Origin of the sequence: Tolypothrix campylonemoides VB511288_2 (assembly GCF_045999855.1) — a bacterium.
In the GTDB taxonomy this organism is placed as follows: Bacteria; Cyanobacteriota; Cyanobacteriia; order Cyanobacteriales; family Nostocaceae; genus Scytonema; species Scytonema bouteillei_A.
This window is the reverse complement of the sequence record NZ_JBFPMW010000004.1, coordinates 346,029-461,371: the sequence shown is the minus strand read 5'-3', so window position 1 is coordinate 461,371 and position 115,343 is coordinate 346,029. Positions and strand designations below refer to the sequence as shown.

Annotated in this window: 96 protein-coding genes, 1 other RNA gene, 1 pseudogene and 1 CRISPR repeat array (1 of these 99 only partly in view); of the genes and pseudogenes, 53 read left to right on the top strand and 45 right to left on the bottom strand. The window is 41.8% G+C overall.

What is annotated here, in order from left to right:
* From AB0756_RS14705 to AB0756_RS14695, 3 genes are all read right to left on the bottom strand, one after another.
* Positions 1-482: the start of an AAA-like domain-containing protein gene (locus AB0756_RS14705; protein ID WP_038090112.1), read on the bottom strand. 937 nt of this gene lie to the left of the window's left edge; only the first 482 of its 1,419 coding nucleotides appear in the window; it begins with the start codon at positions 480-482; its stop codon lies beyond the left edge, outside the window.
* A gap of 22 nt (positions 483-504) precedes the next feature.
* Positions 505-1,290: a MinD/ParA family ATP-binding protein gene (locus AB0756_RS14700; protein WP_038090110.1), complete on the bottom strand. Its 786-nt coding sequence runs from the start codon at positions 1,288-1,290 to the stop codon at positions 505-507.
* Positions 1,291-1,409: 119 nt separating this feature from the next.
* Positions 1,410-1,826 (bottom strand): hypothetical protein, encoded by a 417-nt coding sequence (locus AB0756_RS14695; protein WP_038090107.1) that lies wholly within the window; start codon positions 1,824-1,826, stop codon positions 1,410-1,412.
* Positions 1,827-1,869: 43 nt separating this feature from the next.
* On the opposite strand from AB0756_RS14695, the gene AB0756_RS14690 reads away from it, so the two are divergent.
* Positions 1,870-2,028, top strand: a complete 159-nt coding sequence (locus AB0756_RS14690) for a hypothetical protein (protein WP_153021511.1) — start codon at positions 1,870-1,872, stop codon at positions 2,026-2,028.
* Here AB0756_RS14690 and AB0756_RS14685 read toward each other — a convergent pair.
* Entirely contained in the window at positions 2,008-2,907 is a 900-nt protein-coding gene (locus tag AB0756_RS14685; RefSeq protein WP_038090102.1) for a pyridoxamine 5'-phosphate oxidase family protein, read from the bottom strand. The genes AB0756_RS14690 and AB0756_RS14685 overlap by 21 nt on opposite strands.
* 301 nt (positions 2,908-3,208) lie before the next feature.
* Between AB0756_RS14685 and AB0756_RS14680 the strand changes: the two genes are divergently transcribed.
* On the top strand, positions 3,209-6,928 hold the full coding sequence (locus AB0756_RS14680) for a WD40 domain-containing protein (RefSeq protein WP_038090099.1): 3,720 nt from the start codon (positions 3,209-3,211) through the stop codon (positions 6,926-6,928).
* Here AB0756_RS14680 and AB0756_RS14675 read toward each other — a convergent pair.
* On the bottom strand, positions 6,852-7,088 hold the full coding sequence (locus AB0756_RS14675) for a DUF4278 domain-containing protein (protein WP_072040787.1): 237 nt from the start codon (positions 7,086-7,088) through the stop codon (positions 6,852-6,854). The two genes, AB0756_RS14680 and AB0756_RS14675, sit on opposite strands and share 77 nt — an antisense overlap.
* A 602-nt stretch (positions 7,089-7,690) precedes the next feature.
* Positions 7,691-8,974 (bottom strand): flavin-containing monooxygenase, encoded by a 1,284-nt coding sequence (locus AB0756_RS14670; RefSeq protein WP_038090096.1) that lies wholly within the window; start codon positions 8,972-8,974, stop codon positions 7,691-7,693.
* A 252-nt stretch (positions 8,975-9,226) separates the two neighbouring features.
* On the opposite strand from AB0756_RS14670, the gene AB0756_RS14665 reads away from it, so the two are divergent.
* On the top strand, positions 9,227-10,849 hold the full coding sequence (locus AB0756_RS14665) for a cyclic peptide export ABC transporter (protein WP_038090093.1): 1,623 nt from the start codon (positions 9,227-9,229) through the stop codon (positions 10,847-10,849).
* A gap of 113 nt (positions 10,850-10,962) precedes the next feature.
* Here the strand turns inward: AB0756_RS14665 and AB0756_RS14660 are convergent, their stop codons facing one another.
* The 4 genes from AB0756_RS14660 to rppB form a co-directional block, all read right to left on the bottom strand.
* Positions 10,963-14,613, bottom strand: a complete 3,651-nt coding sequence (locus tag AB0756_RS14660; protein WP_038090090.1) for an AAA-like domain-containing protein — start codon at positions 14,611-14,613, stop codon at positions 10,963-10,965.
* A gap of 192 nt (positions 14,614-14,805) precedes the next feature.
* Positions 14,806-15,540: a two-component system response regulator RppA gene (rppA, locus tag AB0756_RS14655; protein WP_038090087.1), complete on the bottom strand. Its 735-nt coding sequence runs from the start codon at positions 15,538-15,540 to the stop codon at positions 14,806-14,808.
* Between the two features lie 134 nt (positions 15,541-15,674).
* Positions 15,675-15,869: a hypothetical protein gene (locus tag AB0756_RS14650; RefSeq protein WP_050046212.1), complete on the bottom strand. Its 195-nt coding sequence runs from the start codon at positions 15,867-15,869 to the stop codon at positions 15,675-15,677.
* 119 nt (positions 15,870-15,988) lie between these two features.
* Positions 15,989-17,317 carry a two-component system sensor histidine kinase RppB gene (gene rppB, locus AB0756_RS14645; protein ID WP_038090084.1) on the bottom strand — a complete coding sequence of 443 codons (1,329 nt, stop codon included), beginning with the start codon at positions 17,315-17,317 and terminating at the stop codon, positions 15,989-15,991.
* A gap of 262 nt (positions 17,318-17,579) precedes the next feature.
* Here rppB and AB0756_RS14640 point away from each other — a divergent pair, with 262 nt between their 5' ends.
* Positions 17,580-18,323 carry a bacteriorhodopsin gene (locus AB0756_RS14640; RefSeq protein ID WP_050046213.1) on the top strand — a complete coding sequence of 248 codons (744 nt, stop codon included), beginning with the start codon at positions 17,580-17,582 and terminating at the stop codon, positions 18,321-18,323.
* A gap of 102 nt (positions 18,324-18,425) precedes the next feature.
* Here the strand turns inward: AB0756_RS14640 and AB0756_RS14635 are convergent, their stop codons facing one another.
* Positions 18,426-18,794, bottom strand: coding sequence for a four-helix bundle copper-binding protein (locus tag AB0756_RS14635; protein ID WP_050046214.1), 369 nt, complete (start codon positions 18,792-18,794; stop codon positions 18,426-18,428).
* 534 nt (positions 18,795-19,328) lie between these two features.
* Between AB0756_RS14635 and AB0756_RS14630 the strand changes: the two genes are divergently transcribed.
* The 3 genes from AB0756_RS14630 (at position 19,329) to AB0756_RS14620 (ending at position 22,751) form a co-directional block, all read left to right on the top strand.
* Positions 19,329-19,544 (top strand): hypothetical protein, encoded by a 216-nt coding sequence (locus AB0756_RS14630; RefSeq protein WP_050046215.1) that lies wholly within the window; start codon positions 19,329-19,331, stop codon positions 19,542-19,544.
* Between the two features lie 91 nt (positions 19,545-19,635).
* The gene (locus tag AB0756_RS14625) at positions 19,636-22,245 is read left to right on the top strand and encodes a chloride channel protein (RefSeq protein ID WP_038090081.1); all 2,610 of its coding nucleotides are present in this window, start codon (positions 19,636-19,638) and stop codon (positions 22,243-22,245) included.
* Between the two features lie 230 nt (positions 22,246-22,475).
* The gene (locus tag AB0756_RS14620; protein WP_050046216.1) at positions 22,476-22,751 is read left to right on the top strand and encodes a hypothetical protein; all 276 of its coding nucleotides are present in this window, start codon (positions 22,476-22,478) and stop codon (positions 22,749-22,751) included.
* Positions 22,752-23,371: 620 nt separating this feature from the next.
* Here AB0756_RS14620 and AB0756_RS14615 read toward each other — a convergent pair.
* A pseudogene (locus AB0756_RS14615) lies at positions 23,372-24,978 on the bottom strand (IS1182 family transposase).
* Positions 24,979-25,306: 328 nt separating this feature from the next.
* Positions 25,307-25,429 carry a hypothetical protein gene (locus tag AB0756_RS14610; RefSeq protein WP_272900285.1) on the bottom strand — a complete coding sequence of 41 codons (123 nt, stop codon included), beginning with the start codon at positions 25,427-25,429 and terminating at the stop codon, positions 25,307-25,309.
* A 190-nt stretch (positions 25,430-25,619) separates the two neighbouring features.
* Between AB0756_RS14610 and AB0756_RS14605 the strand changes: the two genes are divergently transcribed.
* The 10 genes from AB0756_RS14605 (at position 25,620) to AB0756_RS14560 (ending at position 33,174) form a co-directional block, all read left to right on the top strand.
* Positions 25,620-26,555: a phosphoribulokinase gene (locus AB0756_RS14605; protein WP_038090079.1), complete on the top strand. Its 936-nt coding sequence runs from the start codon at positions 25,620-25,622 to the stop codon at positions 26,553-26,555.
* Between the two features lie 138 nt (positions 26,556-26,693).
* Positions 26,694-27,431: a RadC family protein gene (gene radC / locus AB0756_RS14600; protein WP_038090076.1), complete on the top strand. Its 738-nt coding sequence runs from the start codon at positions 26,694-26,696 to the stop codon at positions 27,429-27,431.
* Positions 27,432-27,636: 205 nt separating this feature from the next.
* The gene (locus tag AB0756_RS14595) at positions 27,637-27,879 is read left to right on the top strand and encodes a hypothetical protein (RefSeq protein ID WP_038090072.1); all 243 of its coding nucleotides are present in this window, start codon (positions 27,637-27,639) and stop codon (positions 27,877-27,879) included.
* 65 nt (positions 27,880-27,944) lie between these two features.
* Positions 27,945-28,283, top strand: a complete 339-nt coding sequence (locus AB0756_RS14590; RefSeq protein WP_038090069.1) for a hypothetical protein — start codon at positions 27,945-27,947, stop codon at positions 28,281-28,283.
* A gap of 279 nt (positions 28,284-28,562) precedes the next feature.
* Positions 28,563-30,155, top strand: a complete 1,593-nt coding sequence (locus AB0756_RS14585) for an alkaline phosphatase D family protein (protein WP_050046217.1) — start codon at positions 28,563-28,565, stop codon at positions 30,153-30,155.
* A 294-nt stretch (positions 30,156-30,449) separates the two neighbouring features.
* Entirely contained in the window at positions 30,450-30,722 is a 273-nt protein-coding gene (locus AB0756_RS14580; RefSeq protein WP_167844885.1) for a hypothetical protein, read from the top strand.
* 253 nt (positions 30,723-30,975) lie between these two features.
* Complete coding sequence (locus AB0756_RS14575) at positions 30,976-32,064, top strand: ankyrin repeat domain-containing protein (RefSeq protein ID WP_050046219.1); 1,089 nt, start codon at positions 30,976-30,978, stop codon at positions 32,062-32,064.
* Positions 32,065-32,192: 128 nt separating this feature from the next.
* Positions 32,193-32,327: a hypothetical protein gene (locus AB0756_RS14570; protein ID WP_272900286.1), complete on the top strand. Its 135-nt coding sequence runs from the start codon at positions 32,193-32,195 to the stop codon at positions 32,325-32,327.
* A gap of 184 nt (positions 32,328-32,511) precedes the next feature.
* Positions 32,512-32,853, top strand: coding sequence for a hypothetical protein (locus AB0756_RS14565; RefSeq protein ID WP_038090066.1), 342 nt, complete (start codon positions 32,512-32,514; stop codon positions 32,851-32,853).
* A gap of 12 nt (positions 32,854-32,865) precedes the next feature.
* On the top strand, positions 32,866-33,174 hold the full coding sequence (locus AB0756_RS14560; protein WP_038090063.1) for a hypothetical protein: 309 nt from the start codon (positions 32,866-32,868) through the stop codon (positions 33,172-33,174).
* Positions 33,175-33,231: 57 nt separating this feature from the next.
* On the opposite strand, the gene AB0756_RS14555 is transcribed toward AB0756_RS14560, so the two are convergent.
* The gene (locus tag AB0756_RS14555) at positions 33,232-33,480 is read right to left on the bottom strand and encodes an addiction module protein (RefSeq protein WP_038090060.1); all 249 of its coding nucleotides are present in this window, start codon (positions 33,478-33,480) and stop codon (positions 33,232-33,234) included.
* A 560-nt stretch (positions 33,481-34,040) separates the two neighbouring features.
* Here AB0756_RS14555 and AB0756_RS14550 point away from each other — a divergent pair.
* The 6 genes from AB0756_RS14550 to AB0756_RS14525 all read left to right on the top strand — a co-directional run bounded on the left by AB0756_RS14550 (position 34,041) and on the right by AB0756_RS14525 (position 44,233).
* Complete coding sequence (locus AB0756_RS14550; RefSeq protein WP_038090057.1) at positions 34,041-34,814, top strand: ion transporter; 774 nt, start codon at positions 34,041-34,043, stop codon at positions 34,812-34,814.
* Positions 34,815-35,005: 191 nt separating this feature from the next.
* Complete coding sequence (locus AB0756_RS14545) at positions 35,006-35,623, top strand: OmpA family protein (protein ID WP_162002261.1); 618 nt, start codon at positions 35,006-35,008, stop codon at positions 35,621-35,623.
* Positions 35,624-35,908: 285 nt separating this feature from the next.
* Entirely contained in the window at positions 35,909-38,647 is a 2,739-nt protein-coding gene (locus AB0756_RS14540; RefSeq protein WP_050046222.1) for an MHYT domain-containing protein, read from the top strand.
* A gap of 53 nt (positions 38,648-38,700) precedes the next feature.
* Positions 38,701-40,311: a DUF1565 domain-containing protein gene (locus tag AB0756_RS14535; protein WP_038090141.1), complete on the top strand. Its 1,611-nt coding sequence runs from the start codon at positions 38,701-38,703 to the stop codon at positions 40,309-40,311.
* Between the two features lie 303 nt (positions 40,312-40,614).
* Positions 40,615-41,040, top strand: coding sequence for a response regulator (locus AB0756_RS14530; protein WP_038090054.1), 426 nt, complete (start codon positions 40,615-40,617; stop codon positions 41,038-41,040).
* A 487-nt stretch (positions 41,041-41,527) separates the two neighbouring features.
* On the top strand, positions 41,528-44,233 hold the full coding sequence (locus tag AB0756_RS14525) for a PAS domain-containing protein (RefSeq protein WP_082051785.1): 2,706 nt from the start codon (positions 41,528-41,530) through the stop codon (positions 44,231-44,233).
* A 213-nt stretch (positions 44,234-44,446) separates the two neighbouring features.
* A CRISPR array of direct repeats spans positions 44,447-45,348; the repeat unit is 37 nt; unit sequence GTGGTAATTTATACGAATCCCTATCAGGGATTGAAAC.
* Positions 45,349-45,870: 522 nt separating this feature from the next.
* On the opposite strand, the gene AB0756_RS14520 is transcribed toward AB0756_RS14525, so the two are convergent.
* From AB0756_RS14520 to AB0756_RS14450, 15 genes are all read right to left on the bottom strand, one after another.
* Positions 45,871-46,632, bottom strand: a complete 762-nt coding sequence (locus tag AB0756_RS14520; RefSeq protein ID WP_038111260.1) for a phycobilisome rod-core linker polypeptide — start codon at positions 46,630-46,632, stop codon at positions 45,871-45,873.
* Between the two features lie 137 nt (positions 46,633-46,769).
* On the bottom strand, positions 46,770-47,513 hold the full coding sequence (locus AB0756_RS14515) for a phycobilisome rod-core linker polypeptide (protein ID WP_038111261.1): 744 nt from the start codon (positions 47,511-47,513) through the stop codon (positions 46,770-46,772).
* Between the two features lie 78 nt (positions 47,514-47,591).
* Entirely contained in the window at positions 47,592-48,428 is an 837-nt protein-coding gene (locus AB0756_RS14510) for a phycobilisome rod-core linker polypeptide (protein WP_038111262.1), read from the bottom strand.
* Positions 48,429-48,468: 40 nt separating this feature from the next.
* A complete protein-coding gene (locus tag AB0756_RS14505) occupies positions 48,469-49,119 on the bottom strand; it encodes a HEAT repeat domain-containing protein (protein WP_038111263.1) in 651 nt (216 codons plus the stop codon).
* 91 nt (positions 49,120-49,210) lie between these two features.
* On the bottom strand, positions 49,211-50,041 hold the full coding sequence (locus AB0756_RS14500) for a HEAT repeat domain-containing protein (protein WP_038077760.1): 831 nt from the start codon (positions 50,039-50,041) through the stop codon (positions 49,211-49,213).
* Positions 50,042-50,050: 9 nt separating this feature from the next.
* Positions 50,051-50,296: a phycobilisome linker polypeptide gene (locus AB0756_RS14495; RefSeq protein WP_038077758.1), complete on the bottom strand. Its 246-nt coding sequence runs from the start codon at positions 50,294-50,296 to the stop codon at positions 50,051-50,053.
* Between the two features lie 97 nt (positions 50,297-50,393).
* Complete coding sequence (locus tag AB0756_RS14490) at positions 50,394-51,254, bottom strand: phycobilisome linker polypeptide (protein ID WP_038077756.1); 861 nt, start codon at positions 51,252-51,254, stop codon at positions 50,394-50,396.
* 156 nt (positions 51,255-51,410) lie between these two features.
* Positions 51,411-51,899, bottom strand: a complete 489-nt coding sequence (gene cpcA / locus AB0756_RS14485) for a phycocyanin subunit alpha (RefSeq protein WP_038077753.1) — start codon at positions 51,897-51,899, stop codon at positions 51,411-51,413.
* Positions 51,900-51,975: 76 nt separating this feature from the next.
* Positions 51,976-52,494 (bottom strand): phycocyanin subunit beta, encoded by a 519-nt coding sequence (locus AB0756_RS14480; RefSeq protein ID WP_038077750.1) that lies wholly within the window; start codon positions 52,492-52,494, stop codon positions 51,976-51,978.
* A gap of 771 nt (positions 52,495-53,265) precedes the next feature.
* On the bottom strand, positions 53,266-53,769 hold the full coding sequence (locus AB0756_RS14475) for a HEAT repeat domain-containing protein (protein ID WP_038077748.1): 504 nt from the start codon (positions 53,767-53,769) through the stop codon (positions 53,266-53,268).
* Between the two features lie 37 nt (positions 53,770-53,806).
* Complete coding sequence (locus AB0756_RS14470) at positions 53,807-54,583, bottom strand: HEAT repeat domain-containing protein (RefSeq protein WP_038077746.1); 777 nt, start codon at positions 54,581-54,583, stop codon at positions 53,807-53,809.
* A gap of 75 nt (positions 54,584-54,658) precedes the next feature.
* Positions 54,659-55,495 (bottom strand): phycobilisome linker polypeptide, encoded by an 837-nt coding sequence (locus tag AB0756_RS14465; RefSeq protein WP_038077744.1) that lies wholly within the window; start codon positions 55,493-55,495, stop codon positions 54,659-54,661.
* Positions 55,496-55,756: 261 nt separating this feature from the next.
* On the bottom strand, positions 55,757-56,245 hold the full coding sequence (locus AB0756_RS14460) for a phycocyanin alpha subunit (RefSeq protein WP_038077742.1): 489 nt from the start codon (positions 56,243-56,245) through the stop codon (positions 55,757-55,759).
* A 116-nt stretch (positions 56,246-56,361) separates the two neighbouring features.
* Complete coding sequence (locus AB0756_RS14455; RefSeq protein WP_038077740.1) at positions 56,362-56,880, bottom strand: globin family protein; 519 nt, start codon at positions 56,878-56,880, stop codon at positions 56,362-56,364.
* 789 nt (positions 56,881-57,669) lie between these two features.
* On the bottom strand, positions 57,670-58,632 hold the full coding sequence (locus tag AB0756_RS14450; protein WP_038077738.1) for an RluA family pseudouridine synthase: 963 nt from the start codon (positions 58,630-58,632) through the stop codon (positions 57,670-57,672).
* Positions 58,633-60,661: 2,029 nt separating this feature from the next.
* Here AB0756_RS14450 and AB0756_RS14445 point away from each other — a divergent pair.
* Both AB0756_RS14445 and arfB read left to right on the top strand, forming a co-directional pair.
* Entirely contained in the window at positions 60,662-61,768 is a 1,107-nt protein-coding gene (locus AB0756_RS14445; protein ID WP_038077778.1) for a response regulator, read from the top strand.
* Between the two features lie 897 nt (positions 61,769-62,665).
* The gene (gene arfB / locus AB0756_RS14440; RefSeq protein WP_038077736.1) at positions 62,666-63,079 is read left to right on the top strand and encodes an alternative ribosome rescue aminoacyl-tRNA hydrolase ArfB; all 414 of its coding nucleotides are present in this window, start codon (positions 62,666-62,668) and stop codon (positions 63,077-63,079) included.
* Between the two features lie 223 nt (positions 63,080-63,302).
* On the opposite strand, the gene AB0756_RS14435 is transcribed toward arfB, so the two are convergent.
* On the bottom strand, positions 63,303-64,517 hold the full coding sequence (locus tag AB0756_RS14435) for a family 10 glycosylhydrolase (protein WP_038077734.1): 1,215 nt from the start codon (positions 64,515-64,517) through the stop codon (positions 63,303-63,305).
* Positions 64,518-64,840: 323 nt separating this feature from the next.
* Here AB0756_RS14435 and AB0756_RS14430 point away from each other — a divergent pair, with 323 nt between their 5' ends.
* The 4 genes from AB0756_RS14430 (at position 64,841) to AB0756_RS14415 (ending at position 68,638) form a co-directional block, all read left to right on the top strand.
* On the top strand, positions 64,841-65,422 hold the full coding sequence (locus AB0756_RS14430) for a TetR/AcrR family transcriptional regulator (protein WP_038077775.1): 582 nt from the start codon (positions 64,841-64,843) through the stop codon (positions 65,420-65,422).
* Between the two features lie 42 nt (positions 65,423-65,464).
* Positions 65,465-66,634 carry an ABC exporter membrane fusion protein gene (locus AB0756_RS14425; RefSeq protein WP_038077732.1) on the top strand — a complete coding sequence of 390 codons (1,170 nt, stop codon included), beginning with the start codon at positions 65,465-65,467 and terminating at the stop codon, positions 66,632-66,634.
* Between the two features lie 62 nt (positions 66,635-66,696).
* Positions 66,697-67,863 (top strand): ABC transporter permease DevC, encoded by a 1,167-nt coding sequence (devC, locus tag AB0756_RS14420; protein ID WP_038077728.1) that lies wholly within the window; start codon positions 66,697-66,699, stop codon positions 67,861-67,863.
* 55 nt (positions 67,864-67,918) lie between these two features.
* Positions 67,919-68,638, top strand: coding sequence for a DevA family ABC transporter ATP-binding protein (locus AB0756_RS14415; protein WP_038077726.1), 720 nt, complete (start codon positions 67,919-67,921; stop codon positions 68,636-68,638).
* Between the two features lie 52 nt (positions 68,639-68,690).
* Here AB0756_RS14415 and AB0756_RS14410 read toward each other — a convergent pair whose 3' ends face one another.
* Positions 68,691-69,134 carry an energy transducer TonB gene (locus AB0756_RS14410; protein ID WP_038077722.1) on the bottom strand — a complete coding sequence of 148 codons (444 nt, stop codon included), beginning with the start codon at positions 69,132-69,134 and terminating at the stop codon, positions 68,691-68,693.
* Positions 69,135-69,241: 107 nt separating this feature from the next.
* On the opposite strand from AB0756_RS14410, the gene AB0756_RS14405 reads away from it, so the two are divergent.
* Together AB0756_RS14405 and AB0756_RS14400 are read left to right on the top strand one after the other, a co-directional pair.
* Positions 69,242-69,874 (top strand): MotA/TolQ/ExbB proton channel family protein, encoded by a 633-nt coding sequence (locus tag AB0756_RS14405; protein WP_038077719.1) that lies wholly within the window; start codon positions 69,242-69,244, stop codon positions 69,872-69,874.
* Between the two features lie 201 nt (positions 69,875-70,075).
* Entirely contained in the window at positions 70,076-71,902 is a 1,827-nt protein-coding gene (locus tag AB0756_RS14400; protein WP_038077717.1) for a response regulator, read from the top strand.
* Positions 71,903-71,996: 94 nt separating this feature from the next.
* Here AB0756_RS14400 and AB0756_RS14395 read toward each other — a convergent pair whose 3' ends face one another.
* Positions 71,997-72,581 carry a hypothetical protein gene (locus AB0756_RS14395; protein WP_050046224.1) on the bottom strand — a complete coding sequence of 195 codons (585 nt, stop codon included), beginning with the start codon at positions 72,579-72,581 and terminating at the stop codon, positions 71,997-71,999.
* A gap of 124 nt (positions 72,582-72,705) precedes the next feature.
* Between AB0756_RS14395 and AB0756_RS14390 the strand changes: the two genes are divergently transcribed.
* The 4 genes from AB0756_RS14390 (at position 72,706) to AB0756_RS14375 (ending at position 78,124) form a co-directional block, all read left to right on the top strand.
* Positions 72,706-74,961 carry an FdhF/YdeP family oxidoreductase gene (locus AB0756_RS14390; RefSeq protein WP_038077715.1) on the top strand — a complete coding sequence of 752 codons (2,256 nt, stop codon included), beginning with the start codon at positions 72,706-72,708 and terminating at the stop codon, positions 74,959-74,961.
* Between the two features lie 223 nt (positions 74,962-75,184).
* Entirely contained in the window at positions 75,185-75,820 is a 636-nt protein-coding gene (locus AB0756_RS14385; protein WP_038077713.1) for a TetR/AcrR family transcriptional regulator, read from the top strand.
* Positions 75,821-75,891: 71 nt separating this feature from the next.
* A complete protein-coding gene (locus AB0756_RS14380) occupies positions 75,892-77,523 on the top strand; it encodes a DHA2 family efflux MFS transporter permease subunit (protein ID WP_038077709.1) in 1,632 nt (543 codons plus the stop codon).
* A 175-nt stretch (positions 77,524-77,698) separates the two neighbouring features.
* Positions 77,699-78,124: a nucleoside deaminase gene (locus AB0756_RS14375; protein ID WP_038077707.1), complete on the top strand. Its 426-nt coding sequence runs from the start codon at positions 77,699-77,701 to the stop codon at positions 78,122-78,124.
* On the opposite strand, the gene AB0756_RS14370 is transcribed toward AB0756_RS14375, so the two are convergent.
* The 3 genes from AB0756_RS14370 to AB0756_RS14360 all read right to left on the bottom strand — a co-directional run bounded on the left by AB0756_RS14370 (position 78,117) and on the right by AB0756_RS14360 (position 82,653).
* The gene (locus tag AB0756_RS14370) at positions 78,117-78,779 is read right to left on the bottom strand and encodes a response regulator (protein WP_038077704.1); all 663 of its coding nucleotides are present in this window, start codon (positions 78,777-78,779) and stop codon (positions 78,117-78,119) included. The genes AB0756_RS14375 and AB0756_RS14370 overlap by 8 nt on opposite strands.
* Positions 78,780-78,811: 32 nt before the next feature.
* On the bottom strand, positions 78,812-80,026 hold the full coding sequence (locus AB0756_RS14365; protein ID WP_038077702.1) for a sensor histidine kinase: 1,215 nt from the start codon (positions 80,024-80,026) through the stop codon (positions 78,812-78,814).
* A 152-nt stretch (positions 80,027-80,178) separates the two neighbouring features.
* On the bottom strand, positions 80,179-82,653 hold the full coding sequence (locus AB0756_RS14360) for an EAL domain-containing protein (protein ID WP_408019928.1): 2,475 nt from the start codon (positions 82,651-82,653) through the stop codon (positions 80,179-80,181).
* 376 nt (positions 82,654-83,029) lie between these two features.
* Between AB0756_RS14360 and AB0756_RS14355 the strand changes: the two genes are divergently transcribed.
* Both AB0756_RS14355 and AB0756_RS14350 read left to right on the top strand, forming a co-directional pair.
* Positions 83,030-83,509, top strand: coding sequence for a Spy/CpxP family protein refolding chaperone (locus AB0756_RS14355; protein ID WP_038077766.1), 480 nt, complete (start codon positions 83,030-83,032; stop codon positions 83,507-83,509).
* A 404-nt stretch (positions 83,510-83,913) separates the two neighbouring features.
* Positions 83,914-84,933: a FecR family protein gene (locus AB0756_RS14350; protein WP_336604417.1), complete on the top strand. Its 1,020-nt coding sequence runs from the start codon at positions 83,914-83,916 to the stop codon at positions 84,931-84,933.
* 374 nt (positions 84,934-85,307) lie between these two features.
* On the opposite strand, the gene AB0756_RS14345 is transcribed toward AB0756_RS14350, so the two are convergent.
* Positions 85,308-86,426 (bottom strand): sulfate ABC transporter substrate-binding protein, encoded by a 1,119-nt coding sequence (locus AB0756_RS14345; protein ID WP_038079460.1) that lies wholly within the window; start codon positions 86,424-86,426, stop codon positions 85,308-85,310.
* A gap of 294 nt (positions 86,427-86,720) precedes the next feature.
* Here AB0756_RS14345 and AB0756_RS14340 point away from each other — a divergent pair, with 294 nt between their 5' ends.
* The 5 genes from AB0756_RS14340 (at position 86,721) to AB0756_RS14320 (ending at position 90,947) form a co-directional block, all read left to right on the top strand.
* Positions 86,721-87,494 (top strand): class II glutamine amidotransferase, encoded by a 774-nt coding sequence (locus AB0756_RS14340; protein ID WP_038079459.1) that lies wholly within the window; start codon positions 86,721-86,723, stop codon positions 87,492-87,494.
* Between the two features lie 170 nt (positions 87,495-87,664).
* Complete coding sequence (locus tag AB0756_RS14335; RefSeq protein ID WP_038079458.1) at positions 87,665-88,819, top strand: sulfate ABC transporter substrate-binding protein; 1,155 nt, start codon at positions 87,665-87,667, stop codon at positions 88,817-88,819.
* Between the two features lie 76 nt (positions 88,820-88,895).
* Positions 88,896-89,786 carry a sulfate ABC transporter permease subunit CysT gene (cysT, locus tag AB0756_RS14330; protein WP_038079456.1) on the top strand — a complete coding sequence of 297 codons (891 nt, stop codon included), beginning with the start codon at positions 88,896-88,898 and terminating at the stop codon, positions 89,784-89,786.
* The gene (cysW, locus tag AB0756_RS14325) at positions 89,773-90,663 is read left to right on the top strand and encodes a sulfate ABC transporter permease subunit CysW (protein WP_038079452.1); all 891 of its coding nucleotides are present in this window, start codon (positions 89,773-89,775) and stop codon (positions 90,661-90,663) included. The genes cysT and cysW overlap by 14 nt, the downstream gene beginning before the upstream one ends.
* Before the next feature lie 17 nt (positions 90,664-90,680).
* Positions 90,681-90,947: an NIL domain-containing protein gene (locus AB0756_RS14320; RefSeq protein WP_038079466.1), complete on the top strand. Its 267-nt coding sequence runs from the start codon at positions 90,681-90,683 to the stop codon at positions 90,945-90,947.
* 74 nt (positions 90,948-91,021) lie between these two features.
* Here the strand turns inward: AB0756_RS14320 and AB0756_RS14315 are convergent, their stop codons facing one another.
* Entirely contained in the window at positions 91,022-91,609 is a 588-nt protein-coding gene (locus AB0756_RS14315) for a Crp/Fnr family transcriptional regulator (RefSeq protein WP_038079446.1), read from the bottom strand.
* 74 nt (positions 91,610-91,683) lie between these two features.
* On the opposite strand from AB0756_RS14315, the gene AB0756_RS14310 reads away from it, so the two are divergent.
* Positions 91,684-92,706 carry a sulfate/molybdate ABC transporter ATP-binding protein gene (locus AB0756_RS14310; RefSeq protein WP_038079465.1) on the top strand — a complete coding sequence of 341 codons (1,023 nt, stop codon included), beginning with the start codon at positions 91,684-91,686 and terminating at the stop codon, positions 92,704-92,706.
* 152 nt (positions 92,707-92,858) lie between these two features.
* Here the strand turns inward: AB0756_RS14310 and AB0756_RS14305 are convergent, their stop codons facing one another.
* The 6 genes from AB0756_RS14305 to AB0756_RS14280 all read right to left on the bottom strand — a co-directional run bounded on the left by AB0756_RS14305 (position 92,859) and on the right by AB0756_RS14280 (position 102,459).
* The gene (locus AB0756_RS14305) at positions 92,859-93,896 is read right to left on the bottom strand and encodes a cation diffusion facilitator family transporter (protein WP_082051786.1); all 1,038 of its coding nucleotides are present in this window, start codon (positions 93,894-93,896) and stop codon (positions 92,859-92,861) included.
* A gap of 167 nt (positions 93,897-94,063) precedes the next feature.
* The gene (locus AB0756_RS14300) at positions 94,064-96,103 is read right to left on the bottom strand and encodes an alkaline phosphatase (RefSeq protein WP_038079444.1); all 2,040 of its coding nucleotides are present in this window, start codon (positions 96,101-96,103) and stop codon (positions 94,064-94,066) included.
* Between the two features lie 931 nt (positions 96,104-97,034).
* Complete coding sequence (locus AB0756_RS14295; protein WP_038079442.1) at positions 97,035-97,241, bottom strand: phycobilisome linker polypeptide; 207 nt, start codon at positions 97,239-97,241, stop codon at positions 97,035-97,037.
* Between the two features lie 216 nt (positions 97,242-97,457).
* Complete coding sequence (apcB, locus tag AB0756_RS14290) at positions 97,458-97,946, bottom strand: allophycocyanin subunit beta (RefSeq protein WP_017744941.1); 489 nt, start codon at positions 97,944-97,946, stop codon at positions 97,458-97,460.
* A gap of 65 nt (positions 97,947-98,011) precedes the next feature.
* Complete coding sequence (apcA, locus tag AB0756_RS14285) at positions 98,012-98,497, bottom strand: allophycocyanin subunit alpha (protein WP_038081660.1); 486 nt, start codon at positions 98,495-98,497, stop codon at positions 98,012-98,014.
* 566 nt (positions 98,498-99,063) lie between these two features.
* The gene (locus AB0756_RS14280; protein ID WP_038081658.1) at positions 99,064-102,459 is read right to left on the bottom strand and encodes a phycobilisome rod-core linker polypeptide; all 3,396 of its coding nucleotides are present in this window, start codon (positions 102,457-102,459) and stop codon (positions 99,064-99,066) included.
* A 480-nt stretch (positions 102,460-102,939) separates the two neighbouring features.
* On the opposite strand from AB0756_RS14280, the gene AB0756_RS14275 reads away from it, so the two are divergent.
* The 10 genes from AB0756_RS14275 (at position 102,940) to ssrA (ending at position 111,172) form a co-directional block, all read left to right on the top strand.
* Entirely contained in the window at positions 102,940-104,121 is a 1,182-nt protein-coding gene (locus AB0756_RS14275; protein WP_038081656.1) for a class I SAM-dependent methyltransferase, read from the top strand.
* Between the two features lie 347 nt (positions 104,122-104,468).
* Complete coding sequence (locus AB0756_RS14270) at positions 104,469-104,924, top strand: ATP synthase subunit I (RefSeq protein WP_038081655.1); 456 nt, start codon at positions 104,469-104,471, stop codon at positions 104,922-104,924.
* Positions 104,925-105,060: 136 nt separating this feature from the next.
* Complete coding sequence (gene atpB / locus AB0756_RS14265) at positions 105,061-105,819, top strand: F0F1 ATP synthase subunit A (RefSeq protein ID WP_038081653.1); 759 nt, start codon at positions 105,061-105,063, stop codon at positions 105,817-105,819.
* 113 nt (positions 105,820-105,932) lie between these two features.
* Positions 105,933-106,178: an ATP synthase F0 subunit C gene (atpE, locus tag AB0756_RS14260; RefSeq protein WP_008233924.1), complete on the top strand. Its 246-nt coding sequence runs from the start codon at positions 105,933-105,935 to the stop codon at positions 106,176-106,178.
* Between the two features lie 164 nt (positions 106,179-106,342).
* Entirely contained in the window at positions 106,343-106,768 is a 426-nt protein-coding gene (locus tag AB0756_RS14255) for a F0F1 ATP synthase subunit B' (RefSeq protein ID WP_038081650.1), read from the top strand.
* 132 nt (positions 106,769-106,900) lie between these two features.
* Positions 106,901-107,452: a F0F1 ATP synthase subunit B gene (locus tag AB0756_RS14250; protein ID WP_038081649.1), complete on the top strand. Its 552-nt coding sequence runs from the start codon at positions 106,901-106,903 to the stop codon at positions 107,450-107,452.
* Complete coding sequence (gene atpH, locus AB0756_RS14245) at positions 107,452-108,006, top strand: ATP synthase F1 subunit delta (RefSeq protein WP_038081647.1); 555 nt, start codon at positions 107,452-107,454, stop codon at positions 108,004-108,006. The genes AB0756_RS14250 and atpH overlap by 1 nt, the downstream gene beginning before the upstream one ends.
* 113 nt (positions 108,007-108,119) lie before the next feature.
* Positions 108,120-109,640: a F0F1 ATP synthase subunit alpha gene (gene atpA / locus AB0756_RS14240; RefSeq protein WP_038081645.1), complete on the top strand. Its 1,521-nt coding sequence runs from the start codon at positions 108,120-108,122 to the stop codon at positions 109,638-109,640.
* A gap of 80 nt (positions 109,641-109,720) precedes the next feature.
* A complete protein-coding gene (locus AB0756_RS14235) occupies positions 109,721-110,668 on the top strand; it encodes a F0F1 ATP synthase subunit gamma (RefSeq protein WP_038081644.1) in 948 nt (315 codons plus the stop codon).
* 119 nt (positions 110,669-110,787) lie between these two features.
* Positions 110,788-111,172, top strand: a transfer-messenger RNA (tmRNA) gene (gene ssrA / locus AB0756_RS14230).
* Between the two features lie 1,229 nt (positions 111,173-112,401).
* Here the strand turns inward: ssrA and AB0756_RS14225 are convergent.
* Positions 112,402-113,769, bottom strand: a complete 1,368-nt coding sequence (locus AB0756_RS14225; RefSeq protein ID WP_038082873.1) for an IS4 family transposase — start codon at positions 113,767-113,769, stop codon at positions 112,402-112,404.
* A 1,045-nt stretch (positions 113,770-114,814) separates the two neighbouring features.
* Positions 114,815-115,279: an IS200/IS605 family transposase gene (gene tnpA, locus AB0756_RS14220; protein ID WP_237266110.1), complete on the bottom strand. Its 465-nt coding sequence runs from the start codon at positions 115,277-115,279 to the stop codon at positions 114,815-114,817.
* Positions 115,280-115,343: the final 64 nt, after the last annotated feature.

The following is a 115,343-nucleotide window of genomic DNA, read 5'->3' as shown; positions in this document are numbered from 1 at the left end:
CCTGGTTTGGTAATTTCTTCATAACATCGAGATTCTACGGCTGGACGCTCTACGTAAAGATGAGAATTCAGTGGAATCAGTCCTACTGGGGAGTCGAATTCTGGAGATGGAAGACTCGGCGATCGAAAAGTAGAAAAAGACAAGGAGGACAAGATCGATTCTTCCCTTGTTTGTTGGTCTTCCTCCTCTTTCCTGGAAGTTCTTTGTGCCAAAACTGCCATCAAATTATTTTTATTGACTTTTTCCCCAAGACTAGATGAAAGAATTTGCCACAACTTCGGACCCACATCATGCTTGATGTATTCAGGAGCATAGCCACAATCCACTGCTATTTGGTCATATTTTTGACCTAGTAAAGCTCCTCGCAGTACGGCAACTTCAATATTTCTCAGGTGTCTTTTAGTTTTGGCAACGACTGCAGCATCTGCCAGTTTTAAAGCGATTTCAAAGTTGATTGTTTGCTCTTTAACACTTTCTATCATGTGTCTGTTGTTACTTTCTTGGTTAGTGGTTAGCGATCGCTGCTTTCAGGTTACTGTTAATCAATGCTTTTTCCGCCACCTGTTGAAGCATTTGACTAAAGGGATGATCCGGATATTGCAAACAAAAAAGCCCATTGCTACCTAGTTGTGCCATATCTTCTGAAAGTGGAAATATACCTGCAATTGGGACATTGTAAGTTTTTTCTACCTTTTGTTGTAGTTCTGAAAAGTCCATGCAACTTGGTGTTTTGTTGATGACCATCATCATCTGGACGTTAAGCTGACGGGCAATATTAACAGTAACAGCAGTTCCTTGAAAGTCTTGTCGATCTGGACGTAACATGACTATTAAAAGGTTAGAAATAGCGATAGACAGCAAAGTTTCTCGACTCAGACCGGGGTGAGTATCAACAAATAAATAGTCCAATTGCAGTTCTTCAATCAACTGCCTGAATCCACTCTTGAGTATACTAACGTTGTATCCTTCACAAAGAATTCTGGCAATTTCATCAGCATTGATACTTGAAGGTATGAGAAAAACCTTGCCTGTTTCCTCGATTTCTAGATACGAGCTAACATCATATGCGGTGTCAGTTATAGAACTGCGATTCCACAAATAGTCATTTAAAGTTTTGCCTGTAATTGTCTCGCTAATATTAAAGAGAGCATGAATACCGGGAGATTGAAGATCGGTATCAACAATCGCAACTCGGTTACCTTGGAGTGCTACGGCTACTGCTAAATTTGCTGTTAAGTTAGATTTACCAGTTCCGCCCCGAAATGAGTGAACCGCGATAATCTTGGACATTGTATTTATAACTTTAATTTATATAAATTCTAAATTTTTGTTGTTTTGCCAAGAACGAAAGAGTTTTCCTCTTAGTATCTCAGCCGTGAACTTTTCACCTATCAAATAAGACTACTCAATTAGCAGTCAAAATTCCGAAAATATTCACCCTCTGCTTGCAATTGTTGAAAAGACTCAGTCTGGGTAATTTCTGCGACCCGATCTGTCAGTTTATCTAGATCGATCTCGATTTGTATCTCTTGGATTTGAGATTTTCCGGTTTCTAACTGCATTCTCAGTAAACTTTCTAATTCAGCTTTTTCTTGCTTTAAAGCTTTAATTTCTGCCCGTAAACTCTCTTTGGTACTCTGCAGCCAAGATTTAGACTTTGCTTTAACTCTATTCTTCCTCAACTGCTTTTTGGTTCTTCTGAAAGGACAACGCACAACAACATCGTTCGCTGCACTTACGAAAGAAGCGAAATTCACAATGCTATCGCCTGTCTCCAGACTCAAGGAGACTTCTTCAATACCGTCATCACGAAAATATTGCGACATAATTTACTCCATATCAATCTCAAACATCTTCAAACAGCCGGACGTGTCTCCCAACGACTTCATCTTTACTAAGATGACGCGATCGCCTGACCTAAAGAAAGATCAGTTTTGCAGCGAAGAAGGACATGGAGAACTGGTCTTGACAAAACAGCAAATTTATGATGCTAATGAATCTCAAATCTTAACTCGGATTCACGGGTGAATATTCGCCAAACTTCCAGCGAAAAGGGCAAGCATTCCTACTTTCCAAAACTTGCTCAATCTCAAACTCCACTAAACGTTTCGCCCCAGCAAACTCACTCAATTTCTCAGCATCCCAAATCACTTTTGCTTGTCCTGTCAATTGCAGTGTATGCCCGCTTTCAAAATTAACGAACAGTAACCCTGCATGAGGATTTACTTGTAAATTGCCAAAGGTTTGAAACATATTATTTCCTGCATAATCGGGAAACAGCAATTTGTGGCTATTTATGACTCGCACAAACCCCGGACAACCACCACGGTGAGACGCGTCATTGCCAAATTCTGGATGATAACTGGCAATAAAAAATGTATCAGCTTGAGTTATCCAGCTTTCATCGGTTTGGCTGAGGACATCTCTAGTCAATATTTCTGGCTGTTTGAGTGACTCTGCCAGTTTGGTTTCTATATGACGTAATTGGATATATTTTGGACAGTTAAAAAAAACCTGCTTGAGTTCAACGTAAATTTTGCCATCTGATTGTAAAGTCGCTTTGCCATTGAGACGCAAGCGTCTGCGGTTTGCGAAATCAATGACTAACAGACCAATAGTATTATGACTGGCAAGATTCTGAGTGAGTAAATCTCTCGTTAAAAAAGTAGGATGAATCTCTATGGTTTGCTCGCTTAAGACTCGCACAAAACTAGAATCTCCTGTCAATAACGAAGCCCAAACCCTTCCCTTGGCATTTACTGTACTTGCAACCGCTAATTGTTGATTCTTAAGAAACTCTTGGGCTGCGGGCTTAATGAGATTTCCAATCGTTTGACACAAACGTTGTGCCTCTTCTCGAACCCCTGCTTTATTTTGGATTGCAATTTCTCCAGAATGAAAAGTCATATTTATTTGAGGAAAATAATCATTTTTATAGTACTTATAATACTGTTGCTCGATAAAAATCTTTACTTATCTATATATTTAATGACTTAGTTGAAATTATCCAAGAACGGTTTTGGTTTCATTGGGCTGACTGAAATCGATCTTGGAAAAGAGTATGTACTTGTGGTATTGCGCGAAGCACAGAAATTTTGATATCTCTATCTATAGAGGTACATCTTTAGAAGGAGTTTCGCAACGTAGGTCAAGCAGATAGCAAAAGACACAGGGAAGGATACCGTTATCAAAAAACTGACTTAAGAATATGGCAACTCTAAATGCTTCTCAACAAGGACTGATAAAAATCAAGCAAGCGAGAAGTCAAAAAGGTTGGTCTGTTGATGATTTCAGGTGGCTCGAAGCAGCAAGTCTAGTTTTAGGAACAAATTGGAAAGAACAGGGAGTGCTTGCTGTAGGTATTTCTGAAGGAACTTGGAAAAGATTTTTAGCCGGGAAACACCCAATTAATGCCGAAGCATTTAAAGCTTATTGCCAAATTCTAGAGCTGAATTGGGAAGAAGTTGCCCAAAAGAAAGTAAAAGATAGAAGAAATCCCATTACCCCCCAACCCCAAAGCCATCCAACCCCAGAAGGGATCTCGAAACACCCTATCTCTCCATCTCTCCCACTTTATGCAGACTGGGATGAAGCCCCTGACGTATCAACTTTTTATGGTCGTGAAGAAGAATTAAATACTATCAAGCGCTGGGTTGTGCAAGAAAACTGTCGTTTGATAACGGTGCTGGGTATGGGTGGGATTGGCAAAACGACACTTTGTGTCAAGTTAGCACAACAAATTTTAGATATGCAGGATACGAGGTCTGTCATTTGGCGCAGTCTTCGCAATGCACCCTCACCAGAAGATATTTTGGCTGAACTGATTCAGTTTTTATCGAGACAACAAGAAACGATTTTGCCAGATGGTCTCGATAACAGAATCTTGCTGTTACTAAAATATTTGCGTTCCTCCCATTGTCTGCTAATTCTAGATAATGCTGAATCAATTTTACTCTCAGGCGATCGCACGGGTCGTTATCGGGTAGGATACGAAGGATACGACCAACTGTTGCGATGCGTGGCAGAAACTTCGCATCAGAGTTGTTTGATTCTCACGTCACGGGAAAAACCCCAAGGACTGGCAAAGTATGAAGGGGATAGTTTACCCGTTCGATCTTTACAACTGACAGGTTTACCAGAAACAGAAGGGCGCGAATTATTTCGTGCTAAAGGAAAATTTACAGGTTCTGAAACTCAATGGCAAGCTTTGATTTCGCGCTATGGTGGTAATCCCCTTGCTTTGAAGATAGTCGCGTCTTCTATCCGCGATTTTTTTGATGGTAGTATTTCCCAATTTTTGGAAATCTCCCAACAAGGCATATTTATCTTTGATGATATTCGCGATTTACTCAACCAACAATTCCACAGACTCTCCACATTAGAACGGGATATTATGTTTTGGATTGCCATCAATCGCGAACCTGTTTCCTTATCAGACTTGCAAACAGATTTTGTAACCCATGTTCCCCCTCGTGAATTGCTAGAGTCTCTGTCATCTTTGCAAAGACGTTCTTTTATTGAAAAAACAGATGGGGGCTTTACTCAGCAACCCGTTGTGATGGAGTATGCTATTACTCAAATTATTGAGAAAATATCCCAAGAAATTCAAGAATTGCCAAATGCAGAACGAGAAGGAAACACTCAACACAACCCTACCCTCTATTCCCTACTACGCCAGTCGCCTCAAGGGGGGGAACCAGGCTCCCCTACCTCCTTATTCATCAGCCATGCTTTGATTAAAGCCCAGGCTAAAGATTATATACGGGAGACTCAAATTCATCTGATTTTACAACCGATTATTAATGAATCGGTTTCTCAGCTTGGCAGTGTAGAAAATATTTCCCATAATCTCTCTCAAATTCTCTCCCATTTACGCGGAAAAACACCTAAAGAAACCGGATATGCAGCCGGAAATGCGTTAAATTTATTACATCAAGCACAATTTGATATGACAGGCTTTGATTTCTCCGGTTTAACGCTGTGGCAAGCATATATGCAGGGCGTACACCTACATGATGTTAATTTTTCTAATTCCGATTTATCTCGCTGTGTTTTTACTGAAACTTTAGGTAATATTTTGTTCACTGCTTTTAGTCCGGATGGTCAGCTTTTGGCAACTGGTGACACGGACTGTAATGTGCGTCTTTGGGAAGTCGAAACGGGTAGATTATTGTTAATTTGTCAAGGTCACACCAATTGGGTCAGGTTTGTTGTTTTTAGTCCAGATGGAGCAATTTTAGCAAGTGGGGGTGCGGACCATACGGTAAAATTATGGAATGTCAGTGATGGGGTTTGTATAAAAACCCTAATCGGGCATTGCCATGAGACATTTTCTGTTGCTTTTAGCCCCAATGGTGATATTTTAGCCACTGCAAGTGGCGATCGCACGGTCAAACTTTGGAATATTCGTGACGGGAACTGTATGAAAACGCTTAGCGGACACACAGACTGGGTGCGTTGTGTGGCGTTTAGTCCAGATGGAGAAATTTTGGCAAGTAGTGGTGCAGACCATAAGATTAAATTATGGAATGTAGAATCAGGTGAATGCTTGCAAACCCTCACCAAACACCAAAGTTGGGTGCGTTCCATTGCTTTTAGTCCAAGAGGTGACACCTTAGCCAGTGGAGGTGGCGATCGCGAGATCGAGATCTGGAATTATCACACAGGTGAGTCCATCGCAACTTATACAGGACATACAAAAAGTGTTTATTCCGTTGCTTATAGTCCTGACGGAGATATACTCGTGAGCGGAAGTGGCGATCGTACTGTCAAACTTTGGAATTGCCATACCCACACTTGCATAAAAACACTGCACAAACAAACCAATGAAGTTTGTTGTGTTGCTTTTAGCCCAGATAACCAAACTATTGCTTGCGTCAGCTTAGATCAAACAATGCGATTGTGGGATTATCGCAACGGGCAATGTTTAAAAACCTGGCAAGGAAACACTGATTGGGCACTTCCGGTGACATTTAGCCCCAACGGGCAAACTTTAGCAAGTGGTAGTAACGACAAAACAATTAAATTATGGGATTGGCAAACAGGAAATTGTCAGTTGAGCTTGCAAGGACACACAGACTTTATTTATGGTTTAGCATTTAGTCCAGATGGGCAAATTTTAGCCAGTGCTAGCACAGATTCTACAGTCAGGTTGTGGGCTGCAAACACGGGAAAATGCTTTCAAATTTTACAAGGACACGCGGATTGGGCTTATACTGTAGCTTTTCACCCTTCATCTGAAATTATCGCCAGTGGCAGTGCCGACTGTACTATTAAACTGTGGGATTGGCACACCGGACAATGTTCCCAAAATTTAATCGGTCATGCAGACAAAATTTGTGGAATAGAGTTTAGTCCAGATGGGCAAATTTTGGCCAGTGCTAGTGCTGACCAAACTGTAAAGCTGTGGAATTGGAAAACAGGTCATTGCATAAAAACTTTACCTGCTCATGATGCGAGGGTTTACACCGTTATATTTAGCCCAGATGGCCAAACTTTAGCCACTTGTAGCACCGACCAAACTATAAAATTATGGGATTGTGAAACGGGTCAATGCCTTAAAATACTTACAAAGCATACCAATTGGGTATTTGCCATTGCTTTTAGCCCAGATGGACAAACCCTTGCTAGCGCTTCCCACGACCAAACCGTCAGAATATGGGATGTCAAAGCGGGGAAATGTCAACATATCTGTGTTGGACACGCCCATTTAGTTTCTTCCGTTGCTTTTCATCCGGACAGCAAAGTCATAGCGAGTGGTTCGCAAGACCAATCCGTAAGGATTTGGGATGTAAAGACAGGCAAATGTATGAGAATCTTGAGAGCGAAAAGACTCTATGAAGGGATGAATATTACTGGTGTGAGAGGGTTAACGGATGCAACGGTTTTGACACTAAATTCTTTGGGTGCGGTAAGTTTAGATAGGTAACTCCACGATACTTCAATTCAGATTTGGTTTGAGTTGGAACTGTTGTTATCTTCAAAATTGAGTAACTAATGCCTCGATACTTTGCATTGACAAAATATGGGGGATTTGGCAATTGGGTATGGCTTGTGTTGTATTGAGAACCGCGATAAGAAAGTTGCATGACTGAATTTTTTTGGTTAGCTAGTTTTGACTGTTATCACAATAGGATTTCATTTCCTTTCAGTCCATGTATAAAAGTTATGTAGTTGGTATGTTAAAGACGGCTTAACTTTTCACTAATTGTCATGTCAAATTGAACTTTGGATAAATTAGCAACAGAGCAGTGGCAAACTGAAGCGATCGCCATGAGGACAGCACATACAATTTTAATACGCTTGTTTAATATCTACAAAATAAAAGAACTTACACCTTTAAATTTTTGTAAGTTCTTTGACTTCAGAAAAATTATATTGGAAGAATAAATTTAATTACCACCACGATTGAGCGAATAATTAACAGGATTTTCTACAGTAGACTGGTTGGACACTAATCTACGAGGAGCACAAGCCTGTGTAAATAACAAAATGCCGATTGGTAACGCAAGTGTCAATATTCTATTCCAGTGCATCTTGTTCATAGAATTTATTAAACTCTTCATCAGTTCAACTCCTTGATTGCAGGTGTTCTGTTATGTTTATAGAATTTGCTAATAAAAAAGTCGATACAGAAAAGTTAAGGATTTCAAAACAGAAGCTAACTTAACTTCTACTGCATCATTCTTAACTAGAGTGACACATTCAATTCTTGACACGATAATAATTTTCTTTCCAGCAATTGAAAGGCAACTCTTTTACCTGTACACCAGCCGTAATAGCCATAAGTTGCAGAGTAACCAACAATTTTCTCAAAGCCTACAAAATACAGCGTTGGATCGATAATAGATTGACACTTGCCATCTGTTTTTGGTAGTAATCTATCGTTTACATTAAGATACAATTCAGGCTGGCTCAATATTTTATTGATACCGGGACGAAAGCCAGTACCTAAAATAATTGCATCATAATCTTGTGATATACCATTGGCAAAAATTACGCCTGTTTTTGAGAGTTTCTGAATACGACTAGAGATAACTTGAATATTTCCTTTTTTGATTTGTTTGACAGTACCTCTATCTACCCAAGCTACACGACCCTGATTAACTTCTACATCTATTGGTCCTTTATCTTCTGGATAGATAGAGTACGCACTCAAATCTAAAGCAAAACGCTGAACAAATCGATCGGTCTCTTTGATTTCTGCTTGTAATTGTTCTGGAGAGAAATCTATGGCTCTCTCCATAGCTACTATTTTAGTATCTGTAGTATTTTGATTAAACAACTGTTTGAAGTATGACTTACTTCGCCATAACCAATATTGTAGCGATCGCAATCTTGGATACAGAGGAAAGACCCAACGTTTACCACGAATTAACATATCTACAGCAGCAGCACCATGTTCATATAAATCTAGTGCTATTTCTGCTGCTGAATTTCCCGAACCAACCACTAAAACTTTCTGATTTTGATAAGGTATGCCATTTTTATAGGCACTACTATGAATAATCTTACCTGAAAAATCTTCTTGTCCGCAAAAATTTGGAATCACAGGTTCATTAGTTAGCCCAGTACAGATTACAAGAACCTTGCAGTGTAGAAGGATTTTAGTTGTTTGTACTTGCCAGTTATAATCTTTTTGATTCTGATTATAAATTTTAGTAACACTTTGTACTTCTTCTATAAAACGAATATGTGAATCAACTTGAAAATGATGTGCATACTCTGTTAAATAATGTACTATGTCATCTTTGGTCTTAAAGGTAGAATATTGTCCCTTACCTTCAAAGAAAGGTAGAGTAAAATAAGGATTTTGGCTCACTAATCGCTCGTAGGCATTTTTCCAGATAGTTGCTACAGTGTCACCTTTCTCTATGACGACAAAATTATCGATCCCAAATTTCTTTAAACTAGCAGCTACAGTAATACCGCAAAAACCAGCCCCAATAATGATAACGTCTAGTTTAGTGTTCATAGAATTTACTTTGGTTGTCAATCTTAACTGTTACCTTTATAAAATTGGGTGCTTCAATAGTCGATGTAGATTAGTTAGGGAATTTGAGCCGTTACCAAAGTACTTAAATCTTGTTTCTAACTCCTAATGCCATAAGTTAAATTTGTAAGTTAAATCACTCTAGTAGCCAGTTACTTAACTTTTCTGTATGGACAAGAAAATGGTTAGCCTCTATATATAAACAGCAAGACTATCTATGGCAAAAGAGTTGACATGAACTTAATAACTTTGCTGTTACGCTCTTCTTGGAAAATTATGGCTCTTGCTGCTTTCATGGGGTTATTAAGTGGGATTAGCACAACTGGATTAATTGTAATAATTAATACTCAGCTAAATCACTTATCACTAGTAACAACATTAATTTGGAGTTTTGTCGGTCTTTGTTTTCTAAAATTTATGACTAATATTATTTCTAAATATTTGTTGATAAATTTGTCAGAAAAAGCAATTGTGGATTTACGCCTTACATTGAGCGAAAGAATTTTAGCTGCTCCACTATATCATCTAGAACTTTTAGGAAAACATCGTATCTTAGCTACATTAACAGACGATGTGTTAGCAATTGCTAACACAGTTTACATTATTCCTACGTTGTGTATCGATGTAACTATTGTAGCAAGTTGTCTTTTTTATTTATTGTGGTTATCCCCAATCATCTTTTTTTTGGTAGTCATCTCTTTATTATTAGGAATATTGAGCTATCAACAGATTGCTTGCAAAGCAACATCATTTTTTCGCTTAGCTCGCCAGCAAGAAGATAGATTGTTTAACCATTTTCAGAGTATGACTGAAGGGACAAAAGAACTTAAGCTTCACTATCAGCGACGACAAACTTTTTTGAGAAAAGAACTTCAAGAAACCTTACAAGTCTATCGGCGTAAAAATGTAATTGGGATGACTATATTTGCAACTGCTGCTAGTTGGGGCAATAGTTTATTCTTTGTGGTTGTGGGACTGGTAATTTTTGCTTTGCCTGCTCTCCAAATTATCCACACTCATATTTTATCTGGATATGCACTGACTATTCTCTACCTGCTTTCACCTTTAGACTACATTATGAGTGCTATTCCTACTTTCAGCAAGGCAACAGTTGCTTTAAAGAAGGTAGATTCTCTCAAACTATCGTTGTCCGATCGCTGTGATGGAAGCTATAAAATGGCTTGGGATAAAGCTGATAATTTTTGCGATCGTTTAGAATTTGTGGGTATCGCTCATACTTATCATAAAGATTCAGAAGATACAGCTTTTACTCTTGGTCCAATCGATTTGACTATTTTAGGTGGCGAAGTTGTTTTTGTAATTGGTGGTAATGGTAGTGGAAAGTCTACTCTTGTTAAACTGATGACTGGTTTATATACTCCTGAAAGCGGAAAAATCTATCTCAATAGCAAATTAGTTACTGCGGAAAATCAGGAGTGGTTTCGCCAACACTTTTCCGTAGTTTTTTCCGATTTTTATCTGTTCGATAACTTTTTATATTTAGAACGACCTATTACTGACAACCAAATTCATGACTATTTAGTTAAATTACAACTAGATAAAAAAGTAAAAATTAAAGATAGCGTAATGTCTACTATCTTAGTATCTCAAGGACAACGAAAACGTTTAGCCTTGTTGACAGCTTATTTAGAAGACCGTCCTATATATGTATTTGATGAATGGGCTTCCGATCAAGATCCTGTATTTAAAAAGATTTTTTATACTCAAATATTACCTGAATTGAAAAATAAAGGCAAAACTGTAATAGTCGTTACTCATGATGACCAATATTTCTATTTATCAGACCGCATAGTTAAGTTAGATTATGGTAAGGAAAAATGCAAGATAATTTATTAAACAACGGAGTTGAGCAAATTTTACAGCCCTCAGGAATCAGAGTCAATTTCAATGGCTCAGTCGTAGCTATGCTCTAGCACAGGTTGGTGGAACTCAAAGATCTACCTGCTAAACTAATGAGAAATTGTGCTAATTCCATCGCACAAACGCCTCTCATCTTCTTTAAGATTCGCGCTATTTTTCAAATAATCCTTCACCCAATCACAACCCTGTGCTAATAATTTATCTGGGCTAGAATTTAAATCCAAATGCCAGAAAATGACATTTCCCAAGGAGTCGGAAGAAGCTAAAACCTGACCGTCTGGACTAAAGCTCACGCTTTTAACACCTGCATGATGACCTCCAAGGATTTGCCGTATTTTTCCATCCCACGTCCATAATTTAACAGTCTTGTCTTCACTGCCTGTAATAAGAGTTTTACTGTCGGGACTAAAAACCAAGCTATTGATATTACCCTGATGACAATACAGTGTCGCTAAGATTTGACCTTGCAAATTCCAAAGTTTAATAGTTTTATCTTTACTAACAGTAGCAATGGTTTGACCATCAAGACTTATAGCTACAGCTAAAATCCCATCTTTATGTCCCCGCAAGGTCACAAGTTCTTTACCTTGTCGGTTCCAAATTTTAGCGGTTCCATCTTGGCTACCTGTGACAACGAGCTGACCGTTGGGAGTAAACTTTACACTCCTAACACCCGCTTGGTGTCCTCGCAGGGTTAATAACTCTCTACCTGCTAAATCCCACAGTTTCACTGTATTATCCCAACTCGCGCTGGCAATTGTTTGACCATCAGGACTAAATACAGCGCTTCTGACATCGCCTTGATGTCCTTGGAGTGTCACCAATTCTTTACCATCTAAATTCCACAACTTGACTGTTTTATCTCGACTGGCGGTAACAACCATTTTCCCATCAGGGCTAAACTGCAAACTTCTCAATGCATCGCTGTGACCTTGTAGGGAAGTTGCATATAAAGTTTCCGCACCTTTGAGCTTCCACAGTGTGGCAGTGTTCAGCTTTCCTACCGTACCAAGAAATTGACCTTTAGGGCTAAAACTAATACCAACAGAAGCAGCTTCTTTGAGATTTTCACTCCAAGCGGCGACTGTTGTTATCTCCGATTTTGGATTGAGAATTTTGGATTGGGGATTTGTTTGTGACCCAATGCTTGCTCCTTCTGGTTTCCACAGTCTGACACTCCCATCCTCACCACTGCTTGCTAGGGTTTTACCATCTTTGCTAAAGTGTACGCCCCAAACAGCGTCTTGATGCCCGTGTAAAACTTGTAACTGTTTGCCTCTGCGGTTCCAAATTCTTACAGTTGTATCCGAACTTCCTGTAGCAATGGTTTGACCGTCGCGACTGAAAACTGCACTACCGACAATATTCTCATGACCGTGCATTGTTGCTAGTTCTTTTCCTTCTAAATTCCAGAGTTTCGCGGTTTTGTCCCGACTGGCAGTGACCAGATTTTTACCATCGGAACTGAAATTGACGTACATCACCCAATCCTGATGTCCCCGCAGCGTGACAATTTCTTTACCATCAAGACTCCAAACTTTAGCTGTACCGTCGCGACTGGCGGTAGCGATCGCCCCTCCCTTAGGATTGAAATGAATGGCAACAACCGGGGCATTATGGGTCCGGAAGGATGTCAGCTGCTTTCCCTGCAAGTTCCACAGGCGCATTGTGCCGTTCCACTCCATTGAGGCAACCATTTGACCATCGGGGCTAAATCCAACACAGGCAATCCAATCTTTGTTAGGTAGGGCAAGCAATTCTTTTCCGTCTGCAACACTCCAAATTCTGGCAGTTTTATCCCGACTGCCACTGACTAATAACTTGCCATTATTATTAAAATTGACACTCCATATAGCGTCTTGATGACCTTGCAGGGTGTGGAGTAATTTACCATCACGCTGCCATATTTTAATTGTTTTGTCCCAACTGCTACTTGCTAGCTTTTTCCCATCGGGACTAAACTTAACTCGTGTGACAACATCGCCGTGACCTGTTAAGCGATCGCGTTCTCTCACCCAATAAAGAGATTGGCGAATACTTTTTTCTACCTTTGCCTGGAGGGGTAAGCTAGCATTTTGCCTACCTATCTGCTTTAACTTTACCCCAGCTTTTAAGCCGGAAAGTAAAGCATCAAAAAGTTGCTGTGAATCAAAGGCTGCTTCTGAGGAGATAGTTAAGGCTTTAATTTCACCGAGGGCAACTTGTTTTTTTTGCTCGTTGGTTTGCCAAGCCAGCAATCCTGATAATCCCAACAGGCTAATAGCTACCAAGGAAACTGCTGAAAGTCCTACCAGTCCACGGCGAATCGTATTTTTAGCTTGTTGTTCGGCGTTAATGAGGATTTGATTGGCTTTTTCTGAGGCAATGAGCGCACTCTGTACCTCTCGTTTTTCTAGTTCTTCGCTTGCAGCTAAAAACCGATAATCGAGATTGCTCAAACTTTTGCCCTTTGCCCAAATTTGAGCATCTAAAAGCGCTTGTCCCCGTAATAGGTTGGTTTCATCCTGATAATCTGATGCCACCCAAGCATTAATTAAATCAGCGTAGGGTCGCAATTTCTTTAATTGCTTTTCTACCCACTCTAGATTAAAAACTTCTTGATAGATACGATTGTAAACTTGTAAATTTCCTTGTTTTTTAACAACCAACCCCGACAGCAACAACTCGATTGTTTCTGGCGAATCATCGGCAGGAACGCTTCCATTTTGTAATATTTGCAGGTAGAGTCCTAACAACCTGCTTGCTCGTTGTTCGTTGCAAAGTAAGCGATCGCGTATTGTTCTTAAATGAGGTGGTTCATCCTGCGAAGCCCAATTGTCTGTGATATGCGATCGTACTATGGCAGAGACTTGTGCAGTTACATCTTTTGGTTGCGTCAATATTTCCTGCATGAGTTTTGCCAGAAACGGAGATGCTTCAGCATTGAGCATCACTGTTTCTTCTTCTGTTTTTGTAGAGACGTTACACACATTGCCCTGATATTCCGATGCAAATAGCTGGCATAATTTTTGCGTCAGGAACGGTTGACCTCCAGTCCAAGCCAGTATCTCTGTCAGCACTGCTTGGGGATGAGCAATTTTAGGAGCCAAACCTAGCTCTAAGGGTTGGACTTCGTGCAAATTAAACCCATTTAACTCGATTGCGCGTCCAATGTTAAAAGGTGTTCGAGTTTTGTCAGCAATCAAATCTGAAGGCGTTGCTACTCCCAAAAGCGCAAAACTGAGACGTTTGTGTTCGTGGCAAGATCGTATAAGGGCAAAAAAGTCATCAGTATTAAATGGTAAGCTTAAAGTGCTATCAATTTCATCAAAAAAAATCACTATCGGTTGCTCAATAAGCTCTGTTAGCACTGATTGCAGTAACTCACCTAAACGTCCTACAGGAGAAAAATCTTGTCTTTCTGCCAACCAATTTCGTACATTAATCCTATCGGAAAGCCGGAAACTCCTCACTAATCGCATAATAATATCTGCATACCACTGGTTGGCTGTGATGTTGCTGTTACCAATTCCAGATAAATCAACCGTTGTGCAAACAATACCATCTTCTTGCAGACGTTTAGCTACTTGTACCCGCAAACTTGATTTTCCCATTTGACGAGAGTTCAGAACGTAACAAAATTCTCCCGCCTTTAACGCTTTATAAAGTTCTTCATCCGCCTGTCGTATTACGTAACTGGGTGCATTAGCAGGGAGACGACCCCCAACTTGATACTCGTAGGATGAAATTAGTTTTTGCACGGGGATTCTGCCTTACAATTCCGAATTGATGCATTGCATCACAAAGTTAACTACAAGTATTTATATAGGTTACCGCTTTCGTTGTCGATGTAGAAAAGTTAAGTATTTTCAAAGATACCAGAAGTCAACTTCTCTTTCGTAACACAGAAAATAGAACCTTGCCTCAAAGTGTTGCTGTCAAGCTAGCAAGAATCAGTTGCCTGTTTCTATAGTATGAATATTCAAGCGATAGCCCGCACCATAGATAGTTTCTATTAAAGATTCACTCTCTTCTTCTCCTAATTTGCGTCTCAATAAGCGAATTTGTGCTGCTACTACATTGCTAACTGGTTCTGCACCAATTTCCCAAAGCTGATTAATTATTTGGTCGCGGCTGATAATTTGGTTAGGATGCCGCATGAAATATTCCAACAATTGGAATTCCTTAACAGTTAAGGAAAATACTTGCTTTTCACTATGACTGTAGTGACGAGTCAGTTCATGAGTGCTATAATTAAGAGTTAAGCAACCTACTTGTAAACGTCGGGGTTGATGTTGAGACGTAAGCATTGTTCCTACGTAAGAAGCTCGCCGTTGCAATGCCCGCAATCTTGCCAACAGTTCTGCCATATCAAACGGTTTCACCAAATAGTCATCTGCACCACTATCTAAACCAATAATCTTTTCTTCCATCCGGTCTTTAGCAGTTAGCATCAATATAGGTAGAGTTAGATGACGCGAACGCAACCATTTACACAGATCTACCCCCGAAACTCCAGGTAGCATCCAATCAAAAATCGCTAGGGTATATTCAGTCCAGCCAGTTTCTAGATACTGCCATGCCTGAGTCCCATCTAAAAACCAGTCAACTACATACGCCTCATGACTCAGAACTTGTTTTATTGCTGCACCTAAATCTGCTTCATCCTCAACTAATATCAGCCGCATAGTCAACTTAACAATAAAAGCTTTATTTAACTACATTTTCATAAAAAAGTGAAACAAATATGAAATTTTAATTCTACTTAAGAGAGAAACACTGATATCTGCATAGCTGAAGCCGTAATTTTCAAGCAAGTTTGCTAATTTCCTCTTCTGATGGCTGTTGTATACCCGATCTCTTGCGATGCTTTGCGCTTGAGCCATATCTCCACAGGATTCGTTTCCCGAGTTTCTCCCCTAGCTTCCACGTTCAAACTTAACAGCAGAACTAGCCCTATGATGAGTGCTAAGGGCAAGAACAAATTAAGCCAATCTCGTGATGTCTCTCTTTTCATACTTCACTTAAAGGACAAGAACAGAATTACAAACTAGTCTTCAACATCAGTGCTATCCATCTCCAGTACGGAGTAACTCTACTGCTCTATTGTTAACTTAACTTGTTGTCGGTACAAAGTTAAAAAGGTAGGTGAACCGTAAATGTACTACCCCGTCCTAATTGACTTTGAACGTGAATACTGCCTTTGTGTGCTTGGACAATTGCCTGAGCAATCGCTAAGCCTAAACCCGAACCACCATTTGTGCGGGAGCGATCGCTGTCAACTCGATAGAAGCGATCGAAAATTCGCTGTTGATTTTCTGGCGCAATACCAACTCCTGTATCTTGAACTTTAACAAGGGCGTAAAACTCGCTTTCTTCCAAAAAAACAGTAACTTTTCCGCCGCTAGGTGTGGATTGAATTGCATTAACAATTAAGTTAGAAATTAAACGATACAGTTGTTCTTCATTGCCGATAACGTACAGTTTTTTTGACACTTGTACCTGTTTGGAGAGAATAACCTGAGTCTCTACTGCCAAAAATGCTAATTCCTCAATTAAATCGCTAATTAAATCATTCAAACAGCAAGGCTGATATTTTTCTATTAGTTGTCTTTGATCTATCCTAGTCAACAGCAGTAAATCACCCACCAATTGCGATAGGCGACGGTTTTGGCGTTTCAGTACATCTAAAATTCCACTATTTGATTTTGGCTCTTGCTGTAACTTTATAGCAGCTTCAATGGTGGAGTGCATTGCTGCTAAAGGCGTGCGAAACTCATGGGCAGCATCAGCAGTAAATTGTTGCATTTGTTGATAGGAATGATACACGGGTTGTATTGCCCTTCCCGCCAACCACCAACTAGACAAAGCAACGAAAATCATGGAAACTGGTAACCCTAAAATCAAAGTTAATCTCAAATAAGCAAGATTTTGGTCTAGATCGGTGAGGCTTCGTGCCACTTGTAGATAACCCGAAAGCTGGTTTTGAGTATACAAAGGTAAAGTGATTTGACGGTATCGAGTGCCAGAAGAATCTGTTAGGATTTGCCAATGCTGTGATGATGAGGTAAGGGGTAACTTCTCAAATTGTATACCTGCGCTTGCAAACAGTGTTCCCGAACGATTCAATAAGCGTATATAGTAATTAACTTGGTTAGCTGCTTCTGCTATTGGTTGTTTAATAATAGTTGTTTTAGGCAAACAGGTTGTTGGAGTCATACACACTTGTAAGGAAAGTTCTTTAGCAAGTTGCTGTAAATGTCCGGGTTGCTGCCAAGCGGTTTCAATACTTTTATGGAGTACCTTTGCTACGGATTGCAGTCCTTGGTCTATGCTTTTATGGTAAGCATGGGCAACCACAGTATAAACACCCAAACCAGATATCCCTAAAATACTACTCATAACGAGAGTATACCAAGCGGCTAGTTGCAACCGAGTCTGATGAAAAATGGTATTGCGTTCCATATTTATAGAAACTTGCTTAAGGTATCGCTGTCAAGTTAGCAAAAGTTAGTCATCTATTTCTATAGTATGAATTCTCGGGCGATCGCTTGGCAGAATTTTTTGATTCATATAAAAATGAAATTTTTATGAAATTTTTTTGCGTCTTAAGTTATGAATACTTGTTATCTCAATAGTAGGAAGCAATAGCTACAGCCATTTTATAAACTAATTTTAGAACTATCAGTAACATAGTTGTCACAAGAAATCTTTGATTGGTAATAATATGACTCAATTTTGGCTGTGGATTGCCTTTATTGGCATGGTTATTGGCTGTATTTATTTTGGCTTAAAAGCAATAGCCATGCGACGTAAGGAAGGGATGGAATTTCCCCTCGAAAGCTTTTTCATTACGCTTTGGGCTGCAGCGCTCTACCTAACAATGATTCTAGGCGAAACAGTAACGCCCATCAATGGTCAAACAGTTTACTGGGGACGTTACGTAGACTGGGCCGTTACAACTCCATTGCTCTTACTAGAAATCGGTGTTATTGCCGGATTGCGCCCTAAATTGATTGCAGGCGTGATGGGAGCAGATATTTTCATGATTCTCACTGGCTTAGTAGCGACTCTTGAGGCTCCGCCTTACAACTATCTGTGGTGGATAATCAGTTCAGGTGCTTTCTTAGCTATCTTAGGCTCTCTTTTGACTGAATATTCTGCTAGTGCTAAGAGCCGAAATGGCAGGATAAACAGTTTGTTCCAAACCCTACGAAATATACTCATCCTCTTGTGGATTTGCTATCCGATTGTTTGGATTCTCGGTGCTGAAGGGTTTCACGTCATTAGCGTTGGCTGGGAAACCTTGTGCTACGCAGTTTTAGATATCTGTGCCAAGGTAGGTTTTGGTTTTGTTGTTGTATCTGCTGGCAATGAAACTTTAGCCCAAGCTAGTAACAGCGATCGCATTCTGGAAACTGCTCACTCCTATATACAGAGAGAGGAAAGAGAACGGAGCCCATATCGATAAATACCTTCTTTTTTGAACACGGCTCAGATTGTCAGTGCCTTTACATCAGCGTCGATCGCACTTGCTGGCTACCGGATTACAGTAGCCGGCGTTTCTAGTGACTTATACAGTTGCCATTGACATTTGCCGACAAGATTCAGCACAGCGACGGCACATATCAGCGCAAGCTTTCATTTGAGCATCATCACCCATGCGATCGCAATCTTGAGCGCACCGCTCACACACCTCTGCACAAACGCCACAAGTACGGGTATGAAGTTCAGAAGTTCGCAGCATAAAATTAGCACTTGTTTCACAAATTTCAGCGCAATCAAGCAATAGCCTAATATGAGCTTGTTCTGTATGATTACCGCCCTTTTGTAAGCAGTAAGTTACGGTATTCAAGCAAATACTATGGCAATCTAAGCAGTTTTGAATGCACTGCTGCATTTCTTGGTTAACTTGATTCAGGGTTAGTTGTTGTATAGCCAAGGTTTCTCCCTCTCTACTTACTAAATTGCAGACATAATTGCCTTTAGACTTACCTTATAAAGGTAGAGATGAGTATGCGTCTATCAATAGCAATAAGAAATATTTATGACTTATGCAATACTGGCGTTTCATGCGGATTTCATTTATATATGACAAGTACCAATTTGCACTCTAAAGAAGTCGCGGTAAAAGTATAGGCTCTGCTCGACGTTATCCTTAAATCCTTCAATCAAATGGTTGGGGTGGGGTAAAATTTAGCCTGAAACCTGGGTATATAGCTACTTCAGACTTATGTATGTACTGTAGGGTCTGGGAGAAGATGGAGGGAGCGCGTTTTGAACAGGAGTTTTTATTCAATCTGTCAGCCTGATTTCTATCTAAAGAGATACTGTTGTTTCATTTTTATTTCACTTTTCTACCTCTACAATGTAATTAAGAGATAGTTTCTGTTAGGTTTTACTACAAACTATCTCTATGTCATTCATCAAAGATTGTATTGGTTGGTAAGTTAACTACAAAAAAGTAAAGGTTTTTATGAGACGATATCATAATGAAGAAAGCTTAGATGAATCTTGCTCCAACTTTAGCGAGCGCTCATCCTATAAGCTCGGGCGACCAGAACTTTTGATGTTTTTACTGCTGTTTGTTTTAGGTATCTTAGTAGATAGTTGGTTTAATCATCATCAGTTACCGTGGCAATCGCCAAATGTTTATTCACAAGTGTCAAAATCAGCATCAGTGATTTTATAGTTTCCCTTGGTACTTCGCTCGCTTGCTAAACCTGACTCATTGCTATGCTTTAATTAAGAGAGTTATATCGGTTTTTAAATTCCAACTAAATATGGTACGCATTGGGCAGATTTTTTGGAAACGTTTATCCCGACTGCTAATACGACCTAAACGCCTTGCTATTTTTGAAGCTTGCTTGATTGGTTTAGCTTCTGGACTAGCAGCAGTCTTGTTAGGGCAAGGTGTAGGATGGCTGGGTGGATGGAGACAAAGTGCATCTCACTTACTGCCCGCTTACTATTTACTGCCGACGATTGGTTTGGGAGGAGGATTTCTGGCAGGTTGGCTGGTAGAACGCATTGCCCCATCTGCTGCAGGCAGTGGCATGTCAGAAGTCAAGGCAGTTCTGGCGAGGGTGCCGATGCCTCTTAATCTTAAAATTGCATTCGTAAAACTTGTGAGTGCAACGTTAGTTTTGGCAACCGGGATACCTTTGGGGCGGGAAGGACCAACAGTGCAAATTGGGGCAGCCTTAGCCAATCAGTTCAGTCGCTGGTTTCCTACTTCCCCCAATCATCGTCGCCAGTTGATTGCAGCAGGAGCAGGAGCAGGACTAGCTGCTGCCTTCGATGCTCCCATTGCTGGAGTCTTGTTTGTGGTGGAAGAACTCTTGCAAGATATTTCTGGCATCACCTTGGGAACGGCTATTCTAGCTTCATTTATTGCTGCTGTCATTGCTCGAATTTTAGGAACTCACAGTCTCGATTTAGATTTGCATTTAGTGACACCCAACACGAGCTTCTTTGCCCCAGAGATTCCATTTTATTTACTCCTGGGAATTCTAGCAGGGTTGGGAGGTGTGTTGTTTAATCGAGGTATTCTTGCCAGCCTGAGTTTTTACGGTCGCTTTCTGAAAATTAGCCTACCTTGGCGAATTGGATTGGCTGGATTGGTGACTGGTTTTGCACTCGTTGCACTTCCTCCAGTGTTTCGAGACAACGCTGGGTTGCGAGAACTGTTGTTAGCAGGTGACGCAAACTGGTTATTAGTCGCTCTAGTATTCTGCATTCAGTTTTTGCTGATCGTCTTCACCTACGGTTCCGGTGCGCCTGCGGGATTACTTGTTCCCTCTCTTGCATTAGGAGCAGCTTTGGGTTATTTAGTTGGGATTTGGGAACATCACTGGCTGGGGCTGAGTTTGGCGACAACTTATGCACGGGTGGGAATGGGTGCATTCTTTTGTGGAGTTGCACGAGTCCCAATTACGGCAGTAGTTATTGTATTTGAGATGACTACCGACTTCAATTTGGTATTGCCGTTGATGATTGTTTCAGTAACAGCCTATTTAGTGGCAGAACTTTTGGAAGCCGGGTCACTGTATGATAAATTGCTGGAATTTAAGGGCATTCATCTTTCTAAAGAAGGCACCTCCCAAGGACCGTGGATGGAACTAACGGCGGCTGATGTTATGCAACCCCGTGTAGAAACTCTTTCGGGCCGCATGAGACTGGATGAGGCATTACAGGCGTTTTCCCAATCTTCTCACCGTGGCTTTCCAGTCTTAGAGGAGGGCAAATTAGTTGGTATCTTAACGCAAAAGGATGTTGCCAATCTCGCCCAAAGAGGCTTAAGCAGCAATGATTACGGGGAACACTTTGTTGCAGAAGTGATGACTCAAGAGCCTATTACGACTTATCCCAAAGATACCCTTGCCCATGTCGTGCATTTGCTCGATCGCTACAACCTGAGTAATTTACCGGTTGTGGAAGGACGTCGCTTGGTAGGTATTATTACCCGCAGTGATATTATTCGGGTAGAAGCTGCATATCTCAACACCAGCGAAAATTTAAGTGGACCCAAAGCAGAACCGTCTCAAGTGATTTACCGCATTCGCGTTCCAGAAACAGGACAGGGACGTATATTGGTACCGTTGTTCAATCCTAAAACAGCAGAAACGCTGTTGCAAATGGCAGTAGCTATTGCTCGCGATCGCCATTATGAAATCGAATGTCTGCATATAATTCTTGTACCCCGTCACCAGTCTCTTGCCGACGCTCGGGTAAGTATGAGAATGGGTCAACGCCTTTTGCGTCAAGCCATGCGATTGGGGCAAGCATGGAACGTACCCGTCCATATCCAGATACGGGTTGCTCATGACGTATCTCAAGCCATAATGCAAACTATTAAAGATCGTTATATTAACTTGGTATTGATGGGTTGGAAAGGCAGCACAGCGACACCAGGACGAGTTTTTAGTCGCGTTGTGGATACAGTCATCCGACAAGCTGCTTGTGAAGTGGTGTTGGTGAAACTTAAAGACCAGAGGCATTTTGAACGCTGGCTTGTGCCAATGGCAGGCGGTCCTAACGCCCAAGGGGCGATCGCATTGCTCCCAGCGCTCACTTCACTGAATAAAATGCCAATCATCAACTTATGCCAGGTATTTCAGCCAGATGAAACCAATTTAAACACAACATCTCTCAAAAAAGCTGCTGATTTCCTCGAACAACACGTTAATGGCGTTGTAAAAATAGCTTCAGTCCGTGGCACATCAGTTGCAGATGCCATATTAGAGTTTGCCAAACATAATGATACTGATGCGATCGTTTTAGGAGCTTCTCGTGAAGGATTATTGCAGCAAGTTGTACATGGCAATATTCCTGCCACTATCTCGCGCAATAGCCCACAGACTGTTATTGTAGTGCGGTCAGCTTCTGCGTAACTACGATAAAAAGTGTTGAGTGTACTTTATCCCAGACACAGAGGACACAAAGAAATAAAATTAATCAAAGGAAGCCATTCCTTAAATTCAGTAATATTACGAATATTATTGGTGAAATTTTCTTTAAATTCAGCAAGAACATAATATCTCTTTACTTTTGCCCAATGATAACTTTACTGTTTTCTTCTCGAAAAAGGTTATCAATGAAGTGTTCTTTCTAACATCTACCAATGATATATCGTAAAATTCAAGTGACGTTTTTTACTATATTTGCTCTACTCACTGTTTCCTCTACGGCAATTGCTGATTCAATGACCATTAACGGTTCCGGTGGTAATTACAGTTATGAAATTTGGCGTACAACAGATAATAAGAGCTACTACTTAAAGGTATGGGAGCGTCAATCTAACAGGCAGGGCACACCACTGAATACTATTCGTAATTTTGAGTCCACTGGCAAGGCTCTAAATTATTTTGATTGTCATTATGCTCGCCAATCTTGTTAACTAGAGCGCCGGTACAGTAATCACTATTTCGAGTTAGGATGACCAAAGGGGCTGACACGAGAGTTGTATAGTGCTCAATGATGTGAAGTTGTGTAACGTATTTCTCATTAAAGAGTAGTAGGTTTAAACAAATGCAACCAACCTTGTGGCACCCGCTAGTAGAGTTATCAGACACGTAGCAGGCGAGCCTCACTGCGTGAGGAGCTACGCTAACGTGAACCGGATCACACACGCCAAACTGTTTATTTTCTTGCGGCAAGTGCGTCACCAATTATTTGATGATCAATTTCAAACAGAGTTGGCAAAAATTTATGATAATAGTTCCTGCATATTAACCCCTAGTAACACCTGCGTTACTAGTAAGTGGTAACCATTTTGTGAGCAAATACGAAGCTAGTAACTAGGAAGCAATTGAGTTGTTATAAATAGGGTAGACGCCGAGATACGTATCTCGGCGTCTACCCGAATAGACATCTCCCGAAAGTCTTGGTAGGAGCGCAAGGCATTGCACCCCTACTAAGACCTTTGGGTAATGCATTAATTAATTTCTGGAGATGTTTAATGGGTAAACTTTGGTAACTGGTGCTCGATTCTCTGGGGTGTGAACAACTGCCATTGTTTCAAACGTTGCATTGTCCGGCATTAACTTGCTCTACTAGGCGTGCCCAAACATGAAGATTGTGAACTACGGCAGTGCGCCGCAGGTCAAACAAGTTCTTGCGTAAACCAACATAACGAGCACGATTGCTTTGCCAATGTCCCAAGTGTGCCAAAGAATGCTCAACTGCTACGCGCTCACGAAGTTTTGCCCGCCCTAGCCTAGTTAATTGACGTTGCCGTAATTCTTGTAGTAATTGCTCTTCTGGATGAATAGAAACAGTTCGCCCATATGGGTTTGTCGTACAACCTGCTTGTAGAGGACAGTTCGCGCAAGCTGATTTGGGAAACTGTACCTTTGCTCCTAGCTTAAATGGGAGGGTAATTTGATTCGGACAGGTGATTTGTTGTTCCTCCCAATCTAAGACAAATGATGTTTTGGGAAAGCGCCCATCACGATTCCTGACTGCCCAAGCTTTGCAGTAAATTTTTAACTCTTCGGTTCGGTGACGAACTAATTTGCTACTTAGATAAGCGCGGTCAATCTGCAACTCCACCAGTGTCACGTCTTGGGCTTTAAGGTCATTGCTAATGGCGTCACTTACCCAAGCTTCTGGAACATTAGCTGGAGTCAAACCCACAGCCCGCACAATTCCAGTATCTAAATCCGTGAGCACGTGACGTTTATAACCATCAAACCTTTGATTGCGACTTTTACGTCCATGACGCATTGTTGGGTCTTCGACGCTCACTCGTCTATTTTTGGCTACCCCTTGTCGTAGTTGCGGTGTCCCATTTGCTGTCACTTCCACATCCTGAGATTGAATCTGTCGCGCCACTTTCAGATTCTGTTCTACACTACTGGTTACACTTAGTGGATGATTTTGCTCGAACCAAGTTTCTATTGCTTGCAGAGCCATAAGCAACCTGGACAACGCTTCTATGCGTTCTTCTGGATTGTCCCAGTTTATATCGAGTGCCGCTTTTACACTCGAACCACTAATAAATTCTGCTCCTAATTCAGTCGCTATCGCCGTCAGCTCCCCCCCCTGCTGGCGGGCTATCACGCTCATTGCCTTCTTAAGAGCATGACCCAACAAATTGTAAGTATCTTCTACTTTCGCCCCTCCCCACAATGGTGATGAATCCAACGCCCCCCGCAAATTTTTTGACCCAAAACCACCTGTCTGTTTTGCTAATTCCACCGTGCGTTCAATTAACCTTCGATCTAATCGCCGCTTTATCAGTCGAGTACGAAACCGAACTAGCGTTGGCTTACTAAACGGTGGTTCTTCACACTCGAGACAATTCAATACCAACTGCCAACGTTTGTCCATCAACAACAACTCTATTGTTTCGTCATCACTGGCTCTAGTATAGGCTTGCAGAATTGTTGCTAAGGCTAGGAGTGCAGGTGGTATTGGCGGATGACCTTTGGGACTATCATCATAAATTTTTGCCAACTCTGTTTGAAATTCATCATCAAATAATTGGTGACGCACTTGCCGCAAGAAAATAAACAGTTTGGCGCGTTTGATCCGGTTCACGTTAGCGTAGCTCCTCACGCAGTGAGGCTCGCCTGCTCTGTGTCTGATAACTCCACTGGCGGGTGCCACAAGGTTGGTTGCATTTGTTTAAACCTACTACTCTTTAATGAGAAATACGTTACACAACTTCACATCATTGGGCACTACACAACTCTCGTGTCAGCCCCTTCATCCTAACTCGAAATAGTGATTACTGTACCGGCGCTCTAGGTCATTGGTCATTGGTTATTTGTTAAGTGGTTTTGTATTTTCAAGAACTAATGACTATTTTTATTAAGTTAGGTAATAAAAATTTATTAGAAGCTTTAAAAGTTAATAATTCGTTACCTGAATCCCAGTTAAGACGCTTCATGGGGTGTCTCTACATAAATATTTATTCAATACAAAATATTTGATTTTTGAAGATTTTTGTTAACGTTTTGTGACAAAAAGAGTTGCGATCGCGTGTGTTTGTTTGTCATTCAATACGTAGCTCAATATAGGCAACTTAAGGCATAAAAACCCGGTTTCTAAAGACAAGTATCTGACAGTCATAGGACTTACGTAACTTTAACAATATTTTGTGGATTTCACACTTTGTAGAGATCTTGAACCTCTTAAAAAAGGGGATGATGTGTAAGTCTTACTTCAATCGAGTTACTATATTTATTTCAACATTTATCAAAAATTGGTAAATTAACATACAATCTAAAAATACGCTTTACTGTATGAGTGAGAGGGAATTATGAGCCGTCCTATAATACTTGGTATTGTTGGCGACAGTGCCGCTGGTAAGACCACATTGACTAAGGGGATTGCTCAAGTTCTCGGACCGGAGAATGTCACGGTTATCTGTACGGACGATTATCATAAATACGATCGCAAACAGCGTGCTGAGATTGGTATTACTGCATTGCACCCTGAGTGTAACCATCTGGATATTATGCAGCAGCACTTGTCGCAGTTGCGGATCGGACAGCCAATTCTCAAACCTGTCTACAGTCACAAAACAGGAACTTTTGAACCTCCTGTATATATTAAGCCAAATAAGTTTGTCATCATAGAAGGGTTATTAGGTTATTCCACTCGTATTGCCCGTGACAGTTATGATGTAAAAGTTTACCTTGCACCTCCCGAATCTGTGCGTGCTTCATGGAAAGTGAAGCGAGACACTCAGAAGCGAGGTTATACAGAAGAACAAGTTCTTGAAGAACTCAGAAAACGCGAACCAGATTCAGAAGATTTTATTCGTCCGCAGAGACAATGGTCTGATATCGTGGTGAGTTTCTACCCGCCTCATGATGAGGTAGATCAAGCAAATGGGCATTTGAATGTCCGTCTGGTACTCCGTCCTACCATTCCGCACCCTGATTTTACCCAAATTATCAATTCTGGTGATGGCACGGAATCTGCAATTCGGCTGGGATTGGATAGAGATATGGGTAAACCTGTGGATGTTTTGGAAGTTGATGGTCATGCCACTTTAGAGCAGGTGAATAAGCTCGAACAGATTCTTTGCTCTGATATGCCCCATCTCAAAAACATATGCGATCGCGAAGGAAATCCGGAATTGGGCAAAGTTGCAGGTACGACAGGAGAAACCATTCAAAGCAACCCGCTTGCTATCACTCAGTTACTAATTACCTATCATATGCTGAAAGCTACGCAAATTCACTATTAAAGAGGAACGGCGAAAAGTCGATTTCTATCGAGGTACAGGCAAATATTAAATAATTTTTCAAAAAAGAATTAGTTTCAAAGGTTACCAGAGATTTTCAGGAATAAGTGAATGTATCATTCTTATCTCCTGCTCTCTCCTATGACTTATAGCCTTAGAATTGCTGATATGCCCCTGACCGAACGCCCACGCGAGCGATTGTTGACATATGGCCCTAAAGTTTTGGCTACAGCCGAGTTGATAGCAATTTTGCTGGGTACCGGTCAAGGAGCCGGAAAACTTTCGGCTGTGGGTTTGGGGCAGTATATTTTGAACGAACTTGGGAAACACCAGCGTGAGGATGAGCCTTTAACAATTTTGCGAGATGTCAGCGCCTCAGAGTTAATGCAAATTCATGGTATAAAAGCTGCGAAAGCAGCAACTATTGTGGCAGCTATTGAGTTGGGTAAAAGAGCATTTCTATCTCGTCCTGGCGAAAAGACGGTTGTTGATAATCCAGCAGTGGCGGCTGCAGCCCTCAGTCAAGACCTCATGTGGCAAAATCAAGAGAAATTTGCTGTTGTTCTGTTGGATGTGAAAAACCGTTTGTTAGGAACGCAAGTGATTACAATTGGCACTGCAACAGAAACTTTAGCTCCACCGAGGGAAATTTTCAAAGAGACGATCAAGCAAGGAGCCACTCGGCTGATTGTAGCTCACAATCACCCATCGGGAAATCTTGAACCCAGTCAAGCAGATATTGAATTAACCCGTCAGTTACTCGTTGGGGCAAACTTATTGGGCATTCCTTTACTCGACCATCTCATTTTGGGTGATGGGACTCACCAAAGTTTGCGGGAAATTACAACTTTGTGGGAAGAATGTCCGCAGGGAGATTGAGAAAACTTAACCTTTTTCTTAGAAAATCAAAAGTATTCTAATTTACCTGTGTTTGAGTAGTTCATCGAAGAAGGGAACAGGGAGCGCTTAACGGATGTTAAGCCTTCCAAGTTTAAAGTGACTCTCTGCTGGGAAGTTTTTGAATTGTTGTGGAACTTTCTTCTCGCACTGGGAATCATAGGCAAGGTGCTTATGAGATAACAATATGTATCAATTATTACGTAATATTTGCTGGGCTGTGGCAAGTTTCTGGGGTATGTTGGCACTTGCTAACTTTGAGACTCCGGCGATCGCAACGACTTTCATCATTTGGGCGCTTTTGTTTTTGCCTCCGCTTTATCAAAAGACACAAATTTATAAATTAGACAAAAACATTCTTTGGCGAGTTGTTATCTTTATCTTTGCTCCCATCGTAATTCCAATTGTAATGTCTGTTAATATGCCATAACCTTAACTTTCTCCCTAGAGAGCTTTATACTGTCGTAATTCCCCCAAATTCCTTAAAAGTGTCACATGACTGAACAAGAATTGTTGGAAGCCATGAAACTCACGATTGTTGCTAGAGATTGGCAAGGTTATTTGAGTTTTCGCCGTCAGCTAATCGCTCTCGATCCTCAATTTCAAAGCAAAATGCGGGCATTCTATGGAGAACTATCCGATACCGATTTAATTGCGTATGCAGATTACTTCGGTTTCGATCAAAAACTACCAAATCATATTAAGGAATACTTAAAAATTAAGGAAAAAGCCAAACAAGAAGAAAGGGAAAGACTTGCACAAGAAAGAACGGCAGCCTGGGAAATGAATGCCAGAAGTTTGAAACCCATACTGCGTAAACCCTCCAAAGATTAAAAATTGTAAAGTATTAAATTAGCAATGTCTCTTCTTCAAAAATATATTAAATTATATTAAATAAACTTGACAAAAGTTGTTGCTTGTATGTTTACGAAAGAAGTAGGCTGTTAAACAGGCTTTAACGATCGCTTGGCTCCCATTTAAGATTTCGTTGATAAGTTTATTTTGTAAAGCTAAATTCAGCTTTGCAAGATTAAGAAAAACTGGTGGTTATTGGTATCAGTTGCTCGGCACGGAAGTTGCGTCAACTGGAAACACAGATGAGGAGCAAAGTTTATGCAGCGATTTAATGTTGAGCAACTGCTATCAAGCGCAATGAGACGTCGGCAGTTTTTGATTGGTGCTGGAACTGTAACTGGGTTTGCGATCGCCAATCAGTTTCCCAGAAAAGTTAATGCTCAACCAAAATTTTCTACATATCCATTTAGTTTGGGTGTTGCATCAGGAGATCCATTGCCCAAGAGCGTGGTTCTGTGGACGAGGCTTGCACCAGAGCCTTTGATTGAAGGAGGTGGAATGCCAAAGCAAAACGTTCCCGTGCAGTGGCTGGTTGCAACTGATGAAAAGATGCAACAAGTTGTCCGCAGCGGTACGGCAATAGCAATTCCAGAGTTTGCTCACTCCGTTCATGTTGAGGTGATGGGGCTGGAACCCAATCGCTGGTACTGGTATCAATTTCGTGTAGGTAAGGAAGAGAGCCAAATTGGGCGCACCCGCACTGCACCCGTTCCAGGGGATTTCCTCAACGAGCTAAATTTTGCCTTCGTGACTTGCCAAAAATGGGAAGACGGTTTTTATTCTGCTTACCGCAACCTAGCTCAAGAAGATTTAGATTTAGTCTTTCACTTGGGTGACTACATTTACGAGTATGGCATCAGTCCTGGTAGTGTCCGCAATGCCTCTTTGCCAGAGCAATTTCAGCAAGAGACAACAACATTAGAACAGTATCGCCTCCGTTACGCTCTGTATAAAACTGACCCAGACTTGCAGTTGTGTCACGCCTTGTTCCCTTTTGTCGTGACTTGGGATGACCATGAAGTAGATAATGATTATACTAATGCTTTATCGGAAAAGAACGATCCCATCGAAGATTTCCTTCAAAGAAGAACAGCAGCTTATCAAGCTTATTACGAACATCAACCACTACGTCGCTTCTCTGTACCCCAAGGAGCGGATATGCTCCTTTATCGGCGGTTAACCTTTGGAAATTTAGCTGAGTTTAGCGTACTCGATACCCGACAATACCGTAGCGATCAACCCTGCGGTGATGGTGAGACACAGCGTTGCTCCGCAGCACTAGACCCAGCCAAAACGATGACTGGCGACAGACAAGAACGCTGGCTCCTCAATGGTTTGAATCGTTCTCAAACACGCTGGAATATCATTGCTCAGCAAGTGCTGATGGCAGAATTGGATCACAAAATTGGGGAGGGTGAAATCTTTTGGAATGACTCTTGGGATGGTTACCCTCTTGCAAGGCAACGTGTCCTCAGCCATATTACAGAACGGAACATCAGCAATCCAGTTGTCATCACGGGTGATTGGCATTCTACCTTCGTTAGCGACCTCAAACTGAATTTCAAAGACCAAAACTCACCTACTGTAGCTACAGAGTTTGTTACCCCCTCTTTAACCAGCAACGGCGATCGCATTGTTTACGGACCCTACTACGGTCCGATGATTCCAGAGAACCCACACATTAAGTTTTTCGATGGCGATCGCCGTGGCTATTTCCGAGTCAACCTCAACCACCAACGCTGGCACACAGATTTGCGTTTTGTAACCACAGTGAGCCGTTCGGATGCACCTATCTATACTTTTGCTTCCTTCGTTGTTGAGAACGGTCGTCCTGGCGCTCAGACAGCATAATTAAAGGGAGACAAGGTACTGTTAGCGAATTCTCTAATGTCCTGTATGGATAAGAGCGATTTTTCAGTGCTATCGAGAGCGAGGAGAGGACTGTTGCAGTGAAGTAGCCTCAAGTTGCCCAAGAGTAGCCTAGTGGTTGCCCTAGTGATGGGGTGAATGGTTGGCGTGGGGTCATTTTTGGAGCGAATTTGGTTGCCAACTGTTGCCACAAAATAGCCAAAGGTTATCTTAAAGTAGCCTCTGGAAATTATCACTATCGATGCAACAACTGGTTTGCTGAGTTGGAGTAATCCGGTGGCTGGGAACTATAAAATCTTTGTCGGAGCCGTTGATGATGGTGGCTTGGGTGCGGCACAGGGCTTTACTCTGACAGCACGAGCGCACAATGCGCTAGTGATTCGCTCAACTCCTGTGTTAACAGCTACTCCTGGTAGTGCGTATGCTTATGATGTCATAGCCGCAGATGTTGATGGCGAGCCCCTGACGTACTCATTAGATCCGGTCTCTCGCTCTTTCAGAGCCGCTACGCGATCGCACTTTCAATTACATAGCAGGCTATCAACTTGATATTGTTACTGAAGCAGGTGAAACGGAAAATTATGATTATGACCAAACATAACATATAAACGTTTAAATCGAGGAGAGACTACGTCTGATGTAGATATTGCAGCAAAACTAGCTCAAGCTCAAGCAAAGGCTCTAAGTAAATCAGTCATTTTAATATTTGTCAATCTTGTCGATTAATACTCTAATCTAAAGATAAAGTTGACAATATAAAAACATCTAACCGAGTAGTTTTTGGACTTTATTACATAAAGAAATGGATGAAAAAAAACAAAAACAAACAGAAATATATGAAGCAGTAAAAGCTGGAAAAATTGAAAAGACTATAGCAATTCTTAATACTGGGATCGATTTAGAGTTCAAGTATAAATATGGTGATACTCTGTTAAAAACAGCCGTTGATTATCACCATGTAGAAATTGTGCGCCTGTTACTTAAAGCAGGAGCATCAACTATTTCTAGTAATAAATATCTCCTGAGGCAGGCTCTCAACTATGCTTTAAATAAAAATGATATTAATATATTAAAAGAATTAGTTGGGGTAGGAATCAATGTTAATCAAAGTTTAAAAAACGATGGTGAGACTGCAATAATGGATGCAGCACACTGTGGAAATTTTAATGTTGTCCGGATGTTAGTTGATGCCGGAGCAAATGTAAATGCAGTTACTAATGGTGGATATTTCGCTTTATGGAATGCTGCAAATCAAGGATGGCGGGAAATTTACGACTACCTTGCACCTCTAACAGATGCAGAATTGAGACAAGAAGCGGAGCAACTTCTAGCTGAAGGCTTAATCTACCGCCAAAGAGCGAATGATAAATTTACTGAGGCTTTTATTGAAGCAGCAGCAATGGGCAATCTTAATGCTGTCAACAAAGCAATAGATGAAGGAGTTAATGTCAATGCCATTAGCTGTGAAAATGTGATGGCTCTCAATATTGCTTCTTTTTGGGGTCATATATCAGTAGTTAAAGCTTTAATCAAAGCTGGAGCAAACGTTAACAATAAAAATGAAAACAAGAGTCGAACTGCATTAGTAAAAGCTATTGATGGACTTTCTACAGTAAAATACTTAAAAAAAGATACAACAAGACAGATTGAAGTGATTCATATTTTAATCGAAGCAGGTGCTGATGTTAATGCGACCAACAATGATAATTGGACAGCCTTAATGGAAGCTGTAAAATCTGATAACATCCAGATAGTTGAAATTTTGCTCAAAGCTGGAGCAGATATTAATATTAAAAATCTAGCTGGACAAACTGCTTTGTCATTGGCTCAACAAGGTGGAAATAGTGAAATTATTCAACTTCTTCTCAAAGCTGGAGCTATAGAAAATTAGAAAACTGACACTCTTATTTAAAGATACTTATAGTAATTTACATAACGAGCGCTACCTATCCCGAATGCAATACTGCTCGGTTAAGGGAAAATAGGGGGTGAGATAAAGCAGAATAGCGGCGTCTACCCATGAACGAACCATCCGGAGCGAGTGAGAATGAGTCTACTATTACAATCGCCGAACCGCAAAGTGGCACAAATCAAGTGATAAAAAGTACATTAGAAGACGGAGATATGGAAGTACGATACGGCTGTACTCCGTAATTGCTAATTCCAAGACGCTTGCTTGACTTATCAGCTACTTTCTGCGCTCTGCTGATGTCACTGGTATCACTATCGATGCTGAATATTATCAAGGGTTAATGAAACGTATAATTAGAATTAGGACGATGGAAAATACTTTTTCTAGCTGACAGCATAATTTGAAATTAAACTCTGGTAAATAAATATGGAAGATTTATACAAGACATTACAAACAATAAAACAACATCCAACTGTTCGTTTAGGAAAGCATTCAATATTTCATCTAGAAGCTTTCTTCTTTGGATATTATTATATGATGCGTCATCTAGAAATGCCATATTACATGGAAAATTTTAAAGAATTTGACAATTTGATTAGATGGATTCGTAATAAATACGATGCAGGAAAAAACCGTTCTTGGGCTAGTGTAATACTTTTCTATTCAGAAGATGAAAGAGATGCTCTAGATAATTTTTTTGAATTATCTGATGAGTTTTTTGCTCAAAAAAATAATTTTCAAAATCAAAATATTGATAATAAACAATAAAGAAAAGAAAAAATGGTTGATTTATACGATGTTATAAACAAAATACAAAAAGAGCCGATTTTTTATTTGGGCAGGCGTTCTCTCATTGCTCTGTATGCTTTTTTGCGGGGATATAATATTGCTAGACGAGAACTTCAATTACCTAAAACAGAACAAGAACAAGAATTTGAAAAATTTCCAGACTGGATCAAGTGGAAAGCTATGATTGAAGTCAATCAATCATGGGAAAAAATAATACTACTGTATTCTGATGATGATGTCAAAGCTTTTGAGAAATTTTTTATTTTATTTAAAGAATTTGTTAATCGAGAGGATAAATAAAAAATTAAAACACACGAAGATTAACTAGAAAAAATGTAATCGGACTCATAAGTCGAGCTAAGCACTAAAAATTTGAGATGGCTCTAGCAACCGTCTTACAGTAGCAAGAGCCTCTTCCCCTGGAATTGGTTGCACAGAACCAGAGCGAATTTCTGAACATCGTTTTTTTGCTTCAGTCATCCATGCTGCTTGGATTGTTGGTTCAGTATCAAACTCCAAGCTTTCAACTAGCTTTTCTGCTAATAACGCCCTGGATGCGCTAGGGAGTGCTAGGAGTTCTTCTGTTAGTTCCTCAATTGATTTCATGAAACCTCACAGGGTTTTAAGTCCTATTCTATCTTCGTTCCAAATGAAATGCTGGTTCCATTCCATCTGCCGAGGATGGACATTTTCAATTGCGATCGATAAGATAGGATTGCTATGACAATTCTATCTTATTTATGACAACTTCAATAACGGCAAAAGCTTACTATAGCTTAAAGAGAAGAAAGAGAGAATTGCAAAAAACTATAGGGAGCATCTCGTTTTGTCAAATTGCCCTCAGAATAAAATTCTGGGACTACACAAACAAAGCCTGCGGAAGCAGGCTATTTATTTGTCGGCGTAGGCGGAATGGGGGTTGTATAGCAGCGATTGCGAACATCGCAGGCGTGTTTTTTCGATATGATTCCTATTTAATTTGTAAAATATAGCTAGGTTTGTCATTGCCTACCCCACAGTACTTAAGAATTTTCATCAATCATTTATGATTCCTATAGCTGTCCGTGTAGGAGTTACAAAAATCTCTCCCTTGTCCTCCTTGTTCGGCTCTCAAATAGGATTGCTACATATATCGAATTATTTGTTAAGGGTAACTAGCGTATAATATGCTATTGAGTAGAGAAAAAACAGCATTTTACTTGAAAGATTTGGAAACACCAGTAGGCAAAGCTGTGAATCTTACTATTGCCGGATTGGTTTTACTATCGTCAGGAATTTTTGTAGCGGAAACATATGATATTCCTGAGATTGTTCGATTTAATCTAGATGCAATAGACACCGTCATCTTGTTCGTTTTTGCAATAGAATATGTACTCCGCTTTTGGAGTGCAGAAAATAAGGTTAAGTATATTTTTAGTCCATACGCAATTATTGACTTAATGGCAATCTTGCCTTTTCTTATAGGAACGGTAGATATTCGCTTTATCCGGCTGCTAAGATGGTTTCGGATTTTAAGATTAATTAGGTTTATAGATAAAAAGTTTTTATTTAGTATTGATACTGAAGATGGTGTAATTTTTGCACGTATATTATTTACTCTATTTGCGATTATTTTTGTATACTCTGGATTGATTTATCAAGTAGAACATCCCGTAAATTCAAAAGTTTTTGTGACTTTTTTGGATGCTTTTTATTTTTCTGTTGTCACCATGACAACTGTTGGTTTTGGTGACGTGACTCCTGTTTCTGAATTAGGGCGTCTGCTAACTGTATTGATGATTTTAACTGGTGTTGCTCTGATTCCCTGGCAAGTGGGCGATTTGATTAAGCGATTGTTTAAAACAGCCAACCAGGTGGAAACAACTTGTTCTGGTTGCGGTCTTCTTTTTCATGATGTAGATGCAAAATTTTGTAAGAGTTGTGGAACTAAGTTGCGTTAGGGGTTAATAGTTAGCGGACATTACCTTAATTTAGAGTCATCGAAGAATTTAGTATAGGCAATAACATTTTTGCCAATCTCGCTTGCGATAGAAGCGTTATGTTGTCTCGTGAAATTATTGTAGATTGTAAAAAGTCTTAAGAATTCATTTCGTCTCCAGGCTAAATGTACTCACCTTGTTTCAAGAATTGCTTGGTTTCTATCGCCGCAAGCATTGTTGCTGGAAATTTTCTACACTCCACTACTATAAATTCTGAGGGTAGTTTGATCGGCTATCAACAATCTCAAGCACAAGAGGTGCAGGCATTATCAGTAGAACTTCCCCAACAACAAGTTCCTATTGTGAGGTTTCCTCGTGATGTCTATCCAGTAGTTAAGCTTTCAGAAATTACACTGCCACAAATTCAAGTGCAGGCAAATAAGCACTTAACTATAATTACGATACCAACTCGTCTGTTATTTAAATGCGGTGAGCATCAAATGGCAGCCAAAGCAGAGAAAGCTTTGAATCAAGTTAGCCAAGCGATCGACAATCGGTATTCGGGTAGTTGGTTGCAAATTTTGGGACATACCGATTTTAGAGGTAGTAGCAAAGAGAATTTTCAACTTTCAGAACAGAGAGCTGTAGCCGTACAACAGTGGTTAAGCAAGAAAGGTCTCTTAGATGTATCTATGGTTACTACGCAGGGTTATGGAAAATCCCAACCGATTGTATCAAATACGAAATTTGATTGTTTCACTCGAGACATTGCAAGGCAAAAGAATTCTCGTATTGAAATAGTGATCCAAAGGCTCGACCATCAAGTGTAATTTCCAATAGTTCCTATAGTAAGCATAAAAATTTATTGAAGTATTGGCAAAAAACTTTACATTTTTGCGGAAATGGAGTTTAATTTATCTAACTTAAGACAGATGCTGAAAGTGAAACTTTATATTATGGAAATCATTCTACCGTTTCACCTGTAAAGCACTGAAGATTATTACATCTACCATTATTACAAGTATAAGAGTTTCCAGCATCTACCAGACTTTTTTCTTTGTTAACACTTAGCATTCAGCAGTTAACAGTCAACTATTAGATTGAGGTTTATTTAGATGCTTCTGGCAGATGTCATAATCAATAGCACTTACGACCTTCGCCTTGTCTTACTTTCAATTGTCATAGCAGTTTTTGCTTCATATACTGCTCTAGATCTTGCTAGGCGAGTGAGAACAACTCAAGCACAAGCCAGACTGGTTTGGTTGATTGGTGGTGCTGTTGTTATGGGTACTGGTATCTGGTCGATGCATTTTGTTGCCATGCTAGCTTTTAGGTTGCCCATACCAATGGTCTATGACGTATCTACTGTAATCGTCTCTGTGTTACCTGCGATTGTTGCTTGTGGCGGAGCGCTTTTTCTTACGAGTCGTCAGACTTTAAGCAAGCAGCAATTGCTTGTTGGTGGGGTGTTAATGGGCATTGGTATTGCTGCTATGCACTACATTGGAATGGCAGCAATGGAAATAGATGCAAGCACTCACTACAATCCTGTTTTGTTTGCACTTTCTGTCGCGATCGCAATTGGTGCATCAATAACAGCGCTGTGGATTGTCTCTGAGCTAGGAGGACGAACTAGCAAAGGCAGTCGGTTGCCGAAAGTTTTGAGTGCGCTGATTATGGGAAGTGCGATCGCGGGAATGCACTACACGGGAATGGCTGCTGCTTCTTTTCACTCAACAAAGGCTGTCAATACAGTAGCCACTGAAGAGATGAATATTTCCTTCAACTGGTTGGCGCTCAGCATCGGCATAGCTACACTTGTCATTCTTGGTTTTACTATCTTGACTTCTTACGTAGACCAAAAACTACTCGCTCAACAAGGGATGCTCCTACAACAGCAAGAAGCGGAAACTTTGCGCTCCCAACTCTTCACAAATATAGCTCTCCGCATTCGACAATCCCTGAACGTTGATGACGTGTTAAAAACTTCTGTCTTTGAAGTCCAACAAGCACTGATGATAGATCGAGTGGTTATTTATCGCTTTAATCCAGACTGGACAGGTACGATTGTTGCTGAAGCAACAACATCTGAATGGGTAAAACTTTTAGGGCAGACTGTGAATGACCCATTCCGTAAAGAGTACATAGATATGTACAAAAATGGTCGAGTCCGAGCAATTAATAACATTTACGACGCAGGTTTTACAGATTGTCACCAAGAAATTTTAAAAGGTTTTCAAATTAAGTCAAATATAGTTGCTCCTATTATTACCAATAATGAGTTATTGGGTTTGATGTGCGGTCATCAATGTTCTGAATTCCGGAATTGGCAACAACCTGAAATTGATTTGTTCCAACAATTGGCAACTCAAGTTGGTATTGCTTTAGAACAAGCCTATCTGCTCCACGAACTAGAGCAAGCACAGGAAGTTTTGAGACTGCGCGATCGCGCTATCGCCGATGCAAGCAATGCTATAGTCATTACCGATCCGCGCCAACCTGACAATCCCATGATTTTTTGCAATCCTGCTTTTGAAAGCATGACAGGCTATTCACAGCAGGAAGTTATCGGTCGGAACTGTCGCTTTTTGCAAGGACCGGGAACCGATCCAATGTCGGTCGAGCAAATACGCGAAGCAATAAGATTAGGGCATGAATGTCAGGTGATTGTTCAAAATTACCGTAAAGACGGGACTCCCTTCTGGAATGAAGTGACTATCTCGCCGGTAAAAGATAAGTCCGGACGAATTATAAATTTCATTGGTATACAAACTGACATTACTCAACGCAAGTGGGCGGAAGAAGAACTCAGGTTGAGTAAAGAAATTCTCCAACAGAATTTATTAGAATTCATCAGTCATGTTGAAGAAGTGGTTAAAGGAGATCTGACAGTTCGGGCTGAAATCACAACTGGTGAAATTGGAATTGTCTCTGATTTTTTCAATACCATTATTGAAAGTTTGCGAGACACGGTCACGCGGGTTAAGCAAGCAGCCTTACAGGTCACTTACTTTGTGGGAGAAAATTCCAAAGCAATTCGTAACTTAGCAGATGAAGCACTCGAACAAGCTGAAGAAATTACTCGAACTTTGGATGAAATCGAGCAAATGAACCAATCTATTCAAGCGGTTGCAGATAGTGCCAACCAAGCGACAGAAGTTGCTCGTGTAGCCTCAGATACTGCTGTTGCTGCAGGACAAGCAATGGAACTAACTGTGTGTAGTATTTTAGATTTGCGACAAGCAGTGACAGAAACAGCAGAAAAAGTGAAGCATTTTGGTGAATCATCGCAACAAATTTCCAAAGCAGTCACCTTGATCGAGCAAATCGCCATGCAAACAAACTTACTGTCTATCAATGCCAGTATTGAAGCTTCTCGGACTAATGATGAAAGTCAGGGTTTTGGAGCCGTAGCTCAAGAAATCAGTAAATTGGCAATCCAATCAGCTGAAGCTACCCAAGAGATTGAGGCGATCGCTCAAAACATCAAAGCAGAAACCAATGAAGTTGTGCAAGCAATAGAATTTGGAACAACTCGCGTTGTTGAGAGCGTTCAGCTTGTGAAGGATACCAAACAAAGTTTAGAAAGAATTATGGAAATCTCCTACCAAATTGACCAATTAGTTCAATCAATTTCGCAAGCAACAGTATCTCAAGCGAGAACCTCTCAAGCTGTAGCTATTCTTATGCAAGAAATTGCTCAAGCTTCAGAACGCACGGCTAATTCATCACGTATTGTGTCTTTGTCTTTAGAACAAACTGTAGACGTAACGCAGCAATTGCAAGATTCCGTGAGTGTATTTAAAACAGGAGCATTAGCTGTCACGCAACCTCAGCGTAAATTGCATTTGTAGATGCAAACGTCTTTAGGGTAGTATTGCCGCAGTGCTTCCTAGAGTATGTGAAGATGGCTGAGATTCTGTACGTTAATCCAACAGCAGGCAGTGACAGTGCGGCAGGTAGCCAACAAGCACCGTTAAAAACCATTACCCAAGCTCTTAAGCGAGCGACATCGGGCAGTCAGATTCAGTTGGCAGAGGGTTATTACAATGCTGCTAGCGGTGAAACCTTTCCGATGCATGTTCCTATTGCTGTCACAATTGTTGGCAATGAAAGTCATAAGGGTAGCAATGTACTCGTTGAAGGGAGTGGTGAATATCGCAGCCCTACCCTAGCAAAGCAAAATGTAACTTTCATTTTGTCCTTCAATGGCGCAGAACTTCGAGGAATAACCTTCACAAACCGGGCTAACCGTGGAGTTGCTGTTTGGATTGAATCAATTGCTTCTACTATTTCTAATTGTACTTTTATCAATTGCAGCCGTGACGGTGTTTTTGCCTCTGGCAATGCTCGTGTTACTATTACTGATAGTTTATTTGCAGAAAATGCTACAAATTGTATTTCCATTGTTCGCGACACTCAAGGAGAAATTCGGGGTAATATCTGCTACAGATCGGGTTTTGGTGTGGTGATTGGCGATCGCGCTTCTCCCATTCTGACAGACAATCATATTTACGAAAATCGCTCTGGAATTGTTGTCTCGGGTGATGCTCGTCCGGTATTGCGAAATAATATTAGTGAAAGAAATACTGAAGATGGTTTAACTGTAACTTCTAACGCCTTACCAGATTTAGGCAATAGCAATGATTATGGAAGCAACATCTTGCGCCTTAATGGTAAGTTCGATTTGCAAAATTCCGGTTCTCACAGACTATTAGCTGTCGGCAATCAATTAGACCCAGGTAAAATCAAGGGCTACGTAGAATTAGTTTACAATCAAGCTCCTACACTGACTTCTAAACCAACACCCGTTTTTACTCAGATACCAAAACCCATACCTGCGCCGACTCAAGCACCTCTAGCCCTACCTACGTTGCAACCAACTTCCATACCTATACCTGTTGCCGCACCAATACCTAATTTTACATTCTTTGCAACTCCCCTCAAAGGTTTAATTGATATTAAAAATCATTGGGCGGAGGAGTTTATTGAGAAATTATTCAAGTTAGAAATTATTGTGGGTTTTCGCGATCGCACTTTCAGACCAGATGCAACGATGACGCGATCGCAATATGCAGCAATAGTTGTAAAAGCATTTAATCCACCAACAAAAAGGCAGGCGATAGACTTTAAAGATGTGCCGGGAAATTTTTGGGCTTATAGGGCAATACAGCAGGCGTATGAAGGGGAATTTATCTCAGCTTTTCCCAACAATGCTTTCCGTCCCCATCTCAATATGAACCGATTGCAAATTATCGTCTCTCTTGTTAATGGATTGGAATTCAAGACTGATAATTTTACTGCCAGTAATGTTTATACTGACTGGGAAAAAGTTCCAGAGTCTAAAAAGAGAGAGATAGTTATTGCTACCCAAAGAAGAATAGTTGTCAACTTTCCCAATCCAAAACATCTCAATCCCAACCGAGATGTTACCCGTGCAGAAGTTGCAGTTATGGTTTATCAAGCCTTAGTGGATATCGGTCAAGAAGAGGCTATTGATTCTCCTTACATAATATAGGGGTCAAGGGTTAGGCATATTTTCAATGTAGGGAATAATATGAGTTGGTAAAAGAAAAGGAGAAGTACATCTATCTGTGGGTAGTAGCTAACAAATGAATACCAATGAATTATCAATAGAGTAAGTTCTTATTTACATTCCTGATTCCACTCAGAGTCAATCCTAACAATCCTCTCATAAAAGGTATTTTTTCTAAGTAGAGCAGGGATGACAATCAAATATGCCCACTAGACAGCTAGTTCGCACCTAGCTCCTAGCAGGGCTTCCCCCTAATTGAGTAAGCAACTAGGAGACAATCCGATCGTGTCAAAGCATCCTAATAATTTTCATCTTAATAGCGATAGACGCAACATTTCTACCTTAGAAGGATTACCTATACTTGTGGTAGACGATGATAGTGATAATTTGCTACTAATGACATTCATTCTGGAACAGAGTGGTGCTAAAGTCATGACAGCATCATCAGCTATGGAAGCTTTAGAGATCGTCCAAAAATTTGAATTACGCCTGTTAATTGCAGACATATCTATGCCAAAAGTAGATGGTTATTCCTTAATACGTAAAATTAGAAATTTAAACTCACCTCACAAAGATATTCCAGCTATTGCAGTAACTGCTATTGCTACAGATGAAGGACAGATTTTTGCTTTGATCTCTGGATTTCAAAGTTACTTAATTAAGCCAGTCGATCCTGATGATTTTGTAGCAGAAGCTATCAAAATTATTTAACAAACTGTTCTGCGATCGCAAAGCACTAATTGCACTTTAAGGATTAAGGTAAGTTCGATCGCGTACAAAAAATCTTTTTTGGCACAGTCCTGTCATATCTGAAGATATTTGAAAATTAAAATATTACTCCTTTGCGGATAAAGAATCAATGATTTTTCATCATGGTTTCTGCTACTTTGTTAATCTGGAGTCGTTTGTGTCAGGAGTTTTAATAGGTTTCTAGTATTGCTGTGTTCGTCGTATAAAAAATAAGTTACAACTCAGATAAACCGGGCAAAATTTATAACGCGAACGAGTAGGTTCTGATTTCTAAAAAATAATAGCTTCTAGTGGTAAACTGGCTAGAAGCTAAATTGTATATAGGGATTTTTGCTTGTTAGTATAAATTGTACTGATTTTGAAAAAAGGTTCTTCTATCTAACGGTATGTCGTCTAGAAGTTGCGAAAGCAGTATTTCTTGTCGGTAGAATAGGGGTAAATTCGCGAAATGACGGTGACTGTACGTAAAGAAAATTATATGCCCTCTCGATTGCTACCTTATGGCGTTGCGATTCTGGCAGCGACAGTCGCCCTTCTGCTAACACAACTGCTTCTGCCGCTCCTGAATCCACTCATATTTCCACTATTTTTTGCTGCTGTTGCAGCTAGTGCTTGGTATGGGGGCATGAAACCGGGGCTGCTCGCGCTCGCCGTGTCTGTCGGCGACTGCCTCTACTTCTTGATGGAGCCGCTTTACTCATTCACCATCACAAGTGCCAATCAGTTGGTGCAATTGTTTGCATTCTCGCTGGTGTCATTTTTTATCGCGTTACTCTGCACGCAATTGCGGATGGCCAACCAAAAAACTAAGGCAACCTTGCAGGCATTGCGGGAAGCCAACCTGCGAATTACGCGTACTTTGGAAAGCACGAAAGATGCCTTTGTCGCGATCGATCGCAACTGGCTCATCGTTTATCAAAATGCAGAAGCGGAGCGAATTAACAGCAAACCTCGCACAGAAGTTATTGGTAAGATTTACTGGGAGGAGTGGTATGTATTGGTAGGGACGAATGTAGAGCGCCAATATCGGCGTGCAATGGCAAAACAAATTCCCGTCCACTTTGAGCATCACTTTTACCAACCCCCTACATATAATTTGTGGCTTGAGATTGACGCCTATCCCCATGAAGATGGTCTTGATATTTTCTTCCGTGACATTACTCATCGCAAACAGGCAGAAGAAGCATTACGAGAGAGCGAGAAACACATACAACTTGCTATTAAAGTGGCTCGATTGGGAACTTGGCGCTACGACACCGACACAAATCTTGTGGAACTGGACGAACGGATGCGCGAGATTTGGGGCGAGCCGAAGGATGCAGTCACAATCCCCCTTCCAAGAGTGATGGAACGGATACATCCTGACGATCGAACACGAGTGACAACGGCGATCGCAACAGCCCTCGATCCGGCGCTATCTGGTGAGTATGAAATTGATTACCGCATCCTGTGGGATGATGGCAGCGAGCGGTGGGTCTCAGCTAACGGGCAGGTAGAATTTGAGGAAGATGGGGGTGCGCGACGAGCGGTTGGGTTTATTGGAACGGCACTTGATATTACCGATCGCAAACAAATTGAAGCAACCCTGCGGCAAAGTGAAGAACGCTATCGTTATTTAGCAGAATCAATTCCCCAACTGGTGTGGACTGCTAACAGCGATGGAACACTTACTGATATTAATCAACGTTGGTCAGATTTCACGGGGTTAACCTTAGCCCAAGTTCAAACCTGTGGTTGGGAAGCCATTATACATCCCGATGATGTCCCAACTCTCAGCCAAAATTGGGCAGCAGCGCAACACGCAGGTACAAACTATCGAGCTGAAGGTCGGATGCGACGGGCAGATGGAGCTTATCGCTGGTATTTGCATCAAGCGGTACCTCTGAAAAACCAGCAAGGGCAAGTTATTAAATGGTTTGGCACAGCAACAGATATCGAAACTCAAAAACAACTCGACCAACAGCGCCAGTGGCTGCTAGAGCAAGAGCAAGCCGCCCGTGCGGAAGCTGAAACGGCTAACCGGATCAAAGATGAGTTTTTAGCAGTGTTATCTCACGAGTTGCGCTCGCCCCTCAATCCTATCTTAGGTTGGTCTCAGTTACTGCTAAGCGGTAAGTTAGATGCAACAAAAACCACTCAAGCGTTACAAACAATCGAGCGAAACGCTAAACTCCAAGTACAACTGATTGAAGATTTATTAGATGTTTCTCGCATCTTACGTGGCAAACTGAGCCTTGAAATGGTTCCTGTGAATTTGGTATTGACAATTGCAGCAGCTATTGAAACAGTACGGTTGGCTGCTCAAGCCAAGTCAATTCAAATTGATACAGTCTTGGAGTTAAAGAGCGCACAAGTTTTGGGAGATTCTGCCCGTTTGCAGCAAGTGATTTGGAATTTGCTGAGCAACGCCGTTAAATTCACTTCACCGGGCGGACGGGTAGAAATTCGGTTAGAGCGCATTAACTGGGAAGCTCAAATTACAGTCAGCGACACGGGCAAAGGCATTCATCCTGATTTTCTACCTCATGTGTTCGAGTACTTCCGTCAGGCAGATGCAACGACAACGAGAAAGTTTGGCGGATTGGGGTTAGGGTTGGCAATTGTCCGTCAATTAGTCGAACTGCATGGCGGTACCGTTCGAGCCGAAAGTCCGGGGGAAGGGCTTGGAGCTACTTTTACGGTTACTTTACCGCTTTTAAATGAAGACAAAAGCATCAAACAGGCAGATAATTCCTCTTTGCTCGTACATGAGGCATTACCCCTAAGTGGCAAACAGGTGCTTGTGGTTGATGATGAGGCAGATTCAAGAGAGTTAATTGCCTTTATCTTAGAACAACGCGGTGCAATTGTTACAGAAGTTGCTTCTGCACTTCAAGCACTTCAAGTCATAGCAAAGATTCAACCCAACGTGTTAGTTAGTGATATTGGGATGCCTGATATGGACGGATATATGCTAATGCGGCACATTCGAGCAATGCCAAGCGAGCAAATTAGCCAGATAAAAGCGATCGCTCTGACTGCATACGCAGGAGAGATCGATCGGCAACAAGCACTCACTGTGGGATTTCAATACCATATTGCCAAGCCAGTCGATCCCGAGCAATTAGTTGGCGCGATCGTCAATCTTTTGAAATCTGACAGCGCGGATGGGTAGGTGTTGAAAAATGGGGACCTCAAAAAAGTCCTTCTACCCCTGACTGCGTAAGGCTTTCATCTCAATTTCCCATCAAAACCATCCGCGCTGCTTACAGGGTAAGAGTTTCAAGCAATTCCTCTTGTCATGACTGGTGCCAAACGTGTTATGCTTAAGTCATCCGCGCAGCAGTTCCTTGAAAACTTAATAAGGCAAGCCTTTTAAAAGCCAGCAGTGGTAATTTATACGAATCCCTATCAGGGATTGAAACCAAGAGTACGGCTAGCGCTGGCGGCGGTATGCATGTGGTAATTTATACGAATCCCTATCAGGGATTGAAACGGATTGCTCGACAAGGCGAACTTCCCTGGCGGTGGTGGTAATTTATACGAATCCCTATCAGGGATTGAAACGGGTTAATGATACCGAGGGTAAAGTTACTCGTTGGTGGTAATTTATACGAATCCCTATCAGGGATTGAAACAAAAGCTGCAATCTTTGGGCAGTTTTATTAAGCTCAGGTGGTAATTTATACGAATCCCTATCAGGGATTGAAACTTGATTTCCTTTTAGGCTTCTTAATTTTTAAATCTAAAGTGGTAATTTATACGAATCCCTATCAGGGATTGAAACCTATCTCGGGTTGAGCGATCTGATGGCAAGGTAAGTGGTAATTTATACGAATCCCTATCAGGGATTGAAACCCACGTGGAGCGATGGGGTGAGAAGGTGCAAGTGGTAATTTATACGAATCCCTATCAGGGATTGAAACCAATGATACCAACTCCAAAAGGACCGAGTTTATCCAAGTGGTAATTTATACGAATCCCTATCAGGGATTGAAACAAAATGTTGGTATGTGTTGTGGAAGTAAATATGAAGTGGTAATTTATACGAATCCCTATCAGGGATTGAAACATTTCCTGAGTAAAGTAAAAGTCTAAATTTAAAAGCGTGGTAATTTATACGAATCCCTATCAGGGATTGAAACTTATTTTTACCAGGAAGACCGTAAACAAGGGAAAGTGGTAATTTATACGAATCCCTATCAGGGATTGAAACCTTTGAGTGAGTTTAGTGCGTTTTGGAGGGCACTATAGTGGTAATTTATACGAATCCCTATCAGGGATTGAAACTTCAAAAAGCTGAGGCTGAAGCGAAGTTACTGGGTGGAAGGTGGTAATTTATACGAGAATTATTAGGGATATCTCAAAGTGTGCGATGGCTTTAAATCTAAGGGGCTTTGCTGCGAACATCTTACAAACGAAGTGATACTAAATCCGCGTTTTGCACCCCCTTGATAATCTAGTCCGCGTAGGCGGTGAGTCCAGGGAAAGCAGGCGGGTTTCCCGCGCCCTGGGAACTGGTGAGTCTAGCGCTGCAGGCGGGTTTCCCACGCCCTGGCGACTGGCGAACCCGGAGGGCGAACCCGAAGGGACTTTGTTTGTATAGCCTCGATTTCCAATCGTTAGGTTGGAGAAACGGATTTGGTATGAGTTCATTGACCAAAAAGCGAGACGCAAGCTCACGACATAAAAAACGACTGGGTCTAGTTCCTGCTTTATGCAACACCTAGCTAACATGCAAAGGTTAACCAGCTAATGCACAAACACAGTTACCAGACCCAGTATAAAGTTTTAGGTGTTCAGAGAAAAATCTTAGCGTCTGCCACGGTTAGGCACTAGGCTGAGATAATCGAGGTCAAAAGCAGAAATGCGTTGAGCGTAGTTACCTTTGGTATTGATAGACTCTGCCAAATCGCGGTACTTACGTGGATCGCCTTCTGCGAGTTGCCTTTCTTGGAACTTGCGGCTGTAGAATTTGTCCAAAGTAAAGCGCCAATCGGTAGTAACTGTACCTGCTTTTTCTTGGAAGTCTTCACCGTAGCGAGGAGTTACCAAGTTAAAGGGACGTCCTTCCATACGCTTGCGCTGGTAAGGAACGGTATTTTCACCAAAATTGTCAGTGTACTCTTGACTATCTACAAGCGCATCAATAAAACCTTTAAAGCCCAAGGTAGCGATTTTAATTGACCAAGCAATTTCCTCGTCTTTATTGTAAGACTCGCGACCTAACAAGCGCTTGAGGCAGATGTTTACCAAACGGTAGTTATTATTGACAGAGACTACCAAACGGTAAAAAGCTTCAGATTGAGCTAAACCGCGAATGAAGTCACGTACAGTAATTGAACTATTTTTCAGTTGAGACTCGAGATTTTGCTGGCGATTAAAGCTAAGAATCTCATGCTCGCTGAAAACTTGGCGATATCCTGCCCAAATGATGTTTTGAATGTCAGTGTAACTGCTAACATCTTCTAAACGATAGATATATGGTGTATCTTCGTTTTGATCGGCTTTACCAAAGCTCTTAACGCGTTGATTTTGACTGCTTGGTTTGTATTGAAGTAATGGCAATGCCATGCTCTGTTTTTCCTCGTAAACTAACTATGCTAAACAAAGAACTGGCTTTATAGAAGAGGCTGAATATCCTCATCTTTTATTGTCTCGCATTTGGTTGTGAAATAACCAGAGACCAGTAACTACTAACTACTAACCCTTTAGCGAATTGGGAAACTTGCAGTGGGGCTAATAGAAACAGGAATTCCCTGGGGCGTTGTTTGCCTGGTGGTATCGGGAATTTTGATGTTTGTTGTGTTTACGGGTGTGAATTTAACTGGAGTGACTTTGATAGAACTTGCCATTTCTAGGAAGTTCTTTATATCTCCCCACTTGTAGCGCTCGTCTTCCTGTTTGTCTCGCCAGTAATTACCGTAGCGAGGAGTGACTAAATTAAAGGGTCTGTCTTTAAAACGACGGCGTTGGTAAGGAACTGTATTTTCACCAAAGTTAGTTATGTACTCTTCGCTGTCCAACAAAGCATCAACAAAGCCACCCAACCCTAAAGTAGCAATTTTAATTGACCAAGCAATTTCTTCATCTTTGTTGTAGGGCGCACGTCCTAACAGCCGTTTCAAAGTCACTTCTACAATACGGTAATTAGAATTGGTCTCAACTACCAGACGGCGGTAAGCTTCTGATTTTGCTAACCCTCTAATAAAGTCCCGTACAGTGATAGCGCGGTTCTTCAGCTGAGATTCTAAGTTGCTCTGGCGGTAGAAATTCAAAATTTCGTGTTCGCTGATAATTTGTCGGTAAGCCGCCCAAATCAGTTCTTGAATTTCACCATCAGAAGGAGAATCTTCCAAGCGGTAAATTCTGGGAGTATCTTCGTTAGGCACTTCGTAACCAGCAACTCTCTGGTTTTGCGAACTGGGTTTATATTGCAGTAAAGGGATTGTCATAATGTTAATTGCGAGATTGTTAATTGCTAATTGACTCCATTAGCCATTAGCCATTAGCCATTAGCCATTAGCCATTAGCTAAGTTGTTTTATTTCCAGGAATGTAACTGTAAGGTAAATTCACTTTCGTGGGTTTTACAGTTGGTTGGGCTGCTGTTTGGCTGTATGCTTCAGGCAACTCTACATCAGCAATGTAATTTCTGGCTCTGTCTTGCGATCGCTGGTAGTTTAAGCCACCAGGAGCAATACTTGCAGCCATTGTTAGGAAATTATAAGGAATCGATCCGCGCACGCCTCTTTGTACGGATTGTCCGCTGACTGTTGCTTGGTAGTAACTCGTACCTCCCAAGGTTATTGACAGCTGCTGGTTGCGCCAGTAGTCAGCGTAGCGAGGATTGACTAAGTTGAAGGGTCTGTCTTTGAAGCGACGGCGTTGGTAAGGAACTATATCATCGCCAAAGTTTTGGAGGTATTCGTCGCTGTCTACCAGAGCATCAATGAAGCCATTTAAGCCTTTTGTGGCAATGACAATCGACCATGCAATTTGCTCGTCTTTGCCATAGGTAGAACGCCCTAAAAAGCGCTTAAAGCTGATGTCTACCAGGCGATAATTGGAATTGGTATCTCCCACAAGTGACCGATAAACTTCAGACTTACCCAATCCCCGGATAAAATCTCGGACGTTAATAGCCCGATTTCGCAATTGGGATTCTAAAAAGGGTTGGCGGTAGCTCTCTAAAATGAGGTGTTCGCTAAAAATTTGTCGGTATCCTGCCCAGATGATGGCATCAATATCAGCGTCTGAGATAGCGTCTGTTGAGCGGTAAATGAGTGGAGTGTCTTCGTTAGGGACTTCATAGCCCTCAACACGCTGGTTTTGCGTCTTTGGTATGGATTCAAGTAATGGTATTGACATCTTTACTTTTACCTTTTTTTATGGTAAAGAGGATTGGAAACTAGAGACTCTTAACTTGTTGCTGGGCTACCTGTACGCGAGCACGGATTGCTTTTTCGCCATCGCTGGCTAACATTTCCTCAAATCTAGCCTCAATCGAACTTTGGAGTTCTGGTATTTTGGCAAGTGCTTGCAAACCAACAATGGCAGCATAGCGAATTGACCAGTCAGAGTCTTGCGTTAGGGAAATCAGGGCTTCCATGGCTCTGATTTGTGAAGTTGTGCGATTGCCCTTGGCGCAAGCCGTACCCGGCTTATCGCTTTCGGCCAACTTGTGCCATTGCAAAAAGCCCAACCCCTTGGCAGCTGCACGACGAACAGTGGGTGCAAAGTCTGTAGCAGATGCTGTTAACAACACTTCTAAGGCGCGGGGGTCACCTATCGCAGCTAAAGTGCGAATTGAGTAAGCCCGTGCGCCGTAGTTATAATCATCTATGTTTTCCAGCAACTGTGGCACTGCAACCTCTCCTAATTCTGTCAATCCGGCAACTGCCACCACTGCTGCTCCTGGGTTGTTATATCCAAAGGAGGCAATTAATGTGGGAATTGCTACCGGATCTTTTGCTGCTGCCAATTTTTGCACAGCCGCCACCATTCGCCCTGGGGAGTCTGCTTCGGTAACGGCGCGAATTAATTCTTGGATGTCAGTCATTGATTAAGAGTTAGTTGTTAGTCGTTGGCAGTGAGTAGGAAATTATTGTTTAATAACAATTTCCTACTAACAACTAACCACTAAAAAATTACTACAACAATGAATCCATCAAGTTTAGGATTCGAATAGCATCATCAGTGAGAGACGATGCTTGGGACTCCTCATTGAGTTGACTTTCCAATAAGCCTTTGAGGGCTATTAGTTTGAAGCTATTCTCTACTGTGGCATTAGCAATTGCATCTGCGGCTGCTACATACCCTATTGCTCCTAAATCTCCTAAAGCTACACGGCGCAATTGCAGGTTGCTGTTATCTAGCACTTTTACCAAACGTTCCCCATATTGAGGATCTTTTGAGAGCTGGTACATTGCCCTGTTTGCAGCACACTGTACTCTTGGAACTGGATGCTCGATAAAGGGTTGAATTAAGGGAATAGCCTCAGTAGCACCAATTGCTCCTAAGGCTTCAAGCACCGCTTCATATGGCTGAGTTAGGTGGGGGCGTCCCGGTACCTGGATGGCAGCTGCAACACCCCCTTCTAACAATTGCATAAGCGGAGTGGCGGCGCTAGGGTCGCGGAGCATTTCCAGAGACTGGGCTGCTGCTTCCCTTACGTAAAAATCGGAGCATTCCAAGCACTTAATAAGCGCTGGTACTGCTCTCATGTTGCCTATTTTGCCCAGTGCCCTTGCGGCATTGCGTCGCAGAGGGTAACCTCCAAGTTCTGTTCTATCAGCTTCATCCTCTAACGCTTCAATCAGAGCATCTACAGCTTCTGTTGACCTGACTCGAAACCTACCGAGCCACCAAGCTGCGTAGTAGCGGAGACTTAAATCCGACGATCGCAGGTTGGCTGTTGCTTGCTCTGGTGTTAGTGGTTGAGTGCTTTCTACTAAATACTCTTCTGCACTGGGTTCTATCATTGATAGACTTTAGTTAGCGTCTTCAGCAGTTAAAGGCTCAATTTTTACAATCTTAGCACCCATGCGGGTAATACGCTGCATTTCTTCGTTCATGCGGCTGTAGGGTACTGTAATATACACGCTACCACTGCGGCGGATATCATAGCTGTTTTTGTCGTTCTCTGAGTTTTGACGCAAACCTACGACTTCGTAACGGAACATCCGGCTACCTGCACTAGAAAGACCGCCTGTTCCAACTGTGGTTTGTCCGAACATCTTTATTTCTCCTGTAGTATTGCTTGTTAACCAGTCAGAGGTAGGGAGTAGGGAGTTGTCAAGATATCACTGCTACTCCTCATTCCCCATTCCACCATTAAGCAGGGTTAATGCTGACAATTTTGCCGCCTTGGCGCTGAAGTTGTTGTAACTTCTCAGAAAGTCTTTCGTATGGCACAAATATGGCGGTGCTGCTGCGGCGTACTTTGGGATAGCCCGGACTTAATAGCCCTGCTACTTCTACTCGGTAAACGCGATCGCCTTGTCCTACCGCGTTCCCCAAATTCTTCCGGGGTGCAACATCGTTTGATGCACGATAGCCCCAGTTTTCGTTGCTTCCAGAAGGACCGACGATGGAGGATGCACTGTTTGTTGCCAGTTCGCGAGCGAGACGAGAAGTTTTCCCTTCTACTTGTGCGCGATCGCTGTTGGCGTAACCACGATATAACCGGAACATCCGGTTAAATCCCACTGTTTTTTGTCCTGTTTGAGTTGCAAAACCGCGATAGTATGGTACTATATTGTCGCCAAAATTAGTTTGATACTCTACAGAATCGATATAAGAATCTATTTCGGCATCATACCCTTGGTTTTGATATAAGTCTAAGTGGTAAACCACTTCCGACTCATCGTAGGGAGCGCGACCCAACAGGTGTTTGTAGTTGAGTTCGATTAATCGAGTTTGGAAACTGTTGTAGAAAAACTTCTTCTTGTAAAGTTCTGATTTGGCAACGCTACGCACGAACTCCCGGACTGTTAGATTCCCATCTCGCAGGAGTGATTCGGCGCTCTTGAGACGTTCTGATGCCATCAAATAATCATTACCCAAAACCTGCCGATATACGGCACGAATCACCGCTTCGACATTATCTTTGCTGGCGTTGGGGCGGAGTTCAATTCGAGGTGAATCACTAAAAGCTTCAGTCCCCAGCCTGGATGCTGCTGCTGTAATCGCCATTTTTCTTTCCCCCTATTTCTTTAGCACTTGAGCTACCTACAGAGTGCTTTGATAAGTATTTTTTATCTTTCCCAAAGTAAAACAATGCCCGGAGCGCGATCCAACTGCTAGGTGAACTCATCCAGCACTTGCATCCCTCTCCGGGCAAAACGCGATCTAGCTTAGAGCGTTGATGGCGTAATCAATGTAGGTGTTAGCTTCGTTAGCAGCTTGACCGGAGAGACCGTGGTTGGATTTGATGTATTTCAGAGCTTCTACATACCAGCTTCCAGATAATTCAAAGGAGCGGTTGATTTCATCCAAACCAGCAATCAAGTACTCATCCAATGGACCGGTACCACCAGCAACCAAGGAGTAGGTAACAATCCGGAGGTAGTGACCTACGTCACGAGCACACTTGGACTTACCACGAGAATCAGCAGCGTACTGAGGTCCTTGATACTGGGTTGTGTAAGGGAACTTCTGATAAACTGCTTGAGTTGCACCGTCGATTAGACGCTGAGCGTTGGCTGTCAAAGCACGAGCAGCTTCCAAGCTTGCTGCTGCACGCTCGAAACGACCGTTAACAGCTTGCAATTCGGTGTTGCTCAGAAAACGTCCTTGGGTATCAGCAGCTGCAATTGCTTCGGTAATTGGGGTTTTCATGGTGTACAATCTCCTTGGTGTTACATTTCTTTATGCCTAGATACCTGTTATTAGGTTCTGGGCTTTTCTTGTGCTATTAGGCAACTGCAGAAGCAGCGCGATCGAAGTAGCTAGCTACTTCAGAGATCAATGCACTGCAATCACCAGGGGTGATACCTGCGGGGTCGTTAGCAATCTTGGTTGCAGCATCTTTCATTTTTTGAACGCCAACTGCTACGGAAGAACCAGGGGTACCCAATGCTTGGTAGGTTTCGCGCAAGCCGTTCAAGCAGCGGTCATCTAATACGCTAGCGTCACCTGCTAAAATTGCGTAGGTAACATAGCGCAAAATGATTTCCATGTCGCGCAAACAAGCAGCCATACGACGGTTGGTGTAAGCGTTACCACCAGGAGCAATCAATTGGGGCTGCTCTTCAAACAAAGCGCGAGCAGCGTTGGTAACGATGGTGGAAGCATTGCTGGTGATGCGGTTTACTACATCCAAGCGCTTGTTTCCATCCTTAACCAGGTTGTTCAGAGCATCTAGTTGCTCGGTGCTCAAAAATTCACCTCTGGAGTCGGCTTGAGAAACCACCTTAGCAAATGCGTCTAACATGGACTTTTTCTCCTAATTGCTTAGTTGAGTGCTGTCTTGATTAAAACTGAGATTGTTTTATGAATTTTGGAATGGCAAACAACAGATACCGAACTAAACTGTCTCTCATCGTTTACGTTTCCTACTCTCCAGCCTGCCTGAGCAAGAACGAGAGATTATGAGAAACTGGGGTGATTTTATGAGAAACTGGCAAACCTTGTGAACTGATTGCCTCATTTAACTTTCGTCTGTTCTTTAACCCCTCCAGATTATGTTTATACAACGCTATTGGGGCATTATCTGTTACAAATTATGAATAAATGAGATCGAGCAATAAGAAAAGCCTCAAATCCTTTACATATAAGAAGCTCAGCCTGAGAAAAGAAGATTTTTTAGTAACAAAACTTAATAATCTTTTTTTTCAAACCATGCTTTTAATTTATTAATTTTTTTTTAATTATCGATACAACCGAGTTGAGACAACATATTGCAGTTTTTTACAGTATCCATTTACTCAAACCTGAATGTAAATATTTCTTAACAAAACGTGTCTAAATATTTCTGCGACTTTAGAAAATTCTTCTTCATGAGAGAAGTCAGAGCAAAAGGCACAGACAAAAAGACAGATTCAAAACTTTTCATGTCATAGGGTTGATTTTTGTATCGAATTTTGATAACGAAGTTTACAAATGTCAAAACCACTTCCCAAGGGTTTTGGAAGTGGTACAAAAATACTGATTTGTCTGAGCATTGTCCCCGAAATTTTTGGGATGGGCAGTCAGTCTATGAGTGTTAACCCCCTAGAGCCATAGTGACTCGCGATCGCACAACAGTATCGGTCTCGCGATCGATAGCCATCTGTAAAGCACGGTATGCTTCTGGCGTTGCAATTTCTTGTAAAGAGACTGCGGCTGCATAGCGCAATCCCCAATCATCAGGAGCAAGCAAAGCCCAAGTCAATTTTTCCATAGCGTACTGAACCACAATAGGGTTATCGGTGGTACGACATATCCTTCCCAACCCTCGTGCTGCAATACGACGGACATTGCCCTGGCAATGGTTGGCAACTGAACTACCCACAACTTCCCCTAGCAACTCCGTTGCTCTAGGATCGCCAATTTGAGCCAAAGCTTGAATGATGTATGCTTGTAAACCTTGATCCGTAGAACTACGATAAGCAGAAATCAGTGATTCTACGGTTGCAGGTCCAAGCTTCACTAAAGACTCAACAACTGTCAAGCAGACAGCAGGTTGATTTTGATCCAAGGCTTGGATTAATGCAGAGATATTTGTCATGAGAAGGCACAGAGAAGAAGGTAGCAACTCGAAAAGTTTAAAGCTGAATTAATAAATCATCAATTGCTTTAAACAGTAAGTTAGATATTTCGCGATCGCATATTTCACTACTATCTAAAACCGATTCTAAAATCCGTTTTAAATTCAGCAACTTAAGACTGTTTGGAATTCGAGCTGCCAAAATTGCTTCGATAGCTTGTCGGTGACCAACCGCCCCCAAGTCAAATACAGCAGCCCAACGCAAATACATATTCTCATGATTGAGATTTTGAAGAATACGTTCAATATACTGGGGTTGCTGAGTTAAAAGGTACAAGTAGCGAGCTGCTGCACACTGTACTCGTTCGGAAGGATGGTTGAGAAAAGACTCTATCTGAGGACGAACTGACCAGACTTCTAACGTAGCTAACGCTTCAATAAGAGCTTCGTATGGTTGCTCTTTATTTGATTGCACAAGCTTGACTAAAGGCTCTTCAGCTCTCTTATCTCCAATCGCTCCTAAGGCTTGGATTGCTGCTTCTCGCAAGCGCAGATCTTCCTTACACTCCAGTGCTGCTATTAAAGAAGTAACAGCTTGTGGATTTTTAAGTTGACCTAAAGCCCGTGCTGCTTGACGGCGTAGAGGATAACCACCGTTTGGAACTCGATAACGTTCATCAAATAGAGCTTCACATAAGGCTGTACAACTTCCTTGTATCTGATACTTTCCCAACCACCAAGCCGCATAATAGCGAATTTGATTATCTTCACTCTTTAGGGCTGCGATCGCAGTTTCTTCTGAAAGAATTGGTTCTGTTTGATGAGTAGTAGTCATAATAATTCGTAATTCGTAATTCGTAATTCGTAATTTAAATGAATAATTACAAATTACGAATTGTGAATTATGTTTTTAAGATTGAGTAACGCTGACTATCTTACCACCACGCTTGTGAATTTCTTGATAGATAGCTGATAGTCGTTCATAGGGAACAGTGTAGATCTGTCTGCTACGGCGTACTGCTACATTGGTATTCTGTCCACCCAGAATTGCTTCGATCGTGAACATGCGATTATCACCTCGGACAGGAGAACTGATGAGGGATGGCGCAGTTGTAAAGCTACCACCAGCGGGTGATGTTGATGGCATAATCATGTTTGCCAAGTTCATCGAGATTTTCGATCGCAAACGGGAATTTTTACCACCATATTGCGCGTTATCGCTGTTAGCACTACCGCGATAAAGTGCGAATATGCGGTTATATCCAACTGTCTTCATTCCCGGAATTGATTTGAATCCACGATAATAGGGAACAACAGAATGCCCAAAAGCATTCTCATATTCTGGGCTGTAGATGTAAGACTCTATATCAGCATCGTAACCACGAGACGCATAGAGGTCTACATGATAAGCAATTTCTGACTGGTCGTAAGGAGCGCGTCCAAGCAAATGTTTGTAGTTTAATTCAATGAAACGCCCTTGGGAGTTTTGGTAAAAAAAGCATTCTTTGTAGAATTCAGATTTAGCTAAAATCTCAACAAATTGTTGGACGCTAATTTTACCATTCCGCAACAAAGATTCAGCGCTGTTGAATTTTGCACTAGCATAGACTCCTTGGCGTCCAAAGATTTGCTCGTAAGCAGCCCGGAACACTAGTTGCAAATCATCTTCAGTCCAATTCTGGCGCAGTTCAACTTTTTTGCCTACCCAATCGTTAACTCCTAGCCGTTCTATAACTGAACTGGTCATTTTTCTCAAACTCCCCTAAATTTTGAATTGCTAATAGCTAATTGCTAATGGCTAATTGCTAATAGCTAATTGCTAATGGTCATTATTAACAGCTATAGGATTTCTAAATTATTTATGAAAAACTTTAAGATGGTGCTGGTCAGTAGCCACCCTACTTGTAGTTCACAAATCCAACAGAATTGCTATAGCCATGAACCATTAGCCATGAACCATTAGCCATTAGCCATCAGCCATTAGCCATTAGCCACTAGCCACTAGCCATTAGCTCAACGCATTAATCGCATAGTTGATGTATGTATTAGCTTCACCAGCAACATCACCACTGAGACCGTGATTGTCGCGAACAAATTCCAGTGCTGCTACATACCAGCTTGGGGACAAACCAAGAGCGCTATTGAGTTCGTTTAACCCTGCAACAACGTATTCATCTAAAGGACCAGTACCGCCTACTACGCAGCAGTAGCTAATGGTGCGGAGGTAGTGATCGATATCCCTTACACACTTGCTTTTGCCTTCAGGGGTAGAAGCATATTGAGGTCCCTGCATTTGAGTGGTGTAAGGAAACTTTTGATATACATGATTAGCTGCTGCTTCTGCCCATTTCTTACCATTTTGAGAAAATGCTTTGGCTGCGTCTAAACCTGCACGAGCACGGTTGAAACGACCAAAAACCGCTTGCATTTCGGTATTGCTTAGATAAGTACCGCGAACATCAGCAGTTGCGATCGCTTCAGTGAGTGGGGTTTTCATGATCTTCCTAATCTCCAAATGTTAACAGATGTAATGGCTCAGAATTGAGAAATTTTTTGAGATAATTTCTCTAATTTTTCCGGTTTTCTCAAGCAACTTTGTTTTGACAAATGATATTAAACAACAGCAGCAGCAGCGCGATCGAAATAGCTAGCAACTTCTGACATAAGTTGGCTGCAATCACCTCGGGTAATGCCATTGGTATCGTTAGCAATTTTGATAGCAGCATCTTTCATTTTTTGAATTCCAGAAGCTACAGCATCGCCAGGAGTACCTAATGCTTGGTAGGTTTCACGCAAACCATTTAAGCAGCGATCGTCCATAACGCTAGCATCACCTGCTAGTACAGAGTATGTGACATAACGCAGAATAAATCCTAAATCGCGGATGCAAGCTGCTTGATTGCGGTTGTGGAAACAAGCACCGCCAGCATTGAAAACTTCAGAGCGTTCAGCGACTAAAGCGCGATATGAATTTGCCACAATGGAGGAAGCATTACTGGTGAGACGATTAACCACATCTAAACGCTTGTTGCTATCAGCAACTAATGCTGATAATCCATTAATTTCGTTGTCGCTTAAGTAAGAACCTTTTTTATCAGCTTGTTCAACAACTTTAGAAAAAGCATCTAGCATTGTTCTCTTCTCCTAGATTTTATTGCAGCTTATCCAATGTTTGGAATGAGCCAAAGTTTGAGTAAAAAGCAATTATTTCATCAAACACAAAATATAAAATATTTTTCACAAACTTACCGCACAACTACCAAAAATTATGGTTGCGTTGTGCAATTCATTTGTTTATTGAAGTCTCAATTTTTTGCTCGATTTCTTAATTGCTTTTTAGATTTTATATAGTCCTTGCATAAATTTATTATTAAAACTTGTAAATTTGTGTAAAACCTTACAGTATTTTGCAAAACTCCTGATGTATCGAGCTTTGAGTGCGATCCACATAAAGAGAAATTTACAATTCAACATATTCCTTTGCCTATCTTTATCTAATTAGATCGCTATCTAATATGGCCTCAAAAGTAATATTACCTAGAGCTACATTGAGAATGATAGTAGCTTTAATAAAAGATTTTTTCGTAAAGTTACATGAAGTTAAGTAAAGATGATTTTGTAAGATTTCTCATTTTTGTGTCTGTCGGCGGATGGCAAACCTAATATAAAATTATGTGAATTTAAATTGACAATATAAATAATTAGTATTTTCTAGATAGCCAGTCACTGTTTACTAGTGGTCTATCGCAAAAGTTTTGACTGGTGAACGTTTTTATCTCGATCCGGTGGTTCTACCTGGGAACACAGTCGGCGAGGCTCTGCCTCGCGCTCCACTGGAGGCGGAGCCTCCAGTAAGGCATTCCCAGGCGGAGCCTGGGAACGAGGTAACAGCCTATCAAAATTAATGCGATGGACCACCAGTCACTGTTTAGCGATCGCTGTTCTTCGTTGTAAAACCTCTAATAAAGTCGTAAATATCTGAGGAAGAGGTGCAGTCACTTCAATCCATTCCCCAGATACCGGATGTTGCAACTTCAGTTTCCAAGCATGGAGCGCTTGACCGGGTAAGTTAACCCCCACAGAACGACCGGAACTATAAACGGGATCGCCAACGATGGGGTGACCTATCTGAGCGCTGTGAACCCGAATTTGATGGGTGCGTCCAGTTTCTAACTGAAAGTGCATTAAGGTGTAGTTACCCAAACGTTCTCTCACTTTCCAGTGTGTCACCGCCACTCTTCCACCTTTTTCAACAGGAACAACTGCCATTTTTTTGCGCTCCACTGGGTGGCGACCAATAGGTAAATTGATAGTACCGCTTTCTGTTTTGGGCGCACCGTAAACAATCCCTAAATATTCTCGTCCTGCAGTTTTTGCTTTTAGTTGAGCTTGCAATGCGTGATGGGCTTGTTCTGTTTTAGCAATAACAATAGCTCCAGTTGTATCCTTGTCCAATCGATGAACAATTCCGGGTCTTTGAACTCCTCCAATTCCCGGTAAGTTGGGACAGTGAGCCAAGATAGCGTTTACAAGAGTACCATCTTGATGACCTGGTGCCGGATGAACAACTAGACCTGCGGGTTTATTAATAATCAGTAAAGAGGTATCCTCGTAAAGAATATCCAAGGGTATCTCTTCTGGTTTAAGTTCCAGGGGTTCTGCTTCTGGTATATTGACGGTAATGTTATCCCCTACTTTTACAGATATCTTCTTAGATATGCAGGGTTTGCCATTCAGCTGAACGTTACCTTGCTCAATTAACTGTTGAATTCTGGAACGAGATAGATCTGGTAGTACTTGCGAGAGATAACGATCTAAACGCGCATCCTTTGAAGCAATAGGTAGAATGCTTTCTTCTGAAACTTGTATATTGATTTCTCTCACTTGATTTTGATAGCGAACCTTTTTTAAGTGTAGCCAAAATTTCAGCTGTCATTCCTACTTAGTCGGATACAACTCCTCAGCCTGATGTTGATACCAGAAGTTGACACCACAACGAGAGAATAATTACGAACTACAAATTGGCGCAAAGGAACTTGACTTCTGTTGTCAAAGAAATCCCCACCACACGCTTGATACAGTCAGCATTTTCCATGCTAAGTATGCTGCAAAAACTAAATAGAGTTCCTATATTAGTTTTTTAAAGATTCTGTAAAGCTTCGAGCCAATCATTTTTATTTAGAATTTTTTAATAAGATGTAGCATATAATACTAAACAACGCTTGTAAAAATATATACATATTTTTTAAGATACCGAACTCTCACTATCTGATGCCTTATGATGGAGATGAAAGTCGAAAACGATGTCACGATCGCCGATATAAGTTTACAAAAAGTCTGCATACGTGGAGATTCATTTCCATAGATGTCTAATATGAAGTCAGTTCTATGAAGGCAAAACAGACCTGACGTTGATATGGGTTCATTTCTGTAGTCTGTTTAAGAGAATTCTTATTTTACGTATAAAATAAAACAAATAAATAATATTAGTTCAAATGAATTGTATAAATTGTTTCTCTTATGCCAATTCATTATAAGTTTTTTGCATATATTTATACATCTTGAGATGGATGACAAAATTTCTGCAAAAATAAAATTAGAAATTTTTAACCCAACTCCCCCATTGACTAAAGTAATTGCGATCGCATCTCCTTTTTGTTGAAATAAATTATACACACTGCTCGCTGGATTGCTCTTAAAACAAGATCTTTAACCTGAAAAATAGTAACATTATCAATTTGTGATTCAGTATTTCTACTGCAAAAAAATAAGAGACGATTTTCCGATACTTGGAATATAAAGTTTTAACAATTTCTCTCTTCATAGAGAATTAAGTATATGCACGGAAAAAAATACCTTATAGTATACATCCTTACAAGACATTTATGTTAGAAAAGCGATCGCTTTTTATAGTTTCTTGATTCACTTATATCAGTCTTTACACATCCTTTAACTTTTTTTTGAAAATTATAGTAACCTAAATGATAGAGAGCAAGTTACTTACTTTCTCACACTAGGTTAGAAAGTAAGCTCTTTATCATCTACCAGTTAAATAAAAACTCTTATATTTCAGGTATGCATTGCACTTCTTAAATTTTGTTAAAAGTTCTAGAATTGGCATGATATGCCCCAGGGTGACTGCCCATCATAAAACAACGTTAGAGTGTGTTCCCTAATCCGCGTGGAGAATTAACTCTCTTCTTCACAAAACCGAGCGTGCTTTCTACCGCAGATTGTTGTTGTATGAGTTGACATCCAGTCACTCTTGGAGGAATTTGGTCGTGAATTATACTCGAGTTAGTATTCTACATTTGCTAGAGACAGGGCTATCGAGCGGACAACTGTTACACAGTGATAGCAACCCATCTCAAAATGTACCTATCTGCTTAAGACGCATACAAAGACAAGAAGGTCTGGGTATGCGCTTACGTCAAATAAGAACCTTTTTTGAGAAAAGCTGTCTACTATATCAATATTTTGCAGTCAGCCAAAGTTTGCAAATCGGTGCCATAACGAGGCTAGCGGCTAAAGCCGTATTGCCGAAATCTACCTCAAAGAGATGCTTGGATTCTATGTGCAAGCTGTCGGTAATTCCATCCTTGCCCTTCTCAAGGAGAGTATAGCCGAAAAAACAATAAATTTACAGGGTTACAAATTAATTGAGTAGGAATCAGACATCTCCAAACAACACTCCCTAACAAGGAGTACCGCCAGTTTTGTGAACTCGCTGTAATTTAGCATTTCTCCTAACTACAACTTCGATTTTAGAAGAACAAGCTTAGTGAGGATAGCGCATAGCAAGTTTATGTCAACATTAGGGCAATTTGCTATCTAGATGTTGCAATTATCCTGGCTAGATATTGTCCAACCCAAAATTGGTTGCAAATCCTAATTTCAACTTAGAGCCATGAATATGACTACACTTCCCATTGGTAGATACAGGTTTTTCCAGAAAATCCAGCCGCTATTTCTACTAGGTAAAATGGCGAGTAACCCCAATACTGGCTGTTGGCAAGTTTATAGTCCATCGGCTTCCTGGCTAATTTATATGGAGAAAGGCAAACTCGTCTATCTGTCCTATAGCGAGCAAATGTTTGATATTCTTCATAGAAATTTGCAACAGCTAAGCGAGCAAGTCCCCAATCTTAAGAGTGCGATCGAGCAACACTTCCAATCATTATTGGAACTCCATAACGATCGATCTATAGAAAGCCAAGAATATAGAATTATTTGCTGGTTGGTTAATCAAAATTACATAACTTCTGCGGAAGCAGGAATGTTGATAGAGCAATTAGCACTAGATGTATTAGAACCATTACTGAGTATTGAAGACGGAAGCTACGAATTTCTACCAGAAAGTTGCTTGGAGGATTTACCAAAGTTCTGTCATTTAGATTTACGCGTGATTTTTGAACAATGTCAAGATAGACAACGTCAGAGAAATGCTAAACCTGCAAGTGCTCAACAACAATGTATAGAATTTATTAAAGCCAAGGCACGAAAATACCAAGCTAAAATTGAGCAAAAGTTTGTCAAACAGGAAAGCCAAGAACTTATCAATGACGACCGTCAGTTTTTGATGCCTAGCATTAGCGATCCTCAAACAGAAACTAATAATACACAACAAGAAACTGTTCCACTATCTACAGAACAAAGACTTTATAAAGTTGTTTGTATTGATGATAGCCCGGTAGTTGTCAATGCTGTGAAAAACTTTTTAGATCAACAATTATTTACTGTTACGGGAATTAGCGATCCTCTAAAAGCTTTAATGCAGATTATCCGTATTAAACCGGACATCATTTTACTAGATATTGAAATGCCCAACTTAGATGGCTATGAAATCTGTTCTTTATTAAGAAAACATTCATATTTTCAAAATACACCTGTAATTATGATTACGGGACGAACGGGATTTATCGATAAAGCCAAGGCAAAAATGGTTAAGTCCACCGGATATCTGACAAAACCTTTTTCACAAGTAGATTTACTAAAACTCATCTTTCAAAATATTAAGTGAGATTTGAAAATTAGCCAGGTGTGCGCTAGCCCTTACTGGGGTTACATCTTTGTTGTGATACTCCCTTTCCGCCTAAAGATTACCTATTTAAATGAACCGCACTCGACACAAAGAGCAAGGGAGTAAGAGGAAAAGCAGATCGGTAGTCTTATAGCACCGAAGGGAGGAGTACAAGTCCCCGACTTCTTTAGGGAATCGGGGATCGCAGTTATGCTGGTCTTTTTGTACAAACGTAACCTTATATTACATTTATGTAACAAAAGCTGTATCTTCAAAAATTCCTCAAAAATTCTGAATACATTTAACACAGACTAAATTCAGTTCAATAACGTAGACAGAACTATAAATTCAGTACATTTATCATAATGGGGTTTAAAAATTATGACTACTTGTCCCTGCTGCTCTAACCAACTACTACGCCATATCCGTAAAAATCAAATTTCTTGGTTTTGTCGCAGTTGTTGGCAAGAGATGCCTGAACTTAGTTCCAGAAACCTAGATTCACTCTCTATGGCTAGGTCTACTCAATTCGCTATAAAACAATTAGTGGTTTCCCATTCATTATAACTATTTTTTGTTGGTAATTTTTTTTAATATTCATTTATAAAATAGGGACACAATCTTATGATGTCCCTATTTTGGCAAGGAAGAATACCTCCAGTTCGGGCTTGAGTGCAAAGTAGAGAAAGGCGAAAAGCTAAGTAAGCTTTGGTTTCGGTTCCTAAAAGAACCCGTGATACTTTTGCTGTAAATTAGGGAAACCTAAAAAAGGTAATTTCAAGAGCTATGCAAAAATATGTCTTGAAATGTGGAACTCTTAGAGCAAAGTTTCGAGCAAATAAAACCTCGTGCTGAGGAATTTGTGCTATTTCAACAGAAATAAGCTATATATGAATAATGCTGCAAATTTCTACCAAAGTTATCATTCCCGACAGCGAGATCGAAATTAGTGCGATTCGCTCACAAGGCGCAGGAGGTCAAAACGTAAATAAAGTTTCCACTGCTATCCATTTGCGTTTCGATATTCAAGCTTCCTCATTACCTGATTTTTACAAAGAGCAACTTTTAAAGCTTAAAGATCGACGCATAACACAAGAGGGAATTGTTGTTATTAAGTCTCAAGAACACAGAAGCCAAGAGCAAAACCGGGAGGAAGCGTTGAGACGACTGCAAGAACTCATCAAAAGTGCAGTCGCAGTCAAAATAAAACGCAAACCTACCAAGCCAACTCGTAATTCTCAAAAAAAGCGTCTCGATCGCAAAAGTAAGCGTGGAGAACTGAAGTCCATGAGAAGGAATATCACCGAATGATTAGCGCGATACGGCGTCAGCTATTAAGCGTCGCTTATTGCGTTGCTCGCATCTTGCACAAAAGTATTAGTACTGAATTTTTAAGTTCTTAATAAACATGTATTTTTGTCAATAATACGAAAAATATGAATTTCTAGCCTGCGTAGGCAGGCTTTGTTTGTATAGCCTCACCTAACGAATGTGTAGGTGCAAGATATCTAGTTGGAAACAATAACGCTCCATCTTAGTTGTTATTTTGTGTCAAGCCTTTTAAGATAGACGCTGTTTCTTCTGGTTTTCCAGCCAGAGGAAAAACTAAAATACCTTTGATTGCGGGGTTATCTACTAATTCTTTTAAGCGATGGAATTGTCGCTCGCTAATAGCAATACCAGCATAACTTTTAGCGTAATTTAATTCTTCTTTGAAATTTGCATCATTATCATTATAAGCTTGAATAAAGACCCGATCGACATTCCATTTTTGCCAATCTGCTGCAAAATATCGTTTAGCCCAGTAAGGATTGTGATGACAGATATCAAAACTCACTGAAGAGTTGGCTTGTTTCATTGCGGTTATCATTTGCTGCAAAAAAATAGTTAAATGAGCAGTGCGATCGATTTTGCCGGGTAATTCAGCATGATAACCTAAATAATCGTCCCATTGGACTGCATCGATTTCGGGGTACTTCTGAACGAACTCTACTAAGATATTTTTAAAGAAATTTGCTACCTCAGGAATCTGCACGTCAAGAACGTAATGATCGATTCCCACATAGGTCTTATCTACACCAGGAACAATCCACTTGCGAGAAATTGCTAAATCGTAAATTGGACTATTTTTATCTATTTTAATACCTTTCTCGAAATAAGCATGAACTTGCATCCCTTGTTTGTGTGCCTCATCAATCAACCAATCTAGCCATTTGTCTTGAAACTGATTTGGACAACTTTTATATCCTAGAGTTTGCTGCATAACGTCACTATTGTACATCGTACATCCATTACCCCAAACACCATGAATAATAGTATTAATTCCTTGAGAGCGATAGTATCGAACTCTTTCACGAATTGTTTCTTCGCTGGCGTTATTAGTAATTTGGTAGCGACTTAAATAAATCCCTCTAATTACTTTTTTTTCCCAAGGAGTTTTAGGTAATGGTGTTGTTTGAGGAGGTTTTTTTTCCAGTGAAGCTTGCTTATCATTGGAAGTTGTATTGGAAGTGCTTGAGAAAGAGGGAGTGGGAGTTAAAGTCGCAGTTGGAGTGGGAGTTAAAGTCGCAGTTGGAGTGGAATTAAAAAAAGGAATAGTTATTGGTAGATTCTCAGGGAAAAGGCGGCTGATGTCTAGATGTCCTGGCTGGCTGAACCACCAATAACCACCTCCCAAGACAGCAATGATTATGGAAATTGGAATATTTGCACATCCGCATCCACTAGGCTCTTTCTTTTGACGCGACATAGGAACATAATCTCGACTGATATATAAATAGCTACAATTCTAAACCGAATATTTCCCAATAGGTGTCAATACGATTCAGCTTGTATGGAGACACCAGCCAAACCCAGAGTTTCGCGATCGCTACCTACTGTTGTTCCACAACCTGTTAAAATCAGTAGTTTAATTGAACTACTGATATAGAGCCTCTGGGGGAGTAATGAACGCGAGTGCTGCGGATTAGTTGATACATCTCGCCCATAACAATTCTCTTATCAAAACGATCTTGACAAAGAAGTTTCCCGTTGAGTAATGTTGATATAACGGGTGTTCGATATAAAAAATATATGCCAAAAATAGTAGACCATGAGTTATATCGTAAAGAACTACTCAATCAATGCTTTGACTTATTTGCCGAAAAAGGATACAGCGCTATTACCACACGCCAGATAGCCGAAAGCTTAGGAGTGTCTACCGGGACCCTTTATCATTACTTTCCCAATAAAAAAGCCTTATTTGAGCAGTTAGTGGAAGAAATATGCGAGCGAGATATATCGCTGGCAATGACTGAGTTGGAAGGGGTACAAACTCCAAAAGAGCGAATAGGAGTGTTGGGACGCTTCCTAATTAAAAAGCAAGATTACTACGTTAAATGGATTTATCTCCTAGTTGATTTTTGTCAACATCCAGATTTTAAGGATATGCACGGTCATAATATATATCAACGTGCAAATAAGAAATATGAGCAGGCATTTTATGAGTTGTTAGGTGTTGAAGATCGCACGTTAGTTTGGTTTGTTATGTGCCTTATTGATGGCTTATTTCTAGAATTGCTTATGAATAATAACACTATTTCCATAGCAGAACAGTTTGATTTATTGGGCAAAATGGTAACTGCTTATTTGGAAAAGTATGCAGTTAGTAATTAGTGGTTGGTTGTGAGTGGATAGATAACAAATGAGGTAGGAAAAATGATAAATATATCCAAACAAAAAAATCAATGGTTAATGGCTATGATTGCCGGTGCGACTGCCATTATGGGTGGAACAGTTGTTTATAGCATTTCTCAGTTTGGGCATGTCAGTCAAAAACCTGCACCAGTGGTCACAACTTCACCCATGAAAAAAGTGACAGCCTTGGGAAGATTGGAACCTGAAGCTAAAGTCATTAAGCTGTCTGCACCTCTAGCATTGGATGGCGATCGCCTGACCAAACTTCTAGTTGAAGAAGGCGATCGCGTGCAAGTTGGACAGGTAGTGGCCATTCTTGATTCGCGGGATAAACTGCATGATGCCCTTAAAAAGGCACAAGAACAAGTCAAGACGGCTCAAGCCAAACTTGCTCAAGTCCAAGCAGGAGCAAAAAGGGGAGAAATTGCAGCCCAAAAAGCCACTATAGAGCGTTTAAAAGCCCAACTACAGGGCGAAATTACGACTCAAAAAGCCATTATTACCCGCCGTCAATCTGAGTTGAATATTGCTCGTGCAGAATACGAGCGCTATCAAATGCTTTATCGGGAAGGAGCAGAATCTGCATTAAACTTTGATAACAAAAGATTGGCTTTTGAAACGGCTCAAACACAGTTAATGGAAGCCCAAGCCAATCAGAATCGTACAGCAGATACACTACAGGCAGAAATAGCTGAAGCTAAAGCCACTCTTGATAAAATCGCTGAAGTTCGTCCTGTGGATGTGCGGGCGGCGCAAGCAGAAGTTGATGATGCCATTGCATCTGTTAAACAAGCACAAACAGATTTGGAAAAAGCCTACATTCGATCTCCAATTGCAGGAAATATCCTGAAGATTCACACGCGTGAGGGAGAAAAGATGAGCGACTCTGGGATTGTTGATGTCGCACAAACCGATCGCATGGTCGCCGTAGCAGAAGTTTATCAATCTGATATTGGAAAAGTTAAAGTCGGACAAAAGGCAATTGTCACAGGTCAAGCCGTGGTTGGAAAACTCCAGGGTGTGGTTTCCCACATTGGCTTGCAAGTTAACAAACAAAATGTTTTCAGCAACCAACCGGGCGAGAACTTGGATAAGCGAGTTGTTGAGGTAAAAATTCGCCTTAACCCTGCAGACAGTAAAAAAGTTGCAGGTTTGACAAATTTACAAGTGCAGACAGCCATTGAATTATAAATTTTCTTGCTTCTTAAAATATAACGGATGTTCGATATATATATTAATTGAGGGAATCAATGATGGTTGGTAAATGGTTACGCAGAACACCTCTAGCGTGGCGACAAGTGATGAAAGAAAAAACCCGTTTGGCGATCGCAGTTGCAGGTATTGCCTTTGCAGATATGCTGATGTTCGTGCAACTGGGGTTTCAGGATGCTCTTTACGACAGCGCTACACTACCCCATCGCCTGCTTGAGGCAGATTTAGTGATGACAAATCCCCAATTCCAAACTCTCTTCTCAGTGAAAACTTTCTCTAGAGAAAGACTTTATCAAGCATTGGGTCATGAAGCAGTAAAATCAGTAAGTTCTGTATATATAGGTTCGGGGCAGTGGAAAAACCCAGAAAACCGACTTACCCGTGCGATTCTAATATGGGGAATTGAACCAGACGCTCCTAGCTTGAAGTTACCAGAAATCAAGCAAAATGCAACACAAATCAAACTTTTGAATCAAGTCTTGTTTGACCGTGCAGCACGTCCTGAGTATGGAGATATTGCAGGTAAGTTGCAAAAACAAGGAACCCTAGAAGCAGAATTGAACCAGCAGAATGTTCAAGTAACAGGGTTATTTACCATTGGTTCATCCTTTGCTGCTGATGGCAATGTCATCACCAGCGATTCAACATTTTTGAAATTGTTTCCAGAACGTCAATCTGACAGAATAGAAGTCGGTTTGATTCAGCTAAAATCTGGTTTTGATGCAGCTAAAGTACAAGCGGAGTTGACAAAAGAATTATCAGGGGATGTCAGAATTTTAACGCCCGAAGGCTTTGCTGGTGTAGAAAAATATTATTGGGAAAGCCAAGGAACCATCGGATTTATTTTTGGGTTGGGTGTGATTGTTGGATTTATTGTAGGAATCATCATTGTTTACCAAATTCTCTACAGTGATGTTGCGGAGCATTTACCGGAGTACGCAACACTCAAGGCAATGGGTTACAGCAATGGTTATCTGATCCGCGTGTTGTTACAAGAAGCCTTGCTATTAGCAGTCTTAGGTTTTATCCCAGGATTTGCGATCGCAAGCGCACTTTACCAATTGACATATGCAGCAACACTGCTACCCATTGCCATGACAACCAGTCGAGCGATCGCAGTCTTTGTACTGACATTAGGGATGTGTAGTTTATCTGGAGCAGTCGCAATGCGGAAACTGCAATCTGCTGACCCCGCAGATATTTTTTAGCGTCTGTGTTTTTTGTTGTATTTCTAAGATTTGAAACTTTTTTAACTCAGTACTAATGACTCGCGAGCGGCGATTGATAACAAGCGATAAATCTACTTCTATGGAACCTGTAATTGTTGCAAAAAACCTCAATCACTACTTTGGAGAAGGTGCGCTTCGCAAACAAGCCTTATTTGAAATTAGTTTAGAAATCAATGCAGGCGAAATTGTAATTATGACTGGACCTTCCGGTTCGGGAAAAACAACTTTGTTGACACTTATGGGTGGATTGCGTTCTGCTCATGAAGGAAGTTTGAAAATTTTAGGTCAAGAAATGTGTGGTGCAAGCCAAAAGCAGTTGAGGGAAATTCGCTGCAACATTGGCTATATTTTTCAGGCACATAATTTAATGACCTTTTTAACAGCTAAAGAAAATGTACGAATGTCTTTAGAATTGCATGACAAATATCTAGACCAAGACATGGATGGTAAAGCAATTGCCATGCTTGAGAGTGTGGGATTGGGTCATCGCGTGTCTTATTATCCAGAGAGCTTATCAGGCGGACAAAAGCAACGGGTAGCGATCGCCCGCGCACTTGTGAGTCAGCCCAAAATTGTTTTAGCGGACGAACCAACAGCAGCGCTTGATAAAAAATCCGGGCGTGATGTTGTGGAATTAATGCAGAAGCTAGCAAAAGAGCAAGGGTGTACTATTTTGCTAGTCACGCACGACAACCGTATTCTTGATATAGCCGATCGCATCGTCTATATGGAAGATGGACATCTGAAATTATGAATTATGAATGTTGAATGATGAAGAATTAAACCTTCAATTCATAATTCATAATTCATAATTCATAATTTATCTTGACTCGCATATCTTGTCGTCCACCGGCTTGTGGTGCTAATTTCAGTTTTCTGACTTGTTCGATAGCAGAAGCATCCAATTCTTTGTAACCGCTAGAACGAATCAATCTTACATTGGTCACATTACCAACATCATCAGCCTCGACACTCATTTCCACCGTGCCTTTCATTCCTTGCTGCCTTGCAATTTCTGGATACTTGAAGTTACAAAAAGTGCAATTTTCGATAAATTGAGAACCATTACCCACCGCTGATTTCGGCTGTTCGAGGATTTTACTATCAAAACCACTATTACCGGGTATGCCTGTCTCCTCAGCAGGGGGGATTATATTAATTTTTGTACTAACTTGTGAGTGAGCAGGCGTAGATGCTAAAACCCAGAAGGTGCCTGCTAGCCATAGAGAGGGAACAAGAAATAACTTCATAAAAGCCTCGCTTGTAAAAAAAATCCATATAGAGTAGCCGCTATTCTATGCCAGTATTTTTCAACAGTCATCTGTTAACCTACAATTGTCCTATCAAATAACAATCGATGGAAATCAGCAATTTATTTGCCGCAGGTGGGGTAGTGATGTGGCCCCTGCTAGGATTTTCGATACTGGCTGCCGCACTCATTATTGAGAGAATCTTTTTTTGGGTAAGGATTACAAACCGTCAAAATCATGTAGTGCGAGAGGTGTTGAATCTTTACCGTCTCGGTAATACTGTGGGTGCTATGAATGAATTACAAAAAAATACAGATTTACCCATTGCACGGATTTTTTTAGCGGCATTAGAACTCGAACAACCAAATCCAGAGGAATTTCGTCTTGCTTTAGAAAGTGAAGCTCAAGCTGAGATACCTTTGCTTAAACGCTTTCAAAATATCTTTGATACTATTATTTCCCTTGCACCTTTGTTGGGTCTTCTGGGAACTGTTTTAGGGTTAATTTACTCTTTTAAATCCTTAAATATTGGAGATGTGGGAGGCAGTAGAACAGCAGGAGTCACATCTGGTATTAGTGAAGCTTTGGTTTCTACTGCTTCAGGATTAGTGGTTGCTATTTTCACCCTTCTCTTTGCCAATACTTTCCGAGGTCTCTACCAGAGACAAATTGCTCGCATTCAAGAGTATGGCGGACAGTTAGAGTTGCTTTACCGCCGACGCTATGAAAAAAATTATTAGGGATTGTTTGCCCTGACTCCTCTGGTCGCTGTGAACCTAGCGCACGAGGGTGGCTCCCCATGTCATACTTAAACTGGCAGCCTTCAGACTTGTATTTGAAGCTCTATCTCTTATAATTTAAGTAAATATTATACTTAATACCTAAAGGGCTGCGATCGCTATGACTTGAGAAACTCCATATTATCTAAGGGAAGCTCAACCGTGAAAATTCTGTTGGTAGAAGACGATCGCCCTACCAGTTTAGTAGTTTCCGACATCCTAATTGCTCATAACTATACAGTTAACCAAGCAATGGATGGACAGACAGGTCTAGAACTGGCAAAGGCATTTGAATATGACCTAGTTCTTTTAGACATTATGCTTCCGGATACGGATGGTATTAGTGTGTGCAAACGCCTGCGTGCTCTAGGGTATCAGAGCCCTATTTTACTCTTGACTGGCAAAGACAGCACAACAGACCGAGTCGTGGGTTTAGACGCAGGAGCAGATGATTATGTCGTTAAGCCGTTTGAAATGAATGAATTGTTAGCACGGGTTCGTGCTCTTTTACGGCGAGGAAAGACAGTACCATCATCTATAATTGTTTGGGAAGATATACATTTTGATACTGTTAACAATCAAGTAACTTTTAGGGACAAACCCTTAAAATTAACACCTAAAGAGTATTGTTTGTTAGAACTTTTCCTGCTCAATCCAAAGCGTGTTTTTAGTCGTAAAGCTGTTTTAGAGAAACTTTGGGATTTTGCCGATTCACCAGGGGAAGAAACCGTTAGCACTCACATCAAATGTTTGCGGCAAAAATTTAGAGCAGCTGGTGCGTCCGATCCAATTGAAACAGTTCACGGTTTGGGGTATCGACTGAAAACTCCATCAGAATCAAAAGAAAATGATGCTTCCGTTAAGCAAACAACCAACCAAAAAAACATCAAAGCAACGACCTCGAAAGTTTGGGAGAAATTCAAGAGTAAATATGTAGAACATTTTGCTGTGTTAGAACAAGCAACTTCCGCACTAGCAAAAGGTCAGCTAACGCCCGAACTGCTACAACAGGCTAAATACGAAGCACACACCTTAGCCGGTTCATTGGGAGTATTTGGCTTGATGCGGGGTTCCGAACTAGCAAGAGAGTTAGAGGATTTTTTTCAACCTTACAAGCAATTGCAAGCTGATGACGTTCAACAGATTTTAATGCTTGTAGACTTACTAAGGCAAGAGTTACAAAAAACACCACGATCGGAAACAGAAGGAGTACAAATTTCTGACTCTCCACTCATACTGATAGTGGATGACGATTTGATGTTAGCAGAACGAATTAGGATTGAAGCGATCGCTTGGAAGTTACGAGTGGAGGTAGCTACAGATTTAGAGGTTGCTCGAAAGGTTATTGCCCAAACTCCACCCCAAGTTATCTTGCTCGCTCTGAATTTCCCTAGTTCTACAGAAGACGGGCTTACCTTACTGAAGGAACTAGCACAACGAATTCCCAAAATACCTGTTTTAGTCTTTTCTGAAGAAGGGAGTCTGGCTAACAGGTTGGAAGTTGCTCGTTTGGGAGGGTGTATTTTTTTACAAAAACCCCAATCAAGCTATAATATCCTTAAAGTGGTGACCAAGGTATTAAACACTACGCAAGATGCTGCTTCTGGCAATCGAGTAATGGCAGTAGATAAAGATGAAGCAGCGTTATCACATCTCAAAAATCTCTTACAGCCATTAGGAGTAGAGGTTACAACATTAAACGATCCGCATCAGTTTTGGGAAGTGCTGATGGCTTCAAGACCAGATTTACTCATACTTGATGTGGAAATGCCCGGATTAAACAGTTTGGAATTGTGCCAAGTTGTGCGTTGCGATCCAACATGGTACAGAATACCAATTATCTTTTGGTCAGCACGCACGCAAGAGAGTGAGATTGACAAGGCATTTGCTGTAGGGGTAGATGACTACATTAGCAAGTCAGTTGAAGAAGCCGAACTCACAACTCGAGTTCTCCGCCGCCTCAGTAGAACGCGGAAACAGCAAGTCTAGGTAAGACATAAAAACAGCCCCGATAAAAAATTTTCACCCCCATAACTAACCTGACAATCCTTCTTTCGTGACCCCCTAATCCCCGATCCTGCAATTAATTACTTGCTTCTTTAGTACATTCTAAATAGTGAGAGTCTACCCATCCCCGCACTCTGTTCACTCCAGTATTTGGACCCCGCGCTACTTCAACATAAGTCCAATCATCCTTTTGCCGAATAGCACGAACAATATTTCCATTGTTTAATGCTGCTTTTGATTTGCCTGCAGGAGAATACAGAACTGGGAGTTGTCCGGTGTAAACGCCCGTGATATCGCACCATCTCTCCCACTTTAGATTGGAGAAGGGAACAAGTTCGCTAGTAAAAATGCGGCGATTGTTTTTCAGAATACTCAAGCGCATATTTTCTCCTTTCCCTTCATGCCAGGATATTGCGTAAATGTATTCACCATTCAACCAGCGCTTACCACTATACTTTTTATCAACTACGGTTTCGGAACCATGAAGCGTAATGCACTTATTTTCTCTGTCACATCCTTGATAGGAGTCATCGCTTCCCAAAGTAACCATCAATTCTCCAGCTTTGTAGTGAGATTTCTGAAGTTGTTGCGCGAGGGTTGGGGTAGCTATAGATATGCTGGCAAGAGCAAGAATGCCTAGGGCAGTTAGTTTAAAATTCATAGTTAAAGTTTAAAAAGGTCTAAATTTAGAATTCCCAAAATCTCACGAAGAATTTCTGTTGTATGTAAACATATAGAAAACCCACCAGCGAGTCAGGATTCTCTTGTCAAAAGGAGCTGCTATCATGTTGCGGAAGCCGAAAAAAAGTTGGACCCCTTCTCTTTGGGCTAGCCCGAAACCCTTTGGCATTGGCGAGCAGTATCCGAATAACTACTGGGAAGTGTTTCGGGCCGTTTTGGAAAACGCTGACAACTTGCCTTATGCTTGGGAAATCCTAAATAAAGGAGTTTGTGACGGTTGTGCCTTGGGAACAACGGGCATGAAAGATTGGACTGTAGATGGTATTCATGTTTGCAATGTCCGTTTGCGGTTGTTACGTCTCAACACAATGCCAGCTCTTGACCCCAAACTTCTCGCAGATGTCTCTGAGTTAAAAAAGAAAAGCGGTGCTGAATTACAAGCTATGGGGCGGCTTCCCTATCCCATGAAACGCGATCGCTCGGAAATTGGTTTCAGTCGCATCAGTTGGGATGAAGCTCTAAATTTGATTGCCAAGCGTATCCGAACCTCTACACCGGATCGCCTTGGTTTCTACTTCACCAGTCGGGGGACGGTTAATGAAACTTACTATGCCACCCAAAAAGCAGTGCGGGCAATGGGAACGAATAATCTTGACAATGCAGCCCGTATATGCCATTCCCCCAGTACCAACGCTTTGAAATCAACTATTGGAGTCGCTGCAACTACCTGTTCCTACAAAGACTGGATCGGAACCGATTTGTTAGTCTTTATTGGTTCCAATGTCGCCAACAATCAACCGGTTACCGTGAAATATCTCCATTGGGCGAAAAAAGCGGGTACAAAAATAGTTGTTATTAATACTTACCGCGAGCCGGGAATGGAACGCTACTGGGTACCATCAATTCCTGAAAGTGCTTTGTTTGGTACTAAGTTTGCTGAAGATTTCTTTTTGGTAAATATTGGCGGAGACATGGCGTTCTTAAATGGGACAATCAAGCACGCGATCGCCAATGGTTGGGTTGACGAGTCATTTATCAACAACTACACCACCAACTTTGACGAACTCAAAGCGTTTCTCGCTACGCAGTCTTGGGAAGAACTCGAGCAAATTTCCGGTGCGACTCGCGAATCCATGTATACCTTTGCCAAAATGCTTGGCGAAGCAAACAAAGCTGTATTTGTCTGGAGTATGGGCATTACTCAACACGAGTGTGGTGAAGATAATGTCCGGGCAATTATCAATCTAGCTTTGACTAAAGGATTTGTTGGTCGAGAGGGGTGTGGTTTGATGCCAATTCGGGGACACTCTGGAGTTCAAGGAGGTGCAGAAATGGGATGTTATGCCACCACTTTCCCAGGAGGAAGATCTATTACCTCAGAAAATGCAGCGTCTCTAGGTGAACTTTGGGGTTTTGAAGTTCCTACGACCAAGGGGTTAATTGCTTCTGAAATGATTGATGCTGCTGCAGAAGGCAAATTAGATGTTTTGTTCTCTGTGGGTGGAAATTTTTTAGAGGTTCTACCAGAACCAAATTATGTGGAAAGTGCTTTAAAGCGCGTACCTCTGAGGGTTCACATGGATATTGTTGTATCCAAACAAATGCTTTTAGAATCAGACGAGACAGTGGTGATTTTACCAGCAACGACTCGTTATGAAATCCCTGGGGGAGTTACAGAGACTAATACAGAACGACGTGTTATTTTTAGCCCGGAAATTCTCGGTTCCCGTATTGGGGAGGCGCGTCCGGAATGGGATGTGTTTTTGGAGTTAGCAAGGCGAGTACGTCCGGATTTAGCCGAGAAATTGCACTTCCAAAATACCAGTGCAATGCGCCAAGAGATTGCCAGAGTCATTCCTCAATATGCGGGAATTCAACATTTGAAGGAAGCTGGCGACCAATTTCAGTATGGTGGAGCGCATCTGTGTTTTGGTTGGAACTTCCCAACTCCCGATCGCAAGGCACGATTTTCTGTGCTGGCTCCTCAAGAACGAATGCTACCTGAGGGTTACTTCTGGGTGACAACGCGCCGTGGCAAGCAATTTAACAGCATGGTGCAAGAACGCAAGGATGCTATTACCGGAGCAGTGCGATCGGCTGTCCTTATGAATTGTGTGGATGCAGAGAAGTTGGGGCTTCAAGATGGGGATGAGGTGATACTGAAAAATGACATTGGTGAGTTTAGAGGACAGGTGTATATCGCACCCGTTACGCCGAGAAATCTGCAGATTCATTGGCCTGAAGGGAACGTGTTGTTAGATAAAAGCAAGCGATCGCCAGAAGTTGGGATTCCTGATTATAACGCTGTTGTGCATTTGGAAAAGGTGTCAAGGGGTAGTTTTGCTAAAGAATCGCTATAATCAAGGCAGTATCAAAGTTAAACGACGCTTGCTATCAATAAGTTTTTTGGTCATCGGCTAATAGCTAATGGTCAAAAAGCAATTAGCTATTAGCCATTAGCTATCCTAAATCATTTCTAAGAAACTGGTATTTTTAGTATAATTTAATACTATAAAGACACGGGTTTGTTTACACTGACTTTCATAAACTCTATAATGTAAGTTAGTACTTACATTAATTATTATGAGCCGAACGAGTAGAGGCGTAACAGAAACCCGCGATCGCCTTTTAAAAGCTGCTATTGAAGTCTTCTCCACAAAAGGATACGTTGGAGCGTCAACCCGTGAAATTGCTCGGGTTGCAGATGTGACTGAAGTGACATTATTTCGCCACTTTCAAAGCAAAGAGCACCTTCTGGGTGAAGTTGCACAGCGTATTACAGCACTACAAGCGGAAGCCTTAACGCATCAAAACGAGTGGACTTACGATTTAAGTCGCGATCTTCTATATTATGCACAGATCTACGACGAGATGCTGGAGGAGTATGAAGCATTATTTCGGATGTTTATTGGTGAAGGTCAAAGACATCCAACAGAAGCAATCAAAGTGCTTCAGCAATCGGTTTTACCCCTACGTGAACAACTAATTTCCTATCTGCAAGTCTGTGTTGAACGGGGTTGTGTTCGTCCTGATGTTGACTTGCCAATGGCAGTGGATCAATTGACCGGAATGCTTCTGTCTGGGATGATTCGCCGTCATGTTTCCCAAGTTAACCGAGGCTACAGCCGCGAAAAATACATTGAAGGATGTGTAGATTTATTTGTGAGGGGAGTTAGCACAGCTAAGTCTTCTGTCAGTCAGACTTCGTCTCCTAGATGAACGTTTCCGATAATTGTGTAAGTTTGGCGCTAAATTCTATTATCTCTGTCTGGGAGTACTCATCATCTACGATGTCAAGCACCGCTCGTGAACCGGAACGATCGCATTCCAAGCGCTCGAAACCATCGTCACAATCCACTTATGATACAGCCGGGTATGTCCAAGGATCGCTCAAGTGGGCGATCGCCCTAACGGCTTCCCTAGGAGCCATTCTAGAAGTTATTGATACCAGCATTGTGAACGTTGCTTTGACGGATATGCAAGCAACTTTAGGAGCAACCGTGACCGAGATTGGTTGGGTTGTCACGGGTTATGCGATCGCCAACGTTGTCCTGATTCCCCTTTCCGCTTGGTTGGGAGACTTCTTCGGAAAGAAAACCTACTTCATCTTTTCTATGGTTGGGTTCACAATTGCCTCCGCGATCTGCGGTCTATCGATTAATCTGCCGATGCTGGTGGTGGCGCGAATTATTCAAGGCTTATGCGGAGGTGGACTCCTAGCGAAAGCGCAAGCAATTCTGTTTGAGACTTTTCCTCCAGCAGAACAGGGGATGGCACAATCTGTGTTTGGGGTTGGGGTCATTGCGGGACCAGCCATCGGTCCGACTTTGGGCGGTTATCTAACCGATACCTTAGGCTGGCGCTGGATTTTCTTTATTAATTTGCCTGTAGGTATTGTCGCCACGATGATGGCGATCGCCTTCCTCAGACCTGATTCAACGCAACGCACCCGAAGTCAGAAGACAGTAGACTGGGCAGGAATTATATTACTGTGTATTACAGTAGGCAGTCTGCAGGCGTTTTTGGAAGAAGGAGAAAGAGACGACTGGTTTGAATCGAGTTTCATTACGACACTGGCGATCGCGGCGGTCGTGGGGCTCGTTCTGTTTATCTGGCGGGAACTCAGCGCGAAATCACCAGCCGTTGACTTGCGAGTCTTGCGATATAAATCCCTAGCAGCCGGTAGCCTTTACTCCGGTATTTTGGGTATGGGACTCTACGGAGCCTTATTTGCCGTACCATTATTTGCTCAAGGTGTACTGGGTTTTTCAGCAACACAAACTGGATGGTTACTTGCTCCGGGTGCTTTAGCTTCTGCCATCATGATGATTTTACTGGGCAAAATATCGTCTAAGGTAGATGCCCGCATTCTAATTGGGCTAGGAGCCGTTGGAACTACAGCAGTCATGTTCGATTTGGCAAAAATCACGCCTCAAACCGGAACTGACGACTTGTTCTTACCTCTAATTTTGCGGGGCGCAACCACCGTTTTGATGTTTTTGCCCTTGAGTTTGGCAACACTAGGTTCTATTCCCAAACAAGATGTATCGGCTGGATCGGGTTTCTATAATTTAACCCGTCAATTGGGCGGTAGTATTGGCATTGCCATTCTAACGACGTTACTGGCTCAAAGAGAAGCTTTTCACCGAGCAATGTTGTTAACAAACTTAACGCCTTATGATTCACAGACGAGTGAGAGGCTCAATGCTCTGACACAACTGTTTCAGAGTCGAGGTGCGGATGCAGCAACCGCACAACAACAAGCGCTCGCCTCGCTCTCCCAATTGGTTAATACTCAAGCAGCTGTTCTCTCCTATGCAGATATTTTTCGCTTTGTTGGTATTGTCTTTCTCTGCTCGCTACCATTACTGCTGTTTCTCGGAAAGGGAGGAGCTCGATCTCAAGTACCCAACGCTCATTAAAGGATTTCCAAGAAATAAATTATCTTTCTTGTGGGACAGCCGTCCTCGCCCGTTGGCTGGTTTGTAGCATCGCAACCCTTTGGCTAAAAAACCCGCCAATCATGCATGATATAAAAGAAGACCCGTTTCAGAACTAAAAATTTTCGTCCGAGTTTAACACCATTAATGAGGTTTTATGAACAAAGAAGATTTGATGCGGTTGGCTTTAGAGGAAGCAAAAAAGGGTGATGCGCCCTATGGAGCGATCGCTGTAAAAGACGACCGAGTTATTGCAAAGGCTTACAATACTGTGAAGCAAGACAGCGATCCTTCTGCACACGCAGAGATTAATGTTATACGAAAATTAACTGCTAGTCTTAAAAACCCTTCTCTAGAAGGTTATACCATTTATACAACAGGTGAACCTTGCCCGATGTGTGCCACTGCTTGTGTATGGGCTGGTGTCTCGCAAATTATTTATGGCGCGTCTATTGAAGATTTAATCTCGGCCAATCAATCTCAGATTAATATATCTTGTGAAGAAGTCATTGCTAAGAGCTTTAGACAAATTCAGGTCACAAAAGGTATTTTAAGGGAGGAATGTATCAAGTTGTTTAGTTAGTTGTTTCGTGGTTGAGATAGGGTAAAAACGAATTAGCACAAATGGCTGCTTGAGTGCGATCGCGTAAATTCAATCGGTTTAAAATATTGGTGACGTGGTTCTTGACAGTTCCTTCTGAGATGAAAAGTTGTTGAGCAATCTCTCGGTTACTAGCACCAGTCGCAATTAACCGCAAAACCTCTTTTTCTCTGGGAGTCAGTTCAACCAAGCCAGATGGTAAAGGTTGGGTTGTATTCACCGGAGGAACTTGAGAGAGAAGTTTTTTAACGATCCCAGGTCCTAATTGAGTATAACCTTTGTGAACGGCACGAATAGCAAAAGCAAGTTCCTCAGAGGGAGTATCTTTCAGTAAATAACCCGTTGCTCCATTTTGCAATGCTGCTTTCACATATTCATCATCGTCAAATGTTGTAAGTACTAAAACTTTGACTTGAGTAAAACGATTTTTTATTTCTCTTGTAGCTGCAACTCCATCCATAATTGGCATTCTAATATCCATCAGGACTACATCTGGATGTAATTCTTCTATTAAGCATAGTGCCACTTCACCGTTTTCTGCCTCTCCCACAATTTCTAAATCTTCTTCTAATTCCAACAATGCCTTTAATCCTTGGCGGATTAAATTTTGGTCATCTGCTAGTAAAACTTTAATCATAGAATTATGAATTATAAATTATGAATTATGAGTTATGAAGATTTTGAAAATTCATAATTCATAATTGTTACTGTAATAGTACAACCGCTACCAGGAGCAGATTGAATATGAAAATGACCTCCCAATGCCAAAGTGCGATCGCGCATACTTTTTAATCCGAATCCTGTGGTATTTTGCGTCAAATCAAACCCCAACCCGTTATCTTGAATCTTGAGCTGTAGACTGTTATCGGTCGCAATTAGTTCCAGTTTAACTTCTGTTGCTTTTGCGTGTTTGTAAATATTTGTCAATGATTCTTGAATAATTCGATAAATAGGTGTACTCATTTCAATAGGAACAGAATAGGGCAATTGGATGTGACAAATAGGGGTAATACTCGTAGAACGTTGAAGATTTTCTACTAGCCCTAAAATAGCTTGTTCCAAGGATTGTTCTTGTAAAGGATGAGAACGCATAGTAGAAACTGATTGACGCACATCTTGTAAAGCGCTACTTCCCAATTCCTTTGCCCTTGCTAAAAAAGTTTTTGCCTTTTCCGGGTTAGATTGCCATAGCTTTAAAGCTGTTTCCAATTGCAAGTTTAAAGCTGTAAGAGAGTGTCCCAAAGAATCGTGTATTTCACGAGCAATACGGTTGCGTTCTTCTAAAGTAGCTTGGTTTTCAATTCGTAACGCATACTGACGGAGTTTTTCATTCGCAATCGCCAGTTTTTCTCGACTTTGTCGTTCTGACAAAACTGCATTCATCAATAGCAAAATAAAAACAAGAATTAACCCGAAGACAAGTACAAAACTTAAAGTAAAAAACCAAAAGCGCTCCTGCGCCATTGGTGACACTGCTATCCGCTCTAACCGACGTCTGAATGTCAGTAAAAATAAGATAAATGATAGACTTGCACTGATCAAACGACCGGGTAGTTGAAAAATCAAACAACTACGAGTCACGAAAATGAGGTAAGGAAAGGGAAAAAGCCGAGCCGTTCTTCCACTAAAAAAACCAATAATTAAAATTAAGCAAATTTCTATAGATGTATAAAGTATTTTTGTGAATTTATGACCTGTGGGTAGATATAATCCCATTAAGCCAAAGATAATTAAACTGCAAATTGTCAGTTCTGGAAATTGCTTGGGGTAACGATAGACAGGAAATGGCATAACAGCTGTAAAAACAGCGAATAGCAGCAAAACCCACTCCAAATAAAGCAAAAATCGAAAAGGATGATTTTTGAACTGAATTGAACGGTTCATAGTTATACTATTTATATTTGGGATTGAAAAAGAATCGTGTCAGTAACTTAATTTTACCCAACTACCTGTCGCATCCTTTTTTCAAATCTGTATGAGTTGTGGGTTGTTAGTTGTTCATCAGCGAATTCCCCATCTGAAATCTAAAGTTATTCTTAAAAAGGGTGCGGGCGTGCTATTCCATAACCCTGTGCATAATCTACTCCAATGGCTTTAAGTTTTTTAAGAATATCTTCATTTTCAACGAACTCAGCGATGGTTTGAATGCCCATAACATGTCCAATTTGATTGATGGCTTCTACCATTGCCATGTCAATGGGTTCTTCAACGATATGCCTGACAAAAGTTCCATCTATTTTAAGATAATCTATTGGCAAATTTTTAAGATAGCAGAATGAAGACATACCACTTCCAAAATCGTCTAAAGCAAAACGACAACCTAATTCTCTTAAGGATCGGATGAAACTGACTGCTTTCGTTAAGTTTGCAATGGCGACAGTTTCAGTAATTTCAAAGCACAGAATTTGTGGTGGAATCTGGTGCAGTTCTAACTGTTCGCGCACAAAGCCCATAAATTGGTCATCGTTAATGCTTGCACCGGAGATGTTAATCGCATACAAACTGCTACGCTTAGTTCTCGATTGAGCATACTCGTTTAATTGTTCTCTTTTGTGCTGTCTGAGGTGAGTAAAAAGATTGCGGATTACCCAGCGATCGATAAGTGGCATAAGATTGTAACGTTCAGCTGCAGGGATAAAAGCCATGGGCGAGACTAAACTTCCCTGTTCGTCAATCAAGCGTAGTAAAACCTCACAATGTTCTTCTCTAGACTCATGAAGGGTGGTGGGAACAATCTTTTGGTAGTAAAGGCAAAAACGGTTTTCTTCTAGGGCTTGAGCAATTCGCACTCCCCACTGCATTTCGCCTTGTGCTTTTTCCATTTCGCTATCGTCAGCTTGGTAGAGATGCACGCGGTTGCGCCCGTTGTGTTTTGCTAGGTAGCATGCTGCATCAGCCATACTCATGACAGTACCCATATTTTGGGTGTCAGCATCAATTGGAACTAATCCGATACTGACACCAATATTAAATACTTTATCTTGCCAAAGAAAACGGAATTCTTGAACGCGCTGCAATATTGTATTGGCAATTCGCAATGCTGGTTCTAGAGGACAACACTCTAGGAGGATAATAAATTCATCTCCCCCCAAACGTGCTAAGGTATCTGAGGCGCGGATTTGATTCTGAAACAGAGCCGTCACTTGGCGCAACAGTTCATCACCTGCAAGGTGTCCGCAGGTGTCGTTGACAATTTTAAATCTATCTAAATCCAAATAACATACGGCGTGTTGCTGATTTTGTGTTTTGCCAATGGTTAGAGCGAGTTCCAAGCGGCGCTCAAATTCCCGTCGGTTAAACAATCCGGTTAAGGGATCGTGAGTGGCTTGCCAAGAAAGTTGGTGTGCCATACTGCGTTTTTGGGAAACGTCCTGAAATACCATCACTGCGCCAATAATTTGACCATCGCGATCGCGAATTGGTGCTGCAGAATCATCAATAGGAACCTCGCTTCCATCACGCGCAATCAGGATAGTATCTCTCCTAGTAAGATTCACAATGGAACCCGAACTCAAAGCTTTTTCAACTGGATTTTCTACAGTTTCTCGAGTTGTTTCGTTAATAATCTTTAAAATTTCAGTCAAAGCTTTTCCTTGAGCATCCGCAAGCGACCAACGAGTCATTTGCTCTGCAACAGGATTCATGTAATTTATTTTACCATTAATATCAGTGTTAATGACGGCGTCTCCAATAGATTGAAGCGTTACTTGAGCGAGTTCTTTTTCTTCATAGAGTGCTTTTTCCAAACGTTTGCGTTCGGTCATATCTCGACCAATATAAAGAAAATGTTCTAAGCCTTCTATTTTAGTTGAAATTTTAGAAAAAGAGATAATTAACTCTTTTCCCGTCTTGCTATAACAAATAACTTCGCAATCTTTAAAAGACTTTAAGGGCAGATCGGAATTTATTTTACAATTTTGATATAAAAAATTTATTTCCTTAAGAATGATTGAAATGGGTTTTAAAATTAAGTCTTCTTTACCGTATTCTAAAATTTGCAGTGCTGATTGATTTACCATCACAATTTGTTCTGAATCATTTGTTATTAAAAGAACATCGCTAATCGCTGTCAGTAAATTGTCAATATAGGTGAAAGCAACTGCTAAAGCATTTAACAGATAGTTAACTAAGAAATAATTTTCATAAACTTTTTGAAGGATGTTTTTTTCAAAAACCATCCTTTCTGTTGCATCTTCTAAAAGAATAACATAACCTTTTTCAATAAAATTGATGAACAAATCAACATAAAAAGGTGAAAAAATATCTTTTCTACGAGCAATCCCCCTTAATTCAAATCTCTCTTGGCTCCCTTGAAAAATATCAAAGATGTAATTTTCATATCCTATTAACTCAGGAAAACTATCTCGAATATCTTTTCCGGGAACTGCATGACCGGGGGATTCTGCAAATCTTTGAGCACCTGGAGAAGTCTCTAAAATAATTAAGTTTTGAGAAACTATCAAATATTCTGTATGATTGGGAATTAAGAGATTTTCCGCGAGAGTTTTCATAAAATCTTTTTTATAAATTATAAGCGTTTAATTTGAATGTATTGTCCGTGTAATCCAGTTATATTTTAAGCCTAATTGCGGAAATACGCTATCATTTTGTAACAGTCAGGATAAATACTGAAAAAAAATTATTTAAAAATAAAAAATCTGAGAATATACGTATTGACAAAACAATAAAATACAGGTTAACGCACAAATGAGTTACATCGATATAGCTACTGTAAAGTTGCTTTTTTAGAACAGTCAAAGGCAAGAAAGATGCTGACTATGACTAAAGTCATGGATAGACTCATGACTTTCTCCTCATGTAACCCCTATAAGTAAGATTTTATGCTAGTACCAGCAGGTGAGAGAAATCCAGGAGACAACTAAAGAGATGAAAATCAAGCACTTATCACTTATCGCAGGAGCCATCGCTCTAACTTTAACTGCTACTTCTTGGGCAGTCAACGCAGAAACGCTCTCATCCTCACCTTTCGTTGTTGCTCAGGAACAACCCAGAGACATGAAGGGTAAAGGTCCGTGGGCAAAATTGGGACTAACAGACGCACAAAAAACCCAACTTCAGGAGATTCGTCGCAATACGCGTGAAGAAATAGACAAAATTCTGACTGAAGAACAACGAGCACGACTCAAGAACGCCATGGAAAACCGAGATGGTAAGCGTGGTGGTTGGAGAAGTGTTATGAATTCTTTAAATCTCTCCGACGAGCAGAAAACTCAAATCCGTGAAGTTAAGCGAGCGCAGAGAACTAAAATGGAAGCTATTCTGACAGACGAACAGAAAGCACAGCTCGATGAATACAAAAAACAAAGGCGCGATCGCATTCAACAATACCGACAAAATCAGCAATAGTAGTTAATAGATAGTGGTTGAAGCTATAGAGCTAACAACTAACACATTATAAAGACGCGCCACGGCGCGTCTTTTCGTATTTAACAATATTGCTCGTAGATGAAAGCCCAAACAGTATAAAGGCAGCAAGCAGAATAAATGTAAAATTTTATACAGATTGAAGTTGTCCGCTCTCTGTTGAAGCTACTTCTTACTTTTATATTTCTTCAAGGAAAAAACCGTAATTGCTCTGAAGCTTTGTTTAAAGCAACTAAAAGATAATTTGACTTAAGGCGCAAATAAAAGTTGAGAGATACAAAATGCAGGTTGGTAGAAATAAATAGCACTATCTTACAAAATATTAATCTACCTAAAATGCCTATCAATAACAAATGACCAATAACAAATGAGCGAGGCTGCAAACTATGTTCCGTAAGTTGTTGCTACTGCTAGTCATAAGTTTATCGGGAAGTGTTGTTTTACCCTTACCACAAAAGGCAAGGGCTGTCACTCCCCTGACACTGGCTGTTATCGAGGAACTGAGGAACCTAGTGCAACTCGTCCCACAAAACAAGCCGCAACGTCAAGCACGCAAGTTGGATTCTATGATTCCTGGAGACGGCTTGTCCACTGGTAAAGCTTCTTTAGCAGAATTGCGTTTCAATGACGGTTCTATAGCGCGAATTGGCCAACAGACTGTATTCCGGTTCTTACCGAAAACTCGAAATTTAAGACTTTCAAACGGAACTGTGTTGTTGCTGATTCCACCCGGACAAGGACAAACAAGGGTAAATACACCAAATGCTGCAGCCGCAATTCGCGGTTCCGCGCTGTTTGTACGTTACGATCCACAAACAGACACCACAATTGTGGGTGCATTAACAAATAGCGGTATTCAAGTTCAAAACAAGAATGCGTCTCAAAATCAAAAGCTAGCTGCCGGACAACTTATAGTTGTAGTTAAAGACAAATTTCAAGGTTTATACGATTTTGACTTAAGGACTTTTTACGAAACAAGCCATTTGGTTCGGGGGTTGGATTTAGCTCGCACAACGGGTGTATCTCATTCAGATCCGGGACTGGCTAGCGTTCAAGCGGAAACAGCAGAAGCAGTCGCAACACAACAGCCATTGGTAGGTGTAGGTGTGATAGAAAACTTACCTATTTTTAGGTCAGCGACTTCCTCTGGTGACACCTCGACTCATCAGAGCGATCGCATTCACAACAGTGGAATGAGAGAACATTTTCCGGTCGAGAACCTGCTAAATACAGGACAAGTGTTTTCAAATCCTGTTGAAGATGACCGTGTTAAACCTAATAGTTCTCCTGGCAAAGGCAACCACGGCAACAATAATTCAAATAACGGCAACCACGGCAACAATAATTCAAATAACGGCAACCACGGTAATAACAACCCCAGTAACAATAATTCAGAAAAAAATTAAGGAAGTTGCATAAATTCACGTGCGTTCGACAGACTTCACCCCCCACCCTTCCTCTACGTTCAACTTAAAAAAATTTCAAATTCTTGTAGTTGCGCTGTATTCATATCCATCGCAACTACAAGTGTAGAAACTTTTTACACTTAATTGATTCAAACTACTTACTATTAACCATCAGCCATTAGCCATTAGCCATTAGCCATCAGCCCTTCGGGTTCGCCCTTCGGGTTCGCCAGTCCCCTACGGCGGGAAACCCGCCTGCTTTCCCTGGACTCACCATTAGCCATTAGCCATTAGCAATTAGCCATCAGCCCTTCGGGTTCGCCAGTTCCCTACGGCGGGAAACCCGCCTGCAGGACTGGACTCACCATTAGCCATTAAAACCTCCCTCCCTGAATCTGGTCAAAAACTGCCTTATCATCAAAAAACTTCTTCTGAATTGCATCCCAACCGCCAAAGTCTTTGACAGTATAAAGCTTGCTTATTGGAGGAAACTGCTTTTGATTTTCTTTAGCTGCAGCAGCATTCACAGGGCGAAAACCGACTTTTGCAAATTGCCGTTGTGCTTCTGGTGTATAAAGGAACTTAACAAAAGCTTCTGCTACTTGGCGAGTACCCCGCTTGTCTACAACCTTGTCCACCACAGCCACTGGGCTATCAATCGAAACATTGACTTGAGGCAGTATGGAAGGAAAGTTAGATTCTCCTTTTATCTTTGCCAAAATTTCCTCATTCTCATAATTTAACAACACATCCCCTTGATTGCGCTTGTAAAAAGTATCACTTGCTTCTCGTGCGTCCTTAGGTAATACGGGGACATTTTTGTAAACTTTAGCAACATAATCGCGTGCTTTTGCTTCATTTCCACCTGTCTTCATGACGGAGCCCCAAAGCCCTAAAAAGTTCCAACGAGCACCTCCAGAGGTTTTAGGATTGGCGGTGATGACCGTCACTCCCGGTTTAACCAAATCGTTCCAATCACGAATTTTTTTAGGATTTCCCGGACGGGTGACAAGCACAACTGCAGAACGGGTCACAATCCCATTGTTGGGAACCTCTTTTTCCCAACCGGGTGCAATAAGCCCTGCTTTCTGGATTTTATCTACATCCAGCCCCAAAGCGAGTGCTACAACATCCGCCTCCAAACCATCTATGACAGCTCGTGCTTGAGAACCAGAGCCACCATAACTTTCTCGAAAAATAACTTCTTGATTGCGCTCTTTCTTCCACTTTTGCGTAAATAGGGGAATGATTTTAGAGTATGCCTCTTTAGTCACGGCATAAGAGACTAAAGTCAATTCAACTGTTTTGGGATTTTGGCTTATCAGTTGAGTTTTAGTATTTGTAGGAGGTTTGTGCAAGGTTATACCTGCATAAACAGGTACTGCTGCGCTGACAGTGAAACCTACAGCGATTGTGAAAGTGCGGGTGCGGGTAGAAAATTTTTTCCACTGTTGTAATAAGGATGAAGGGACATTTCTCAGGGATATCTTCACGATCGGTGATTCCTTATAGGTTTAAACTACGGTATTTCTATGGAATAACAGGTTTACTGATGAAAATAACAATCCCATAAAATCCGTATCGAAAGCAAGTCATTTTTGGGGACAGGGGAGACACGGGGGATAAGGAAGAATAATTTATCTTTATTCCCAATCCAAAATCACTAACCCCTGAACCCTAAGCCCCTAATTCCATACAGATTGAAACAATAGTGTCAGAATAGTGTAGAGCTTCTAAAGTATCTTGATCCCAGAGTCGTTTCCTTAGAGTTCAGGATTTCAACAGCCATGTGTCAGCTGCTAGGAATGAACTGCAACGTACCTACTGATATTTGTTTTTCGTTTGAGGGCTTCGCCGCAAGGGGAGGAAAAACTGATGACCATCGGGATGGTTGGGGTATCGCCTTTTTTGAAGGAAAGGGATGTCGGCTTTTCTTAGATGCCAAACCTTCCATTGCTTCTCCTATTGCGGACTTGGTGCGGTGCTTTCCCATCCATTCCAAACACGTCATAGCCCACATTCGCAAAGCGACCCAAGGTGAAATTTCTTTAGAAAATTGCCACCCTTTCCGGCGAGAAATGTGGGGAAGGTATTGGGTATTTGCTCACAATGGAGATCTGCGCGATTTTCATCCCCAGGATTTGGAGTTTTATCAACCTGTTGGTAACACCGATAGCGAAAAAGCTTTCTGCCTGATCTTAGATAAGTTGCGAGCCTCTTTTCCTCATAGCAAACCACCTATAGAAAAATTTTATTTAGTTCTCAGAGAAATCACTCATTCTATCGCCAAGCAAGGTATATTTAATTACTTGTTATCGGATGGAGAGCATTTGTTTGCCTATTGTTCAACCAAACTTAGCTACATTGTGCGTCAAGCGCCTTTTGCTGCTGCCCATTTGATTGATGAGGACTTAACTGTAGATTTTAGCGAATTAACAACTCCAAGCGATCGCGTTGCTGTCATTGCCACTACCCCCTTAACGGATAATGAAGTTTGGACAACAATTCAACCGGGAGAACTGTTAGCATTTCAGGATGGTTTACCCATGAGCTACCGATAAACACCTACAAGCTCTCTTTTTCCTCGATCGCTGGTAAAAACACCACTTTCTTGAGCGATAAAGTGCAGTTTTACTCTTGCTTTTTTAGCATATGCCATGTATTATCTCTCACAATGAACACTAAATACGGTTAGCTAACTAACTAACCGTATAACTTCGGGGGCGAGAGTATGAGTTTGTGGCAGACTGTCCTAAGACAAGCAGGGCAATCATTTTTGCAAATAACCGATAAATTTAAGCTTAAGTCTTTAAAAAGCTTTTTATCACTCTTTTTAGTAGGAATCAGTTTAAGTGTTGCGATCGCTGCTTGTTCTGGTGGCAATACAAACAGTTCTTCTGGAAATAGCACCGGAACGGATACCACAGCTAACCCTGTAGCGGCAAACAAACAAGATGCAGAAATTACCCTTGTTTCCTTTGCCGTAACAAAAGCAGCTCATGAAGCTATTATTCCAAAATTTGTAGAAAAGTGGAAGAAAGAGCACAACCAAAATATTACCTTCAATCAAAGCTATGGCGGTTCGGGATCTCAAACCCGTGCTGTAATTGATGGTTTGGAAGCTGACGTCGTTCACTTGGCACTTGGCTTGGATGTGGGAAGAATTGAAAAAGCTGGGTTGATTCAGCCTGGATGGGAGAAAGAAGTCCCTAACAATGGTATCGTTTCCAAATCAGTTGCTGCTTTAGTGACTCGTGAAGGAAACCCCAAAGGTATTAAAACTTGGGCAGATTTAGCAAAAGACGGTGTTAAGCTCATCACTGCTGACCCCAAAACCTCCGGTATTGCACGCTGGAACTTCCTCACATTATGGAATTCAGCTATCAAGAGTGGAGCGGGAGAAGATAAGGCGATCGAGTTTGTGAAAAAAGTCTACAGTAACGTGCCCGTTCTAACAAAAGATGCTCGGGAAGCGACAGACGCCTTTTTCAAGCAAGGTCAAGGAGACGCCCTGATCAACTACGAGAACGAAATTATCCTGGCACAGCAGAAGGGAGAGAAAGTCAATTACATTATTCCCGACGTCAATATATCCATCGATAATCCAATTGCAGTCGTAGATAAGAACGTTGATAAACACGGAACCCGTGAAGTCGCAGAAGCTTTTGTGAAATTCTTGTATGAACCGGAAGCTCAGGAAGAGTTTGCCAAAGTTGGATTCCGCTCTGTCAATGAAACAGTTGCTCAGAATAAAGCTATTTCAGACAAGTATCCCAAAGTTCAAAATCTAGGCACAGTGCAAGACTACGGTGGTTGGGACTCCATCCAGAAAAAGTTCTTTGCAGATGGCGCAATCTTTGACCAAATTCAAGGAAAAGCAAAATAGGAATTTATGCTAATAGCTATTAGCTAATAGCTATTAGCCATTAGCCATCAGCCATTAGCTATTAGCAATTTTAATTATGTCTATTTCATCTCCTCCATCAACTTCTTCTACTAGGAGAACTGTTCGCCAACAGCCTCCCATTTGGAAAAGGTATCTACAGCATCTCTACAACTTGCCTTGGACTTGGCGAATTACCATTGCCTATTTAAGTGTGATGTTGTTTCTACCAGTCCTTGCAATGTTTGCAAAAGCAAGTACTGAACCTCCAGCCCGATTTTGGGAAATTGCGACCAGTCCTATTGCTTTGGCCACTTACGAAGTAACTTTTGTTACCTCATTGTTTGCTGGGCTCATCAATGGGGTTTTTGGAACTCTCATTGCTTGGGTCTTTGTTCGATACGATTTCCCTTTGAAACGCTTGCTTGATGCCACTATAGATTTACCTTTTGCATTGCCAACAGCAGTGGCTGGTTTAACTTTAACGACAGTCTACAGTGAGAATGGTTGGATTGGTTCGTTACTCGTACCTTTAGGAATCAAGGTATCCTTTACTCGTCTGGGTGTAGGGATAGCCATGATATTCATCTCCCTTCCCTTTATTGTGAGAACAGTGCAGCCCGTACTGCTCGAAATGGAGAAGGAAATTGAAGAAGCTGCTTGGAGTTTGGGTGCTTCTCAATTACAGACTTTTTTGAAGGTGATTCTACCTCCGTTATTTCCCTCTATTTTGACGGGCGTTGCATTAGGTTTCTCCCGCGCTGTTGGGGAATATGGTTCAACTGTCATTATTGCTTCTAACACTCCTTTTAAGGATTTGATTGCGCCCGTGCTCATTTTCCAACGATTGGAGCAGTATGACTATTCGGGTGCAACAGTTATCGGCATGGTGTTATTAATCATCTCTTTGGTGATGTTGCTGGGAATTAATCTTATACAAGCTTGGGGAAGAAGATATGACGCAAGATGAATTTCCACAGCCTCACTTTCACTCAACAACAAGCGAATCGAGCACTTCAAAGCAGGTCAAACCAAAAAGTTTTGCTCCTGCTATATTGATTGCGATCGCTGTTGGTTATCTAGCTTTAATCATCTATGTCCCCGCACTCAACGTTTTTGTCCAAGCTTTTAAAAGCGGTGTGGGAACGTTTTTCTCTAACCTCACGCGTCCGGAGTTTACTCATGCCGCTTGGTTGACGATCGCTCTAGCCGTCATTTCCGTACCTGTGAATACCGTATTTGGTTTGTGTGCTGCTTGGGCGATCGCACGCCATAGATTTCCCGGTCGCGCTTTCGTTCTCAGCCTGATTGACCTACCCTTTTCTATTTCACCTGTAGTTGCGGGATTAATGATAGTGCTGCTGTACGGGCGAAATGGGTGGTTTGGTCAGATTTTAGAAAGCAACGATATCAAAGTTGTTTTTGCCTTTCCTGGTATGGTACTCGCCACAGCCTTTGTGAGTTTACCCTTTGTCGCAAGAGAAGTGATTCCCGTTTTAGAAGAGTTGGGTAGCGATCAAGAAGAAGCTGCTAGAACACTTGGTGCCAAAGATTGGCAGATATTTTGGCGTGTTACCCTACCAAACATCCGTTGGGGTTTACTTTACGGCTTACTTTTGACAAATGCGCGAGCAATGGGTGAATTTGGTGCTGTTTCGGTAGTCTCCGGTAACATTGCTAAAAAAACGCAAAGCTTACCTCTCTATGTAGAAGATGCTTACAAACAATATGAAACTGAAGCAGCTTTTTCAGCCGCCGTGTTGTTAGCCTTGCTAGCAGTCGTGACCTTAGTCGTGAAGGAGATTTTAGAACGGAAAACGGGTATCAAACATAGCTCAAAACATTAATTGCAAAGATGACAATTATGGTTGCAGAAAATCAGCTGACACACAAACGAATTCGACTGAGAATACCTAGAGAATTTCATCAGGAACCCGTCATTTCTCGCTTGGTATCCAACTACGGTTTAACAGTGAATATCACTGCCGCAATGCTCGGATCTAATGGTATTGGTGATGGTTGGTTTGACTTAGATTTACAAGGAAGTAGCGAACAAATCGAGAGTGCTTTAATCTACATCAACGATTTAGATTTGGAAATTTGGCACGACATCAATACAGGGGAATTATGAATTATGAATTATAAATTATGAATTATGAATGTATAAAAGATTTCAGCATTCATAATTCATAATTCATAATTTCTCTAGATTTCATAGTGCCAAAGTTCTTCTTCTTTCAAGACAATTCTGTGTAGGGGAAGACGGTGAATCAAACCCTGTTCTTCCAACTGGGTAAGGATACGAGTAATCGTTACGCGAGTTGAATTGAGCATATCCGCAATGTCCTGGTGCGTGAGCCGCAAATCAATAAGATTTCCCGATGCTACTTCACGACCAAACTTTTTAGCCAACCAAGTCAGCAACTTAACAACCATAATTTCCACTGTTTTATGACTGCGAATTATCATCAATTCTTCTGCTTGTTGAATGTGAGCAAGCAATACCTGTGTCAGTGGGAACCACCCATCTAGAGGTAACGCGATCGCTTCAACTTTAGTCAAACATTCAATTTGATAGGGATCGACTTTAGAAAAAGCTTGGCTGACAATATCTCCCGGTCCCCAAATTCCTAAGGTGACAAGTGTACCGTCTTCATGCCAAGTGATAACCCTGACCACTCCTGTTTCAATTTTCCACAAACTATTCTCTTTGAGAGGTAGCGAGGAGCGGGTCTTAAAGCTGTGTCTGGTGGTTTGACTGGATGAATTTGGAAAATGTGATGAAATAGACATTGTTGTTTGAATTACTATTTTCCGATTAAAAAACCGTAGTTTCTAACTATATCAATTTCTTGAAGGAGATCGCTATGGGAATTGCAGTTCAAAATGTAACTAAACAGTACGGCTCTTTCTATGCTGTAGACGATGTCAGTTTGGAGGTTAAAACAGGATCTTTAGTGGCTCTGTTAGGTCCATCTGGATCTGGGAAATCTACTTTACTGCGAATGATCGCCGGATTGGAAGCACCAGATTCCGGTCATGTTTGGTTGGTGGGAGAAGATGCCACTTATAAATCAGTACAAGAACGTCAGATAGGATTTGTCTTTCAACACTACGCCTTATTTAAGCACATGACGGTGCGCCAGAACATCGCCTTTCCACTCGAAATTCGCAAGTTTCCTAAAAATAGGATTCAGGATAGAGTGGCAGAGCTTTTGGAATTAGTTCAATTAGGGGGTTTTGGGGAACGCTATCCTTCACAACTTTCCGGAGGTCAACGTCAGAGAGTAGCGCTAGCAAGAGCATTGGCAGTGCAGCCAAGAATATTGCTTTTAGATGAACCATTTGGGGCGTTAGATGCAAAAGTCCGTAAGGAATTAAGAATGTGGTTGAGACAACTTCATGAAGAGGTTCACGTGACAACCGTATTTGTGACTCACGACCAAGAGGAAGCGATGGAAGTTTCCGATCAAATCGTAGTTATGAATAAAGGTCGGGTAGAGCAAATGGGTACGCCTGCTGAAATTTACGACCATCCTGCTTCACCTTTTGTCATGAGCTTTATTGGTCCGGTTAATGTTCTTTCCAGTAACGCTGGTATTTTGGTCAATAAAGATTTTGCTACTCCGTCAAGCCATCAAGTCTTTTTACGTCCCCATGATGTTGCTATTAAAACTAGTCCTACTGAAGAAAATTCTGTATCGGCTAAGGTCTACCGGATTATTAACTTAGGTTGGGAAATTCGGGTGGAGTTAGTTCTTCAGTCTGGAGAACCAGTCATTGCTTATTTATCTCGCGAACAGTTCGATCGGCTCGATATAAAAGAAGATCGGCAGGTGTTTATTAAACCCAAGCAGGCAAAAGTCTTCCCGGCTTATGCTACTAAGTAGGTAGGTGAGAAAAAGCTTACAAATGACAAGTGAAGACAATCCTGACACTTAGCTTTATTTGTAACGATCTACTTAGTTAGTTCTGAAAATAAAGCATTGGGCATAGTAGGAAGGGCATTGCCCCTCCTACAAATATGAGTAATTCTCAAAAGTTAATAGCTCAAGAATCGACTTTTTTTGGTTTCTGGCTGCTCGTGAATGTACGAAATTAAACTACGTTTTAACAAAGGATGTAAGGGAACTAAATTTGCAATATTACACCCGTATAATTGTAGAGTTGATTCGTAAATACCGAATGTTTGAATTAAATAGTCTTGTAACTTCCATTGCAAGCGATCGCGTTGTTGAATATCTAATAGTTCAACTTGGATATGAGCGCATAAAGCTATCTGACCAGATCCACTTACCCAAATCCGTAACATCTCAACACTATGCACCTCTGGAAACGATCGCAATCCTACTTCAACATCTCTAGGATTGATAGAACGAGGGGCATACTCCAGCAGAACTTCTAAACTGCTTTGAATGACAGGAATCGAACTGAAACCGACAAAACCAGCAATCAATAAGCTAATCACTGGATCGATCCACAACAATTTTAGCCAGCAAATAATAAATGCAGTGATTAGAATTCCTAACGAACTTATTGCATCAGCAACAATATGCAAGAATGCTGCTCGGATATTTAAATCATTCAGGTTATGCTTGTGCAGCAGTGTCAAATTCAAACCGTTGATAATTAATCCTAAACCTGCACCCAATAACAAAGGCAAACTTACAATAGGTTCTGGATTCTGGAATCGTTCAATCGCTTCCCAGGCGATAAAACTAGCGATTGCTAACAATCCAAAACCATTTATCAAAGCTGCCAGAATTTCAAACCGCCGATGTCCAAAAGTAGCATGACCTGCGGCGGGTCTTTGAGCCAACCAGTTCGCCAACAGTGTTAAACTGAATGCACTTATGTCAGAAAACAAATGTCCGGCATCTGCTTGCAGCGAAAGGCTGTGGCTCCACTGCCCGAGAGCTATTTCTGCTGGCAGAAAACTAACCAGTGATACCAGTACTAACCACAATTGCCAACTATTTTGTCGATCTTTGTTTGTTTCTAAATGCCCTCGAATGTCGCAAGAACAGAAGCGATTATTATCAATTTCTAAACCATTCAAGTGTTGCTTAATGGAAAGCATACGGCAATTTTAATGTAACGCAAGTTTTACAAATTCTAGAGACATGACAAAAGAATTCGTAATTCGGGATGCAAACAGGAGTTACGAATTACAACTTTTCAGAAGCGATATGACATAAGTCACTTGTCTCTTGACAAGTGACTTATGACAATCTTTATGAGCTAACTTTAATTGTGCTGACTTACGTAGTCTTTAGGTTCCTCACCCGTAATCGCCTCATACATTGCTTTATGAATATGAACCTGATCGACTCCACCTGGGATGCCAGGAATATCATATCCGTAGGCTTTGTAACCCTTACCAATGTATTTATCTAACTTGAACGCTTTGCCTTGGTAGTAAACTGGTACTGGACGACGAGTGTGATTCCCCCAACCATATTTGTCTTCAGGAATCGAGCCAAAACTGTGACCAACAGAAGCGGAGTCAGTTTGCGGTCCATAAGTAATTTCTTTTGCACCCTTGGTTCTGAGCAAGCTTGGGAAGTTAGGATAAAGGGTTAAATAATGGTCGTGATCTGCTGTCACAATCAATACATTCTTTTGCCAACCTCCATTGCGCTCAATCCACTTGATTGCAGTACCCACTGCCTTATCAAAGTCAAGCACTGTACCGATAATGTTATCGATATTATTGTCGTGAATTCCCCAGTCAATATCACCACCTTCTACCATCAACCAAAAGCCATCTCGGTCTTTACCCAAAACATTCAATGCTGCTTGAGTTAGGTCCGCAAGGGTAGGATTTTCATTAATCTCGCGAGCAATAAAAGATTCGGGTGTTTCACCAGGTAGGAGAGGACGGTCAGTATCGTTTACTGGTGCATCTCCTCGCTTGTAAGGATCGTTGGTACGGAAATAGAGAGAAGTCTGACGGGCAAAGTTAGCAAGACCTGTAACACTGTAATCTCCATCGGCACCGCTTACTGGGAGATTTCCTTCTTGTCCCCTAGCACCATAAAGCCCCAATAGACGTTCGCCTTTATTGGGATCGATTTCTTTAGAGGTCTTGAGTAAAACTTTTGCTGCATTTGGACCTCGTTCTAAAAAACGATAACCGTAGCGATTATCACGATTGGATGAAGCAGGTGCTTGACAAGCTTCTGTATCACTCAGAGATGTTTTGCCTGTTAATTCTTTGTAAGTTGATGACTTAATGTAGACGTAATTACAATTTCCAGGCTCTTTATAACCGGGCTGACCTGGAGTATTAACAGTATTGTCATGATCTAGGGGATGACCGCCACCTAATAACACCGTAGGTAAGAAAGTATCCTGTAGGTCAGGTCGATCTGGATTGTTATCAAAATCCGGTCGTATTGCCTGCTGAATAATGCTATCGAGGGTAGGAAAATCAGAATCATACTTAGTACGGCGATTGACAGATGCTTCAGCTGAACCGGGTGTTGCATGGCTAATGGGTACGGAAGTTAGCAAACCTGTTGATTTACCCTGTTTTCTAGCTGTTTGTAGAATTGTTTCTACAGGATTTTCAAAGATATCCACCATCGCGTTGTTGTAGCTTTTGACCCCTGTGTAAAGGGTAAATGCCGTGTTAGCTGAGTCTGGATAGCTAAGCTTAATGTATTCTGACTGACAAGTAAACCGATTGGGAATGCTACCTAATGACTTGCCTAATGGAACTTCAATATCGCAAGATGCAGGCTGAGAAGGTGTCCAAGGATTAGAACCTCCTTTATCAACTTCCCATCCTGTGAGGTTACCTAAGGAGGGGTCTGTTGCACCACCTGTCCCACTTGCGACATCAATACCGACGTTAAAAGGAAAAGGTTTAAAGGAAAAGTCAGAGCGAGTATTGCTCTGACCAGTAATAGGATTGCTTCCATCTAATGCTGAGTTGCTAGTAGCAAAGACACCACTCTTCACATCAAAAACTGTAGTACCATAGGTTGTTGCATAGGTATATCCATCCAGCTTTTGAAAGTTTAATCCACGACCTTTTCCACGAGTATACAAGGGTGCATTGTTGGCAATGGCTCCTGCCCGTGCTGGTTCCCAACCCATTCCATCACCAATCATAATGATGACGTTAACACCGTTACCTTGTGCTTCTTTCGCAGCAAAAGCAGGCTCTTCGATTAGAACTGTTGAAATCAACAGCAGACAGCTAGCAATCCATGCGATAAGCCGGGTACGGCTTGCGCCAAGGGCGATCGCTCTTACGCACTTTTCAAACCAGGAAATCATGAAGTTCCCCTGACAATTAATGTAGGAATGTTTTGTTCGACTGTGAAATTTCTCTACTCAAATCTTGCACAAATGGCAGAAACGAGGTTTCTCACAACTCTTACAATTTAGCTCTGCCACAACAAGAACTAGAGCAAAGCACTTCCTTCCCAATGCCTATTGCTCCACATTCAAGTTAAACTCTCGCTCTATTGTTGAGAAACCTTATTTTTTAGGTTTTGTTGATAATGCTGCAAGTTCTGACTCTATTGAAACTTTTCGACCCAAGAACCATTAAAAGTTGGCAAATGATCTGAATCTCTAGTTACTCCAACAGACCAATAAGAGTTTTCAGAGTGGTTTCTTGGAGTGTATGCGTGCAAAGAACTCTGGTGATGAGAGCTACCTACCACTGAAACCGACGTTATAAAATGCAAGCCCAATGCTAGTAAAAACATACCTACCAAGCCAACTAAAAACCAAGTTAGCTTTTTTAGGTTATTTTTTAGGAATCGAAGCATAAAATACCACCCTATACAAAGGTTAAATCAGATTTCAGCCGTTGAGAAAAAGGTTCAGTTGGTCAGCTAAGTTTTTCCCTTGCAAGAGTCCCATTCCTCATTGGTTAAAGTTATTGCTCGTTTCTCACAAAGTTCTGTTTTTTCTCTCTAGACTCACTTGTATTTACTTTTTATACTTACCCCACTCATTTATAAATCTAATACACAATGATAATTTTTATAATTAAAGCTAGTTAAATTAAAGTTTAATTTATGGTTAAAATAATACTTTTATATATAAGAAATTTCTTATACTATCCAAACTCTCGAAGGTTTTTAGATGAAATATTATAAAGTTGCACTGTAGCGTTCAGAAGCTCCTGAAAAAAATAAAAAAGAGGTCCTCATTGACCTCTTGACAACTCCCTACAAATTGTTCTAGTTGACAGCAATTACAGCAAACCAGTATTGGTACCTTGCTTACCAGTAGCGAGTTCAACCTTAACGATTTTGCCACCCATTTTTTGAATTCTTTGCTGTTCGCGGAACCAGTTTTCGTAGGGAACTAGCTTTGTGAAGTAGGTGTTTTGCAGTTCGCGCTGAGTACGGATTCGGGTTTGGCTAGGTACGCAAGCAGTAATTTTAAATGCCCGTGACATTGTTTTCGATCTCCTGTAGTGAACGTGAAAACTTTTTTATCTCAAAAATTCTGTTAAGTGCAAATTCTTCTCTAATCACTCAAAGGCTGGAAATCAGGCGTCAATACCAGACCGCTAGCACTTAGCACTACGAAAAGCCACAAACGTTCTAGCACTCACGATTGATTTCCAGTCCTTAAAGTTGCCGCACCTAAATTCTTAAGCGCAAACTGTTTCCTAGCTTAAGCCAGAGGAAATGTAGTCTAAGTAAACGCCCATTTCCTTACCAGCATCAGGACCTACCAAGCTAGCAGTGACTTCCTTGATAGCTTGGATAGCTTGTACGGTAGCGCCAACGGGTACTCCTAAGGAGTTGTAGGTTTCTTTCAAACCGTTGAGTACGCGCTCATCTAGGATAGATGGGTCGCCAGCCAACATAGCGTAGGTAGCGTAGCGGAGGTAGTAATCCAAGTCGCGGATACAAGCAGCATAGCGACGTGTGGTGTACATGTTACCACCAGGACGGGTGATATCAGAGTACAACAGGGACTTAGCTACAGCTTCTTTGATGATTGCAGATGCGTTAGCAGCAATTGTGGTAGCTGCACGCACGCGCAGTTCGCCAGTTCCAAAATAAGCTCTGAGTTTTTCTAAAGCAGCGGTGTCCAAATACTTACCTTGAACGTCTGCAGTATTAATGACAGAGGTAATTGCGTCTTGAGCCATGTTGTTAATTCCTTATGTCCAACTGTATTGCAATACTTCTTGTTTGAGTCGGGAAACAAGTTCACCTACTGCAAAGCGCCAGCTAGGTAATCGAAGTAAGCGCTAGCTTCTGCTGCATCTTCAGAAGACAACAAAGTAGCAGCAACGTTCTTCAGACCACGGATACCTTCGGAAACAGCTTCGATAGGAGTGCCGAGAGACTTGTACATTTCACGGACGCCTACAACACCAATTTCTTCGATAGGTGTTACATCACCAGCTACAACACCGTAGGTAACTAGACGGAGGTAGTAATCTAGGTCGCGCAAGCAGGTTGCGGTCATTTCTTGACCGTAAGCATTGCCACCAGGAGAAACAACATCAGGGCGCTTTTGGAACAACTGATCGCCAGCTTGCTTAACGATGCGCTCGCGATTGTCTGTCAACACTTGAGCGATGCGAAGACGGCGATCGCCAGTGCTAACAAAGCTCTTGATCCGATCCAGTTCACCTGGGCTGAGATAACGAGCTTCTGCATCAGCATTCACGATGGACTTCGTGACAATACTCATTAATGGATTCCTCCAGAACTAATGAAACCAGAACTTTAGTTAAACTGGTGTGACTTTGACTTTGGTTGACAGAGTTAACTTGTGTCTCAAGTCGTACACAAGTTTTTTAACTCATCTACCTTCCGGAATTATTTTCGGGCATTCTGTTGAGCAATTATGACTCTTCTTAATAGTTTGTAATATTCTTTTTCATGTTTACTATTGCGGCTGCAATCTGAGCAGAATATTAAGAAATATTGCAATAGAAAACTGAGCCATAAGTCATTAGTCATTTTTCCACTAATTACTTATGACTTTTTTTACAAAACTACTTGGGTAGGCACTGCCTACCATCAATGTTGCTCGCCTCGCTCCGGTGGTTGAGCCTGGGAATATCCTTACGGAGGCTTTGCTTCCCGCACTCAACCATAGGTACCAAGCAGCCCACCGATTTGTATTTCCAGGTAGTGGCAACGAAAAAATTGCATCACGAGGGTGAACAAGGTGACCTAGGGTGGGCAATGCCAACGCTATGCCAGATCGCACCGCTCGTGAGTGGGGGCAAGAGCCCCCACCTTCTGCCTTCCCTAGCGCAAGTTAGACCGTCCTGTTAACACAGCAGGAGACAGGCTAGACCAAGATTGCTTCACTAGGTCAGCAGCTGCCTTCACACTTCCCAGGTAGTTACCTGCAGGTAGGGATGGGTAGCGTGGGTAAGGTACTACGTCCTCACCAAAGTACCGAGAGTACTCAGCACTATTGACGATCGCCTCGACAGCAACTTTCAAACCGCCATCAGCCAGCAGTTTGTTGTATTGGCGAATTTCCGCTTGGGTTGCTGGTGCGCGTCCCAAAATGTGACGGAAAAGGAACTCAATAACTTTGGTGTTGGGATAGGGGGTGTAGAAGCGCTTGCGATAAATTTCTGAACTTGCTAGTTCGCGCACGAACTCTCGTACAGAAATTTCACCATTTCGCAGTCGGCTTTCCAAGTCAGTCCGGCGGAAGTAGGCGGGAACTTGACCGCTAAACACATCCATGACTTGAACGTAAATCGCATCAATAACCTGCTGTATTTCCGCTTGGGTTGTGCCAACTGTAAAGCGGTAAATGCGTGCTGGCTTGCGGCGACTTGTACCGACACCAACTTCCACAGACTGTCCGCGTCCATCGTTAAAGGAACGACCCAGCTCGATAAACAGTGGCTGGCTCTTATCGATTTCACGAGCTTTCGCTGCCAAATCTGCGATCGCTTTCGCTAAGATCGGTGTCTTGTCACTATTGATACGCGCTTGTACTGGCTCAAAGCTGGGGACAACGATATCCTTCGTTTGCTTGGTTAACTGGTTGTACAGCTTCTGCGTATTCGGGAAGTTAGCAGCAGGCAATGTTGGGAAGCGGTTGTACGGTACTGTGTCCTCACCAAAAGCTTCCAGGTATTCTTGAGAGTTTACCAATACGTTGATAAATGCACGCAAACCTTGAGTTGCCAGTATTTGGTTGTACTTGCGAATTTCTGCTTGGTCAAGCGGTGCTCTTCCCAGGAAATGCTTGGTTCCCAGTTCAATCACCTTAGTATTGGGGTAAGGAGTATAGAACTCTTTCAGGTAAAGATTAGAATTCCCCAAACCTTCAATAAATTCTTTAACAGAAATTTCCCCGTTACCCAACTTACTTTCTAAAGCTGAGAATTCATTTTGGGCAATGTAAGGCTCAATGTTGCGCTCGAAAATCTGGCGGTATGCTGCACCGATAAGAGTTTCTACAGCCACTTTATCGCTATTAGCTGCCACCAACTTAAAGACTTTCGTTTGCTCGCGCTTCTTGGTAACACCTTGGTTAATGCGGAACTGAATATCTGGTTCTGTCCGTAATTGTTTAACAGCGCCCAGTTCCACAAAACGTGGAGTTTCTTCCTTGTCAACTCTTACACCGATATCCTCGCCAATGCTACCAACACGCAGTTTCCGTAAAGCAACACCGCCAGGAGTCAAATAACGTTCGTAAGGAACAGTATCTTCCCCAAATGCCTCGCTATACTCTTGGCTATCGATAATGGCATCAACGACAGCATAGAAACCTTTCTTCGAGGCAATATCAAAGTACTTGTTATTTTCCTGACGACCGTAAGTAGGACGACCTAACAAGCGACGGTGGATGTACTCAATCGCCTTACAGACATAGAGCGAAGTCCAGTACATTTTGCGGAACAAGTCCGACTTAGCCAAAGCACGAATAAACTCCCGCACGGAAATTTCACCGTTTTCCAGCTTAATTTCCGCAACTTTCAGACGCTGACCTTCGTAAACGTCACGACCGAACACTTGCAGGTAAGCACCTCGAATCACTGCTTGAGTGGAGCTTTCCGAGAACTTAACACTGGTTCCCGTAGGTGCTTTTTTACCTCTTGTACCGGGTAGCTGATCCAAACGGAAGACCTTGGGTCCCAAAGTACCGGGGAATGCGCCTCTTGCTCTTGGATTGCTGTTTTGGTTGTTAATGCCAGGTCCAGAGTGAATCAGGATGCGTTTGGTATCCTTACCAAAAGGAGCGGGACGGTTGCTTGGGTTCCGAGTTTCTTTCGGGAAGATTGCCCCAAACTGAATTTCTAATGGGTCGTTACCAGAACCGTAGGGATGCTGGTCGGGGAGTGGTTGTTCGTAGTCAGCGAACAGTGTAATAAATTGAGGAACTTTGCGGAACGGTGCGCTGTAGTTAAACAGGTCTTGCTGCGGTCCCCAGTTGCGACATTCTTGGGCTTCTTGACCCAGACCCCGGATGTAGGGTACTGTTTCTTCACCAAAGTAATCGCCATATTCCTCAGAATCTACCAAAGCATCAATGAGCGCCGATAGACCGCCTCTAGAAACAATATCAAAGTACTTTTGTACTTCTTCTCTGCTGCTTGGTCCTCTTCCCAAAAAGTGACGGAAAGCAAGTTCTAAGGCGCGGCTGTTAATAAAGGGGAGGAAAAACTGTTTTTGATAAAGTGGAGATTTGCCAAGGCGACGGACAAACTCTTTCATTGACAGAGTGCCATTTTTTACTTGAGATTCCAGGTAAGAAATGGACTGACCGTAAGCACGAGTAATATCACGCTCAAAAATTTGCCGATAAGCCGCTTTCACGACTTCGGTTTTTTCTGTTGCTGACAATCCGGGCTTCATCACAAACTTAGGACGCCGTTCTGCCGCATTAAAGTAAATTTGTGGCAGTGCCAAACCCTGTTGGTCTCCGGAAGGACGTTGGCGCACTTTGTTAGAAGGGCTGGGTGCTTTGAACTCCGTAATCAAAACATCCATGTACTGAGAAACAATCTCAGTACCTTCTGGATTTTTGCGGAAATATGAAAGCGCTGCAATTTTCATTTCCTGCAAAGCAACAATTGTCGCTTCACCAGAACAAGCATTTTCAATAATTTCTCGCAAACCACGGGTATTGACCGCAATAATGTTGGGGTCACCAGCCACAATCGCATAAGTTACGTAGCGCAAAAACCACGATAAGTCCCGCAAACTTTTTGCCATGTTTGCCGGACCGTAACGCGCAACGTTGATGGGTCGGAAACCCGGAGGAACTGGAGCACCGGGTGAGGAGTTAAAGATAGAGCGTAAGTTTTCTAAGAAACCACCACGAGATTCAACATAGGTGACGGTTCCCAACTTCATGCTGTCTCTGACATCGCCAGATACACCAACCGCTGCCATCTCAGGTTCCCTTGGCTTTTCTAAGAAAGACATTGGTGAACCACCGACGAATATTCGGTTGGCAGCCCGAGAGACGATAATCTCGGAATTGTCCGTGAGTGTCTGGGCGATTTCTAGACGCTTGACACCCGACGCAAAATAATTTGCCAGTTCATTGAGTTCCCCAGCACCCAGAAAGCGATCTTGCTGCTCTGCTTGGGAAATTGTTGAAACAGCTAGGGTTTGATATAGTTGCGGACGCGCAACTGAGCTTCCACCACTTGCCTTAACACTCATCGGATTTGTAAAACTCCCATCATATTTTTTCTTGTGTTAAGTCTGGGTTGCTCTAGGCTTGACACGGGCGTGTTTTTATGCCTAAAGAATGCTGCCTTAAAGACTGCCAGAAAAAATTAACCCAGTCAGCTTTTAGATTAGAACGTTTTGCGTTTTCTCTGGGGCTTTATTAAGAAGTGTGTAGAAACTATAGTTCTTTTGTATCAAACTATAAAGCAGCCACTCCAAGCTCTCTGAGAACTCATTGAATTTTTGTAACAAATTATTGCAATTTTTAGGAATTGGGGAAAAGGGGGACAAGGGGGACGAGGGAGAAAAGGGGGACAAGGGGGACGAGGGAGAAAAGGGGGACAAGGGGGACAAACTTATAGAAGTACCAATCAACCTATCACCCATCCAAAAACTTCAATCCCATCCCCTCATCTCCCCAATCTCCCATATTCCGCTACATTAAGAAATGCTGTAATTTTGCTCTACGAGATGTCCGACCCTCAAACGATTAGTGCTGCTGTCGCCAAACTTTACAACACCTACCCCTTCCCTCCCGAACCGTTATTAGATGAACCGCCCCCTGGTTATAATTGGCGCTGGAATTGGTTGGCTGCTTATAACTTTTGTACGGGTCAAAAACCTGACAAACAGGATATCCGTATTTTGGATGCTGGATGTGGTACGGGTGTGGGAACTGAGTATCTCGTTCACCTCAATCCTCATGCTCGTGTTGTCGGTATCGATCTCAGTGCTAATGCTTTAGCGGTGGCAAAAGAGCGCTGTCAGCGTTCTGGTGCAGATCGTGTGGAGTTTCATCACCTGAGTTTGTATGACGTGGAACAGGTACCTGGTGAGTTTGATTTGATTAATTGTGTGGGCGTTCTTCACCACTTACCCGACCCCATTCGTGGAATTCAATCTTTAGCGAAGAAGTTAGCTCCCGGTGGTTTGATGCATATCTTTGTATACGGAGAGTTGGGACGCTGGGAAATTCAACTCATGCAAAAAGCGATCGCACTTCTTCAAGGTGACAAGCGGGGCGATTACCGCGATGGTGTTCGTGTTGGACGGCAAATATTTGCTTCTTTACCAGATAATAACCGCATTCTTAAAAGGGAACGGGAACGATGGTTGTTGGAAAATCAACGGGATGAGTGCTTTGCTGATATGTACGTACATCCCCAGGAAATCGATTACAACATAGAAACTTTGTTTGAACTCATTGATGCTTCGGGATTGGATTTTGTCGGTTTTTCCAATCCGAGTTTTTGGGAGTTGGAGAGACTTTTGAGTAAAGCACCGGAGTTAGTAGAGCGAGCAAAAGATCTGAGCGATCGCCAGCGTTATCGCTTAATAGAATTATTAGATCCAGAAGTGAGTCACTACGAGTTTTTCTTGAATCGTCCACCGCTACCCAAAGCAGATTGGTCAGAACTAGACACAATACTAGCAGCAATTCCAGAAAGAAATCCATGCATAGAAGGTTTCCCCAGTCAATGTCTGTTGAACTACGATTACCAACTTGTTAACTTATCAGAAGCGGAGTTAAAGTTTTTACAAAGTTGTGATGGGAAATCAACAGTGGGAGAAATTTTGGCAAGCTTACAGTTAGAGTTAGATAGGGTACGAGAGCTTCTCAAACAACAGCTCATTATGTTAACACTAGGTTGAAATAGTGACGTTGCCAACTTGAGACGCACAGCCCCACTAAAAAGGTAGAATAAGAGTTAAAAGAATATTTGCTTGACTCCTTATTGATATAAGGTTGGACAGACCCCTAGCTTCTTCAAGAAGTAGGGGATCTTGGAGTCAATCAATGGGTAAAAAGGTAAAAAATTATCCTTATTTATCCAATTTTTTTGTATTAAAAATCCTTTTTATGCTTTTGTATCTACCAATTTTTTTTCTTCAGACAATAAGTTAATTGTTTTTTTCTAAAGTATTGTTACCCAATCGTGATATGATTCAGCTGGCTGAGCAAACAGTCAACACAAATAACTGTACTGGTTTCAACTCCCGTGAGCTTGTCAGACGACTCAATTAAATCCATGCCAACAACAGGACAAGATGCAAAGCCCGGTTTGGAGAATCCAGAACGGAAAAGCTCTTCTATGCAAGAGTTTTACAATCTCTACCGAGAATTGCTGGTCATCACTCTTGTCTTGACAGGGATTATATTTATCTGTGTATGGATTGTGTATTCCCGAAACGTGGCTCTGAATTACTTACTTGGGGCATGCGCGGGTGTGGTTTACTTGAGGATGCTGGCAAAAAATGTTGAGCGGTTGAGCAGAGAAAACCCCAAGCTGAGCAAAACTCGGTTAGCTTTATTAGTAGGAGTTATTGTACTGGCATCACAGTGGAATAAACTGCAAATATTGCCAATATTTTTGGGATTTCTCACCTACAAAGGTACGCTTCTCATTTACGTAGTTAGGGGGGCATTTATCCCTGACTCGTCAAAGCTCCAGTAGACCTAAAAGGCGATGGCGCGAGTGCTTTTCGGGAGGAAAATCCATACCGCGTTACGGCTAAAGCCGTAATCGATCGCTTATCGCTTGCCTGTTTATCTCCAGTTAAGATTGGAGAGTCGAACGACATGGAAAGAAAATGGTAAATTTTCTGAACGTTTTCTATTCTTTTCCTCTTGCCTCATTGGAAGTGGGTCATCACTTCTACTGGCAATTGGGTAACCTGAAACTGCACGGGCAAGTTTTTCTCACCTCTTGGTTTGTAATTGCTATTTTAGTAATAGCTTCACTAGCAGCTACTCGCAGCATCCAAAAAATTCCAAGCGGCATACAGAACCTCATGGAATATGCCCTGGAGTTCATTCGAGATCTGACAAAAAATCAAATTGGTGAGAAAGAGTACCGCCCCTGGGTGCCATTTATCGGCACGCTGTTTCTGTTTATCTTCGTATCGAATTGGTCGGGCGCTCTGGTTCCTTGGAAGGTTCTTAAGTTACCGTCGGGAGAGTTGGCTGCTCCGACCAATGATATCAACACGACAGTAGCACTGGCGTTACTGACTTCGTTAGCTTACTTTTACGCGGGTTTTAGCAAGCGCGGTTTGGGTTACTTCAAAAAGTATATAGAACCGACGCCGATCTTATTACCGATCGCGATTCTTGAAGATTTCACCAAGCCCCTATCCCTAAGCTTCCGACTATTTGGTAACATTTTGGCGGATGAGTTAGTTGTGGCTGTGTTGGTTCTCCTAGTTCCTCTGTTCGTACCTCTGCCAGTCATGGCTTTGGGGTTATTCACCAGTGCCATTCAAGCCCTGGTGTTTGCCACCCTAGCTGCGGCGTACATACACGAGGCGTTAGAGGGACACGGTGAAGAAGAACATGAAGGTCATCATTGACCTTCTCAATCAGATTTTAGGTGTTTGAATGTTAAATTCGAGTCACAATCTAAAATCTAAGAATCTCTCAAATCAAAAACCACTCATTTTGTAGTAAAGGTAAGGAAATCAAGATGGATCCATTAGTTTCTGCTGCTTCAGTTCTAGCTGCTGCTTTGGCGATTGGTTTGGCTGCGATTGGACCTGGTATTGGTCAAGGAAATGCTGCAGGTCAAGCAGTAGAAGGTATTGCCCGTCAGCCAGAAGCTGAAGGAAAAATTCGCGGAACTTTGCTATTGACCCTAGCGTTCATGGAATCCCTGACCATTTACGGTCTGGTAATTGCTCTAGTACTATTGTTCGCTAACCCATTTTCCTAAGACTTAAAACTTGTCAGTTGTAAAGACGCGATGCTTCAAGTCCTTACAACTGACAGATTCTAGAAAAGTCAATCGATCCTTGATAGCGATAGGATCTCCAAAATGAAAGGTTAGATGATTGTAGATGCCACTAAAACAGCGGTTCGAGCCGAATAAGGAGAGAAATGTTTGATTTCGATGCTACTTTGCCGGTAATGGCATTGCAGTTCCTGCTGTTGGCAGCTTTATTGAACGTCATTTTCTACAAGCCATTGACCAAAGCGCTGGACGATCGGGAAAATTACATCCGGACGAACAATCTTGAAGCTAAAGAACGTTTGGCTAAAGCCGAGCGCTTGACTAAAGACTACGAGCAGCAGTTAGCAGACGCTCGCAGACAAGCACAAGCTGTGGTAGCACAAGCTCAGGCTGAAGCACAAAAGATAACTGCCGAAAAAGTAGCCGAGGCGCAAAAAGAAGCCCAAGCTCAGCGAGAAAAGGCAGCTCAAGAAATAGACCAGCAAAAACAAGAGGCTTTTCGTTCATTAGAGCAACAGGTCGATGCCCTCAGTAGGCAAATTCTAGACAAACTACTGGAACCAACTTATTAGATAGAGCGGTTCCATGTAAGCTTACGCGCAACGGGGCGTTGCTCCGGTCAGCGCTTCATTCGAGTGTCAATTTGACACTTTTTCCCTTGGGGAAAATTCAACGTAACTAGCAAGGGAGCAGCGCAGTTGTAAATGGGTATCATAGGGACTGTTTTATTTTTAGCCACTGAGGCAGTCGCAGGAGCAGAACCAGAAGGCGGTTTCGGTCTAAATACAGACATTTTAGAAACCAACATCATCAACCTAGCGATTCTCATTGGCGTCTTATTCTACTTTGGGCGCAATGTTTTAAGCAATACCCTGAACGAACGGCGCTCAAATATTGAAGCGACAATTCAGGAAGCAGAAGCGCGTGCAAAGGAGGCAGCGAGCGCCCTCTTTGAGGCTCAGCAAAGGCTGACTCAGGCGCAAGCAGAGGCACAGCGAATTGTCAAAGCGTCTGAAGAAAGTGCTCGCGCATCTCGTGAAGCAATTCTGGCAGAGGCAGCTAAGGACGTGCAACGCTTGAAAGAAACGGCATCTAGGGATTTAGACACCGAAAGAGAAAAAGCGATCGCAGAAGTAAGAGCGAGAGTCGTCGCTTTGGCATTACAAAGAGTCGAGTCGCAACTACAGACTGGAATTGCCGAGGATACTCAACATAGATTAATCGATCGCAGCATAGCGCTACTTGGAGGACGCTGATGGCAAGCAATGTAGCAACATCCGAAATAGCCACTCCCTATGCCGAAGCGTTGATGTCACTAGCTCAAGCAAGAAACCTGACAGATCGTTTCGGCGAGGATATCCGTTCGTTACTGGGTTTGCTTTCGGGAAGTGAAGAGTTGCGAAACTTCCTTATTAACCCGTTTGTGAAGCTCGAAGACAAAAAATCTGTCATCACCCGTATCCTTGGAGATGGTGCTGATACTTACTTCCGGAATTTTTTGCTGCTGCTGGTAGATAGAAGGCGGATTGCATTGCTCGAACCCATTTGTCAGCAATATCTAGCGCTTTTGCGGCAACTCAAACAAACTGTTCTTGCGGAAGTTGTTTCTGCAGTTCCCCTTTCCGAAGCACAGCAACAATCTGTCAGAGAAAAAGTCATTGCGTTGACGAATGCTCGGGAAGTGGAATTGGATACAAAAATCGATCGCGATCTGATTGGTGGTGTCATCATTAGAGTAGGATCTCAAGTGATTGACGCTAGTATAAGGGGTCAGCTGCGCCGCCTATCATTACGCCTAACTAGCGCCTGAAAAATTATGAATGGTGAATTGATGAATTATGAAAATAATTTATAAAATTCATAATTCATAATTCATAATTCATAATTCATAATTCATAATTCCTCAACAAAGAAGATAGACAAATGGCAATTAGCATCAGACCAGACGAAATCAGCAACATTATTCAGCAACAGATAGAACAATACGACCAACAAGTCAAGGTACAGAATGTTGGTACCGTTCTACAAGTGGGTGACGGTATTGCCCGCATCTACGGTCTTGACAAAGTGATGGCAAGCGAACTACTGGAGTTTGAAGACGGTACTGTTGGCATCGCCCAAAACTTGGAAGAAGACAACGTGGGTGCGGTGCTGATCGGTGATGGTCGTCAAATTCAAGAAGGTAGCTCTGTAACTGCAACTGGCAGAATTGCTCAAATCCCCGTGGGAGATGCAATGATTGGACGAGTTGTAGACTCTCTCGGTCGTCCAATTGATGGCAAAGGGGAAATCAGAACTACAGAAACCCGTTTGATTGAATCACCAGCACCGGGAATTGTGGCTCGTCGTTCCGTACACGAACCCATGCAAACGGGAATCACAGCTATTGACGCCATGATTCCTGTTGGTCGCGGTCAGCGGGAATTGATTATTGGTGACCGTCAAACTGGAAAAACTGCCATTGCAATTGACACCATCCTCAACCAAAAAGAAGAGGACGTGATTTGCGTATACGTTGCGATCGGTCAAAAGGCTTCTACTGTAGCGAACGTGGTACAAACACTACAGGACAGAGGCGCGTTGGACTACACAATCGTTGTCGCCGCTAATGCCAGTGACGCAGCTACCCTGCAATATTTAGCTCCTTACACGGGTGCTACCCTTGCTGAGTACTTTATGTACAATGGGAAAGCAACCTTGGTTATTTATGATGACCTTTCCAAGCAGGCTCAAGCGTATCGCCAAATGTCCCTGCTGCTGCGTCGTCCACCCGGACGGGAAGCTTACCCCGGAGACGTTTTCTACATTCACTCCCGCTTGTTGGAACGGGCGGCTAAGCTCAACGATGAACTCGGTGCAGGTAGCATGACTGCTCTACCCATCATCGAAACCCAAGCAGGTGACGTATCCGCGTACATCCCCACCAACGTGATTTCCATCACCGACGGTCAGATTTTCTTGTCTTCTGACTTGTTTAACGCCGGTATTCGTCCGGCGATTAACCCCGGTATTTCCGTATCTCGGGTGGGTTCGGCGGCTCAAACTAAGGCAATGAAAAAAGTTGCTGGTAAGTTGAAGTTGGAATTAGCTCAGTTTGACGAATTGCAAGCTTTCGCACAATTCGCTTCTGACTTAGATAAAGCCACTCAAGACCAGCTAGCAAGAGGTGCTCGCTTGCGGGAACTTCTGAAACAGCCACAAAACTCTCCCCTATCAGTTTACGAGCAAGTGGCTATTCTTTACGCTGGTATTAACGGTTACTTGGATGACGTACCTGTTGCCAAAGTGACTGCTTTCACTAAAGGTTTGCGAGAATATTTGAAGACAGCAAAGCCTCAGTATACAGACAGTGTGAAAGCAAAGAAAGTTCTAGGTGATGATGAGGAAAAAGCCCTCAAGGAAGCAATCACCGAATTCAAGAAGACCTTCTTAGCAACAGCGTAGGAAAGAGTGCTAATTGCTGATAGCTAATTGTTGAACAGCCATTAGCTATTAGCCATTAGCTATTTACTGGGAAAAAGAATATGCCAAATCTAAAAGCAATACGCGATCGCATTCAATCGGTCAAAAATACCAAGAAAATTACAGAAGCCATGCGGCTCGTGGCTGCTGCTAGGGTACGTCGCGCTCAAGAACAGGTGATTGCAACCCGCCCCTTTGCAGACCGCTTGGCTCAAGTCCTGTACGGTTTGCAAACCCGCTTGCGGTTTGAAGATGCAGACCTACCCCTACTGCGGAAAAGAGACGTGCGGTCAGTAGGGTTGCTCGTGATTTCAGGCGATCGGGGATTGTGCGGCGGTTACAACAACAACATTATCAAGCGTGCTGAAAACCGCGCTAAAGAAATCAAAGCAGAAGGTCTTGACTACACGTTTGTGATTGTAGGACGCAAAGCATCTCAGTACTTCCAACGCCGAGATCAACCCATTGATGCGAGCTACACTGGTCTAGAGCAAATTCCGACTGCAGCAGAAGCAACAAAGATTTCTGACGAACTCCTCTCTTTGTTCCTGTCTGAAAAAGTAGACCGAATTGAGTTGGTATACACCAAGTTCGTCTCTTTGGTCAGTTCCCGTCCCGTCGTACAAACTCTGCTTCCTCTAGACCCACAAGGTTTAGAAGCACAGGATGATGAAATTTTCCGCTTAACAACTCGTGGCGGTCAGTTTGAGGTAGAACGCTCGAGAGTTGCTACCCCAACACGGACTTTACCCCGTGACATGATTTTTGAGCAAGACCCCGTACAAATTCTTGATTCTCTGCTCCCTCTATATCTGAGCAACCAGTTACTCAGAGCATTACAAGAATCTGCTGCAAGCGAACTAGCAGCACGGATGACAGCAATGAGTAGCGCTAGCGACAATGCAAAAGAACTCATCAATACTCTCACCCGTTCATACAACAAAGCACGCCAAGCCTCAATTACCGATCAAATTCTTGAAGTGGTGAGTGGTGCAGAAGCGCTCAAGTAAAGTGTGGGTGGATTTTGGATTTAGATTTTGGGTTGAATCTCAAATCTCAAATCTAAAATCTCAAATTTTTTTAACACATTTTATAATGTATGTACTACAATGGAATCTGTGAAGGACATGGGTCCGTAACGGTTTCGACGTGGTGGCGAAAGCTGCTCTATGATTCAGGTCGAGAGTGAGTCTCCTCTCGAAAATCAAGGCTCAAAAAAATAGATGCAAACAACATCGTACCTTTTGCTCGTAAGCACGCTACTGTAGCTGCCTAATAACCTCTAACTGGTTCGAGCGCTTCTGGTCTGACTCCGTTAAAGGCTAGAGGCAAACCCCAACGGATGCGCTAACAGCATTCCTCTGGTTAACTGTTGGCTAAGACTCAACCAGAGCATCCTACCGTTCGGGATAAAGAACGTTCCCCGCCCTAAGGGTAAAAAGGGCTAAGCCTGTGAATGAGTGGGGAGTCAATACCCATTGCGGACAGCAGTTCGACTCTGCTCGGATCCACTAAGTGATAAATAGAAATCCGTCGTATACTTTTATGTATCGGCGGATTTTGTTTTGTGTGACTGGTTCAAACGCAGTTATTACTTGTCAAAAACCTGTTTGTAAACCATACAGAACAAACGCAAATTATAAAGTACTGCTCACCAATTAATCTCCGACCTGTAAACTTTGAAATGGAATATGCTAGACCCTTCAGTGCAGACATTGCACTCTCTACCTCTATAGCAAGCAACGCGCTCAAAGGGTGTATCTTTATTAGCTATCAAGAAATAGTGGGAGCGCGAGAACCCCTGTGTTTTTAACCCTATCCATTACCCGCATCTTTCTTAACAATCGCAAAACTCGGATGAAGAAAGGGTTTGAGGAGAAATACGGACTCTAGGGGTTGACAAAAATCAAATGATGTAGAGTAGGGGAGATGGAAGTGGTGGTCTGATGGCGGATGTGGATAGCCATGCTTGTTAAAGATCACTCGAGTGGCGAGGGAAAAATTTGTGGAAGGAATTGCGACAGAGAACCTTTCAGGGGCAGTGGATAAGCAAAGGAAAAGTCTACAATGGTGAAAATGTAAGGAGAATAAGTTCTAAAAATATTCGACAACAAATACTTGAGTAAAAAGAAGTTAGTGAGGTGCGAAAGTCATTTTTAGATGGGGTTTGCAGCAGGTTGTATGAGTACGGCAATCATCGCCAGAACACTACTGTTTCAAAAACGATAAAACAGGTATCAGATTCAATCTGTTGCAGAGCGGCGCGAGGGGGCTAAGCCGCCCCCTCAGGACTCCCCGGCGTGCCAGTTTCAAATGACCATACAAAAACTACTACTGATGCCTCAAAGGGTACAAATGGTCATCTTCAACTGGCTGAATCAAAAATCATGAATTCTGCGAGATTGGCAAAACTTGTGGAATTTTGTTGTTGATAGCACTTCAGGTGTTAGCCTGAAGTGCTGAAAGAAGCTAGTAGATGCAGCATCGCTTTGCTCTGTTCATTGGAGAATACTTGCTCGTGACCAACATAGAGTGAGCGAATGTTCAAGGGTTTAAGACCCAAATGGCACGCAAGGGAAAAGCACACCGCAGATGGAAGAATCAGAAAAATGGGATGAAGTTTGAAGTCCGTTAACAGTTGCCACCCGGATTTTTGGCATTTCTTCAACTGTATTGATAGCAGGGATAAACAGAAGATAGATGCCCTCTGTTCTCTGCCTGCTACCGTCAAAAATCTTAATTGTTAAGTAGCACAATGGTTTTTCAGTAATTTCCAGGTAGCAGCAATATCATGTAATCTTTTTAAACCACGCCAAATTGTCTTTAAACCCGGTTCTCCGTCACGAGTTCGTCCTAAAAAACCTCCCAGTTTAGCAATCATTCTCACAGCTTCATTAAGAGAGGGTGGTGTTTGTGGAGGATGAGGATTTTGCGAAATAGTCACACATAATGATTGCCATTCATGGGTTTCTAAAACTGTATCGCACGGAGTCTGTGGGTGCATTCGCGCTTCATAAGTTAACCAGAGTAAACGCCATGCCACAATTGAATAAGTTGCTAGTGCCATGTGGATGCGACGCCCAGTTTCTAACTGTAATTTTTCGATTCCACAGCCACTCTTTAATGCATAGTGGTAGCGTTCAATTAACCATCGATACGTATACCAACGCACACACCGGGCCGCATCTTCTAAACTCTTAATCTCAAGACTCGTTAATAATAACCAACTAATGGGACTAACGCCTTCTGGAGGATTCTCTTCTCTGGCTAAAATCACTTGTAACTTCACAGGATTTAGCTGCTTTCTTCTGATATGATTCGATGGCACTGCTATGTCCAATGTGGCAAATCGAATAGTGAGATGGGCGATTCTCCAATGCTGTTGTGGTGAGCGGTTCACCTCCACCTTCAGCTCCCCACGTGCAGGTGTTGCATTGATGGCTTCATGTAAATACTTGGCATTGTGGTCTACTTTTCGGTTGTGAGTTCCACGAATCAATAAATGAAAATTTTGGGCTCGTTCTTGATTGAATAAATCAAATATGTCTGCCTCTGAATCCGCTACCGTCACCACAATTTTCTCTGGGGGAATTAACTGATGTATAGCTTGTTCTGTATCTAACCAACGTTGACTTTCTTTTTCTGCTGTTTCTCTTTGATGCCGTTTTTTAGATATGCCTAAATTTTCCAGTTCTCTAGTCCACACATGTTGATGAATAATTCCTAATGGCACTCCATCTATTGAAGCCACCAAACTGGAGTGGACTTTTAATCCAAAACTTGTTGCACAGTCCAGATATCCCAAACCTGTCGTTTGAGGATGGTGTGTTAAATCGATATTCGTTGTATCTTGAATTGCCAGTAGGATTTGATGTGATTCTATTCTTTTAATTGTACTCGTTTGATGCGCTTGCCGAATATCATCTGGCTGGAAATAGGGCGACTTCCAAAAATCATACGCGGCTGTTGTTGCTGCTATATCTCCACACGCTTGTGGTACACTTTCTCCGGGTTGAGAAGCTAAATCTTCCACCATTTTTCTCAATCGTTTTTCCCGTCTTCTATCTCCCAAATCCAGACTCTCGAGTTCCTTTTCTGCCCACTGATACATTGACACTTACCTCTTGTTTTCAAGCACTCGCCAATATCCTCTTTCTACATGGTGATCTAACAGACACCGGGCGTCGAGACAAACCAAAGCGCAGAGTCTCGCCCCCAAGCGGTTTATACCGCCAATTTCTCTTGCGTTGACAACGCTTGTTGAGGTTCGATCCTCATCTGTGATCTCACAGCCTCAGACTGTCCCCTAGTCTCCGCATCTGTTGCTTCATTCACCGTTACTGCTGAGCGTCTGAATGATTTTTTCCATCATAATTATACTATCTGCACAGATCTTCAACTCCCATTGGACACCCTCTGTGTCACAATCGCTGTTGAAACTGTTGCGCCAGTCTTGGGCTAGCTCGAAGTGCAGTCTTTTCAATTTCTTGACGACATTCAAGCTCAGTGCTCAAAATCTGGCAGAATTCATGATTTTTGATTCAGCCAGTTGAAGATGACCATTTGTACCCTTTGAGGCATCAGTAGTAGTTTTTGTATGGTCATTTGAAACTGGCACGCCGGGGAGTCCTGAGGGGGCGGCTTAGCCCCCTCGCGCCGCTCTGCAACAGATTGAATCTGATACCTGTTTTATCGTTTTTGAAACAGTAGTGTTCTGGCGATGATTGCCGTACTCATACAACCTGCTGCAAACCCCATCTAAAAATGACTTTCGCACCTCACTAACTTCTTTTTACTCAAGTATTTGTTGTCGAATATTTTTAGAACTTATTCTCCTTACATTTTCACCATTGTAGACTTTTCCTTTGCTTATCCACTGCCCCTGAAAGGTTCTCTGTCGCAATTCCTTCCACAAATTTTTCCCTCGCCACTCGAGTGATCTTTAACAAGCATGGCTATCCACATCCGCCATCAGACCACCACTTCCATCTCCCCTACTCTACATCATTTGATTTTTGTCAACCCCTAGAGTCCGTATTTCTCCTCAAACCCTTTCTTCATCCGAGTTTTGCGATTGTTAAGAAAGATGCGGGTAATGGATAGGTGTTTTTAACCAGGGGATGAAGCGCGACGCAACAGGTTTTAACCTGTTGTCTTCATTTCCCACGCTGATTTTCAATGTACTTTTTAACTACCTCTGTACTAACTTGACCCGTTGACGCTACAAAGTAGGTCGGTGTCCACAAAGCAGGTAGTTTTTTCAGTTCTGGAAATTCCTTTCTTAGGTGATGAGATGCACGACCTTTGACCCATTTCGCAATTTGTGAAGGGGCTTCATCTGTAGGCGCATTGATAAACATATGCACGTGGTCGGGTTGAATTTCTAATGCAATAAGTCTCCAGTTATGTTCTTGTACTAGTTCAAAAATAATTTCTTGGAGTCTTCTTGCCACATCAGTGACTAGTACGGGTCTTCTTCGTTTTGGTACAAACACGAAATGATAGTTAATAGACGACACAGAATTCTCCGTTCTGCGGTAGTCGTGGTCTTCTTGCAAACTTTGCTTATGCCGGGGAACCCGTCCACCGCAAGTTTGCGCTTCTTTTGAAAGTTTTGCCATTTTCCTGATTTTAGTTGCCAGACTATGTAGTATCTAATATAATAAACAACAAGAGGTGATGACG

Coding starts and splice junctions, on each gene's coding strand:
- AB0756_RS14700 (WP_038090110.1), bottom strand. CDS start 1,290: ATGTCCAAGATTATCGCGGTTCACTCATTTCGGGGCGGAACTGGTAAA.
- AB0756_RS14695 (WP_038090107.1), bottom strand. CDS start 1,826: ATGTCGCAATATTTTCGTGATGACGGTATTGAAGAAGTCTCCTTGAGT.
- AB0756_RS14685 (WP_038090102.1), bottom strand. CDS start 2,907: ATGACTTTTCATTCTGGAGAAATTGCAATCCAAAATAAAGCAGGGGTT.
- AB0756_RS14680 (WP_038090099.1), top strand. CDS start 3,209: ATGGCAACTCTAAATGCTTCTCAACAAGGACTGATAAAAATCAAGCAA.
- AB0756_RS14675 (WP_072040787.1), bottom strand. CDS start 7,088: ATGCAACTTTCTTATCGCGGTTCTCAATACAACACAAGCCATACCCAA.
- AB0756_RS14670 (WP_038090096.1), bottom strand. CDS start 8,974: ATGAACACTAAACTAGACGTTATCATTATTGGGGCTGGTTTTTGCGGT.
- AB0756_RS14665 (WP_038090093.1), top strand. CDS start 9,227: ATGAACTTAATAACTTTGCTGTTACGCTCTTCTTGGAAAATTATGGCT.
- rppA (WP_038090087.1), bottom strand. CDS start 15,540: ATGCGGCTGATATTAGTTGAGGATGAAGCAGATTTAGGTGCAGCAATA.
- AB0756_RS14650 (WP_050046212.1), bottom strand. CDS start 15,869: ATGAAAAGAGAGACATCACGAGATTGGCTTAATTTGTTCTTGCCCTTA.
- rppB (WP_038090084.1), bottom strand. CDS start 17,317: ATGGAACGCAATACCATTTTTCATCAGACTCGGTTGCAACTAGCCGCT.
- AB0756_RS14640 (WP_050046213.1), top strand. CDS start 17,580: ATGACTCAATTTTGGCTGTGGATTGCCTTTATTGGCATGGTTATTGGC.
- AB0756_RS14630 (WP_050046215.1), top strand. CDS start 19,329: ATGAGACGATATCATAATGAAGAAAGCTTAGATGAATCTTGCTCCAAC.
- AB0756_RS14625 (WP_038090081.1), top strand. CDS start 19,636: ATGGTACGCATTGGGCAGATTTTTTGGAAACGTTTATCCCGACTGCTA.
- AB0756_RS14620 (WP_050046216.1), top strand. CDS start 22,476: ATGATATATCGTAAAATTCAAGTGACGTTTTTTACTATATTTGCTCTA.
- AB0756_RS14610 (WP_272900285.1), bottom strand. CDS start 25,429: ATGACTGTCAGATACTTGTCTTTAGAAACCGGGTTTTTATGCCTTAAG.
- AB0756_RS14605 (WP_038090079.1), top strand. CDS start 25,620: ATGAGCCGTCCTATAATACTTGGTATTGTTGGCGACAGTGCCGCTGGT.
- radC (WP_038090076.1), top strand. CDS start 26,694: ATGACTTATAGCCTTAGAATTGCTGATATGCCCCTGACCGAACGCCCA.
- AB0756_RS14595 (WP_038090072.1), top strand. CDS start 27,637: ATGTATCAATTATTACGTAATATTTGCTGGGCTGTGGCAAGTTTCTGG.
- AB0756_RS14590 (WP_038090069.1), top strand. CDS start 27,945: ATGACTGAACAAGAATTGTTGGAAGCCATGAAACTCACGATTGTTGCT.
- AB0756_RS14585 (WP_050046217.1), top strand. CDS start 28,563: ATGCAGCGATTTAATGTTGAGCAACTGCTATCAAGCGCAATGAGACGT.
- AB0756_RS14575 (WP_050046219.1), top strand. CDS start 30,976: ATGGATGAAAAAAAACAAAAACAAACAGAAATATATGAAGCAGTAAAA.
- AB0756_RS14570 (WP_272900286.1), top strand. CDS start 32,193: ATGAACGAACCATCCGGAGCGAGTGAGAATGAGTCTACTATTACAATC.
- AB0756_RS14565 (WP_038090066.1), top strand. CDS start 32,512: ATGGAAGATTTATACAAGACATTACAAACAATAAAACAACATCCAACT.
- AB0756_RS14560 (WP_038090063.1), top strand. CDS start 32,866: ATGGTTGATTTATACGATGTTATAAACAAAATACAAAAAGAGCCGATT.
- AB0756_RS14555 (WP_038090060.1), bottom strand. CDS start 33,480: ATGAAATCAATTGAGGAACTAACAGAAGAACTCCTAGCACTCCCTAGC.
- AB0756_RS14550 (WP_038090057.1), top strand. CDS start 34,041: ATGCTATTGAGTAGAGAAAAAACAGCATTTTACTTGAAAGATTTGGAA.
- AB0756_RS14540 (WP_050046222.1), top strand. CDS start 35,909: ATGCTTCTGGCAGATGTCATAATCAATAGCACTTACGACCTTCGCCTT.
- AB0756_RS14535 (WP_038090141.1), top strand. CDS start 38,701: ATGGCTGAGATTCTGTACGTTAATCCAACAGCAGGCAGTGACAGTGCG.
- AB0756_RS14525 (WP_082051785.1), top strand. CDS start 41,528: ATGACGGTGACTGTACGTAAAGAAAATTATATGCCCTCTCGATTGCTA.
- AB0756_RS14520 (WP_038111260.1), bottom strand. CDS start 46,632: ATGGCATTGCCATTACTTCAATACAAACCAAGCAGTCAAAATCAACGC.
- AB0756_RS14515 (WP_038111261.1), bottom strand. CDS start 47,513: ATGACAATCCCTTTACTGCAATATAAACCCAGTTCGCAAAACCAGAGA.
- AB0756_RS14510 (WP_038111262.1), bottom strand. CDS start 48,428: ATGTCAATACCATTACTTGAATCCATACCAAAGACGCAAAACCAGCGT.
- AB0756_RS14505 (WP_038111263.1), bottom strand. CDS start 49,119: ATGACTGACATCCAAGAATTAATTCGCGCCGTTACCGAAGCAGACTCC.
- AB0756_RS14500 (WP_038077760.1), bottom strand. CDS start 50,041: ATGATAGAACCCAGTGCAGAAGAGTATTTAGTAGAAAGCACTCAACCA.
- AB0756_RS14495 (WP_038077758.1), bottom strand. CDS start 50,296: ATGTTCGGACAAACCACAGTTGGAACAGGCGGTCTTTCTAGTGCAGGT.
- AB0756_RS14490 (WP_038077756.1), bottom strand. CDS start 51,254: ATGGCGATTACAGCAGCAGCATCCAGGCTGGGGACTGAAGCTTTTAGT.
- cpcA (WP_038077753.1), bottom strand. CDS start 51,899: ATGAAAACCCCAATTACCGAAGCAATTGCAGCTGCTGATACCCAAGGA.
- AB0756_RS14480 (WP_038077750.1), bottom strand. CDS start 52,494: ATGTTAGACGCATTTGCTAAGGTGGTTTCTCAAGCCGACTCCAGAGGT.
- AB0756_RS14475 (WP_038077748.1), bottom strand. CDS start 53,769: ATGACAAATATCTCTGCATTAATCCAAGCCTTGGATCAAAATCAACCT.
- AB0756_RS14470 (WP_038077746.1), bottom strand. CDS start 54,583: ATGACTACTACTCATCAAACAGAACCAATTCTTTCAGAAGAAACTGCG.
- AB0756_RS14465 (WP_038077744.1), bottom strand. CDS start 55,495: ATGACCAGTTCAGTTATAGAACGGCTAGGAGTTAACGATTGGGTAGGC.
- AB0756_RS14460 (WP_038077742.1), bottom strand. CDS start 56,245: ATGAAAACCCCACTCACTGAAGCGATCGCAACTGCTGATGTTCGCGGT.
- AB0756_RS14455 (WP_038077740.1), bottom strand. CDS start 56,880: ATGCTAGATGCTTTTTCTAAAGTTGTTGAACAAGCTGATAAAAAAGGT.
- AB0756_RS14445 (WP_038077778.1), top strand. CDS start 60,662: ATGACTACACTTCCCATTGGTAGATACAGGTTTTTCCAGAAAATCCAG.
- arfB (WP_038077736.1), top strand. CDS start 62,666: ATGCTGCAAATTTCTACCAAAGTTATCATTCCCGACAGCGAGATCGAA.
- AB0756_RS14435 (WP_038077734.1), bottom strand. CDS start 64,517: ATGTCGCGTCAAAAGAAAGAGCCTAGTGGATGCGGATGTGCAAATATT.
- AB0756_RS14430 (WP_038077775.1), top strand. CDS start 64,841: ATGCCAAAAATAGTAGACCATGAGTTATATCGTAAAGAACTACTCAAT.
- AB0756_RS14425 (WP_038077732.1), top strand. CDS start 65,465: ATGATAAATATATCCAAACAAAAAAATCAATGGTTAATGGCTATGATT.
- devC (WP_038077728.1), top strand. CDS start 66,697: ATGGTTGGTAAATGGTTACGCAGAACACCTCTAGCGTGGCGACAAGTG.
- AB0756_RS14415 (WP_038077726.1), top strand. CDS start 67,919: ATGACTCGCGAGCGGCGATTGATAACAAGCGATAAATCTACTTCTATG.
- AB0756_RS14410 (WP_038077722.1), bottom strand. CDS start 69,134: ATGAAGTTATTTCTTGTTCCCTCTCTATGGCTAGCAGGCACCTTCTGG.
- AB0756_RS14405 (WP_038077719.1), top strand. CDS start 69,242: ATGGAAATCAGCAATTTATTTGCCGCAGGTGGGGTAGTGATGTGGCCC.
- AB0756_RS14395 (WP_050046224.1), bottom strand. CDS start 72,581: ATGAATTTTAAACTAACTGCCCTAGGCATTCTTGCTCTTGCCAGCATA.
- AB0756_RS14390 (WP_038077715.1), top strand. CDS start 72,706: ATGTTGCGGAAGCCGAAAAAAAGTTGGACCCCTTCTCTTTGGGCTAGC.
- AB0756_RS14385 (WP_038077713.1), top strand. CDS start 75,185: ATGAGCCGAACGAGTAGAGGCGTAACAGAAACCCGCGATCGCCTTTTA.
- AB0756_RS14380 (WP_038077709.1), top strand. CDS start 75,892: ATGTCAAGCACCGCTCGTGAACCGGAACGATCGCATTCCAAGCGCTCG.
- AB0756_RS14375 (WP_038077707.1), top strand. CDS start 77,699: ATGAACAAAGAAGATTTGATGCGGTTGGCTTTAGAGGAAGCAAAAAAG.
- AB0756_RS14370 (WP_038077704.1), bottom strand. CDS start 78,779: ATGATTAAAGTTTTACTAGCAGATGACCAAAATTTAATCCGCCAAGGA.
- AB0756_RS14365 (WP_038077702.1), bottom strand. CDS start 80,026: ATGAACCGTTCAATTCAGTTCAAAAATCATCCTTTTCGATTTTTGCTT.
- AB0756_RS14360 (WP_408019928.1), bottom strand. CDS start 82,653: ATGAAAACTCTCGCGGAAAATCTCTTAATTCCCAATCATACAGAATAT.
- AB0756_RS14355 (WP_038077766.1), top strand. CDS start 83,030: ATGAAAATCAAGCACTTATCACTTATCGCAGGAGCCATCGCTCTAACT.
- AB0756_RS14350 (WP_336604417.1), top strand. CDS start 83,914: ATGTTCCGTAAGTTGTTGCTACTGCTAGTCATAAGTTTATCGGGAAGT.
- AB0756_RS14340 (WP_038079459.1), top strand. CDS start 86,721: ATGTGTCAGCTGCTAGGAATGAACTGCAACGTACCTACTGATATTTGT.
- AB0756_RS14335 (WP_038079458.1), top strand. CDS start 87,665: ATGAGTTTGTGGCAGACTGTCCTAAGACAAGCAGGGCAATCATTTTTG.
- cysT (WP_038079456.1), top strand. CDS start 88,896: ATGTCTATTTCATCTCCTCCATCAACTTCTTCTACTAGGAGAACTGTT.
- cysW (WP_038079452.1), top strand. CDS start 89,773: ATGACGCAAGATGAATTTCCACAGCCTCACTTTCACTCAACAACAAGC.
- AB0756_RS14320 (WP_038079466.1), top strand. CDS start 90,681: ATGGTTGCAGAAAATCAGCTGACACACAAACGAATTCGACTGAGAATA.
- AB0756_RS14315 (WP_038079446.1), bottom strand. CDS start 91,609: ATGTCTATTTCATCACATTTTCCAAATTCATCCAGTCAAACCACCAGA.
- AB0756_RS14310 (WP_038079465.1), top strand. CDS start 91,684: ATGGGAATTGCAGTTCAAAATGTAACTAAACAGTACGGCTCTTTCTAT.
- AB0756_RS14305 (WP_082051786.1), bottom strand. CDS start 93,896: ATGCTTTCCATTAAGCAACACTTGAATGGTTTAGAAATTGATAATAAT.
- AB0756_RS14300 (WP_038079444.1), bottom strand. CDS start 96,103: ATGATTTCCTGGTTTGAAAAGTGCGTAAGAGCGATCGCCCTTGGCGCA.
- AB0756_RS14295 (WP_038079442.1), bottom strand. CDS start 97,241: ATGTCACGGGCATTTAAAATTACTGCTTGCGTACCTAGCCAAACCCGA.
- apcB (WP_017744941.1), bottom strand. CDS start 97,946: ATGGCTCAAGACGCAATTACCTCTGTCATTAATACTGCAGACGTTCAA.
- apcA (WP_038081660.1), bottom strand. CDS start 98,497: ATGAGTATTGTCACGAAGTCCATCGTGAATGCTGATGCAGAAGCTCGT.
- AB0756_RS14280 (WP_038081658.1), bottom strand. CDS start 102,459: ATGAGTGTTAAGGCAAGTGGTGGAAGCTCAGTTGCGCGTCCGCAACTA.
- AB0756_RS14275 (WP_038081656.1), top strand. CDS start 102,940: ATGTCCGACCCTCAAACGATTAGTGCTGCTGTCGCCAAACTTTACAAC.
- atpB (WP_038081653.1), top strand. CDS start 105,061: ATGGTAAATTTTCTGAACGTTTTCTATTCTTTTCCTCTTGCCTCATTG.
- atpE (WP_008233924.1), top strand. CDS start 105,933: ATGGATCCATTAGTTTCTGCTGCTTCAGTTCTAGCTGCTGCTTTGGCG.
- AB0756_RS14255 (WP_038081650.1), top strand. CDS start 106,343: ATGTTTGATTTCGATGCTACTTTGCCGGTAATGGCATTGCAGTTCCTG.
- AB0756_RS14250 (WP_038081649.1), top strand. CDS start 106,901: ATGGGTATCATAGGGACTGTTTTATTTTTAGCCACTGAGGCAGTCGCA.
- atpH (WP_038081647.1), top strand. CDS start 107,452: ATGGCAAGCAATGTAGCAACATCCGAAATAGCCACTCCCTATGCCGAA.
- atpA (WP_038081645.1), top strand. CDS start 108,120: ATGGCAATTAGCATCAGACCAGACGAAATCAGCAACATTATTCAGCAA.
- AB0756_RS14235 (WP_038081644.1), top strand. CDS start 109,721: ATGCCAAATCTAAAAGCAATACGCGATCGCATTCAATCGGTCAAAAAT.
- AB0756_RS14225 (WP_038082873.1), bottom strand. CDS start 113,769: ATGTATCAGTGGGCAGAAAAGGAACTCGAGAGTCTGGATTTGGGAGAT.
- tnpA (WP_237266110.1), bottom strand. CDS start 115,279: ATGGCAAAACTTTCAAAAGAAGCGCAAACTTGCGGTGGACGGGTTCCC.